This is a genomic window from Acinetobacter sp. UBA5984, from assembly GCF_002429925.1.
GTDB classification, from domain to species: Bacteria; Pseudomonadota; Gammaproteobacteria; order Pseudomonadales; family Moraxellaceae; genus Acinetobacter; species Acinetobacter variabilis.
Map to the genome: position 1 here is coordinate 1 of NZ_DJBE01000053.1, position 115,343 is coordinate 115,343.

Annotated in this window: 104 protein-coding genes, 2 tRNA genes and 6 pseudogenes (1 of these 112 running past the window's edge); 68 read left to right on the plus strand and 44 right to left on the minus strand. The window is 42.3% G+C overall.

Translation table 11 applies throughout. The features are described from left to right. Positions 1-220: 220 nt before the first annotated feature. The 4 genes and pseudogenes from B3J29_RS08275 to znuD2 form a co-directional block, all read right to left on the minus strand. Positions 221-1,021 (minus strand): acetoacetate decarboxylase family protein, encoded by an 801-nt coding sequence (locus tag B3J29_RS08275; RefSeq protein WP_224213984.1) that lies wholly within the window; start codon positions 1,019-1,021, stop codon positions 221-223. A gap of 166 nt (positions 1,022-1,187) precedes the next feature. Next, a pseudogene (locus B3J29_RS08280) lies at positions 1,188-1,331 on the minus strand (transposase); the annotation flags it as partial. 63 nt (positions 1,332-1,394) lie between these two features. Then, the gene (locus B3J29_RS08285) at positions 1,395-1,898 is read right to left on the minus strand and encodes a CPBP family intramembrane metalloprotease (RefSeq protein WP_228301742.1); all 504 of its coding nucleotides are present in this window, start codon (positions 1,896-1,898) and stop codon (positions 1,395-1,397) included. A 96-nt stretch (positions 1,899-1,994) separates the two neighbouring features. Next, a complete protein-coding gene (znuD2, locus tag B3J29_RS08290; protein ID WP_175966266.1) occupies positions 1,995-4,406 on the minus strand; it encodes a TonB-dependent receptor ZnuD2 in 2,412 nt (803 codons plus the stop codon). A gap of 74 nt (positions 4,407-4,480) precedes the next feature. Between znuD2 and B3J29_RS08295 the strand changes: the two genes are divergently transcribed. Both B3J29_RS08295 and B3J29_RS08300 read left to right on the plus strand, forming a co-directional pair. Then, a complete protein-coding gene (locus B3J29_RS08295) occupies positions 4,481-4,852 on the plus strand; it encodes a hypothetical protein (RefSeq protein WP_175966264.1) in 372 nt (123 codons plus the stop codon). Positions 4,853-5,202: 350 nt separating this feature from the next. Then, positions 5,203-5,295, plus strand: a pseudogene (locus B3J29_RS08300) (IS5/IS1182 family transposase); the annotation flags it as partial. Between the two features lie 89 nt (positions 5,296-5,384). Here B3J29_RS08300 and B3J29_RS08305 read toward each other — a convergent pair. The 5 genes from B3J29_RS08305 to B3J29_RS08325 form a co-directional block, all read right to left on the minus strand. Beyond that, positions 5,385-5,726 carry a hypothetical protein gene (locus B3J29_RS08305; protein WP_175966262.1) on the minus strand — a complete coding sequence of 114 codons (342 nt, stop codon included), beginning with the start codon at positions 5,724-5,726 and terminating at the stop codon, positions 5,385-5,387. A gap of 143 nt (positions 5,727-5,869) precedes the next feature. Then, positions 5,870-5,945, minus strand: a tRNA-Glu gene (locus tag B3J29_RS08310). A gap of 36 nt (positions 5,946-5,981) precedes the next feature. After that, positions 5,982-6,057, minus strand: a tRNA-Ala gene (locus B3J29_RS08315). 57 nt (positions 6,058-6,114) lie between these two features. Further along, positions 6,115-7,623: a glutamate--tRNA ligase gene (gene gltX, locus B3J29_RS08320; protein WP_286964973.1), complete on the minus strand. Its 1,509-nt coding sequence runs from the start codon at positions 7,621-7,623 to the stop codon at positions 6,115-6,117. A gap of 58 nt (positions 7,624-7,681) precedes the next feature. Further along, on the minus strand, positions 7,682-7,987 hold the full coding sequence (locus B3J29_RS08325) for a hypothetical protein (protein ID WP_175966258.1): 306 nt from the start codon (positions 7,985-7,987) through the stop codon (positions 7,682-7,684). A 395-nt stretch (positions 7,988-8,382) separates the two neighbouring features. Here B3J29_RS08325 and B3J29_RS08330 point away from each other — a divergent pair. The 9 genes and pseudogenes from B3J29_RS08330 to B3J29_RS08370 all read left to right on the plus strand — a co-directional run bounded on the left by B3J29_RS08330 (position 8,383) and on the right by B3J29_RS08370 (position 18,751). Beyond that, positions 8,383-9,278: pseudogene (locus tag B3J29_RS08330) on the plus strand (sulfate ABC transporter substrate-binding protein). A 267-nt stretch (positions 9,279-9,545) separates the two neighbouring features. Next, a complete protein-coding gene (locus tag B3J29_RS08335; RefSeq protein WP_004787154.1) occupies positions 9,546-10,565 on the plus strand; it encodes a sulfate ABC transporter substrate-binding protein in 1,020 nt (339 codons plus the stop codon). A gap of 191 nt (positions 10,566-10,756) precedes the next feature. Further along, positions 10,757-11,668, plus strand: coding sequence for a 16S rRNA (cytosine(1402)-N(4))-methyltransferase RsmH (gene rsmH, locus B3J29_RS08340; RefSeq protein ID WP_175966256.1), 912 nt, complete (start codon positions 10,757-10,759; stop codon positions 11,666-11,668). A gap of 10 nt (positions 11,669-11,678) precedes the next feature. After that, positions 11,679-12,011, plus strand: a complete 333-nt coding sequence (gene ftsL, locus B3J29_RS08345; protein ID WP_175966254.1) for a cell division protein FtsL — start codon at positions 11,679-11,681, stop codon at positions 12,009-12,011. Between the two features lie 15 nt (positions 12,012-12,026). Beyond that, the gene (gene ftsI / locus B3J29_RS08350) at positions 12,027-13,850 is read left to right on the plus strand and encodes a penicillin-binding protein PBP3 (RefSeq protein ID WP_175966252.1); all 1,824 of its coding nucleotides are present in this window, start codon (positions 12,027-12,029) and stop codon (positions 13,848-13,850) included. An 11-nt stretch (positions 13,851-13,861) separates the two neighbouring features. Beyond that, positions 13,862-15,358 carry a UDP-N-acetylmuramoyl-L-alanyl-D-glutamate--2,6-diaminopimelate ligase gene (locus tag B3J29_RS08355; protein WP_175966250.1) on the plus strand — a complete coding sequence of 499 codons (1,497 nt, stop codon included), beginning with the start codon at positions 13,862-13,864 and terminating at the stop codon, positions 15,356-15,358. 8 nt (positions 15,359-15,366) lie between these two features. Further along, on the plus strand, positions 15,367-16,770 hold the full coding sequence (locus B3J29_RS08360) for a UDP-N-acetylmuramoyl-tripeptide--D-alanyl-D-alanine ligase (protein ID WP_175966248.1): 1,404 nt from the start codon (positions 15,367-15,369) through the stop codon (positions 16,768-16,770). Continuing rightward, positions 16,771-17,889 (plus strand): phospho-N-acetylmuramoyl-pentapeptide-transferase, encoded by a 1,119-nt coding sequence (gene mraY / locus B3J29_RS08365; protein ID WP_175966246.1) that lies wholly within the window; start codon positions 16,771-16,773, stop codon positions 17,887-17,889. A gap of 58 nt (positions 17,890-17,947) precedes the next feature. Beyond that, a complete protein-coding gene (locus tag B3J29_RS08370) occupies positions 17,948-18,751 on the plus strand; it encodes a putative RNA methyltransferase (protein WP_175966244.1) in 804 nt (267 codons plus the stop codon). A gap of 58 nt (positions 18,752-18,809) precedes the next feature. On the opposite strand, the gene ponA is transcribed toward B3J29_RS08370, so the two are convergent. Next, positions 18,810-21,338, minus strand: coding sequence for a penicillin-binding protein PBP1a (gene ponA / locus B3J29_RS08375; RefSeq protein WP_175966243.1), 2,529 nt, complete (start codon positions 21,336-21,338; stop codon positions 18,810-18,812). A gap of 166 nt (positions 21,339-21,504) precedes the next feature. On the opposite strand from ponA, the gene B3J29_RS08380 reads away from it, so the two are divergent. From B3J29_RS08380 to B3J29_RS08460, 17 genes and pseudogenes are all read left to right on the plus strand, one after another. Next, on the plus strand, positions 21,505-22,563 hold the full coding sequence (locus B3J29_RS08380; RefSeq protein WP_004787132.1) for a pilus assembly protein PilM: 1,059 nt from the start codon (positions 21,505-21,507) through the stop codon (positions 22,561-22,563). Next, entirely contained in the window at positions 22,563-23,201 is a 639-nt protein-coding gene (locus B3J29_RS08385) for a PilN domain-containing protein (protein WP_004787129.1), read from the plus strand. The genes B3J29_RS08380 and B3J29_RS08385 overlap by 1 nt, the downstream gene beginning before the upstream one ends. Next, the gene (locus tag B3J29_RS08390; RefSeq protein WP_175966241.1) at positions 23,198-23,914 is read left to right on the plus strand and encodes a type 4a pilus biogenesis protein PilO; all 717 of its coding nucleotides are present in this window, start codon (positions 23,198-23,200) and stop codon (positions 23,912-23,914) included. Before B3J29_RS08385 ends, B3J29_RS08390 begins: the two co-directional genes overlap by 4 nt. Continuing rightward, positions 23,914-24,441, plus strand: a complete 528-nt coding sequence (locus tag B3J29_RS08395) for a pilus assembly protein PilP (protein ID WP_034169727.1) — start codon at positions 23,914-23,916, stop codon at positions 24,439-24,441. The genes B3J29_RS08390 and B3J29_RS08395 overlap by 1 nt, the downstream gene beginning before the upstream one ends. 16 nt (positions 24,442-24,457) lie before the next feature. Continuing rightward, positions 24,458-26,623, plus strand: coding sequence for a type IV pilus secretin PilQ family protein (pilQ, locus tag B3J29_RS08400; RefSeq protein WP_175966239.1), 2,166 nt, complete (start codon positions 24,458-24,460; stop codon positions 26,621-26,623). A gap of 36 nt (positions 26,624-26,659) precedes the next feature. Continuing rightward, on the plus strand, positions 26,660-27,196 hold the full coding sequence (gene aroK / locus B3J29_RS08405; protein WP_175966238.1) for a shikimate kinase AroK: 537 nt from the start codon (positions 26,660-26,662) through the stop codon (positions 27,194-27,196). Between the two features lie 28 nt (positions 27,197-27,224). Further along, complete coding sequence (aroB, locus tag B3J29_RS08410) at positions 27,225-28,304, plus strand: 3-dehydroquinate synthase (RefSeq protein WP_261635296.1); 1,080 nt, start codon at positions 27,225-27,227, stop codon at positions 28,302-28,304. Between the two features lie 12 nt (positions 28,305-28,316). Further along, the gene (locus tag B3J29_RS08415; protein ID WP_261635297.1) at positions 28,317-29,168 is read left to right on the plus strand and encodes a hypothetical protein; all 852 of its coding nucleotides are present in this window, start codon (positions 28,317-28,319) and stop codon (positions 29,166-29,168) included. A 450-nt stretch (positions 29,169-29,618) separates the two neighbouring features. Beyond that, positions 29,619-34,094, plus strand: a complete 4,476-nt coding sequence (gltB, locus tag B3J29_RS08420; RefSeq protein ID WP_261635298.1) for a glutamate synthase large subunit — start codon at positions 29,619-29,621, stop codon at positions 34,092-34,094. Between the two features lie 72 nt (positions 34,095-34,166). Continuing rightward, positions 34,167-35,588, plus strand: a complete 1,422-nt coding sequence (locus B3J29_RS08425) for an FAD-dependent oxidoreductase (RefSeq protein WP_261635299.1) — start codon at positions 34,167-34,169, stop codon at positions 35,586-35,588. Between the two features lie 185 nt (positions 35,589-35,773). Continuing rightward, complete coding sequence (locus B3J29_RS08430) at positions 35,774-36,367, plus strand: LemA family protein (RefSeq protein WP_414632202.1); 594 nt, start codon at positions 35,774-35,776, stop codon at positions 36,365-36,367. Positions 36,368-36,403: 36 nt separating this feature from the next. Beyond that, positions 36,404-37,447, plus strand: a complete 1,044-nt coding sequence (locus B3J29_RS08435) for a TPM domain-containing protein (protein WP_414632203.1) — start codon at positions 36,404-36,406, stop codon at positions 37,445-37,447. A gap of 6 nt (positions 37,448-37,453) precedes the next feature. Continuing rightward, a pseudogene (locus tag B3J29_RS08440) lies at positions 37,454-37,828 on the plus strand (TPM domain-containing protein); the annotation flags it as partial. Between the two features lie 212 nt (positions 37,829-38,040). Further along, entirely contained in the window at positions 38,041-38,490 is a 450-nt protein-coding gene (locus B3J29_RS08445) for a pilin (protein ID WP_261635301.1), read from the plus strand. After that, positions 38,490-39,758, plus strand: a complete 1,269-nt coding sequence (locus B3J29_RS08450; protein ID WP_261635302.1) for an O-antigen ligase family protein — start codon at positions 38,490-38,492, stop codon at positions 39,756-39,758. The genes B3J29_RS08445 and B3J29_RS08450 overlap by 1 nt, the downstream gene beginning before the upstream one ends. 24 nt (positions 39,759-39,782) lie before the next feature. Continuing rightward, a pseudogene (gene tfpZ / locus B3J29_RS08455) lies at positions 39,783-40,517 on the plus strand (TfpX/TfpZ family type IV pilin accessory protein). Between the two features lie 152 nt (positions 40,518-40,669). Further along, a complete protein-coding gene (locus tag B3J29_RS08460) occupies positions 40,670-42,307 on the plus strand; it encodes a PglL family O-oligosaccharyltransferase (RefSeq protein ID WP_286964986.1) in 1,638 nt (545 codons plus the stop codon). A 55-nt stretch (positions 42,308-42,362) separates the two neighbouring features. Here the strand turns inward: B3J29_RS08460 and bfr are convergent, their stop codons facing one another. The 6 genes from bfr to gmk form a co-directional block, all read right to left on the minus strand. Then, on the minus strand, positions 42,363-42,827 hold the full coding sequence (gene bfr / locus B3J29_RS08465; RefSeq protein WP_261635304.1) for a heteropolymeric bacterioferritin subunit Bfr: 465 nt from the start codon (positions 42,825-42,827) through the stop codon (positions 42,363-42,365). A gap of 226 nt (positions 42,828-43,053) precedes the next feature. Continuing rightward, positions 43,054-43,248 carry a bacterioferritin-associated ferredoxin gene (locus B3J29_RS08470; protein WP_004787097.1) on the minus strand — a complete coding sequence of 65 codons (195 nt, stop codon included), beginning with the start codon at positions 43,246-43,248 and terminating at the stop codon, positions 43,054-43,056. Between the two features lie 221 nt (positions 43,249-43,469). Next, complete coding sequence (locus B3J29_RS08475) at positions 43,470-43,853, minus strand: RidA family protein (RefSeq protein ID WP_005233608.1); 384 nt, start codon at positions 43,851-43,853, stop codon at positions 43,470-43,472. A 75-nt stretch (positions 43,854-43,928) separates the two neighbouring features. Continuing rightward, the gene (locus B3J29_RS08480) at positions 43,929-46,034 is read right to left on the minus strand and encodes a RelA/SpoT family protein (protein ID WP_261635305.1); all 2,106 of its coding nucleotides are present in this window, start codon (positions 46,032-46,034) and stop codon (positions 43,929-43,931) included. A 217-nt stretch (positions 46,035-46,251) separates the two neighbouring features. Beyond that, a complete protein-coding gene (gene rpoZ, locus B3J29_RS08485) occupies positions 46,252-46,533 on the minus strand; it encodes a DNA-directed RNA polymerase subunit omega (protein ID WP_004650579.1) in 282 nt (93 codons plus the stop codon). Positions 46,534-46,610: 77 nt separating this feature from the next. Then, complete coding sequence (gene gmk / locus B3J29_RS08490) at positions 46,611-47,234, minus strand: guanylate kinase (RefSeq protein WP_004787090.1); 624 nt, start codon at positions 47,232-47,234, stop codon at positions 46,611-46,613. A 135-nt stretch (positions 47,235-47,369) separates the two neighbouring features. Here gmk and ispH point away from each other — a divergent pair, with 135 nt between their 5' ends. From ispH to rplS, 12 genes are all read left to right on the plus strand, one after another. Next, positions 47,370-48,320 carry a 4-hydroxy-3-methylbut-2-enyl diphosphate reductase gene (ispH, locus tag B3J29_RS08495; RefSeq protein ID WP_261635306.1) on the plus strand — a complete coding sequence of 317 codons (951 nt, stop codon included), beginning with the start codon at positions 47,370-47,372 and terminating at the stop codon, positions 48,318-48,320. 163 nt (positions 48,321-48,483) lie between these two features. Then, on the plus strand, positions 48,484-48,936 hold the full coding sequence (locus tag B3J29_RS08500) for a pilus assembly FimT family protein (protein ID WP_261635307.1): 453 nt from the start codon (positions 48,484-48,486) through the stop codon (positions 48,934-48,936). Beyond that, positions 48,936-49,436 carry a type IV pilus modification protein PilV gene (gene pilV / locus B3J29_RS08505; protein ID WP_180004777.1) on the plus strand — a complete coding sequence of 167 codons (501 nt, stop codon included), beginning with the start codon at positions 48,936-48,938 and terminating at the stop codon, positions 49,434-49,436. The genes B3J29_RS08500 and pilV overlap by 1 nt, the downstream gene beginning before the upstream one ends. Continuing rightward, positions 49,437-50,369: a PilW family protein gene (locus tag B3J29_RS08510; RefSeq protein WP_261635308.1), complete on the plus strand. Its 933-nt coding sequence runs from the start codon at positions 49,437-49,439 to the stop codon at positions 50,367-50,369. Then, positions 50,359-51,078 carry a pilus assembly PilX family protein gene (locus B3J29_RS08515; RefSeq protein ID WP_261635309.1) on the plus strand — a complete coding sequence of 240 codons (720 nt, stop codon included), beginning with the start codon at positions 50,359-50,361 and terminating at the stop codon, positions 51,076-51,078. The genes B3J29_RS08510 and B3J29_RS08515 overlap by 11 nt, the downstream gene beginning before the upstream one ends. Positions 51,079-51,145: 67 nt before the next feature. Continuing rightward, positions 51,146-54,748, plus strand: coding sequence for a pilus assembly protein PilY (locus B3J29_RS08520; protein ID WP_414632204.1), 3,603 nt, complete (start codon positions 51,146-51,148; stop codon positions 54,746-54,748). A 13-nt stretch (positions 54,749-54,761) separates the two neighbouring features. After that, on the plus strand, positions 54,762-55,232 hold the full coding sequence (locus B3J29_RS08525) for a type IV pilin protein (protein WP_180004773.1): 471 nt from the start codon (positions 54,762-54,764) through the stop codon (positions 55,230-55,232). Further along, a complete protein-coding gene (locus tag B3J29_RS08530; protein ID WP_286964993.1) occupies positions 55,233-55,700 on the plus strand; it encodes a type IV pilin protein in 468 nt (155 codons plus the stop codon). 142 nt (positions 55,701-55,842) lie between these two features. After that, on the plus strand, positions 55,843-56,100 hold the full coding sequence (gene rpsP / locus B3J29_RS08535; protein ID WP_004281198.1) for a 30S ribosomal protein S16: 258 nt from the start codon (positions 55,843-55,845) through the stop codon (positions 56,098-56,100). Between the two features lie 30 nt (positions 56,101-56,130). Next, the gene (rimM, locus tag B3J29_RS08540; protein WP_004787070.1) at positions 56,131-56,679 is read left to right on the plus strand and encodes a ribosome maturation factor RimM; all 549 of its coding nucleotides are present in this window, start codon (positions 56,131-56,133) and stop codon (positions 56,677-56,679) included. 42 nt (positions 56,680-56,721) lie between these two features. Continuing rightward, positions 56,722-57,462: a tRNA (guanosine(37)-N1)-methyltransferase TrmD gene (trmD, locus tag B3J29_RS08545; RefSeq protein WP_261635312.1), complete on the plus strand. Its 741-nt coding sequence runs from the start codon at positions 56,722-56,724 to the stop codon at positions 57,460-57,462. Between the two features lie 206 nt (positions 57,463-57,668). Further along, positions 57,669-58,040, plus strand: coding sequence for a 50S ribosomal protein L19 (rplS, locus tag B3J29_RS08550; protein WP_004787066.1), 372 nt, complete (start codon positions 57,669-57,671; stop codon positions 58,038-58,040). A 64-nt stretch (positions 58,041-58,104) separates the two neighbouring features. Here the strand turns inward: rplS and B3J29_RS08555 are convergent, their stop codons facing one another. The 3 genes from B3J29_RS08555 to B3J29_RS08565 form a co-directional block, all read right to left on the minus strand. Beyond that, entirely contained in the window at positions 58,105-59,085 is a 981-nt protein-coding gene (locus B3J29_RS08555; protein ID WP_261635532.1) for a lipase family alpha/beta hydrolase, read from the minus strand. Positions 59,086-59,255: 170 nt separating this feature from the next. Beyond that, on the minus strand, positions 59,256-60,266 hold the full coding sequence (locus B3J29_RS08560; protein WP_261635313.1) for an esterase/lipase family protein: 1,011 nt from the start codon (positions 60,264-60,266) through the stop codon (positions 59,256-59,258). Positions 60,267-60,772: 506 nt separating this feature from the next. After that, positions 60,773-61,801, minus strand: coding sequence for a lipase secretion chaperone (locus B3J29_RS08565; protein WP_261635314.1), 1,029 nt, complete (start codon positions 61,799-61,801; stop codon positions 60,773-60,775). A gap of 153 nt (positions 61,802-61,954) precedes the next feature. On the opposite strand from B3J29_RS08565, the gene truB reads away from it, so the two are divergent. The 3 genes from truB to B3J29_RS08580 all read left to right on the plus strand — a co-directional run bounded on the left by truB (position 61,955) and on the right by B3J29_RS08580 (position 64,238). Beyond that, positions 61,955-62,860, plus strand: coding sequence for a tRNA pseudouridine(55) synthase TruB (gene truB, locus B3J29_RS08570; protein WP_180013477.1), 906 nt, complete (start codon positions 61,955-61,957; stop codon positions 62,858-62,860). A gap of 15 nt (positions 62,861-62,875) precedes the next feature. Further along, complete coding sequence (locus B3J29_RS08575; RefSeq protein WP_004787054.1) at positions 62,876-63,643, plus strand: sulfite exporter TauE/SafE family protein; 768 nt, start codon at positions 62,876-62,878, stop codon at positions 63,641-63,643. A gap of 127 nt (positions 63,644-63,770) precedes the next feature. Further along, positions 63,771-64,238 carry a hemerythrin domain-containing protein gene (locus B3J29_RS08580; protein WP_005233643.1) on the plus strand — a complete coding sequence of 156 codons (468 nt, stop codon included), beginning with the start codon at positions 63,771-63,773 and terminating at the stop codon, positions 64,236-64,238. A gap of 62 nt (positions 64,239-64,300) precedes the next feature. Here B3J29_RS08580 and B3J29_RS08585 read toward each other — a convergent pair whose 3' ends face one another. After that, a complete protein-coding gene (locus B3J29_RS08585) occupies positions 64,301-65,185 on the minus strand; it encodes an EamA family transporter (RefSeq protein ID WP_261635315.1) in 885 nt (294 codons plus the stop codon). A gap of 261 nt (positions 65,186-65,446) precedes the next feature. Here B3J29_RS08585 and B3J29_RS08590 point away from each other — a divergent pair, with 261 nt between their 5' ends. Continuing rightward, positions 65,447-66,595, plus strand: coding sequence for a hypothetical protein (locus B3J29_RS08590; RefSeq protein WP_261635316.1), 1,149 nt, complete (start codon positions 65,447-65,449; stop codon positions 66,593-66,595). A gap of 44 nt (positions 66,596-66,639) precedes the next feature. On the opposite strand, the gene B3J29_RS08595 is transcribed toward B3J29_RS08590, so the two are convergent. Both B3J29_RS08595 and serA read right to left on the minus strand, forming a co-directional pair. After that, positions 66,640-67,506 carry an EamA family transporter gene (locus tag B3J29_RS08595; protein WP_261635317.1) on the minus strand — a complete coding sequence of 289 codons (867 nt, stop codon included), beginning with the start codon at positions 67,504-67,506 and terminating at the stop codon, positions 66,640-66,642. 124 nt (positions 67,507-67,630) lie between these two features. Continuing rightward, on the minus strand, positions 67,631-68,863 hold the full coding sequence (gene serA, locus B3J29_RS08600; RefSeq protein ID WP_004787044.1) for a phosphoglycerate dehydrogenase: 1,233 nt from the start codon (positions 68,861-68,863) through the stop codon (positions 67,631-67,633). Between the two features lie 354 nt (positions 68,864-69,217). Between serA and B3J29_RS08605 the strand changes: the two genes are divergently transcribed. From B3J29_RS08605 to B3J29_RS08620, 4 genes are all read left to right on the plus strand, one after another. After that, complete coding sequence (locus B3J29_RS08605; protein ID WP_175966190.1) at positions 69,218-70,627, plus strand: FAD-binding oxidoreductase; 1,410 nt, start codon at positions 69,218-69,220, stop codon at positions 70,625-70,627. 142 nt (positions 70,628-70,769) lie between these two features. Further along, positions 70,770-71,147: a hypothetical protein gene (locus B3J29_RS08610; protein WP_175966189.1), complete on the plus strand. Its 378-nt coding sequence runs from the start codon at positions 70,770-70,772 to the stop codon at positions 71,145-71,147. 79 nt (positions 71,148-71,226) lie between these two features. Next, positions 71,227-71,802: a hypothetical protein gene (locus tag B3J29_RS08615; protein WP_175966188.1), complete on the plus strand. Its 576-nt coding sequence runs from the start codon at positions 71,227-71,229 to the stop codon at positions 71,800-71,802. A 259-nt stretch (positions 71,803-72,061) separates the two neighbouring features. Beyond that, complete coding sequence (locus B3J29_RS08620) at positions 72,062-73,291, plus strand: MFS transporter (RefSeq protein ID WP_175966187.1); 1,230 nt, start codon at positions 72,062-72,064, stop codon at positions 73,289-73,291. Positions 73,292-73,502: 211 nt separating this feature from the next. Here the strand turns inward: B3J29_RS08620 and B3J29_RS08625 are convergent, their stop codons facing one another. From B3J29_RS08625 to B3J29_RS08645, 5 genes are all read right to left on the minus strand, one after another. Beyond that, entirely contained in the window at positions 73,503-73,799 is a 297-nt protein-coding gene (locus B3J29_RS08625; protein ID WP_004787034.1) for a DUF3817 domain-containing protein, read from the minus strand. A gap of 126 nt (positions 73,800-73,925) precedes the next feature. Beyond that, positions 73,926-76,091: a YccS family putative transporter gene (gene yccS, locus B3J29_RS08630; RefSeq protein ID WP_175966186.1), complete on the minus strand. Its 2,166-nt coding sequence runs from the start codon at positions 76,089-76,091 to the stop codon at positions 73,926-73,928. Positions 76,092-76,233: 142 nt separating this feature from the next. Beyond that, the gene (gene sodC, locus B3J29_RS08635; RefSeq protein ID WP_005233664.1) at positions 76,234-76,776 is read right to left on the minus strand and encodes a superoxide dismutase family protein; all 543 of its coding nucleotides are present in this window, start codon (positions 76,774-76,776) and stop codon (positions 76,234-76,236) included. Between the two features lie 110 nt (positions 76,777-76,886). Then, positions 76,887-78,035, minus strand: a complete 1,149-nt coding sequence (locus B3J29_RS08640) for an AI-2E family transporter (RefSeq protein WP_034169693.1) — start codon at positions 78,033-78,035, stop codon at positions 76,887-76,889. A gap of 131 nt (positions 78,036-78,166) precedes the next feature. Then, entirely contained in the window at positions 78,167-78,811 is a 645-nt protein-coding gene (locus B3J29_RS08645) for a ParA family protein (RefSeq protein ID WP_175966185.1), read from the minus strand. A gap of 123 nt (positions 78,812-78,934) precedes the next feature. On the opposite strand from B3J29_RS08645, the gene B3J29_RS08650 reads away from it, so the two are divergent. Together B3J29_RS08650 and B3J29_RS08655 are read left to right on the plus strand one after the other, a co-directional pair. Then, a complete protein-coding gene (locus B3J29_RS08650) occupies positions 78,935-79,402 on the plus strand; it encodes a Holliday junction resolvase-like protein (protein ID WP_004787020.1) in 468 nt (155 codons plus the stop codon). A 26-nt stretch (positions 79,403-79,428) separates the two neighbouring features. Beyond that, positions 79,429-80,013 (plus strand): hypothetical protein, encoded by a 585-nt coding sequence (locus B3J29_RS08655; protein ID WP_214001869.1) that lies wholly within the window; start codon positions 79,429-79,431, stop codon positions 80,011-80,013. Here the strand turns inward: B3J29_RS08655 and B3J29_RS08660 are convergent. Then, the gene (locus tag B3J29_RS08660; RefSeq protein ID WP_286965006.1) at positions 80,010-80,636 is read right to left on the minus strand and encodes a class I SAM-dependent methyltransferase; all 627 of its coding nucleotides are present in this window, start codon (positions 80,634-80,636) and stop codon (positions 80,010-80,012) included. The genes B3J29_RS08655 and B3J29_RS08660 overlap by 4 nt on opposite strands. 180 nt (positions 80,637-80,816) lie before the next feature. Between B3J29_RS08660 and B3J29_RS08665 the strand changes: the two genes are divergently transcribed. Then, positions 80,817-81,380: a hypothetical protein gene (locus tag B3J29_RS08665; RefSeq protein ID WP_286965007.1), complete on the plus strand. Its 564-nt coding sequence runs from the start codon at positions 80,817-80,819 to the stop codon at positions 81,378-81,380. Between the two features lie 176 nt (positions 81,381-81,556). Here the strand turns inward: B3J29_RS08665 and B3J29_RS08670 are convergent, their stop codons facing one another. Next, positions 81,557-81,889, minus strand: coding sequence for a HopJ type III effector protein (locus B3J29_RS08670; protein WP_004787011.1), 333 nt, complete (start codon positions 81,887-81,889; stop codon positions 81,557-81,559). Positions 81,890-82,055: 166 nt separating this feature from the next. Between B3J29_RS08670 and crcB the strand changes: the two genes are divergently transcribed. Continuing rightward, the gene (gene crcB, locus B3J29_RS08675; RefSeq protein WP_286965008.1) at positions 82,056-82,436 is read left to right on the plus strand and encodes a fluoride efflux transporter CrcB; all 381 of its coding nucleotides are present in this window, start codon (positions 82,056-82,058) and stop codon (positions 82,434-82,436) included. Between the two features lie 76 nt (positions 82,437-82,512). Here crcB and B3J29_RS08680 read toward each other — a convergent pair whose 3' ends face one another. Beyond that, a complete protein-coding gene (locus B3J29_RS08680) occupies positions 82,513-82,764 on the minus strand; it encodes a type B 50S ribosomal protein L31 (RefSeq protein ID WP_286965009.1) in 252 nt (83 codons plus the stop codon). Between the two features lie 97 nt (positions 82,765-82,861). Next, positions 82,862-84,160 (minus strand): ABC1 kinase family protein, encoded by a 1,299-nt coding sequence (locus B3J29_RS08685; protein WP_286965010.1) that lies wholly within the window; start codon positions 84,158-84,160, stop codon positions 82,862-82,864. Between the two features lie 288 nt (positions 84,161-84,448). On the opposite strand from B3J29_RS08685, the gene B3J29_RS08690 reads away from it, so the two are divergent. Continuing rightward, positions 84,449-84,655: a DUF1737 domain-containing protein gene (locus B3J29_RS08690; protein ID WP_034169804.1), complete on the plus strand. Its 207-nt coding sequence runs from the start codon at positions 84,449-84,451 to the stop codon at positions 84,653-84,655. A 30-nt stretch (positions 84,656-84,685) separates the two neighbouring features. Here the strand turns inward: B3J29_RS08690 and B3J29_RS08695 are convergent, their stop codons facing one another. Continuing rightward, positions 84,686-86,044, minus strand: a complete 1,359-nt coding sequence (locus B3J29_RS08695) for an MATE family efflux transporter (RefSeq protein ID WP_034169686.1) — start codon at positions 86,042-86,044, stop codon at positions 84,686-84,688. 40 nt (positions 86,045-86,084) lie between these two features. Continuing rightward, positions 86,085-86,543 carry a DMT family transporter gene (locus B3J29_RS08700; protein ID WP_005233686.1) on the minus strand — a complete coding sequence of 153 codons (459 nt, stop codon included), beginning with the start codon at positions 86,541-86,543 and terminating at the stop codon, positions 86,085-86,087. Positions 86,544-86,669: 126 nt separating this feature from the next. Here B3J29_RS08700 and hemW point away from each other — a divergent pair, with 126 nt between their 5' ends. Next, on the plus strand, positions 86,670-87,824 hold the full coding sequence (hemW, locus tag B3J29_RS08705) for a radical SAM family heme chaperone HemW (RefSeq protein WP_286965013.1): 1,155 nt from the start codon (positions 86,670-86,672) through the stop codon (positions 87,822-87,824). Positions 87,825-88,058: 234 nt separating this feature from the next. Here hemW and B3J29_RS08710 read toward each other — a convergent pair whose 3' ends face one another. The 6 genes from B3J29_RS08710 to hemF all read right to left on the minus strand — a co-directional run bounded on the left by B3J29_RS08710 (position 88,059) and on the right by hemF (position 93,555). Continuing rightward, entirely contained in the window at positions 88,059-88,214 is a 156-nt protein-coding gene (locus B3J29_RS08710; protein WP_286965014.1) for a hypothetical protein, read from the minus strand. A 370-nt stretch (positions 88,215-88,584) separates the two neighbouring features. Continuing rightward, on the minus strand, positions 88,585-88,794 hold the full coding sequence (locus B3J29_RS08715) for a cold-shock protein (RefSeq protein WP_004786992.1): 210 nt from the start codon (positions 88,792-88,794) through the stop codon (positions 88,585-88,587). Positions 88,795-89,153: 359 nt separating this feature from the next. Next, positions 89,154-90,977 carry an acyl-CoA dehydrogenase C-terminal domain-containing protein gene (locus B3J29_RS08720; RefSeq protein WP_286965015.1) on the minus strand — a complete coding sequence of 608 codons (1,824 nt, stop codon included), beginning with the start codon at positions 90,975-90,977 and terminating at the stop codon, positions 89,154-89,156. Between the two features lie 386 nt (positions 90,978-91,363). Then, positions 91,364-92,152 carry a shikimate dehydrogenase gene (aroE, locus tag B3J29_RS08725; RefSeq protein ID WP_286714779.1) on the minus strand — a complete coding sequence of 263 codons (789 nt, stop codon included), beginning with the start codon at positions 92,150-92,152 and terminating at the stop codon, positions 91,364-91,366. 98 nt (positions 92,153-92,250) lie between these two features. After that, positions 92,251-92,457, minus strand: a complete 207-nt coding sequence (locus tag B3J29_RS08730; protein WP_005233693.1) for a hypothetical protein — start codon at positions 92,455-92,457, stop codon at positions 92,251-92,253. A 150-nt stretch (positions 92,458-92,607) separates the two neighbouring features. Then, entirely contained in the window at positions 92,608-93,555 is a 948-nt protein-coding gene (hemF, locus tag B3J29_RS08735; RefSeq protein WP_286965017.1) for an oxygen-dependent coproporphyrinogen oxidase, read from the minus strand. 242 nt (positions 93,556-93,797) lie between these two features. On the opposite strand from hemF, the gene hemN reads away from it, so the two are divergent. Beyond that, a complete protein-coding gene (gene hemN, locus B3J29_RS08740; protein ID WP_286965019.1) occupies positions 93,798-95,171 on the plus strand; it encodes an oxygen-independent coproporphyrinogen III oxidase in 1,374 nt (457 codons plus the stop codon). Positions 95,172-95,292: 121 nt separating this feature from the next. Here the strand turns inward: hemN and ribA are convergent, their stop codons facing one another. Continuing rightward, positions 95,293-95,895, minus strand: coding sequence for a GTP cyclohydrolase II (gene ribA, locus B3J29_RS08745; protein ID WP_004786979.1), 603 nt, complete (start codon positions 95,893-95,895; stop codon positions 95,293-95,295). A gap of 311 nt (positions 95,896-96,206) precedes the next feature. Here ribA and dxs point away from each other — a divergent pair, with 311 nt between their 5' ends. The 8 genes from dxs to B3J29_RS08785 all read left to right on the plus strand — a co-directional run bounded on the left by dxs (position 96,207) and on the right by B3J29_RS08785 (position 104,973). After that, the gene (dxs, locus tag B3J29_RS08750; RefSeq protein WP_286965021.1) at positions 96,207-98,117 is read left to right on the plus strand and encodes a 1-deoxy-D-xylulose-5-phosphate synthase; all 1,911 of its coding nucleotides are present in this window, start codon (positions 96,207-96,209) and stop codon (positions 98,115-98,117) included. Positions 98,118-98,231: 114 nt separating this feature from the next. Next, entirely contained in the window at positions 98,232-99,062 is an 831-nt protein-coding gene (locus B3J29_RS08755) for an inositol monophosphatase family protein (protein ID WP_005233698.1), read from the plus strand. Positions 99,063-99,589: 527 nt separating this feature from the next. Continuing rightward, positions 99,590-101,338 carry a DEAD/DEAH box helicase gene (locus B3J29_RS08760; RefSeq protein ID WP_286965024.1) on the plus strand — a complete coding sequence of 583 codons (1,749 nt, stop codon included), beginning with the start codon at positions 99,590-99,592 and terminating at the stop codon, positions 101,336-101,338. Positions 101,339-101,744: 406 nt separating this feature from the next. Beyond that, the gene (locus B3J29_RS08765) at positions 101,745-102,563 is read left to right on the plus strand and encodes an ABC transporter ATP-binding protein (RefSeq protein WP_286965026.1); all 819 of its coding nucleotides are present in this window, start codon (positions 101,745-101,747) and stop codon (positions 102,561-102,563) included. Next, the gene (gene mlaE, locus B3J29_RS08770; RefSeq protein WP_004786970.1) at positions 102,560-103,339 is read left to right on the plus strand and encodes a lipid asymmetry maintenance ABC transporter permease subunit MlaE; all 780 of its coding nucleotides are present in this window, start codon (positions 102,560-102,562) and stop codon (positions 103,337-103,339) included. The genes B3J29_RS08765 and mlaE overlap by 4 nt, the downstream gene beginning before the upstream one ends. Further along, the gene (locus tag B3J29_RS08775) at positions 103,339-104,016 is read left to right on the plus strand and encodes an outer membrane lipid asymmetry maintenance protein MlaD (protein WP_004786968.1); all 678 of its coding nucleotides are present in this window, start codon (positions 103,339-103,341) and stop codon (positions 104,014-104,016) included. The genes mlaE and B3J29_RS08775 overlap by 1 nt, the downstream gene beginning before the upstream one ends. 18 nt (positions 104,017-104,034) lie before the next feature. Further along, the gene (locus B3J29_RS08780) at positions 104,035-104,670 is read left to right on the plus strand and encodes an MlaC/ttg2D family ABC transporter substrate-binding protein (protein ID WP_286965031.1); all 636 of its coding nucleotides are present in this window, start codon (positions 104,035-104,037) and stop codon (positions 104,668-104,670) included. Positions 104,671-104,682: 12 nt separating this feature from the next. Further along, a complete protein-coding gene (locus tag B3J29_RS08785; protein WP_180054098.1) occupies positions 104,683-104,973 on the plus strand; it encodes an STAS domain-containing protein in 291 nt (96 codons plus the stop codon). 335 nt (positions 104,974-105,308) lie between these two features. Here the strand turns inward: B3J29_RS08785 and B3J29_RS08790 are convergent, their stop codons facing one another. Then, a complete protein-coding gene (locus tag B3J29_RS08790; protein ID WP_004786961.1) occupies positions 105,309-106,322 on the minus strand; it encodes a CorA family divalent cation transporter in 1,014 nt (337 codons plus the stop codon). Positions 106,323-106,475: 153 nt separating this feature from the next. Between B3J29_RS08790 and B3J29_RS08795 the strand changes: the two genes are divergently transcribed. After that, positions 106,476-107,066 (plus strand): TIGR00730 family Rossman fold protein, encoded by a 591-nt coding sequence (locus B3J29_RS08795; RefSeq protein WP_034580768.1) that lies wholly within the window; start codon positions 106,476-106,478, stop codon positions 107,064-107,066. Positions 107,067-107,094: 28 nt separating this feature from the next. Then, positions 107,095-107,496, plus strand: a complete 402-nt coding sequence (locus B3J29_RS08800) for an NUDIX hydrolase (RefSeq protein WP_034169674.1) — start codon at positions 107,095-107,097, stop codon at positions 107,494-107,496. Between the two features lies 1 nt (position 107,497). Here the strand turns inward: B3J29_RS08800 and B3J29_RS08805 are convergent, their stop codons facing one another. Together B3J29_RS08805 and recG are read right to left on the minus strand one after the other, a co-directional pair. After that, complete coding sequence (locus B3J29_RS08805) at positions 107,498-108,133, minus strand: ComF family protein (protein WP_175966151.1); 636 nt, start codon at positions 108,131-108,133, stop codon at positions 107,498-107,500. Continuing rightward, a complete protein-coding gene (recG, locus tag B3J29_RS08810; protein ID WP_286965036.1) occupies positions 108,120-110,165 on the minus strand; it encodes an ATP-dependent DNA helicase RecG in 2,046 nt (681 codons plus the stop codon). Before recG ends, B3J29_RS08805 begins: the two co-directional genes overlap by 14 nt. A 33-nt stretch (positions 110,166-110,198) precedes the next feature. On the opposite strand from recG, the gene B3J29_RS08815 reads away from it, so the two are divergent. Further along, positions 110,199-111,011 (plus strand): NAD(P)H-binding protein, encoded by an 813-nt coding sequence (locus B3J29_RS08815; protein WP_286965039.1) that lies wholly within the window; start codon positions 110,199-110,201, stop codon positions 111,009-111,011. Between the two features lie 363 nt (positions 111,012-111,374). Here B3J29_RS08815 and plsB read toward each other — a convergent pair. After that, a pseudogene (gene plsB / locus B3J29_RS08820) lies at positions 111,375-113,606 on the minus strand (glycerol-3-phosphate 1-O-acyltransferase PlsB); the annotation flags it as partial. Positions 113,607-113,888: 282 nt separating this feature from the next. On the opposite strand from plsB, the gene B3J29_RS08825 reads away from it, so the two are divergent. After that, a complete protein-coding gene (locus B3J29_RS08825; RefSeq protein ID WP_286965041.1) occupies positions 113,889-114,761 on the plus strand; it encodes an acyl-CoA thioesterase in 873 nt (290 codons plus the stop codon). Between the two features lie 143 nt (positions 114,762-114,904). Beyond that, positions 114,905-115,343, plus strand: the start of a protein-coding gene (locus B3J29_RS08830; RefSeq protein WP_286965043.1) for a dicarboxylate/amino acid:cation symporter. 800 nt of this gene lie beyond the right edge of the window; only the first 439 of its 1,239 coding nucleotides appear in the window; the start codon lies at positions 114,905-114,907; its stop codon lies off the right edge, out of view.

The following is a 115,343-nucleotide window of genomic DNA, read 5'->3' on the forward strand; positions in this document are numbered from 1 at the left end:
ATGAATGTTCAACAGGCTCTAGATAAGGGTCTGATACTTGGGATGATTACCGTTCTAATTGAAGTCATTTGTCATAACGCCCGTTATGCGAACAATAGATATTATGAGTCTGATTGTTTAAGTAAGCATGTTAGCATTAAAGTAGAAGGAGTTAATTGATTATTGAATTGCTCCTTAAAAAAATTTACTGTAAGCAGATTTTTGAAGTTCAAATCATCAATCAAAAAATTACGCCTTCATTTAAACGCAATTGCAAGCTATCAGTAAAGGTGACTGAAAAAGGCGTCGCACCATTTAACTCAAGACTATTGAGCCTTTGTGCCATTGGGTGACTGTTCGTTGTATCAACACTTAGCTTAAGATCACCTTTAGTGGCAATTTTAGCGCCATTTAATGTACGTGTATCTGCGGTTGCCCGTATTAACGCATCATTTAACATTGAATATAAAACTAAGTCTGCCCAAGGTGCGGTAACTGATGCGCCGATCGTACCTGATAATGACAAGATTGATGTTTGAGGATTCTCTGGATGTTTGACAGAACTACTAAAATCCTTATTGTCTAAATTAAAATCAATATCGGTGACGAATTTCGGGTAGCCCCATAATTCTTTACCTGCACGACACGCAACTTCGGTGGTTACCGGTAAATCACAAACCCACATGCCGGTATTGCGTCGATCTGGTGGTAATGTCATTTCCACCAATGGATGAGTCGGTGTGTCTTGGTCTGCAGGATAGACAAGCATACTTGATGCAACTTCGTGATAAGGCTCGCCATCAGTTAATTCACGATAATCATAGAAAGCTAGACTAAATAACGCTTTATTGCCTATAAGCTTAGCAACCTTTAACTTTGGATTGTCCAATACACTGACTGCTTTGTCATAATCGACCATAAAAAAAGCAATCAGGCTTGACGCATCAAAGTACTTAATAGGCAGCTGAGCCTCACCTTGTGACATCTGTCTTGTGTGGGTGGCTTGTTGAAAAAATGGGTCAGCATGCCATTTATTATTCACGTTTTTATTCATTATCATAGGTTAAGTACCTTTGTTATGATCAGATTATTTTTAATCAGTTTTATTTGAACATGACAATAGAAAAGTATAAAGCGTTATTGTGTAAGGCAGTGCGTTCTACTCAATTAATTTAAAGTTTGGAAGTTATCTAGAGCCTGTTGAACATTCATAATTTGAGCCAGATATAAGCACAAGCAAGAGCGACCGTATTTTCATAACTCTGCTTGAGCTTATCAAATCTGGTGGCAACCGCCCTATACTGTTTTAGCTTAGCGAAAGCATTTTCTACTAGATGCCTGGCTTTATACAATATTGACTCTCCGACAAACCCGGTACGGTTCACTAAATCGAATCAAAAGACTATAAATATACATTATAGGATAATATTTTTTTGAAATAAAAAATAATATACCCAAGAAAAAAATTCTTCATAAAATCCATTTAATAATGAATAAAAAATAAAATCTACTGACCATGAAAAATCTATATTATCTGTATTAACCTTTTTTGGAAGTATTGAAAAAAAATTAAATGATAAATAGTCATATAAACTGGCAATGATATCTGCGGTTAAAATAAAAATTAATGTTAATGGTATAGTATATCTATTAATATTGAAATTAAATAATCGAAAATTAAAATGACGTATAAACAAGTAAATAGCTGCTATTCCTAGGCTTAAGAGCTCAAAACCTATTCCCCAATAATTTGCTATTTTCAAATCATATGAGCTAATTAAAGCAGTATCTCCATAATCAGATGAATTCAAAAATTCTCCTGTTGATTGGTATATTGCTTGACCAAAAAAAATTAAGGTTAATATAAAAATATCAAATAAGTTTAAAGTATTAGTGATATTTTTTTTAAAAAAAGGCATTCATTTATTCCTAATCTTAAAAGCTTAATTATTAACCTAATCATTTTATAAGAAAAATCTTCTAAGAAATTTTCTTAGAAGATTACAGTATCTTATCTAGAAATTAAGATTTAAGCCTAAACTAAAATTTCTTCCAATTTGGGGAATATATGGCAAAAATGTTTCATGGGCATAGACTTTCTGATCAAGTAAATTATTCGCTTTAAAGAATAAATCATATTCTGTGTGAGATAGCTTATTTTTATATGCTAAAGTCATATTAAGCATATTATAACCTGATGTAACCTGCTCAAATTTAGAAATATTATCTTGTTTAAAGACTCGATAATATTCTATTTCACCTTTAAGCGATTCATCAAAATCAGCTTTTAGTCGTGTACCCAAACGAGCAGGAGGTAATCTAGGAGTGTAACGATCCTTTTGGGGAGCTAAAGTCGGTTCTCTATTCCAGATATCGTATGCAATTACAGCATCAGGTAAATTTGTTAAACGGCCTTTCACATAATCTCCAAAAAGAGAGCCGTGATAAACAGAATTAAATTGATACCCTATGTTGCCCTCTAATCCATAAAAATTAGCAGCAGACTGGCTATAATGATTAATACGTAGTGTATGCTGATCTCTAACTTTTGTAGTTCCTAAAACTTCATTGAGTGTCTGTAAATATATATAGTTATCAAAATCATAATAGTAAGTACTGATTTGATAATCAAGTAAATCATCCTTATAGGCCAGACTGATTTCTAAATTATTGGATTTCTCTTTTCTTAGAAAGCGGTTACCTATTTCAAAAGAATTAGTAGCGAGATGCATACCATGAGTATACATTTCTTGTGCATTAGGTAATCTTTCTTGATGTGTACCTGTTAATGATAAGATATAATTTGGAGCAAATCTCCAGTGGACTGTACCTGCATAAGAAAAAGCTGTTTCTTTGTTAGGTTGAACAGCTTCTAAAATAGATTTTAAATTTTGAGCCCTGATTTTATTATTTTTTTCTACATAAGGACTGTTATATTTATTAGGCCAAGGTTTCATTGAATCTTTAATTTTTTCTATATCATAATCCATACTAACTTTCTGCTTTTCTATACGAGCACCTAGTTCGAAAGTAAAGTAGTTCCAGTTATATTTTTCTAGGCCAAATACACTAAAGTTTTTAGTGACATTTCGATTTAATAGCTGCTGATTATCTAGATAGGTGGTATGGCCTTCTTGAGAATGGACTGGTGATAAAGCACTATTATCCTGTTCCAAATATTGTAGCCCCAAGATACCGGTTAATTCCCCTAATGGCTGATGTGATAACTCTATGCGGCCTACTTTTCCTGTATTTTTAAAAAAGTTAGTAATCTTATCTCCCTCGAGTTCATTGTGAAAATAATCTATATAACTCAATGAGGTACGAATTTTGTCAATACCGGTAAATGGTTGAGTGAATTCTCCACGCACATCATAACGTCGAGTATTTAAATCAATATAAGGAGCATTATGAGAGAAATTAGTTTCATGAATATGATTATGCTGATGACAATCAGGACGTGGATTTATGTAATTAATATCTTGCTCATCCATCAATTGAGGATAATATAAAAGATAATTTTTTAATCCACTAATTCGTGAATCGATACCGATTGCAGAGGCACCACAACCTTCATATAAATGGCTATGGGCTGGTAAACCATATTCATCATGACGATGTGTATAAGAAACTCCTAAATAAGTATTATCGTCTATCCAGGATAATCCGAGCGTACCTAATCTTGACTCTGCCCAGCTTTCTGGTAAGTATTTTAAATTTTTATAAACAATGTTTTGGTTTTCAAGATCTTCTAAAGAATTATAAGAGCTAGACTGGTAATGAGGAGTTTTATAGTTACCAGCATTACGATATAACCCTTCTGCCCGTAAAGCTACACGTGGGCTTAAGCCAACTGTTACACCTGCTGTGGTCAACTTCTCATTACTGCCAGTATTAAAACGTAATGTAGTGTTACCCTCTAATCCGTCTTGAGGCATTTGGGTTGGAATTTTATAGTCAATGACATTGACTACCCCTGCCGCACTATTTGAACTATACAAAAGGGTACTTGCACCACGTATAATTTCAATAGACTTAGCTAAACTTGGTTCAACTGTGACAGCGTGATCTGGAGACATATTAGACATATCCAACACGTCAGCATTATTCTGTAAAACTTTAATACGTTTTCCTTCCTGCCCACGAATAATAGGAGCAGATGCTCCACCTCCATATTGATTAGAATGAATTCCTAATTCCGTACCCAAGGCATCCCCTAGAGTTGTCGAACGCTGTTTAAGTTTACTAGTATCAATAAACTGATTACTAACATTTAGACTTTTGCCTAACAGCTCAGACCCTAACTCATCAGATTGTACAGTTAATACTATTGTATTTAAGGTAGTAACAGGCCCTTCAGCTGCCAATACAATTTTCGAGGCCCCTAAAGTAATTAAAGCTAAAAATAGTTTACTTTTATTTAGCATAAAACAACCAAATTTAATGTTATGTTATATCATAACACTTAAAAATTTATAAAATCTACTATTTAAATTTTTGAATGGTAATCCCCCCTAACAATAATCCTCCACAATCTGAAGAAACAAACGAAGTAAATACAGATTACATAGAAGATAAAACTGCTCCTGAAGTTACAGACAACCAAAATAATAATGAATCTCACGATAATCAAAACGTAGGCGAAGAAGAATTACGAAGTATTGAGATTGTTAAAAACTATTTAAAAGACCCTGATACTGCAAAATTTAGGAATGTAAAAAATAATTGTGGTGAAGTGAATGCTATGAATAGCTTTGGAGTATATGAAGGTTATAACGGGTTTGTGATCTGGGAAGCTGAAGGAAAAACATATGTTAATTTTTCTTCAACAACAAATAACTTCAATTTATTTGTTCGTGATTTCTGTAAGTAAAAAATGATCGACAAATACTCTCATCATTAGCAAGTATTTAACATAATGGCGGTTATACGAAGTACACTTGTATATTAATATAAATTTCAAGCACTTAATTAAAACAGAAAAATCCAAAAATGACCAAAAAGCCGATTTTGAAACAAGTCGGCTTTTTTATGAGCGGTTTTGATAGTTCTTGCCAATAAATTTGTTTAAAAAGTAATCAATTTTAGCATTTTTCCAATGTTCTCAATTCTTCCAGGTTGAAAACTATCCCCAATTGCTGGGGATAAAATTTAGGCTATTTTGTACGCCTGGGCTTACGTAAATTCCGGTTCTTTACGGCTGTCCAGGATAGGTGAATTTTACGATATGATAAGCTAAAGTGTAGCTATGAGGGGGCAGTTGCATTAGCTTGTATATTTATTTGGCTACCTTTATCGGGTAAATTCTATACTTGAAATGTCAACAGACCCTAGTTTTACTAATAAAAAAATCTTGCATAAGCATGCAAGATTTTTCGGCTTTGAAAGTGAGTAAATTATAGAAATCAGATTTCCCACTCATGATTGCATTCACGGCATTTCCATTTTTTTTGACTTTGCATGAAAGCCTGCATGGAAATTTTAAAATCAGGTAAATCTTTATAGAACATGAAGCCTGCGATCAGACAGATTATAAACACGATCACAGTAGCGGTCTGTAAAGTCGTACCTGCACCATCTCCAAAAATCCACATCGCGATGCTAATGATGACCAATAGCAATAATACAAACAGGGCAGGCACCAGTATGATCAGGCTTTTAGGCACGACAGGACGCGCCGCCGGTTGACCTGGCTGAGCCACGGGCATGATTTTTGGGCTTTGACATTTAGGGCAACGATATTGCATTACAACTCCAAAATTCTAAATTACTGATTATTTTATCGGAAGATACGCAAAAACCGAAATACCGCCAATATAAAACAGACAGACAATAAAAAACCCAAGTCACAATGCTTGGGTTTTTTATTAAGATGTTGCCATCTTGAATATGGCGTCCCTACGGGGATTCGAACCCCGGTTACCGCCGTGAAAGGGCGATGTCCTAGGCCTCTAGACGATAGGGACAAATGAGGCAAATACACAGGTAAAGCAAGACTTATTTGGTGGAGTCAAGGAGGATCGAACTCCTGACCTCTACAATGCCATTGTAGCGCTCTACCAACTGAGCTATGACCCCAGTCTGTGTGAGCGCTATATTATGGATATAACGCTCATCCGTCAACTAAAAAATAAATTAAGCTTGATCAACTGCTTTATTTTTCGGCAGTTTCAAACTCTCATTCAGTTTCTCCCAAACTTTTACTTCCTTTTTGCTAGGGCCACCGACAACTTCCAGCGCGTGGCGCAGACGGGCAAAAGTCAGATCCGGACCAATGGTAACCATGGTCTGCATGACTGGAGTAGAAGCGGTTGAACCGGCAATCGCAATAAAGAACGCTGGCATAAAGTCACGTAATTTAACGCCCATCTGATTCGCCAGATCCATCAGTGTTTGGCTGACAGTGTCATTGCTCCAGGTGAACAGGCTTTCCAGACGCCAGATCGCAAATTGCAGGCTTTGACGAACTTGTTCTTCAGAAAGTTTTTTGCTTTCGAACTGTTCTTTAGTCAAAGTCGGGAAATGGTTGAAATAATGCGCTGACCAATTTACTGCTTCAGACAGCAGATTGATCCGTGGTTGAATTACAGCAGCGATTTCTTCCAGTTTGGCACGGTCTGCTTTCCAAGCCAGTAAGGTATCTAGCAGTTCAGCAGGAGAGAGAGCTTTAATCCACTGACCATTCAACCAGTTTAGTTTTTCAACATCAAAGATTGGACCACCCAGAGAGACACGGTTAATATCAAAGTGTTCAATCATTTCAGCCAAAGTGAATTTTTCACGCTCATCTGGCATTGACCAGCCCATACGGCCAAGATAGTTCAGTAACGCTTCTGGCAATACACCGATGTCTTTATAATAGTTGATTGAAGTCGGGTTCTTACGTTTAGACAGTTTTGATTTATCCGGATTACGCAGTAGCGGCATGTGGCACAGGACTGGCATATCCCAACCAAAGTATTTGTACAGCAACTGATGTTTCGGTGCAGATGGAATCCATTCTTCACCACGAATCACATGCGTAATTTGCATTAGGTGATCATCAACCACGTTTGCCAGATGGTAAGTTGGCAGACCATCCGTTTTTAGCAGAATTTGCATGTCGACTTGCGCCCAGGGAATTTCTACTTCACCACGGAGCATGTCATTAAAGGTACATACCCCTTCAGTCGGCACTTTCATACGGATCACGTGCGGTTCACCAGCTGCCAGACGACGTGCCACTTCTTCTTTAGACAGTTTTAGACCGCGACCATCATAGCGTGGAGTTTCGCCACGCGCCTGCTGTTCAGCACGCATTTCATCCAGTTCTTGCGCTGTTGCGAAACAGTAGAAGGCATGACCTTTGTCTACCAGTTCTTCTGCGTATTTTTTATAGATGCTCATCCGTTCTGACTGACGGTATGGTGCATGTGGACCACCGACATCTGGGCCTTCTGACCAGTTCAGGCCTAACCAGCGTAGTGAGTCCAGAATCATTTTTTCAGATTCAGGAGTAGAACGCAGCTGATCTGTATCTTCAATACGAAGAATAAATTCACCACCGTGCTGTTTGGCAAAACACAGGTTGAACAGGGCAATATAGGCAGTTCCCACATGCGGGAAACCGGTAGGAGAAGGTGCAATACGAGTACGAACAGTCATAGCCGGATCTAATCTTAAATATAAAATTGCAGCTATTATAACGAANNAAAACTAAGTCTTATGAATTGCTCGGAGAAAAAATACTTTGCACAAAACGGGTAAAGCGCAGGTTTTGAGCTGCAAAAAAGCTTTGAGTCGGATTTGATTTGAACGCAGTCAGCGCTTTAAGTTCATCCTCAGTATGAAAAGCATTTTTATCAGCTTTATGTTGCTGAATTGCTTTTTCAATTGGTGAGGTTTTCACTTTAATTGCATTTACAGAGGCTTTAGGTAGCTCTGTTTTTACAACTACGGCATGGCCAAGTTGAATCGAGAACAGCATGATAAGACTTAGGATGCTGGCTGTGAATATTTTAAATTTCATATCCAAACTTCCTCCTTAGCTCTGGTTAATCTTGTTTTGCTAAAAATGTTGTTATAATACTGACTACAATCTAATCACATTCAGATATAAAAAAGTAGAACCAGGTCACATTTTTTACAAAAAACTAATATTTCTCTGTGGAAAATTACTAAATCTTAGAATTTCCACATTTAAGTTGCCTATTTGTAACAGATAAATGTGTAGAGATCGTGAAGAACTGTCTTATATTGTAGCAGGATATTAAATTTTTAGGAGAAAATGTATCCGAAATGAATTGTGAGTATATATATCAAAAATAGAATATGATTGAATAAAATATTATAAGCGCATGATTGTTAATTACTTTTTTATTTATATAGTGCTGGATAAAGATAAATTAGCAATGAGCACTAATCATGAAAAAGATAATAACATTTACTATTTTAGTATTACTTGGCGGAAGTGCCATTCCTGGCTATGCTGCAAAAGACTTTCTCAACGTTTCCTATGATCCGACCCGCGAATTCTATCAGGAATATAACGAAGAATTTGGTAAGTTCTGGAAACAGAAAACCGGGCAAGCGGTCAATTTTAAACAGTCGCATGGTGGTTCAGGTAAACAGGCACGCTCTGTGGTGGATGGTTTGCAGGCCGATGTAGTTACTTTGGCACTGGCCAATGACATCGAAGAAATCGTCAATACCGGTTTAATCGAAAAGGGCTGGCAGAAAGAGTTCCCAAGTAATTCGGCTCCTTATACTTCTACAATTGTATTTCTGGTTCGTAAAGGTAATCAAAAACAGATTAAAGACTGGAATGACCTAACCAAACCAGGCGTTGAAATTATTACGCCAAAGCCAAAGAACTGGTGAAAAAACTCTATGCTAATGTCAAAGTATTGGATTCAGGTGCGCGTGGGTCCTTAACGACCTTTGCTGAGCGCGGGATCGGCGATGTATTACTCTCTTGGGAAAATGAAGCATTATTGGCTACACAAGGTCTGGGTAAAGATAAGTATGAAATTGTCTATCCTTCGATTTCCATTCTGGCTGAGCCATCAGTAGCGATTGTCGACAAGACCGTGGATAAAAATGGCAACAGCAATTTAGCCAAAGGTTATTTAAACTATTTATATTCACCAAAAGGGCAGAAGCTGGCAGCGAAATATTACTTCCGTCCACGTGATGTCAAAGCAGCAGCAAAATATGCGGCGCAATTCCCAAAAATCCAGACTTTTACTATTGATAAAGTCTTTGGCGGCTGGGCAAAAGCGCAGAAAACCCATTTTGTGAATGGGGCGATTTACGATTAGATCTCTGCGGAAAACCGTAAATGATTTTAATTACCGAACCTTAATTTAGAAAGCGGATAATTTATTATCCGTTTTTTTTATATCTAATGCATAAAATGCTATAAAAATAGGATAAGTCTTTAATCTAGATATTTTTATTATATAAAACATGAAATTAAAACAAAAAATAACTAAATATTACCCTGTATGCACTTTGTTTGCTCAATTGCGAAAAATAACTTTATTTCATATAGTTATATCTAATGAAGATAATCTCCCGATGCTCTTATGAAAACTCAATTAAAATCACTGGTTAGTGCTGCCTTATTGGCAACAGGTCTGACATTTACCGCAACTGCGAGCCAAGCCGCGGATCGTGAATTCCTGAACGTTTCTTATGATGCAACCCGTGAATTCTATGACGAATTCAACAAATCTTTTGGTGCCTACTGGAAAAAACGAACCGGTATTGATGTGAACTTTAAACAGTCTCACGGCGGTTCAGGTAAACAGGCCCGTTCTGTGGTCGACGGTTTAAAAGGTGATGTGGTTACTTTGGCATTGGCAAACGATATTGAAGAGATCGTAAGATCTGGTCAGATTCAGCCAGGCTGGCAAAAAGAGTTCCCGCATAATTCTGCACCTTATACTTCAACGATTGTCTTCATGGTGCGTAAGGGTAACCCTAAAGGAATTAAAGACTGGAAAGATCTGACTAAACCGGGCGTAGAAATTATTACACCAAACCCGAAAACGGGTGGTTTGCCACGTTGGGTTTACCTGTCAGCTTGGGGTTATGCAGAGAAACAGCCGGGTGGTAGCAAAGCCAAAGCCCAAGAATTTGTCGGCAAGCTTTATAAAAACGTCAAAGTGATGGACTCTGCTGCACGTGCATCGATGACTACATTTGCTGAGCGTAATATTGGTGATGTGCTGTTAACTTGGGAAAATGAAGCTTTGGTAACGCAAAAAACTCTCGGTAAAAATAAGTTTGATATCGTTTATCCATCTTTGACCATTCTGACTGAACCTTCTGTAGCCATCGTAGATCGTACAGTGGATAAAAATGGCAACAAATGGTTAGCTAAAGGTTATATCAACTATCTTTATTCTCCACTTGGTCAGGACATGGCAGCACGACATTTCTATCGTCCACGTAATGAGAAAGTCTTAGCCAAATATTCATCACAGTTCCCGAAAATTAAAACCTTTACCATTGATGAAGTGTTCGGTGGCTGGGCCAATGCACAGAAAACTCACTTTGTGAATGGCGCAATCTTCGACCAGATCTATAACTCGAAGCGTTAATCTATTGATTAAAAAATAAATTTAAAATATAAAAAAAGCTTCCTCGATGGAGGCTTTTTTATCGACTGTCGAAAAATAAAAACGGTTTTCTCTATAGAAATTAATATTTATCTACAAAAAGTCGTTTGGAGCTTTAGCTAAACAGAGTGATAATGTGCAGTTAAATTTTTCGCCCTATTGATTGAGTTTTTATGTCACATATTTCTGTATTACTTCACGAAACGATTGATGCCTTATTGGCTGGTCGCAATACGGGAATTTATGTGGATGGAACCTTTGGCCGCGGTGGGCATACACGTTTATTGCTTTCCAAATTGGATGAAAATGCACGCGTCTACGCCTTCGATAAAGACCCGCAAGCATTGGCTGTTGCTGCAGAACTGGAACAGGAAGATTCACGGTTTAAAATTATTCATGCCAGCTTCGCTGATTTAAAACAGGCATTAGCTGAGCAGGGTATTGAAAGTGTAGATGGTGTGATGGCTGACTTAGGGGTGTCTTCACCGCAGCTGGATCAGGCAGAACGCGGTTTCAGCTTTATGAAAGATGGCCCGCTGGATATGCGCATGGACAACTCGCAAGGTCCGACTGCAGCCGAATGGCTGGTAGATATTGAAGAAGAAGCACTGGCTAATGTGATTTTTCAGTATGGTGAAGAGCGTTATAGTCGCCGTATAGCTAAAGCGATCAAGGCTGCCGGATATATTGATACCACAGCCAAACTGGCGGAAATTGTGAAAGTTGCCCATCCAAAATGGGAAAAAAATAAACATGCTGCCACCCGGACTTTCCAAGCGATTCGTATTGCTATTAATAAAGAATTAGAAGATATTGAAACTTTCCTCCCTCAAGCGGTTGAGATTTTGAAACCGGAGGGACGTTTGGCTGTCATCAGCTTCCACTCACTGGAAGACCGGTTGATTAAGCAGTTTATTCAAAAAGAATCAACGCTTGAAGAAGATTCAGGCTGGGGAATGCCGCAACAACAAAAGGATACGCGACGTTTAAAGAAAATCGCCCGGGTCAAGGCAGGTGATGAGGAAGTTAAAGCCAATCCTCGTTCACGTAGCGCATGGCTGCGCGTGGCAGAACGTTTAGCTTAATAGGCACATCATGAAAACTGAAGTGGTTGATAAAAAAACAGAAAAATTATGGCTGAAAAAAGTCATTGTTTATCTCATATTAATATTGATGGTCTTCATCAGTGCGATATTTGTCGTATTCCAGGTCTTTGAATACCGTCAGGATAACCGCAAACTGAGTACCTATCTGCGTGAACGGGATGACCTGAATGCAGAGTGGGGACGTTTGCTGATTGAACAGCAGACCTTTGGTGCGACCGCGCAGATTGGTACCCGTGCAGTGACTCAGTTAAGGATGTATTCACCTTCGATTTCACAGAGTGTCGTAATTTCCTTACCACAACCTTCAGATGAGAAAAAATAAGGCTAGCGCTCGAACATGGTAGACAAGAGAAAGAAGCAACCGGTACGTAAAAAGCAGTCCGTCACCGAGAAAAATGCCTTAAATGTTTATATCAACCGTTTTTACATCATGTGGGCCGTGGTGCTGCTGTGTTTTGTGACACTGATCGGCCGAGCTTTTTATGTGCAGATTATTAATAAGGATTTTCTGCAAAATAAAGCCAATGCCAATATTCTGCGAACCAATACCATCAAGGCTATGCGTGGCGTAATTTATGATCGTAATGGTATTCCGCTGGCGATCAGTACGCCGATTATGAAAATCGTGATTGACCCACGTGACTATTTTGATAATAAAAAACTTTATGATGAGACCATGCTGGCGCTACAGAAAGAGCCGAATAGCCGTAAACTGAAACGTCAACTCCCAGATAAAAACCTGAATCTGGATGAGCTGGCTGATGCAGTGGGTATGGATCGTGCTGAATTGCGCAAAAAAATGGAAGAGCGTCCACGTTCACGTTATCTGATCCTGAAAAAAGAAGTGCCGCCACAACAGGCGGAACTGATCATGAAGCGTAATTTCCAGGGTGTGTATACCGAGAAAAACTATAAGCGTTATTATCCGCAGCCACACCCAAACTCCCAGATTATTGGTCTGACCAATAGTGAAGGAACTGGGATCGAAGGTCTGGAGATGCAGCTGAATACTCGTCTTGCCGGTCAGGATGGTGAACAGCAGATTATCCGTGACAAAAAAGGCAACCGGGTTAAAGAACCGGAAGTGATTAAAGAAGTCGAGCCGGGTGAAAATATTACCCTGAGTATCGACTCACGTTTACAGTACATTATGTACCGTGAACTCACTGCAGCGGGTGTCGCCAATAATGCCCGCTCCGCAACGGCGATTGCAGTCGATGTCAAAACTGGTGAAATTCTGGCAATGTCTTCTTGGCCTTCTTATAACCCGAATGACAAGAATGGCTTATTAAATAAAGACGCAATGCGTAACCGTGGTGCTGTCGATTCCTTCGAGCCGGGTTCAACCATGAAGCCGCTAACAGTGGCGATGGCTCTAGAGAGCGGGAAATATACGGCCAATTCGGTGATCAATACGAGTCCAGGTAGTATGCGGGTCGGGAATCATACTATTCGTGATACGCATAACTACGGTCAGTTGACACTGGGTGGCATTATCCAGAAATCATCAAACGTCGGTGTGGCCAAATTAGCTTTGTCACTGCCGTATGAAACTTTACCGACTTTCTATAAACGTCTTGGTTTTGGTCAGCGTTCCGCAGTGAAATTTCCGGGTGAAAGTTCTGGTTTGATTCTGCCGCCAAGTAAATGGAATGTGTCTGAAGTAGCAACCATGGCTTATGGTTATGGTCTGAATGCGACTGTGCTGCAATTGGCTGATGCCTATGCCATGCTGGCGAACAAAGGTGTGAAAGTGCCTTTAAGTCTATATAAGTTAGAAGAACAGCCACAAGGCGAGCAGATGATTGATCCTCAAATCGCAGAACAGGTTCTGCTGATGATGGAAACAGCAACTTTGCCTGGTGGTACAGCAACCCGTGCAACCGTACCTGGTTATCGTGTTGCAGGTAAAACGGGTACTGCGCATAAATTGCGTGCCGACCGTAAAGGTTATTCGACCAATGAATACCGTGCTTTATTTGCCGGCGTGGCACCAGTCAGTGACCCACGGATCGCTATGGTGGTGGTGGTAGAAAACCCACAAGGCACCTACTATGGTGGTACGGTATCTGCACCTGTCTTTGCTCGTGTGATGCAGGAGTCTTTACGCCTGCTGAATGTTCCATTGGACAAACCTTTAGAATCTCCCAAAGTCCAGTAAATAGGTGATCAATGTCAATTACATTTCAAGATCTCTACGCCGTTCAAGAACCTGCTGAATGGATGCGACAATCCTTTCAGGGTTTCGAACTGGACAGCCGCAAAGTTAAACTGGGGCAAATTTTTATTGCCCTGACCAGCTTGTCTCAACCTGAAAAAACTGCAGAATATGCCAAGAAAGCCTTGTCATTGGGTGCACTGGCCGTGATTTCAGAACAAGATCTGGATATTGCTCCAGCTTTGGTAGTACCGAATGTCCGTCACTTGATGGGCGAATGGCAGAAGCACTATCTGCAAGCGACTCAGCCAGTCAATACTGCCCGTATTCTGGCCGTAACTGGTACCAATGGTAAAACCACAATTTCCCGTCTGGTTGCTGAGTTGCTGATGCTGCAAGGCAAAGCCTGTGCAGTTATGGGGACTACAGGAAATGGTATTTTGCCGAATCTGGAAGCCTCTTCTCATACCACACTCGATGCCCTGCAATTGCAAAATGCCTTGCATGCCTATGCACAGGCAGGTGCGGAATTTGCCTCAATTGAAGCGAGTTCGCATGGTCTGGAGCAGGGTCGTCTGAATGGTTGTACGATTGAAATTGCGGCTTATAGCAATTTAAGTCGAGATCATCTCGACTATCACGGTACGCTGGAAGCTTATGCAGAAGCCAAATCGCGTTTATTCAGCTTTAAATCTCTGAAAATTGCAGTCATCAATATTGATGACGCACATGCAGAGGTGATGCTGAATGCTGCAAAAACCAATCCAAACCAACCGAAAATTTTGACTTATTCTTTGTCGCAAGCAGCCGATTATCGGGTTCAGGATATCCAGTACAGTATTTCCGGTGCTGACTTTAAACTGATCACTGCACAAGATACATTTACTGTGCATAGTCCTTTGTTGGGTCATTTCAATATCGAAAATTTGGTTGCGAGCCTAGTTGTGGTAGAGCAGGTGGGATTTTCATTAGCCGATTTAATCGCAACTGTGCCTGAGCTGAAAGGTGCACCAGGCCGTATGCAGGTCATTCGTGATGATGAGCGTTTATTTGTCGTGGATTATGCGCATACTCCAGATGCCCTGAATCAGGTCTTGCTTACGCTGAAGCGTCATGTCAGCCAAAAACTCTGGGTTGCTTTTGGCTGTGGCGGTGATCGTGATCGTGGCAAACGTCCGTTGATGACACAGGCTGCACTTGAGGGCGCTGATATTGCAGTGCTGACTTCGGACAACCCACGTACTGAAGATCCAAACCAGATTTTCGCTGACATGAAGCAGGGTGTCGATTTTTCAGACAAAAGCTATCATGAAATTCATGACCGTCGTGAAGCAATTCGCTTTTTAGTCGACCAGGCGCAGCCAGGTGACATTGTAGTGATTGCCGGTAAGGGACACGAAAATTATCAGGAGATTGATGGGGTGCGACATTGGTTTGATGATTTGGTCGAGGTACAGGCCGCGATTGATGCCCAGCATCACAACCGTGATTTAGCATTTCCAGCGCATTAGGATTTTACATGCATACTTCAACAACAAGTACCGTGCCTCTAGAGCCATGGACAATTGAACAGTTACAGCAAGCCACTCATGGTTATTGGCTGAATGATAAAAAACCTGAAGGTCAGATTAAGCGGATTTTAACTGATTCCCGTCATGCCGAAGCAGGGGATGTTTTCCTAGCACTTAAAGGTGAGCGTTTTGATGCACATGACTTTATTGCTCAAGTGGCTGAGAAGGGCTGTGGAATCGCGATTGTCAGCCAACCTGTTGACGCAGATATTTGCCAGCTAGTAGTTGAAGATACTCGTCTGGCATTGGGTCATCTTGGCACTTATCGTCGTCAGCAAAACTCACAGCTTAAAGTCATTGCCTTGACTGGTAGTAGCGGTAAAACCACGACCAAAGAAATGCTGGGTAGTATCCTGTCGCGTTTGGCACCGACTTTAGTCACTCGCGGTAACCTGAATAATGATTTGGGTGTCCCAATGATGTTGCTGGAATTGCGTGCTGAACATCAGTATGCAGTGATGGAACTGGGTGCAAGCCATCAGGGTGAAATTGATTACACTTCCAACCTGGTACAGCCACATGTGGCCGGTATCATTAATATCGGTACCGCACACTTAGGTGAGTTTGGTGGCCGTGATGGGATTTGTCGCGCCAAGTCTGAAATCTATTCGCATATTTTTGAAACTTCGATTGTGCCTGCAGCAGATGATTATGCCGAGCAAATCCGTGCAGCCGTCAAAACCGAGAAAACTTTGAGTTTTGGTCAGGGTGGTGACGTCTATGCAACTGACGTAGAACTACATCCGCAATCTGCGACTTTCACGCTAAATACACCACAAGGTACTAAAACCGTAAATCTACCATTTGCTGGTGAACACAATGTGCAAAACGCAACTGCAGCGGTGGCTTTTTCTTTGGCAATTGGTATTAGTCTGGATGATATCGTGGCTGGCCTTGAACAAGCTGTTGGTGCCAAAGGTCGTTTGAACTTTATACCGCATAAAGATTTTTTATTTATTGATGATACCTACAATGCCAATCCAAGCTCGATGCGTGCAGCGGCTGAAGTTTTAGCGCAGCAGCAGGGCATTCGAGTGATGGTGACCGGCGATATCGGTGAACTGGGTTCATCTGCTGCAATCGAGCATTATAAACTTGGTCGGGATCTGGTATCGGTCAAAGGCATTAATTTTGTGGTGGCTGTGGGTGAATTTGCTCCAGCTGCACAAGAAGGTGCACGTAGTACGCAATATGGTAAGAAAATGCAGGCTTTCCTGAATCAAGAGCAGGCTTTACCGTTTTTAATTGATTTGATTGAAACACATCATCCCCAGCCAATGTCTTTCCTGTTCAAGGGGTCACGTTTTACCCATATGGAAACATTGATGGCTGCATTGATGGAGAAACTCTAAATGCTGTTATGGCTATTTGATCATCTGGCGGGCTTTGATAGCACGTTTCAGGTGGTTCGTTATCTAACTTTACGTGCTTTGCTCAGCGTCTTGACCGCTATGACTATCGGTTTGGTCTTGGGTCCGATCATGATCCGTAAATTGCAGGCACTAAAATATGGTCAGGCAGTAAGTTCGTTTGCTCCTGAGAATCATGCCAAGAAAATGGGTACACCGACTATGGGTGGGGTGTTAATCCTGCTCTCGATCGGGATCTCCACCTTACTGTGGGCAGACCTGACGAATCCTTATGTCTGGATTGTGCTCTCGGTGATGGTGATTTTCGGCGCCGTGGGCTGGGCGGATGACTGGATTAAAATCCGTTATAAGGACAATGCCGGCCTACCTGCACGCAAGAAATTCTTCTGGACATCAGTGGGTTCTTTGGGTGCTGGTATTGCACTGTATGTGATCGCACAGCAGCAACCGAATCCGGTTGTGACTGCCAATATGCTGGATGTGCTGATTCCATTCTTTAAGGATCACACCATTCCATTGTCCGTGATTCCGCTGGGAATTGGCTTCATTATTTTCACTTACTTCGTGATTAATGGTGCATCCAATGCCGTAAATCTGACCGATGGCCTGGATGGTCTGGCGATCATGCCAATTGTTCTGGTTGCAGCAGGTTTAGGGGTATTTGCTTATCTGGCAGGCGATGTACGTTTCGCTAACTACTTACATATTCCTTATGTGAAATATTCTTCCGAACTGGTAGTCATCTGTGCTGCGATGATTGGTGCCGGTCTGGCATTCCTCTGGTATAACGCTCACCCAGCTCAGGTGTTTATGGGTGATGTGGGTGCGTTATCTTTAGGTGCAATGCTGGGTACAATTGCCGTGATGGTGCGTCAGGAAATCGTGTTTGCGATTATGGCAGGTGTATTCTTGGTGGAAGCAATTTCTGTATTCTTGCAGATTGGTTCACTGCGGATGCGTAATAAACGCGTTTTCTTAATGGCACCTTTACATCACCATTATGAAAAGAAAGGCTGGCGTGAAACTCAAGTCGTCATTCGTTTCTGGATTATTACAATTATGCTGGTAGTTTTAGGCCTAATGACCTTAAAATTACGCTAAGAAATGCATTTGAAAAAGTCGGCGCATGCCGGCTTTTTTGTTTTGGAGAAATTAAAAAATGAACTTACTGATGTGTCCTGTTTGTCGTGAGCAGTTACGCTTAAATGAACGTACATGGCGCTGTGACAATCAGCATAGCTATGATATAGCCAAGCAGGGTTATGTGAATCTGCATGTAGTGCAGCATAAACATAGTAAAAATCCGGGTGATACGCCTGAATCTGTGCAGGCACGCCGTGCATTTCTGAGCGCAGGTCACTATGCACCTCTGCAACAGGCTGTGGTCAAGAAAATCTGTGAGCTGCGGATTGAAAATCTGCTCGATATTGGTTGTGGCGAAGGTTATTACACCGATGCCATGCAGGCTGAAGTGATGCAATGTGTCGGTGTAGATATTGCCAAAAATGCAGTTCAGGTTGCAGCTAAACTGAATAAAGAAATTACCTGGGTGGTAGGGACAGGGGCGACCTTGCCGGTATTGGATCAATCCATTGATCTGTGTACCAGCTTATTTAGCCCAATTCCGAAACAGGAAATCTTACGGGTATTAAAGCCAAAATCTTATTTGATGGTGGTAACCCCTGCACCACAACATTTATATGCGATGCGTGAAGCCTTATTTGAGGAAGTAAAAGCACACGAGCCACATAAATTTGTTGAGCAGTTGCAGGATGCATTTAATCTGGTAAGTGAACAGGTGATTGATGCGCCAATGACTTTGGCTCAAGCAGATTTAAAAAACCTGATTACTATGACTCCCTATGCTTATAAAACCAAACCTGAACGCCGTCTGGCACTTGAGCAGCAGGATCAATTCGATTTAATGGCTCAATTCCAGATTTATGTATTTCAGAAGAAATAAATTTAAAATCCAAAAATAAAAAATCCCTCAATAATGAGGGATTTTTTATTGGTTCAGATTATTCAATTTCTTCAATCAAGTTTTCCAAAGGATCCACCACCCGATTTGGCTGTAGTGGCTGGTCTCTTGGCGCTACTCTTTCATCATCCGGTATGCGAATTTCCTGATCAGGTAAATCTTCAAAATCATTGCTTTGTCGTTTAGGTATCACAACCGGAGCAGGTCGATACAGAGGCGTCGCTAAAGGTGGAGACGACGGATCATGCTGTTCTTGCTCACCTTGTACTACTTTATTACGGTTAATTGGCGCCTTGGCATTACGATCCAGGCGAACCCAAGCTTCTGGTGTGCCTTTTAAGGCATTCCCCATAAAGTCGGTCCAGATTGGTAAGGCTGCCACGCCACCATATTCACGGCGACCTAAAGTTTTTGGCTGGTCGAAACCGACCCAGGCAACGGTGACTAGCTTGCCATTAAAACCTGCAAACCAGGCATCTTTGGCATCATTGGTGGTACCGGTTTTACCCCCAATATCGCTACGACCAATTCTTAAAGCAGCACGTCCCGTACCATGCTGAATCACATCACGCAGGATATTAGCCATATCATAAGCAGAGCTAGATTTTAGAATACGTTCTGCCTGACGGTAATTACTGTCTTCAGCCGAGATTTGTGGTGTCTCTGGTTTCTGTGCTAAGGTTTTGTTATTGATTTCAATTGCTTCATCATCAGGAGTGAGCGCGCCTGTTGGTTGAGGGCTTTCTTCCTGAGCATTAATACACGAGATGCAGGCATATTCAGGCTTAGCCTCAAAAATAGTCTTGCCATAGGGATCTTCGATACGCGTAATAAAATGTGGCTGAATCCGATAACCACCATTGGCGAACGTAGCATAACCAGTGGCCATTTGGATTGGTAAAACCTGAGGTGTACCTAGAGCAATGGTGTAGTTACGTGGAATCTGGTTATCCTGTAAGCCAAAATCCATAAATAACTGACGGGTACGCTCAATACCGACGGTTTGTAATAGGCGAACTGAAACCGTGTTACGTGACAGATATAAAGCACGACGTAAAGGAATCATCCCTAAATAACGACCATCCGAATTACGCGGACTCCATTTACCAATAGTAATCGGTGCATCATTGACCATGGTGTGTGGAGTCATACCACGTTCTAAAGCCAGAGCGTAAACGAAGGGTTTAATAGTTGAACCCGGCTGACGCCAGCCTTTGGTCGCACGGTTAAATTTGGATTGATAAAAATTATAACCACCGACAATGGCTTCAATGGCACCATTATTCGGGTTTAATGCAATTAATTGACCCTGTACCTGAGGTGTTTGTACCAGTGCCCAGGAACTTTTATTCTCATTAGGTCTTAAACGAACAATATCTTTAACTTTAACAATCTGTGATGCTCTGCTTGGTGCAGCACCTACACTGTTTGCACTACGATAAGGACGAGCCCAGGACATGCCTGACCAAGGCACAGTTACGGTTGTACCATCCTGCATCAATGCTTCAAAGCTATTATTGTTGACCTTAGTCACTTCAGCAGGGTAAGTGTTGGCATAGACACGGAAATTTTGCAGGGGCTGATCATGAGCCTCAGCACCTCGCCAGCCATGACGACGATCATAAGCTTCTAAACCATCCTGTACCGCCTGTTCAGCATAAGCCTGACGTTCACTGTGGATCGTCGTGTAAACTTTATAGCCTGAATCTATGGCCTGTTCACCAAAATTTTCTACCAGTTCAGAGCGAACCATTTCACCGACGTAGGGAAATTTGTTACGCGTACTGCGGTCAGGCATATCCAGTTTAATCGGTTCAGCAATGGCTTCCTGATATTGGCTTTGATTCAGATAACCCAATTGCAGCATACGACCTAAAATCCAGTTACGACGTTCCAGTGCACGTTTAGGATTGGCCACCGGATTGTAGCGAGAAGGTGCTTTAGGAAGACCGGCGATCATTGCCATTTGCGCAATCGAAAGCTCATCTAAACTTTTGTTGTAATAGATTTTGGCTGCTGCCGCGATGCCGTAAGCATTTTTTCCCAAGAAAATTTTATTGACATATAAAGTCAGAATTTCTTCTTTACTTAAATTCTGTTCTATTTTACGTGCCAGGAAAATTTCAGTTAGCTTACGCTTTAAAGTACGTTCGGGACTTAAATAGTAGTTTTTGGCGACCTGCATGGTAATGGTCGAACCACCAGTCTGTACATCAGAGCCAGTAATGGTTTCACTGACTGCACGTCCTAAACCTTTAAAGCTGATCCCGCTGTGTTCGAAGAAACTAGAATCTTCTGCAGCGAGGAAGGCGTGAATAAATTCTTTCGGAATCTGTTCATAATTCACAGGAACAGAAAGCTTGCCACCATACTCTGCAATGAGCTTATTATCTGAGCTAAAAACTTGTAAAGGCTTTAATAAAGGTGCCTTTTTAAGCGTAGACATTTCAGGCAAAGATGGGGCAATATAGAGATACATGCCATAGAAACCCATCGGAATTGAGATCAAAATAATGATAATGATCAAAAAAAATGGATGAACAAGGCCTGAACAAGATAGCTTTTTCATAACAAGTAAGTTTTAATAAGAGCTAATGGCAAACTAATTACCGGTCAGTATATCCTTTAGATATACATATTGTTAGATGAGTTATTGTATCTGTATAAAATTATAGGCCGGCACAGATTGGTGAGTTTGTTTTTATTGGGGATAAAAAAATAATAGGAATTGTATTGTGCGCAGGTTATATCGTAAGCCAAATAAGGGGTTAATAGGAGTCGATATTAGTTCGACTTCTGTTAAAGTTTTAGAGCTCTCTGTAAAGAACGGTCGGTACTGGGTAGAAAGTTATGCTTTGGTCCCACTACCAGAAAGTAGTGTCGTTGAAAAAAACATTTTAAATCCAGAAGCGGTGGGTGATGCGTTGGGGCGTGCGATTAATTTGGCCAATACCCAGTCCAGTCAGTCAGCTTTTGCGATTCCAACTTCTATGGTCATCACCAAAATCATCGAAATGGATGCCGATATGTCGGATGATGAACGTGAAGTTCAGATTCGTGAAGATGCTGAACAATATATTCCTTTCCCACTTGACGAAGCCAGCCTGGACTTCGAAGTTCTGCCAGACCGTTTAACCAATCCGAACCGGGTCAATGTCCTGTTGGTAGCGACCCGAATAGAAAATGTTGAAGCGCGTTCTGAAGTACTGCAAATTGCCAATCTTAATCCAAAAATTGCAGATGTCGAAAGTTTTGCATTAGAAAATGCATTCAAGGTGTTTTCGGATACCTTACCGATGGGGGTAAATACTGTCGGGATCCTGGATATTGGTCATAGTATGACGACCTTATCCGTCATGCAGAATAACAAGATCATTTATACCCGTGAGCAGGTTTTTGGTGGCAAACAGCTGACTCAGGAAATCCAGAACCGTTATGGATTGTCTTTTGAGGAAGCAGGTCGTGCTAAAAAAACCCGTGCCTTACCGGATGACTATGACATCGAAGTGCTGGAACCTTTTCTAGATGCAGTCGTGCAGCAGGCAGCGCGTTCATTACAGTTCTTCTTCTCTTCATCTCAGTTTAACGAGATTGACCATATTTTATTGGCAGGGGGGAATGCCAATATTCCAGGTCTGGCAAAACTATTACAGCAAAAACTCGGCTACCGGGTCACGATTGCCAATCCGTTCCTGCAAATGGGCTTTTCTCCTCAAATTGATATTAAAAAAATTGAAAATGACGCGTCCTCACTCATGGTTGCATGTGGTTTGGCATTGAGGAGTTTTGATTAATGGCAAAGATTAACTTACTCCCTTGGCGCGATGAGCTAAGAATTAAAAGAAATAATGAATTTGTAGCGATTTGTGCCGGGGCACTTTTTCTAGGATTGGCAGCAGCAGGTTCAACCTGGTTCTATTACGATCAAAAACTTCAGGATCAGGAACAGGCCAATCAGCTGGTGATCAGTACTAACCAGAATCTGGATGTACAGCTGAAAGCATTGGATGGTTTACAAGACCAGCGTAATGCAATTGTTGAACGTATGAAGCTGATTCAGGGTTTACAGACTCAACGGCCGATCGCAGTTCACCTGATTGATGAAATTGTACGGGTCACACCAAGCAATATGTACATTACCAAATTCCAGCGTACCGGCGATAAATTCACCATTGAAGGTAAGGCGGAAAGTCCGAATACAGTGGCTGAATTGCTACGTAATCTGGAGGCTTCTACCTGGTATCGTAATGCATTTATGAATGCTTTCCTGGTTGCTGAAGAACCAAAAGATAAAGCGCCATCATCAGTGATTCCTCGAGTGGAAGAATCTTATGGCAGCTTTACGGTCACGGTTGATCTGGATCAAATCGCTGAGCCAACACTTAAAGAAGGACAAACACCAGTCACAACTACAGCGGAGGCATCATCATGAGTAATGACGGATTCGATGAATTAAGCCAAGACGTAGGGACTGTTCCTAGAAAAAAAATGACAGTTGAAAAGTTCTTTCAACAATTCAATACACTAGATCCAAATAATTATGGTAGCTGGCCATTATCAGTCAAAATTACCTGCTGGATCTTTATTGTTATTCTGGTTTTTATGCTGGGGTATTTCGGGTTTATTCGCGGCAAGATAGAAGCAATTTCACAAGCCAGTGCTCAAGAACAAAACCTGTTAAATGAATTCCGGGAAAAGGAATCCAAGCTGCGTAATTTACAGCAGTATCAGATTCAGTTGCAGGAGATGGAAGCACGTTTTAATCAGCAATTGGAACAATTGCCGAAAGAAACTGAAATTCCTGGTCTGGTTGAAGATATTAACCTGAGTGGAGTGAACTCCGGACTGAAATTCAAAAATATTCGTCTGGAACCTGAAATCAAGCAGGAATTCTTTATTGAACAACCAATCGCTATTGAAGCCACTGGGGATTATCATGCCTTTGGTTCTTTTGTGAGCAGTATTGCAGGACTTTCGCGCATCGTTACACTGCATGACTTCACCATTACAGGGACTGAAAATAAAGAAAAGAAATCTGAAATTCCTGTCATTGATTATGTGGTAAAAGCGAAAACCTATCGTTATGTTGGTAATGCAGATGCTTCATCTACTCCAGCCACAACTGATACGCAGGGAGCTCAGTAATGAATATCATTAAAATTACTTCAGCTTTAACGCTCGGATTTTTATTGGTGGGCTGTGAATCAAGAATTGATGCAGTCAATCAGGAAATGGCCAATATTCGTAATCAACCGCCATTACCGATTGAACCGGCGCCGGATTTTATTCCGACAGAAATGTTTAATTACGCAGCTCATCAGCTGAAAAGTCCTTTCCTGCCAAGCTCTTTAGCAGCCGAATTGAAAATTATGGCAGGTAAGCGAGTTTATCCCAACTTGTCACGCCAATTACAGCCTTTAGAAAGCTATCCACTCGAAACCTTAAGCATGAAAGGTAGTATGCGGAATCAGGCGGGGCAGATTCTGGCTCTAATTCAAACGCCTGATGGGGAAATTGAACGGATACAACGTGGCAGCTATATGGGACTTAATCATGGTCGTGTAACGAGAATTACGCCGACACAGATTGACTTGATTGAGATTATTCCAGATGGCCGTGAGGGATATGTGGAACGTCCACGAAGTCTGGTTTTGATTGGACCAGCGCCATAAGTTTTAAGGAATAAAAATGAATAAGAGTATTAAAGAATTTATTTTTGGGGATGCTAATACAATGAATCATGTGTTTCGTCAGTTTTCTATGGGGGCTGTCGCGATTGCTGTGATGCAAGCAGCGAGTGCGCAGGTTTCAATGACCAATGTGGTACCAATGCAGATTCCTGGACAGGGAACTGAAATCCGAGTGATGTTTAATGGTCTGCCACCTCAGCCTCAAGCCTATCAGCTGGAATCTCCATCACGTCTGATTCTGGATTTTAATGAGGCACAACAAAATCTAAAACAGTCTAGTATTCCAGTTGCGACTGCTGAAGCCAGTTCAGTGGATGTTAGCTCAGATGCACAGCGTTCTCGACTGACGGTGAATCTCGCTAATGCAGGTGCATTTACGACACGTGTGGAAGGCAATACCTTTATTTTAAAAATTAATTCTGCTACTCCAGTTGCTATTGCTCAGCCTGTACAACAGCAGGTCGTTCAAGGGATTACCAATATTGGTTTCCAGCGGGGTGCGCAAGGTGAAGGACTGGTGGTAATTGATCTGGCAGGTCAGAACACACCAGTCGATGTACAGCAGCAGGGAACCAAAGTGATTGTGCGGACTCTGGGCTCCAAGATTCCGGCACATTTGACCCGACGTTTGAATGTGAATGATTTTGCCACGCCTGTTTCAACCGTAGATGCAGTCAACCAGAATGGATCAGGCATGATTACCATTCAGTCTGCGGAAAGCTATGAATATATGGCTTTCCAGACAGATAATAAGCTGACTATCAGTTTGAAGCGTCCAGAAGTTAAAGGGCCTTTACGTCCTAAATCAGTCGCTTATACAGGTAAGAAGATTTCTCTAGATTTTCAGGATATTGAAGTCCGTCGAGTTCTACAGTTATTAGCCGATTTTACCGATATCAATATGGTTGCTGCAGATAGCGTACAGGGTAATATTACCTTACGCCTCAAGGAAGTTCCTTGGGATCAGGCTTTAGATATTGTATTAAAAACCAAAAATCTGGATAAGCGTCGTAATGGTAATGTGATCTGGATTGCACCAGTGGCAGAATTAATTAAGGCTGAAGAGGAAGAAGCTAAGGCCTTAAAGCAAAGTGTTGCACTTGCGCCGATTCAAACTGAATATATGCAGCTCAGTTATGCAAAAGCAGCAGATATTGAAAAACTGATTACTCAAAATAAGAGCGCATCAGGATCAGGGAGTTCGAATGGCACGAGTAACAATGATGATAGAGAAAGTTTATTAAGTTCACGTGGCTCTATCTCTATTGATGCCCGTACCAATACGATTATTGTGAATGATACCCAGCCTTTCATTGATAAAATCCGTAATATGGTCGATCTGCTTGATGTGCAAGTGAAACAGGTGATGGTTGAGGCGCGTATCGTTCGTGCAACTACTGACTTTACCAAAGAAATGGGTGTGAAATGGGGAATCCTGTCTCAAGGGATTACCAATAATAATCACCTTCTTGTGGGGGGGAGTGACACTACCCTATGGGATTTGAGAGACCCTCAGGAAAGTGATCTAGGCGGATTTACCTATGATATTCAGCGCCCAGATAACCTGAATGTAGATTTAGGGGTAACCAGTCAAGGGGCTAGCCGTATTGCTTTTGGCTTAATTAGCCTTTCGGATTTTATGCTGGATCTTGAACTTTCTGCGCTACAGGCAGACGGTTATGGTGAAGTGATTTCTACGCCAAAAGTGCTCACTGCTGACAAGCAAAAAGCGACTGTGGCATCTGGTTCCCAAATTCCTTATCAGTCTTCAGAAGGCGGTGGTGCTAATGCAGTGTCGACTACAGAGTTTATTGATGCAACTTTAAGTTTGGACGTTACACCAAGTATTACGCCAGATGGCAAGGTGCAAATGGAGTTGAATATAACCAGTGACTCACCAGGAAATCCGACACCAACTGGACAGTTAACCATTAATAAAAACCAGATCAATACTAATGTACTGGTTGATAATGGTGAAACAGTGGTGTTAGGTGGTATTTTTGAGCAAGAAACTCGAAATGCGCAAACTAAAGTTCCTTTCTTGGGTGATCTACCTTATTTAGGTCGTTTGTTCCGTAAAGATGTTAAATCAGATAACAAGCGTGAGTTGCTGATTTTTGTTACACCTCGAATTGTTAATGACAGTGTTTCAAGAAATCATTAATATATTTTGAATTTAACAAAATGAATAGGTGACTCCTTGCCAAGCAAAGAGTTTGAAACCCTGCCAAATATCTATTTGGTAGGGCCGATGGGGGCCGGTAAAACAACAGTAGGACGACATTTAGCAGAACTGTTAGGACGAGAATTTCTGGACAGCGATCATGAAATTGAGCGGAAAACAGGGGCTACGATTCCCTGGATCTTCGAAAAAGAGGGTGAAAAGGGTTTTCGTCATCGTGAAACTGTTGTAATTGATGAGTTAACCTCACGTCCACAGTTGGTACTTGCGACTGGTGGTGGTGCAATTACTCAGGCTCCTAATCGGGATTATTTAAAGCAGCGAGGCATCGTTGTTTATCTTTACACTCCAGTTGAAATTCAGCTTCAGCGAACCTATCGCGACAAAAACCGTCCCTTGTTACAAGTCGAAAATCCTGAACAGAAACTCAGAGATTTGCTTGCATTACGGGATCCGTTATACCGGGAAGTCGCACATTACATCATTGAGACCAATCAGGGAGCTGCACGAGATCTGGCGCAGCGTATTCTGAATCTCATCCTTCCAAAAAAATAAGTTCAGTTGAAAAAGTGGTTATCCCCTCATGAAAACCTTATATGTCGAACTCGGTGAACGTCGTTACCCTATTTTTATTGGTAGTAACTTGAATCCTCAGGAATTGCTTGAGTCCTATATTCATGGCAAGCAGGTGATGGTTGTCAGTAATGAGACGGTGGCACCACTCTATCTGGATCGCTATAAGGCTGCATTGAAAAATTTGGGTAAAACTGTGGCGACCTGTATTTTGCCGGATGGTGAGAAATACAAAAATATTGAACATCTAAACCTAATTTTTGATGCATTGCTTGAGGCAGGCTTTAACCGCGACTGTACGGTTCTGGCACTCGGTGGTGGTGTTATTGGAGATATGGCCGGCTTTGCCTCTGCCTGTTTCCAGCGTGGTGTCTATTTTATTCAGGTGCCAACAACGTTACTTTCTCAAGTGGATTCTAGTGTAGGAGGTAAAACCGGCATTAATCATCCACTGGGTAAAAACATGATTGGTGCTTTCCAGCAGCCACAAGTGGTGCTGGCAGATATGTCGCAGCTATCTACGCTGCCAGATCGTGAGCTATCTGCCGGTTTGGCTGAAGTGATTAAATATGCCTTGCTCGGTGATGAAGAATTTCTGGTCTGGTTAGAAGCCAATATGAAAGGTCTTATTGCTCGTGATGAGCAATTGCTGGCTGAAGCGGTTTATCGTTCTTGTGCGCATAAAGCCCGTATTGTAGCGAATGATGAAAAAGAGCAGGGTGAGCGTGCTTTACTTAATCTCGGTCATACTTTTGGTCATGCGATCGAGTCTTATCTGGGCTATGGTGAATGGCTACATGGTGAAGCTGTAGCAACCGGTATGGTAATGGCAGCAGATTTATCCCATCGCATGGGTTGGATTTCATTAGAAGACCTTGAGCGTACAAAAAAAATCATTTCTCGTGCGCAATTACCGATTGTTTGTCCTAAAATCCCACTTGACGATTTCCTAGCTTATATGGCTCACGACAAGAAAGTTTTAAATGGGCAGCTTCGTCTTGTATTATTGCAGCAACTTGGAAAAGCGATCATTACTCGAGACTTTGATATCGAGTTGATGCAACAGGCGATTTTAGCTCATCAGGCATAGGTTTAAATTTTTATGACAGCATTACGTACCCCTTGGCAAAAGATTCAGCATTACTTCTGGCTGGTCTGTGGCGTATGCTGTCTATTTGCTGCCTTGGTTTTTTGGGCTATTACCGATACAGATGAAGTGGTAGAAGTAGAGAAGAAGCCGGAAACGGAAGTTGAATTACAGATTCAACCAGAAAAAGTGGCCTCAATGACCCATCTTGGTGCACTTTCTGATGAAGTTAAGCCTCTTGATCTCAATACTCGAATTGTTGTCAATGTTAGTCATGAGCCTGAATTTCGTGGAACCAAATATATTGGTGAAGTAAAAAAACAGCATGCGATTGAGCTATTTCGTGTAGGTAATGAAGCCATTCTAAAAACCTTCCTAAAAAAGCAGCAGGATCGTAAGCCTTTTGTTTATTTAAGGCTTTCAGGTGAGAACCAGCCTGAACAATATGTATTGTTATATGGCCTGTATAAAACCGCAGCAGAAGCTCAACAGGCTTTATCAGCGCTCAACCTCAATCTGCCTAAATCCGTCCAGCCTAAAGTTGTGGCCATGCAACAATATGCCAGTCTGGTCAACAGTATGGGTTCGGAAGAACTGGCAAGTAATCAAAAACTTTATGAAATTCAGTTGAAAAATGTACCTTTACCGAAAGTTGATGAATCCGTACAGATAAGACCGAAAGCTCAACCTTCAGCGCCTGTGGTCACGCCTAAAGAAAGCACTACAAGTACCACGATTGTTCGTCGTGATCAGGAAGGTAATGTAGTGGATGTACAGAAATCTCAAAGTCAGGTCGAAGGAAGTCCGCGCTCATCAAATGGCAATGCTCGACCTCAAGAAAACGAGATTAGTGATCCATTTAACTAGGCCGGTCTAAAATAGCGCACAGACACTTTATCTTTATTATAAATGTGCGCTTTTGGTGCAAAAAATACGCACCATAAATAATCATAATTTTCCTTTTGTAGGCTAAATCTTTGTCATTTGTGTTGTTTTGATTTTTGCTCCTTAAGTTGGCATGAAATTTGCTTTATTGGTGCATGAATTGAATTAATCTCCCTGTTTTGGCGCGAAAATGATTCGATGAATAGGCGTAATTGTCATCTTTGTTGCTTATTTTTATCTTATCCATCAGCAAAATGAATGTTATTTTTCATGCATTCCGTCTGAAAAAGGATTATGTTGAAAAGATACTCAATGATATTTTGCTCTATAAAGCTGCTTAGCTTGCGGAGCAAATCAGACAGTCACGCACAGCAGAATTTAGATTGTTTAATAGCCTATCGGGCTTAGTGAAAAGAAGGGTACGCTATGCACATGCCATCGCCTAATAATGTAGCTCCCGCTCAAGGTTTATACCAACCGGATGAGTTTAAAGATAACTGTGGTTTCGGTTTGATCGCCCATATGCAGGGTGATGCCAGTCATGATCTGGTCAAGACTGCAATTCATAGTCTAAGTTGTATGACCCACCGTGGCGGTATTGCTGCTGATGGCAAGACCGGTGATGGTTGTGGTCTATTGCTGGCAATGCCTAAAGAATTCTTCCGTGAAGAGGCCAAACGCTTAAGCGACATTACCTTAAGTGAGATTTTTGCTGTAGGTACAGTATTCCTGAATCTGGACCCAGCATTAGCCGCACATGCAAAACAAGTCCTGACGAAAGAAATTGAAGAAGAAGGCTGTCGCGTTATCGCATGGCGTGTTGTACCGACGAATAATGATGCGCTTGGTGAGATTGCAATGCAGTCTCTACCAGCTTTTGAACAGATCATCGTGAACTGCCCAATCGGTGTGACTGAGGTTGAATTCAACCGTAAATTGTTCCTTGCGCGTCGTCGTGCTGAACAGCAGTTAACCAGTGATTCATACTTCTATGTGACGACCTTATGCTCAACTGTAATCAGCTATAAAGGTCTGATGATGCCAGCAGCGATTGCTGACTTCTATACTGACCTGGCTGATGAGCGTCTGGCATCACATATCGTGGTCTTCCACCAACGTTTCTCTACCAATACATTGCCACGCTGGCCACTAGCTCAGCCATTCCGTTACCTGGCGCACAATGGTGAGATCAACACTATTACGGCTAACCGTAACTGGGCAATGGCGCGTACGCCTAAATTTGAAAACCCATTACTGCCAGGTCTGACTGAGCTGAATCCAATCGTAAACCGTACTGGTTCAGATTCATCTAGTCTGGATAACATGCTGGAAATTCTAGTTGGTGGTGGTATGGATCTGTTCCGCGCGCTACGTATGCTGGTTCCACCTGCTTGGCAGAACGTTGAAACTTTAGATGCTGACTTACGTGCATTCTATGAGTTCAACTCTAAACATATGGAAGCATGGGATGGCCCTGCTGGTTTAGTTATCCAAGACGGTCGTCATGCGATCTGTATGCTGGATCGTAACGGCTTGCGTCCGGCACGTTGGGTCATCACTAAAAATGGCTACATCACACTGGCTTCAGAAATCGGTGTATGGGGTTATGAACCTGAAGATGTCATTTCTAAAGGACGTGTAGGTCCTGGCCAAATGCTGGTGATCGATACTTATACCGGTAAAGTACTAGATACTCAGGATGTGAATAATCACCTGAAACGTATGCGTCCGTACCGTGAATGGTTACGTGAAAATGCTGTACGTCTACAAGGTAGCCCTGAGCTGGAAGAATATCTATGTGAGCGAGGCTTGAAAGGTGACAACCTGAAAGCGGCACAGAAAATGTTCATGGTAACTTTCGAAGAACGTGACCAGTTGCTGCGTCCAATCGCTGAAAGCGGTCAGGAAGCTGTGGGTTCTATGGGTGATGATACCCCGATGGCGGTTCTGTCACGTCAGGTACGTCATGTTTCAGACTATTTCCGTCAGCAGTTCGCTCAGGTAACGAATCCGCCAATCGATCCATTACGTGAATCGATTGTAATGTCACTAGAAACCTGTTTAGGTCGTGAACAAAACGTTTTCGAACAGGGCCCGGAACATGCAGACCGTCTGATTATTTCAAGTCCGGTTCTGTCTAATTCAAAAATGCATCAGATCCGCACGCTAGGCCGTACAGGTTATGAGATTGCGGATATTGATCTGAACTATGCTGAAACTGAAGGCTTAGAAGCTGCGATTGCTCGTATTTGCGAAGAATCAGCGCAAGCGATTCGTGACGGCAAAACTTTATTGGTACTTTCAGACAAGAAAATCCGTGAAGGTTTCTTGCCAGCCAATGCTGTGATGGTCACTGGTGCAGTACACCATCATCTGATCAATACTGGCCTGCGTACTGATGCCAACCTGATTGTTGAAACCGGTTTTGCACGTGATCCACATCAATTTGCCGTTCTGCTTGGCTTTGGTGCGACAGCAATTTATCCATACCTGGCATATGACGTGATCAATGATCTGGTGGCTAAAGGTGAATTGCTGGGTGATCCGGTATATGCGCAAAACAATTTCCGTAAGGGGATTGAAAAAGGCTTGCTGAAAGTCCTGTCTAAGATGGGTATTTCAACAGTGGCTTCTTATCGTGGCGGTCAGCTGTTTGAAGCAGTTGGTTTATCCAATGAAGTTGTGAACAAATGCTTCGTAGGTGTTCCGAGCCGTATTCAAGGTGCAACTTTTACTGACCTTGAGAATGACCAGAAGCAACTGGCAGATTTAGCCTGGAAAAACCGTAAGCCAATTGATCAGGGCGGTATGCTGAAATTCGTCTTCGGCAAGGAATACCATGCGTTTAACCCGGATGTGATTAACTCACTGCATAAAGCAGTACGTTCTGGTAATTATGCTGACTTTAAAGAATATGCAGAGCTGGTAAACAATCGTCCGATTGCAACCATTCGTGACTTATTCAAGCTGAAAACTGACAATTCAATTCCGGTGGATCAGGTTGAGTCTGTAGAAGATATCTTGCCTCGTTTTGACTCTGCGGGTATGTCTTTGGGTGCACTATCTCCTGAAGCACATGAAGCGATTGCGATTGCCATGAACACCATCGGTGGTCGTTCTAACTCTGGTGAGGGCGGTGAAGATCCAGCGCGTTATGGCACGATTCGTAACTCGAAAATCAAACAGATTGCATCCGGACGTTTTGGTGTAACTCCAGCGTACTTAACATCAGCAGAAGTACTGCAAATTAAAGTAGCTCAAGGTGCAAAACCAGGTGAAGGTGGTCAGTTGCCAGGTGGTAAAGTGAACGGCTTGATTGCCCGTTTACGTTATTCAGTTCCAGGTGTGACTCTGATTTCACCACCACCACACCATGATATCTATTCAATTGAAGATTTATCACAGTTGATCTTTGACTTGAAACAAGTTAATCCACAAGCGATGGTATCGGTGAAACTGGTATCTGAACCGGGTGTAGGTACGATTGCGGCAGGTGTTGCGAAAGCGTATGCCGATTTCATTACTATTTCTGGTTATGACGGTGGTACAGCAGCATCTCCATTGTCTTCGATTCACCATGCGGGTTCTCCATGGGAATTAGGTTTAAGTGAAGCGCATCAAGCACTTCGTGTAAACGACCTGCGTGGCAAAGTACGCGTTCAGACTGATGGTGGTTTAAAAACTGGTCTTGACGTGGTAAAAGCAGCGATCTTGGGTGCAGAAAGCTTTGGCTTCGGTTCGACTCCAATGATTGCTTTAGGCTGTAAATACCTGCGTATCTGTCACTTGAATAACTGTGCGACCGGTGTTGCGACTCAGCAGGATCATCTGCGCCAAGAGCACTACATCGGTGAACCTCAAATGCTGATCAACTTCTTCACTTTCATTGCTGAAGAAACTCGCGAATGGTTGGCGGCATTGGGTGTATCTAGCCTGAAAGACCTGATTGGTCGTACAGATTTGCTGGAAATCCTGCCAGGTGAAACTGACAAACATGCTCACCTTGACCTAAGCAAACTGCTTGAGTCACATCCAGCAGCAGAAGGCAAAGCACAGTACTGTGAAGTACAGGGTAATGAACCATTCGATAAAGGTATTCTGGCTGAGAAGATGGTAGAAGAAATTCTTCCAGCAATCGAAGCAGGTACAGGTGGTGAATATAGCTTCACAGTAGGTAACTGTGACCGTTCAATTGGTGCACGTCTGTCAGGTGAAATTGCCAAACGTTATGGCAACCTGAGTATGGAAGCACATCCAGTTAAAGTAAATCTGACTGGTACAGCGGGTCAGTCACTCGGTGTCTGGAATGCCGGTGGTCTGCATCTCAAACTGGAAGGTGATGCGAACGACTACGTGGGTAAAGGTATGGCAGGTGGTCGTATCTCGATCTTCCCGCCAAAAGGTTCTCCGTTCCAGACCCAAAATACTGCCATCATTGGTAACACCTGTCTGTATGGTGCGACTGGTGGTAAATTGTTTGCTGCGGGTACTGCAGGTGAGCGTTTTGCAGTTCGTAACTCAGGTGCCTTTGCCGTGATTGAGGGTGCAGGCGATCACTGCTGTGAATACATGACTGGCGGTATCGTGACCGTCTTGGGTAAAGTAGGCCATAACTTCGGTGCAGGTATGACCGGCGGTTTCGCTTATGTATTGGACCTGGACAATGATTTCGTAGATCATTACAACCATGAGTTGATTGAACTGAACCGTATCTCAACTGAAGCGATGGAAGAACATCAGACCTTCTTGCTTCGCATTTTAGATGAACATATTGCAGAAACAGGTAGTGCTTGGGCGTACAAGATCCGCCATGAGTTTGATTTCTATAGTCGTAAGTTCTGGCTGGTAAAACCAAAAGCAGCTAACTTATTGACCTTGTTGAAAACAACTCAAGCTGATCCACAATAATTCCACTACTGCAGATATAGGCAGACCTAAGGTAATGCGAATAAAGCCTTGGGTCTACCCACGGAGAGAGAGATGGCAGAGCGCCTAAATAATGACTTTCAATTCCTGGATGTCGCACGCCAAGATCCAGAGAAAAAAGAGATTGACGTCCGCAAAGCAGAATTTGTGGAAATTTATAAACCTTTCACAACAGAAGTGGCTGCAAATCAGTCACATCGTTGTCTAGGTTGTGGTAACCCGTACTGTGAATGGAAATGTCCGGTTCATAACTACATCCCAAACTGGTTGAAGTTACTGGCAGAAGGTCGTATTTTCCAGGCAGCAGAACTTTGTCACCAGACCAATACTTTGCCAGAAGTCTGTGGCCGTGTTTGTCCCCAAGATCGTCTATGTGAAGGTGCTTGTACCTTAAATGATGGTTTTGGTGCAGTCACAATTGGTAACGCTGAAAAATATATCAATGACACCGCTTTCGCTTTAGGCTGGCGTCCAGATATGTCTCATGTGAAATGGACTGATAAAAAAGTGGCCATCATTGGTGCGGGTCCTGCTGGTTTAGGCTGTGCTGATATTCTGGTACGTAATGGTGTTAAACCTGTTGTATTTGATAAACGTCCTGAAATTGGTGGTCTGCTGACTTTCGGTATTCCAGAATTCAAGATGGAAAAAGACGTGATGAAACGCCGTCGTGAAATTTTCACAGGCATGGGTGTTGAATTCCGTCTGAATACTGAAATTGGTATAGATGTCACCATCGACCAGTTACTCGCTGACTATGATGCTGTCTTTATGGGTATGGGAACATACACTTATATGAAAGGTGGCTTTGCTGGTGAAGATCTGGATGGCGTCTATGATGCACTAGATTTCCTGATTGCTAACGTGAACCGTTGTCAAGGTTGGGAAAAAGACCCATCCGAATACATCAGCGTTGAAGGCAAGAAAGTGATTGTCCTGGGTGGTGGTGATACCGCGATGGACTGTAACCGTACTTCAATCCGTCAAGGTGCTGAGTCAGTGGTTTGTGCTTATCGTCGTGATGAAGCGAATATGCCGGGTTCACGTCGTGAAGTAAAAAATGCGCGTGAAGAAGGTGTGGAATTCCAGTTCAACCGTCAACCTATCGAAATCGTGGGTGAAAATGGCAAAGTGACTGGCGTAAAAGTGGTAACGACTCAACTGGGCGAACCAGACAGCCGTGGCCGCCGTAGTCCAGAACCAATTCCAGGTTCAGAAGAAATTCTGCCTGCAGATGCGGTATTGTTGGCATTTGGTTTCCGTACCAGCCCTGCAGACTGGTTCACTGATGTAGAAATCAACCTGGATGGTTCTGGTCGCGTACTTGCAGCTGAACAACAGCAATACAAATTCCAGACTTCAAATCCAAAAATCTTTGCCGGTGGTGATATGGTTCGTGGTTCTGACCTGGTCGTGACTGCGATTTGGGAAGGTCGTCAGGCAGCAGAAGGTATTCTGGATTATCTTGACGTCTAATCCGCTCCTTATCATTTTTAGAAAGACCCGCATTCAGCGGGTTTTTCTTTTTCTCAAGAAAATGGAGGGCTGCTAGAACGCTAAGCAGAGGAAAGAAAAAATTATAAAATTTAACAATACGGTTGAAAATTATGTTTAAAATCAAATTAATTAAATAAATATCAATAAAGAATTGAGGATAAAAGATGATCCCTGAATTAAAAAAATCTTTCATTGCTCTGATGTTAGCCAGTACCCTGACACTTACAGGTTGTGGCTATAACACCTTACAAGTTAAGGATGAGGCTGTAACTGCGGCATGGTCTGAAGTACAAAACCAGTACCAGCGTCGTGCTGACTTAGTGCCCAATCTGGTCAATGTCGTCAAAGGCTATGCTGCTCATGAAGAGCAGGTGTTAACTGAAGTGACTCAGGCACGCGCCAATGTTGCAGGCTTGAAAGTCGATCGTGAAGTGCTGGAAGACCCTGAACTGTTCCAGCGTTATCAGGAAGCTCAGGCACAAATGACTAGTGCCTTATCGCGTTTATTGGCCGTAACCGAGAATTATCCTGATTTGAAAGCTAATGAGCAGTTCCGTGACCTGCAGGTACAACTTGAGGGTACTGAAAACCGTATTGCGGTAGCACGTAACCGTTATATTACCACTGTACAAGATTTTAACTCTTATGCACGTCAGTTCCCGCAGGTGATGACGGCCAAAGTCATTGGAATGGATACCAAGCCAAACTTTAGTGCAGAGCAGAGTGCGCAACAGGCACCTAAGGTTTCATTTGATTAAGCTTGATCTTGGGTAATCACTAATAAGGTGGCTGCAATGATGCATATGAGCGCTGTAAAACTTTGTACAGGTATATTCCTTAGCCTCATTATGAGCCTGATGAATCCTGCCTGGAGTGAAATAGCAACGGCAACCGATATAGAAGAAATGATTGTTGCACGTGAAATTTTACAGCCTAAGACGAATACTACAGATCAAAATGTAGAATCTACGGCTACAGCACCGCAGCCCCAAATTACCAATGATATGGCAGAAGGTCAGGCTCAGCGCGACTTGCCCAGCATGAATGAGCCGGTGATTGATCAGGCAAATTTATTAACGGCAGCAGAAAAACAGCAACTTAGCCAACGAATCATCAATCTTTATCAGGCAGGTAAGGCTCAGATCGGCGTGGTGATTGTCCCTACTACTGGACAGGAAGATATTTTTGACTATTCCATGCGTGTGGCAGATCGTTGGCAACTGGGATCAAAAGAACACGATAATGGCTTATTGATGACCATTGCGGTAAATGACCGTCGTATCCAGATTTTAACTGGATATGGATTAGAAGGTGTTCTGCCAGATATTGTGGCTGGACGAATTATTAATAACAAAATTACACCTTTGTTTAAGCAGGGTCAGTATGCGCAAGGGATAGATGCTGGGCTGGCAGAAATTGAGCGTATTCTAAATCTGGATCCAGAAATTGCAGCTCAAGCAGCGGCTGAGCTTAAAGAACGTCAGGAGCAGGCTTATAAAGCGCAGCAAGCATCTCATGCGACTTTTGGTTCGGTTATTTTTATTATCATCGCTGGTGTCATTGGTTCCATGATCTTTGGCAGGAAGCTGAGTGCGGCCACTGCTGCAGTAGCGGGTACCACAGCTGGATTAGTCAATGGAATGGGATTGGTTGCTAGCCTATTAATTGGTGCTGGAGTCTTCTTTTTGCTCGTGACCTCACTTGCTCAGTTGATCCTGCATGCTTTCATGGCAGGTGGAGGTCGTGGCGGTGGTAGTGGACGTGGTGGTTTTGGAGGCGGCGGCTTCGGTGGAGGCGGCGGTGGTTTTGGTGGGGGAGGAGCATCAGGCTCATGGTAACAACNNGAGATTCAGGTGGTGATTGAAGGCTGTCTGCCTTCACGATCTGCTTATTATCAAGATACCTTATGTCGTGCCCGACAACTCTTTGCCGAGCTTAGTGTCTGGGATACTGAATATAATAGTGGAGTGCTGCTTTATTTGAATCTCTGCGAGCACAAGGTTGAAATTGTGATTGATCGGGGAATTAAGAAGGCCACGACCCAGCAAGTTTGGGATGAAATTTGCCAAAATATTATTCAGCATTTAGTCCAGCAGAAGTTTAAAGAAGGGGTAATTGAAGGTATTAAACAGATTGGAAAAGTTTTAGATCAGTACTATGATCGTAGAATAGATGATTTAAAGAATGAATTAGGGAATAAACCAATCATTCTAGGGTGATTTTAGTCAACTAACTGACAATTTTTGTCAGTTATTTACACAAAATAAAACATAAAAATAACGAATTGAAAAATATTTTTTTAAACTGCTGTTTTTTCTTTCAAAATTATTATAATAAAACTTGGCACACTTAGTGCTTAATATAAAATTAAGCTAAATGAGCTTTTTCTTTAAGCTTATAAATAAACAAAAAACATTTGTGGAGAATGTTTATGAACGCTCAAAAAGGTTTTACCCTTATCGAATTAATGATCGTTGTAGCGATCATTGGTATTTTGGCTGCAATTGCGATTCCTGCTTATCAAGACTACACCGTTCGTGCACGTGTTTCTGAAGGTATTACAACCGCTTCTGCTATGAAAGCTACTGTATCAGAAAATATTTTAAATGCAGGGGCTTTGGTAACAGGTACACCTAGTACAGCTGGTTCTGCATGCGTTGGCGTTACTGAGATTTCTAGTGGTACAGGTAATGTAGCTTCTGCAACTTGTGGAGCTAGTAAGCCAGGACAAATCATTGTAACAATGAATGCTACAACAGGAAAGGGTGTTCCTGTATATTTGACACCATCATATAGTGCTTCTGCAGTTAGTTGGTCTTGTTCGACTACAGCAGGTAATGAAAAATATGTGCCTTCAGAGTGTCGTAAAGTTGGAACCTAATGCCTAACTTTAGTAAGCATCTAAAAAATAAAGAGCTTTTTATAGCTCTTTATTTTTTATCATTTATTTTGGGTCTTTCAATACATATAAGTTCAAATTTTTATAATGAATCACGAGTTCTTGAGACTTTTCTTTTATTAAGCTTAGTCTTTAACAAAAAATCACACCTCACAAAAATTGAATATATTATTATTATTATTATTATTATTCACTTCTTTTTTATAAGAAATAGCCAATTTATTATTTTTGAAATATTGCTATATTACCTTCTTTATAAAGCATTTTTGATTATTAATTATAATGAGTTGTTAGCAAAATTTATTATTTGGATTAGTTTTTCAATTTTTTTCATGTTGCCAATAGAGATTGTAAAATATATACATACTAGTTTATATGCCAATTGGTATCCAACACCTTGGAATATTAGAATATATAATAGTTACTTTTTAGTATTTTCTATTTTTTCTGTTTGGTTTTACTTAAAAGAAGAAAAATTTAAAAATATTTATTTATTTTTTTTATTTTTGGCATTCTTATCTATTCTTTTAGATGGCGGTCGTTCAGCAACTTTAGCGTATAGTATTTTTATTGCATGCATATGCATGTTTAACCGTACAGCACGACTGAAAATATTATTAACATATATAGCCACATGGTTAACATATTTTTCTATTCTATTTTTTTCAAGCAATCCAGCTTCTGGTGTAAGATCAATTGCTAGAGAGTCAACGAGTGGACGTTATGAGCTTTGGGTAAGTGCATTTCAGTGCTGGTTACAAAATCCACTCTTTGGATGCGGATTTTATCAATTAGATTTGTATTCAGGTATAATTCCCGCGCATCCACATAATTTATTCATACAGATTCTAACTGAAACAGGGTTGGTCGGTTATAGTTTTCTTGTTTTAGTGGTTTGGAATATTTTAAAAAGACTAAAATGGAATCTTAAAAAAAATTATTTTGTAATTTCTGCTATTATAGCAGTAAGTATAGACTTATCTTTTTCAGGCATACATATTTATCCTATTACCCAAATTGCTCTTTTGTGGTTATTCGTTTTTCTGCTGAAGAATCCTGAATTTGAGCATGCAGCTTCTTTTAATCAATTAGCTTATGAAGCTTCAAAAAACTCTCAAATTTTTGGGATTATTGTTTATATTTTAATTACTTTAGCTTTTATTTATTTATTCTTTCATACATCTGCTTTATCTGAAATTTTACCATCAACTCCACCCCGATTTTGGGAATATGGCTATCGACTATTTTAAAATGAATAGTATAGCGAGGTTGGAATGTTCAAACGTCTAAAATTTTTTCTTAGTCATATTTCTATATCTATTTTTCTTGCATTAGCTGCAATAGTAATGGTCTTTTTTATTTGGTATCCATCACCACTAGCCTCTGCCGTCGGGGTGACGCATATCTTTTTGATGCTCTTGGTCATCGACGTAATTTTAGGACTATTACTAGGTTTATTAGTCTATAAAGAAGGTAAAAAAACGCTTAAATTTGACTTGAGCGTGATTATTTTCATTCGAATCGCGGCTTTGTGTTATGGGGTGTTTAGTATTGAATAAGGTCGTCCTGTATGGTTAGTTTATAATGTAGATCGTTTTGAATTGGTTAGAAAAAATGAATTGGTTGATAGTAATATTCAGCAAGCACGGTCACAATTCCAAAAGCCTTCATGGTTTAAACCACAATATGTCGCAACTGAATTTACCAAAGATATGCAACAACGCAATGATGAAATGTTTGCAGAAGTTTTAGGTGGTATTTCTATTGCACAGCGCCCAGAACGCTATGTAGAACTGACTCAAGTCAAAACTCAAATCCAACAACGTGCATTACCGCTTGCAGAATTGGAACAGTACAATTCAAAAACTGAAGTTGAAAAAATTTTAGAAAATTATCCAAATGCAGATGCTTGGCTACCCTTAAAAGCCAATGCAGTAGATATGGTGGTTTTAGTCAATAAAGAATCCGCATCTATCATCAAAATAGTGGACCTAAGACCGTGGAAATAATTTCTTGAGTTAAAAATGGGGAATTTAAGTATTCCCCATGTGATCATCCCATTTTAAAACTGGCAGAATTCCAATCAAACCTGCTACACAAAGCACTATCATCTTGCCTAAAAAAATATAAGATAGAGCCAGTTTTTTGGTCTATTTTTCTTATGAAATCTGCATTGCTATTTTTGGCTGCCATCCTCATTTCCCTTGCATGGTTATTGCCCATTCACTACCGTCCTTGGGTGACCTATACAGGTGAGCTGTATGCCTTTTTTGCACTATTTGCATTAGCTGCAATTTGCTTAAAAGAAAAATTAAGAATTCCTGTAGTTAGTTTGCCATTATTACTACTCGCCTGTGTCCCGCTGATTCAATTTCTTATGGGGCAAGTATTTTTCTTTAGTACCGCCATGATGGGCTTTATTTTTGTCTTTAGCTTTTGGCTCTCAAGCGTGCTGGGTTATCACTTGTCAACAGGAGATTATAATCGGGAAGAAACTTTTACTAATTTGAGTTATGTGTTTCTAGCTTCCGGTACAGTCACAGGCATGATCGCACTTTGCCAATGGACAAATCTGGATTCAGTATTGCCGGGGATGGTGAATATCAGTGGTACTCAACGGCCTTATGCTAACTTCGCCCAGCCAAATAATATGGCCACTTTTTTGCTTATGTCATTGATGAGTTGTTTATATCTCTATGAAAAGAAAAAAATCCAGATTAAATGGTTATTTGCATGTGCTGCGATTATTGTGATCGGTGTGGCTTTAAGCCAGTCACGTACTGCTTGGGTTGCCGCGACCGCAATTATATTGTATCTAGGTTTCTATCAATATAAAGGCATTATCCGCCTGAAATGGTATTACAGCATAGCGTGGTTCATCTTTTTTATTTCCTGTATTGTCGCTTTTCCATTATTGAGTCAGTTGGCTACACAAGTCATGGATGCCCAAGTGGTACAAAGCCGTGATGTTGTTTCCCGTGCTACTGGGGATATGTCACGACTCGCGATTTGGCAGCAAATGCTGGTAGCCATTCAGGCGCAGCCATGGTTTGGCTATGGCTGGTATCAGACCAGTGTCGCCTTTGTTTCTATTAGTGATACAGTGCAAGGTCCAGTCTGGATCCGGAGTGCGCATAACTTTATTATTGATTTCCTGATCTGGAACGGGGCAGTGATCGGTATTCCTTTCCTGGCTTATTTCGGTTATCTGGGCTATCAGTTACAGCGCTGGGTAAAGACACCAGAGTCAGTCATTGGTATATTAATGATCGGTGCTTTCGTCACCCATGCCATGTTTGAATTCCCACAGCATTATGCCTATTTCTTTTTACCAATAGGCTTTATTATCGGTACAGTACTGGCGCAGCGAGCTGATGTAGCTAAACAGCTTGTCATGCCATCGTGGTTAATGAAAGTAATCTTCATTACCGGTGTTATTTTAATTGCAGTGATTTACCGTGATTATGATACCGCTGTACCAAAACTCGGTCAGAGCATTCGCTATGAACAGCAGCCTGAAAAAATAACCAATCAAAAGCCGATCTTCTTGCTGACTGAATTTAATCATCGTATTGACTGGATTCGTGTAAATCCCTATACCAAGATGAGTCAAAACGAAATTCATGAATATGAAAAATTAGTGGTGAGTTATCCAACCAAATACAACTTATTAAAATATATTCGTCTGTTGGCTTACAATGGTTATGTCGAGGAAGCCCATCATCAGCTCTGGCGTTTGAATACGATTCAAAAGACTGAACTGAGTTATGAAGATGTCCTTAAAGATATACCGAAATAATTTGAATCTAATAAAAAAGCCATCATCATGATGGCTTTTTTATATCTTTCAGAAATCAAAGCTGACTTTGAATATAGTTTTCAATACTCACACTTTGAATCAGATCAAGCTGAGTAGTGGTCCAGTCCAGATATTCTTCTTCTTTTTCCAGAATTCCCTGAACCAGATCACGCGTCACATAATCCATTTGAGTTTCTGCCAAAGCCACTGCCTGCTGGATGGTTTCAATATTCTCTTTGACTTTGCGCACATCACATTGCAGCACTTCTTGCGTATGCTGACCGATATAGAGTTTACCTAGGTGTTGCAGGTTTGGCAGACCTTCCAAAAATAGAATCCGCTCAATAATCTTGTCAGCATGCTTCATCTGACGAATCGATTCTTTATATTCGGCAGAACCGAGCTTTTCGATGCCCCAGTCATTAAACATGCGTGAATGCAGAAAATACTGATTAATCGCTGTAAGGTGGTGATACAACACCTGGTTCAGCTGATTAATTACATCACGATTGCCTTTCATCGTATCACTCCATATAGCCTGTTAACCCATTTATCGCTATGGGTTTTTGATTAACTTATCTTAAATCAATCGAGCGAGCAATGGCGAGTAATTTATTGAACTGCAAATGAAAATCGCAATCAAAAAGCTTCAGGTGAAATATAAAGCAATAAAAACCCGCCAGAGTCAGAGGCGGGGGAGGAATAATGATACGAGACCATTGATTTTATAATTATCGTTATCCGCTTTAGGCAGCAACCGCTAGCCGTGCAGCAATCTGGGAAATTTCATCACTGATGATCATACGGGCTTCTGGCGCACAACGGCCACAACACGTGCCTAAGTCAAGCATTTCACGTACATCACGGTAACTTTCGGCGCCATTTGCAATAGCATCTTTAATGTCTTGATCTGTAATGCCACGGCATAGACAAACGTACATAGGATACAACCACAGTGAATAAATAAGATAAGAGATATTATTGATAATTGTTATCGTTTGTCAATAAAAATCATTTGAAAATGCTTTTTATAGTGATTGATGATTCAGATAAAAAAATACCACCTGAGCGGAAATCCGAGTGCTGCTCGGATTTCCGCGTAAGAGCGATTTATGATTTAGAAATAAATATTACAGGCTGGGAATTTAGTGATTTTTATAACTTATTGATTGATAACAACGATGCCATCCATCTCAACTAAAGCACCTTTAGGTAAACTTGCAACACCTAAGGCAGCACGTGCTGGATAAGGTTGAGCAAAGTATTCACCCATAATCTGGTTGACGAGCTGAAAATGAGAGAGGTCAGTTAAGAAGATATTCAGTTTCGCAATATCAGCCAATGAGCCACCTGCTGCTTCACAAACCGCTTTCAGGTTATCAAATACACGGCGAATCTGAGCTTCGATGCCTTCAACCAGTTCCATACTATATGGATCCAGACCAATCTGGCCGGATAAATAAAGTGTATCCCCGACTAGAATTGCTTGTGAATAGGTGCCTATGGCAGCCGGGGCATTTTCAGTATGGATCACTTGGCGGGACATCAATTTCTCCTTTTATCATCAACATACATCATATTAGATCAATTCAACTGACAAAAGCATTATCGTTTTAAATGATTAACTGGCTTTAGATGTTTCAGCAATATTGAGCGACTGTTCTAAGCGAGTAATACGTGGAAAACCAAAATGCATGCGTAAATCACGAATAATCTTGGCAATCTGTTTACGGTTATGCACTACAATATTTACATAAGTTTTGCCATCATAATTACGTACCATTTCTACACCTGTATGGCCTTTACGACATTGATAAATCAGATCGGAAATCTGTTCATCGTCCATGGCCTGATCAATACAGAGATAGGCAGTAAAGCTGACATCATCCAGATCTTCGGTCGTCCATTGTAGAGGCATAATATTTTCAGGATGCATATGTTGTTCCTGCAATAAATTATGGCAACGGGCACGATGCACAATTAAGCCACGACGAGTCAGGTGACCTTGAATTGGATCACCAAGTACCGGGTTGCAGCAATGGGCGTATTTAACATCTACACCTTCTGTACCTTGAATAAGACGACCTGAACTATTCGCATTTTGATGCTGGTCATGTGCAAATAAATGGTTGGCAACCAGTTGTGGTAATAAGTCACCTACAGCAATCTGTTCAAATAGTTGTTCTTTAGTCGGTACATGGCGCCACTCCAGTACATTTTTCCAGTCAGCTTCGGTCAGATCACGAATAGAACATTGGAAAAGTTTTAAGGCACGGTTAAGAGCCTGTTGACCCACGAGGCGTTGTTCATCAATATCCTGATCGCGCAAAATATTCTGAATCGCACGACGGGCTTTTTGGGTATTAATAAAACTGAGCCAGTCTGGGTTTGGGGTTGCGAGTACATCGGTAATGACTTCAACCACCTGACCACTCAATAATGGCGTAGAAAGCGGCTTGGTTTCACCATTAATTTTGGCGCCAATGGCATGGTTACCTAGGAACAGACTGGCGGCATAGGCAAAGTCAACTGCAGTCGCACCTTGAGGTAATTCATGCAGATGACCATGAGGGGTATAAACCCAAATTTTTTCCTGGTGCAGATAATCCAGTAATTCGCTGAACGTAGTTTTGGCGCATTCGCCATCAACCAATACGTTTAGATTTTGCATAGATGCCTGAATAGCAGAGCGGCAGGCTTGAGGCGCATTTTCGCCCAGTACAACACCAAAGCGCGCAGCTTTACGCATCAGTTCAGTTTGAATGGTCAGCGATAGGGTGGTCTCTTCACCTTTTAAGCGCATGGTTAATGACTGGTTGCCGCCTGGGAGGGGGCGACGGATATTGTCTTGATAATTTTGAACCGTAAAACTTTCAGTCAGGATATCGGCAAGGCGGTCACAGTCGGCAATGCTCTGTAAAATAATTTCAAATGCGTGGCTATGCGTAAGTTCCTGTAGATCAATATCATTTTTTACAAAATGGCGTAATAGCTCGATATTATTGTTTTTCTTTTTAACTCGACCTTCAATCGCATATTGCTGTAGTAATTCGTTAAGTTTCTGTTCCCATTTGGCCTGATATTCACAACGTTTAGGCTTGGTTTCTAAAAGGGCGGCCTGGACATCATTGTACATATCCAGATCCAGATTCTGATAACAGAGATGTTCCAGATTATCTGCCATTTCATTCATGCCGACCAAGCGTGCCATTGGAACAAAAATTTCAAAGGTTTCTCGGGCAATACGGGCGCGTTTATCCGGGCGTAATGCTTCCAGTGTAGTCATGTTGTGATAGCGATCTGCCAGTTTCACAATAATGACACGTGGATCCTGTAGAGTCGCTTGCAGGATTTTTCGGAAAGAGGCTGCTTTATTATATTCTTTATCGCTAGAATGGCTGAGTTTGGTGACCCCATCAACCAGCTCTGCAACCGTACTGCCAAATTTTTCAGTAATGTCATCTTTATTAAAGTCAGTATCTTCAATGACATCATGCAGCAGCGCTGCCATTAAGGTTTCAGTATCCAGACGCATGTGGGCCAGAATACAGCTCACCGCGATAGGATGGAGGATATAGGGTTCACCACTTTTACGGGTAATGCCATCATGGGCAATATCGGCATAATCACAGGCCGCAAGCACACGTTCGACATCGCTTTCACTTAAGTACGCGTCGATGATGATTTTTAACTGTTGCTTAGCTTCACTGACCTGTGGGCCTGGCATAAAACACCTTTAAAACTGGATTTTTTAACAAATAAAACAGAGAAAGCTCGTATGAAATGTATAACATAAAGTGGGTCAGTTTTTTCATATCAACGAGTGAAAAATTTATACTGACTTTAGAGCTAACCCTTATGTTATAACCGTTCTGCACAAAATATAAAAGTCACAGAACAAAAAAAGCCTAGTTTAAAACTAGGCTTTTTAGAATGGTTTCTTCTTATTGGAAAGAAAAACCATCTAAATTTAGATTATTTGCAGAAAGTGCAAGGTCTAAACTTGAAGTTTGATAATCTTGATCACGTTGTTTCAAAATATCTTTTGATACATGACCTGCAGCGATTTCACGTAAAGCAACTACAGTTGGTTTATCATTGTCCCATTCTACAGTTGGTTCAATGCCTTGACGTGCCAATTGACGCGCGCGTTTGCTTGCCACTAGTACAAGCTCAAAGCGGTTGTCTACATGGTCTAAACAATCTTCAACGGTTACGCGTGCCATAAGAATTCTCGTTTTGAATAGTAAATTTCAACAGACTGCACAGTATAAAATGCTTTGTCTGGAGACTCAAGTTTTAATCACTGTTCGCTTGGAGTGATTAAAGCCTGGATCAGTTTTTCATGGCGGGTCGCTTGCTGGGAAAGGACTAGTCGATTGGCAATAATCACAGATTCAAGATCATGTAATGCCTTATTAAAGTCATCATTGATAATGACATAATCAAAATTGACATACTGCTGCATGTCTTCGACTGCACAGCTAAGACGGTGTTCAATCACTTCAACAGAGTCTGTACCACGATTGGAAAGACGTTGACGCAAATCAAACTGACTTGGTGGAAGAATGAAAATCTGTTTAGATTCAGGAAAAAGTCGACGAACTTGTTGTGCACCTTGCCAGTCAATTTCAAGTAATACATCATGACCTTTGGCAAGTTGTTCTTTTACAGTCGCTTGTGCTGTGCCGTAATAATTACCAAAGACTTCGGCATATTCAATAAAACCACCTTCCTCGACCAGATTTAAAAAGTCTTCTTTAGTCGAGAAATGATAATGTACGCCATCGAGTTCGCCAGGTCGTTGACCGCGTGTCGTATGAGAAACAGAAACATGAAGATTGTTGACGCGTTCAAGTAATGCTTTAACGAGGGATGTTTTGCCCGTTCCAGACGCTGCAGAAACGACAAACAAGAGACCCGACATGATATTTTTCCTGATATGATAAAATATCTTCTCTATTTTAGAGTAGACCGGCTTTAAACTAAATAGTTGTACGTCGATTGTTTTACATTTATTTCAATTGTAGCGCCATAAATTGAGTGAGTATTGAGGATTTCTATGGAAATTATTTTAGCTAACCCGCGTGGTTTCTGTGCCGGTGTGGATCGTGCCATTGCGATCGTGAACCGTGCCCTAGAATGCTTTAATCCACCAATTTATGTGCGTCATGAAGTGGTGCATAACAAATTTGTCGTAGATGATTTACGTCAACGTGGCGCGATCTTTGTCGATGAGCTAGATGAAGTTCCGGATGACAATATCGTGATTTTTAGTGCACATGGTGTGTCTAAGGCTGTGCAACAGGAAGCCGAACAGCGTGGTTTAAAAGTTTTTGATGCGACCTGTCCATTGGTCACTAAAGTACATATTGAAGTAACTAAATATGCCCGTGAGGGAGTAGAAGCGATTCTAATTGGTCATGAGGGCCACCCAGAAGTTGAAGGCACCATGGGGCAATATGATAAAAATAATGGGGGTGACATTTATCTGGTCGAAGATGAAGAGGATGTTGCTGCTTTAACTGTACGCAATCCTGAGAAAGTCGCTTTTGTGACCCAAACGACTTTGTCGATTGACGATACAGCGAAAGTCATTGATGCGCTTCGCAAAAAATTTCCGAATATTCAAGGCCCACGCAAGGATGATATTTGCTATGCGACACAAAACCGTCAGGATGCAGTACGTGATCTGGCTGAACGCTGTGATGTGGTTCTGGTAGTAGGTTCTCCAAACTCTTCAAATTCAAACCGCTTACGTGAGCTCGCTGAACGCATGGGTAAAGCTGCTTATCTGGTCGATAATGCCGATGAGCTAAAGCAGGGATGGTTTGCAGGTAAGTCTCAAATTGGTGTAACTGCTGGAGCTTCCGCACCAGAGATTCTAATTAAACAGGTGATTCAGCGGCTACAGGACTGGGGTGCGCAGGCACCGCACGAATTAGATGGAAGAGAAGAGAATATTACTTTCAGCTTACCGAAAGAATTGCGTATTCCAGTTACTCAAGCTTAAGATGTGACGCATTTATCACCTGATTTATAATCTTTTTTTAAATAGATAACTGCTCTTTGCGGTTATCTGTTTTTTTATGCCACTTATCCTTATTTGTGTGGGTTTTGTAAAGTAAGTAGATACTATTTTTAATGAGGTAAAGTTTTGTTGCCTGGGGAATACTATGCAGAAGAAGAATGGATTTACGTTAATTGAACTCATGGTGACGATTGCTGTGTTGGCGATTATTGCGATGATGGCAGCACCATCTGTAGGCACAATACTTAATAAACAGAATTTAAAAAAAAGTAGTACTGATCTAATGAATACTTTGGCTAAAGCACGAGCAAAAGCAGCTTTAGAGCGCAGAGAGATAACTGTGGTAATAGGAGAGGGAGCGGACACCCCTAATAGACTACATTGGTCTCCATCTGGTAAAGCAATATTAAAGTCAGGTAATAATCTTATTTTTATGCCTAATGGATTGGTTCGAGATCCATTAAATGCAAATACAGTAATAGCGAATAATACAACTTTTGTGATTTGTGATACTGCAACGAATGCAACAGCATCTAAAACAATATCAATTTCTCGAATGGGTACAATACAACAACCTGTTGATGGAGCATGTGCATAATGAACAAAATACAACAAACAGGTGTGGGATTGATAGAAATTTTAGTCGCACTTTTAATACTCGCAATTGGAGTATTAGGTTTTGTTGCATTGCAATATCGTGCCATAGAAGCATCGAGTGAGGGAGAGAATCGAATCCAAGCTATTAATATAGCAAGAGATGTGGCTGAGAAGATTCGAGTGAATCGTGCAGCCTTAGCAACTTATTCAACAGAGCTTGCTCGAACAAATATAACTGAATTAACCACACCTAGTTGTTTTAGTACTTATTGTTCTCCTACACAAAAAGCTGAATTTGACTCTTCATTTGTAAAACTCTCCACTCAAAGAATGGGTATGACTATAAATATGATGACGTGTCCTGGTATACAAAATGGTCGGCGGTGTATTTACGTCGCTTGGGGAGATACTGCAGCGACAAATGCTGACGGACTAAATAATTGTACGACTTCGGGTCTTTACAGAGCAGATTCCACTTGTGTTGTGATGGAGGCCTATTAAATGAGACAGCAAAACGGTTATACATTAATGGAGCTGCTGATAGCATTAACTCTTGGTTTGGTCATTGTTGCTGCCGCTACTATGCTATTTTTGACAGGTGTCCGAAGTCAAGCAATGCAACAGGGTATTGCAGATTTACAAGATAATGCTAATTTTGGACTGAATTATATTACCCAAGATTTACGTCTAGCAAATTTAAATAATCTTGCCGCAGAAATGAATGATCAGCTTTTATTGGGGGGTATTGTCCTTTCACAAAATAACTATCCTAACCCTTTAAGACCTCAACCAGATCCAGCAAATCCAACTGCAGTACCGCCACCTATGAATCAGATATTGTTAAGTTCTTCAGGTAGTGGCCTTACAAATGTAGCCCAAGGTAGTGATCAATTGGTCATTCAATATCAACCCATGACAGTAGGTGGTTTTGATTGTGAAGGTCGTGAGATCACAAATAGTAACCGCATCATTGTGCAACGTTATTTTTTAAGAACGGATGCTAATCAAGCAACAGGCGAGACTAATCCTTTAGCTTTAGCATGTGATGCTGGGCATTATGCCGTAGGGGATAATACTATTACTAACTACGGTGATGCAGGTGAAATCATCATGAAACGTGTTGATTATTTCAGAGTTCTTCTTAATGTTGCTAATACTACAGGTGCTCAAAGATATGTAGCAATTAATAATTATTTAACTCTCACCCCTAGACCTAGAATTTTGGGTGTGTCATTGGGAGTGTTAACGCGTTCAGCACAGAGCGTGGGAACTGATCAAGCCATGGCTCAAAATAATAATTTCAATGTATTGGATCAAAGTGTGCAAGTAACAAGTACTGGCGACCCGAATGGCTATATACGTCGAGTTGTTACACAAGATGTCGCACTTAGAAATGCATTAGGTGAAAGAGAGGAGGTGCAAGATGCTGAATAGGCAGAAAGGAGCAACATTAATAGTTGTGCTTATTTTACTTGTAGCTTTGACTGTCATAGGAACACTAGCTATCCGTCAGAGCCTAGTTTCTCTGAATATTGCGACAAATGGACAAGCGCAACAACTTCTTATTCAAAATTCAGACTCAGCTACATTTAATGTAGAGAATCCGAATAATTTGATAAGAAGTCTAGCGCGTGATGGAATGTTTGGCTTTATTAAGGGATCAACAAATAAAGGTAAAGAATTGATTTTTTGCTATCGCGGAGATCAGTCACAATTTTTTAATTTATCCCGGGCCAGTCTTATTTATGAGCAAAATGGCAGTATTGTGAATAACTCTTTAGGAGTTTCTGGTTATTGTCAACTTGGTTCACAAAATTTTTTCACTAGTAATCGACGTGCTGTTTTAACACAAGTTTCTGTAAGTTTTGTAGAGGGTGGAAATGTGAAGCCCTTCCAATTTTATATTCGTGGCACAGATCCTGAAAAAGCAAAAATTGAGCAAACAGAACGTGTTGTGGTTAACACAGTTTCGCTTATTCCATCACTTTCTACAGCAACGGATGAGGAAATTAATACTTGTCTATCAACTCGTCTGAGCAATACGGATATTCCAGCTCATAGTATTGCGATCTGTTTATCTAGCTTTAATGTGCCATTCACAGTACATGTAACAGAATATACGCTTGGTCAAGCATTTATTTAGGGTGAATGAAATGAAGAATAAATCTATGTTTAATAAAAAAACTCATCCATTTAAAAATGTTTTGGCAATGAGTTTATCTGCAATTATTACATCTATGACATGTGTTTCTACATCGTCTTTTGCCAGTGATATTGAAATTTATCAAGAGGCGAAGTCAGGTGATATTACCTTAATGTTTATGCTTGATATTTCTGGGAGTATGACAAATAAAGATGGTGGTAGTACATCTAGGATAGATCGTGTAAAGACAGCAATGAAAGATCTGTTAAATGGAAATGTAACAAATAAAATTACTAAAATTGATGATGATAAAATAATAGGATTATCTACACTAGGTGCAAGGTGGAACAGTGAGAATTATAATGCTGGTGCAGTTTTAATACCTGCAAAAAAACTAGGGTACAAGTATACCTCAGGCACTAATAAGGATAAAACACATCGAGACGTGTTAGTTGCTGCCATTAATAGTCTAGGTGCCAATACAAATACACCAACAGCAAGATCATATGCAGAGACAATTGCTTATTTAATGGGGACGACAACTAAACCACAAGGCATTTATCAGAATTATTTTAAACTCGATCAATATAATAATTATGGTATGTGTACCCAATGGAATGCGAGCAATAATTGTACAAGCTGGGACCGGTGGTATGAAGGATCATATATTCCTAGTGCATACACTAATTCCGGAAGTGGGAAGGTAGATAATTATAATGGAAAGTATTATGTTGGTACACATATTGCATCAGGTTTTGATTTTTCGAGTACAGATACTAAATCAGGAAATAATTATATTCCACCCACATCTTTAACTCAAACAGATGAAATTAAAAAATGTAGTGGGCAAGGTATTTATGTTTTAACCGATGGTGAACCTAACCAAAATGCTTCAACTCAAACTACAGCTCGATTAGCATTAAATAATCCTAATTTTACTTGTGATAATAATGGTGATGGTTGGGATTGCACAAGAAAATTAAATGCTGCATTAATAGATCCTAAACAAAATCCTAAGAATTTAAAATTTAAAACTGCTGTAGTCGGTTTTGGTAATTCGTTTAATAATGTGACCAGCTATGATCGTTCAAAAACACAAAAAGAAAATTTAGATGCTTTGGGAAATATTAATAGTGATGTAAAACGTGCTGCAGAGTGGGGTATTTTGGGAGAAGGAGGATGGTATGCGGGTAACAGTTCTCAAGATATTGTTGATAGTGTAAATAATTTTATTAACGATTTGGGAGCTGAAATTCCAGCTGTAACTACAGGTACTCCCACGATTCCATCTGATGAGTTGAATCCAATTGTTTTACAAAATTATGCGTATTATCCACAGTTTGAACCTATGCCTGAGAAAACCTATCAGCATTGGTCTGGAAACTTAAAAAAATATAATGTAGATAGAAATGGTAAATTACTCGATAAATTGAGTAATTTGATCACGGATGTTAAAGGTAAAATCATTGATAACTATGATTTATGGTCACCTACAGTTGGAGCAACTCCGAGTGATGTGCAAAAAACTGCGGCTTTAGTAGGTGGGGTGAAAATGCAATTAGATTTGCGTCATACTGGGACGGATGTTGTTCAGCGTAAGTTATTTACTACTCGTGGTTATACATCGGCGGGGGTAGTAACAAATACTGATACATTACAGCAAGTGAAAGTCACAGATCTTGATGATAATTTAAAGAAAAAAGATCAAAAAATTGGCTACTTAATGAATTTATTGGGCTATTCTTTTGATCCAAAATCTTATCTAAATTCTACTAAAACAGAAAACACTTTAACAAAAGCTACTTTATTACAACAACCTGAATTAAGACAGATTGGAGCTGTAATGCATTCTAGTCCAGTTTTGTTAACAAATCAGGGTAAAATTACTTATAACGATACTACTAATGTAGTTGGATCAGAGAATCGTAAAGATTTTATTCTATTTGGAACCACACAAGGATTACTACATGTTGTGGATGCTATCTCAGGTAAAGAAAAATTTGCTTTCGTTCCCAATGAACTAGTTGAGAGTCAAGCGGAAGCATTTAATAAGCCTGAATTGACAAGCGGTGGTATGAAGAGCATGTATTATGGTGTTGACGGACCTTGGACTGCTTATACAGAATATGTAATAGATAAAAATAATGCAGATTTATTATCTGTTGGTGAGGGAAAACCCTATACAGTTGTTGAAAATAACCAAAATGTGAATAAAACCGTGAAAGGAAAACAAATAGTTTATGGTGGGTTACGCATGGGGGGTAAGGGGTATTATGCATTAAATTTAGCAGATATTGATGCGCCGAAACTTCAATTTCAAATCAATCCCACAGGTACTTGTTCAACTGAAAATCCTCTTGGGTGTATGGGACAAAGTTGGTCAAAACCCACAATTACTTGGGTAAATTGGAAAGGTGTTAAAAAACTGGTCATGTTTGTAGGTGGTGGTTATGATGCAGAAGGTACTAATGCTGGTAATGATAACCATAAAACCACTGATAAATACCGTGGTTACGAGTACGACGATTATGTGCAATCGAATAAGGTGGGAGCAGGCGTCTATATGTTTGATGCCTTAAATGGGGATTTATTATGGTGGACTGGTGCAAATGCTACCGAAAGTAAAAAAACATTTGTTGCCAAACCAGCCTCACAAATGGCATATAGCGTAGTCAGCCAAATTCGTACTATAGATCGTGATTCAGATGGCTTAACCGATCATTTGTATTTCGGTGATTTAGGGGGACAAGTTTGGCGTATTGATTTAAATAATCAGGCAGGTAGCGAAACAGATCTCTTCGCAAGAAATCCGACGCTTATTCTTAATTTGAATAAAGGTAAATACAGCCCACGTTTTTATGAAACACCTGCATTTTCTACATATGCTAGCGATGGACAAATTTTCGGCTTAGTTTCAATTGGATCAGGAAATAGAAGCAAGCCTTTAAGTGAGTACACACATAATACGACCACGACTGGAACAGATACAAACTATAGTTATGATGGTGTGTTCAATATTTATGATAAGGATGTTGCTAGAGAAAGCTTACTGAAATTGACACGTAATAATCCAACAAGCACAACTGATAAATCTCATAAATACTCATTAACCGATGCTGATTTATTTACAAAAAATATAAAGTTGCAACCTGAAAGTATGGTGGGAATTACCACAGATTCTAAAAATAAGTTATTAGCTATTACAGATGCTACAAGGTTCCCTAAAGCTGGGGAATCAAAAGTAGAAAGGGTTGCCCCTTATGCATTAACTTCAGGTTGGTATTACAACTTTAATAGCCAAAAAGTTCAAAGTGAAAAAGTAATGTCGACACCTATCGTAATTAATAATGATATGTATGTAACGACCTTCGATGGAAGTAAGCCTGGATTGTCTGGTGATTGTGGAGCGGGAGTGAAAGGCGAAAGCTTTATGACATTATTCTGTATGCCTTTTGGTCAGTGTAATAGTGGTTCTGTAAGTACACATCGTTTAAATTTAGGTGCTGGGATTGTAGGCGGTGCCGTAGGTGCTGGGGATAGTTCTGGTATGCAGCGTTTAATAGTTGTTAACGTGGATACCACAAAAGTTCCTCAACCGAATAATATTTTAAATGCACGGTATAACACTATTAATAAATTAATCCCACAGCGTTGGTATGAGCGTCGATAAACGAGGGATCAAAATGATTAAAGACAAATTCTCTGGGTTTACGCTTATAGAATTGATGGTGGTTGTGGTGATTGTTGCAATATTTGCAGCAATCGCTATTCCCTCTTATCAAGAATATGTACGACGTGCACACGCAAGTCAGGCCCAACAAGAGATGATGCATCTTTCTAGCTTGTTAGAAAGACATAAGGCTAGAAATTTTTCTTATAGGAATTTTACTCCTTCTGCTGTGGTTATTCCAGAAGGTGCGACTGGAAGTGCCATCAAATATAATATAGAAGTTGTTAGCGGAGATAATAGTAACCCTCTGCTAAATGCATCTACTGCAACTGGTCGTAGTTGGGTTATTAGGGGATTGAGTACGGATACTCAAAACTATTCATTTTTACTAACAAGTACAGGCATTCGTTGTAAGAACAAAGCAGCAGAAAACGTTAGTTTTACAAGCTGTGGAAATACTAACTCTGGTAGTGAGACATGGTAAATGAAAACTAAAGGTTTCACGCTGATTGAATTAATGATTGTTGTGGCGATTATAGGTATCTTAGCTGCTATAGCTTATCCTTCATATCTAGAATATGTTCGTAAAACCCATCGTCAAGAATTAAAAGCTGAGTTAATTGATATTGCAAAAAAAATTCAACGATACAAAATTTCCAATTTCTCATATTTAAGACCCTCTGTGCCTCCAGCCACTATTGGACTACCAATTACATTAGCTGATATTGGGGAAACAGTGCCATTAAATATTCCGAGACAGGGCACAGCACTATATACAGTTACATTGACGAATGTTACACGGAATACTTGGACATTAAATGCAACACCAATTAATGGCACAACTCAACAAAGTGACGGTAGCCTGGTTATGAATCACCGTGGGGAAAAATGCTGGATAAAGGGGCAGTCAACCTGCAATCTTTCAGCTACCTCCAACTGGGACGGCCGCTAACTAAATCCAAAATTGTAGCTAACCTACTTTTAATCTTTCATTAAAGACAAACTTCGCGTAAAATATTGCCCTCTATGAAAGGGGTTTGAGCTGTATCGATGGTCGGTACAGGGATAATCCGTAAAAACTATAAGGTTCTATCATGGTTGTTATTCGTCTTGCACGCGGTGGTGCTAAAAAACGTCCGTTCTATCAAATCATTGTGACTGATAGCCGTAATGCACGTGACGGTCGTTTCATCGAACGTATTGGTTTCTTCAACCCTACAGCTCAAGGTAAAGCAGAAAAACTTCGTTTAGATGCTGACCGTTTTGCTCATTGGGTTTCTCAAGGTGCTCAACCTTCTGATCGTGTTGCTTCTTTAGCTGCTCAAGCTAAGAAAGCTGCAGTTGCTGCATAATTTTTATATAAATTAGGTAGTAGCTTGCCCATGACACCAACACAGAATGTTCCCGAAGATCGTATTCAGATTGGACAGTTGCGTTCAGCATATGGATTAAATGGGTGGCTCTGGGTCTATTCCAATACAGAACCTATGAGCAATATATTTGACTACCTTCCTTGGTACATTGAAACCAAAGCAGGTTGGCAAATTGTCGATGTAAAACGTTGGAAACCACATGGCAAAGGTCTGGTTGTTTCGTTGAAGGGTGTGAGTGATCGCACCGCAGCAGACGGTCTGGTTGGTGCTAATGTCTGGATCTCTAAATCGCAACTGCCTCAACCAGGCGTGGACGAGTATTACTGGTCTGATTTGAAAGGTCTAACTGTGTTAGGTCTGGATGAAGAAGAACAGGAAGTGAATCTCGGTCAAATCCATGAAATGTTTGAAACAGGTGCCAATGACGTGATGGTAGTTCGCGCTACTGCTGATAGCGTTGATGGCGAAGAGCGGATGATTCCATGGCATAAAGATGTGGTACAGCGAGTTGATCTCGAAGCTGGTCGTATTTACGTAAATTGGGGCGTAGATTATTAATCCTTAACAGGATTAACGCAGCAGGAAAATGAGGAGTCTGCGGTGTTCTTTGCAGTCATTACGCTTTTTCCTGAAATGTTTGAAGCGATTACAGCCTACGGTATTAGCGGGCGCGCAGCAAAACGTGATTTGATGCAAATTCATTGTATTAATCCACGTGAATTTGCTGAAGGGAACTACAAACGGGTGGATGAACGTCCATTTGGTGGTGGTCCCGGTATGGTGATGATGGCTGAGCCATTAGCGAAAGCAATTCACCGTTCCAAAGAGCTTGCAGCGCAAGCGGGTGCAGTTCATGTTCCTGTGGTGTATATGTCACCGCAAGGAAAAACCTTAAATGAACCTGCAGTACAGAATTTCGTTAAATATGACGGATTGATTGTATTGTGTGGTCGTTACGAAGGTGTCGATGAGCGTTTGATCCAGAAATATGTTGATCAGGAATGGTCGATTGGAGATTACGTGTTGTCGGGTGGTGAGCTCCCTGCGATGGTGTTATTGGACAGTATTATCCGGAGACTTCCGGGTGCAATGTCAGATGAACAATCACACGTGCAAGACTCATTTGTGGATGGTCTGTTAGATTGCCCACAATATACCAAGCCAGACCATTTTGAAGGTATGGATGTACCGGACATCTTGAAATCGGGACATCATGCCAATATTGAGAAATGGCGGTTTTTGCAGCGATATCAGCGCACTTTGGAACGCCGACCTGAGTTGGTAGAAAAAGTTGAACTGACTAAGCAGCAAAAGAAATGGCTAAAAGATGAGCGAGGGTGAGTAAAGCATTGCTTTACCCGAGCGCAAGGCGAGAAGCTATGCTTCGAGCAAACTAAACTACTTAATGTAAATTAAGTACTTAAATAGGCTCTTTATGCATTGAAGCGGTCAAGCATAAAGAGAAAGTCAATCGGGTCTATGCGATTCAGCCTCTATACCCAGCGATAATCAGACCTCTTCTGACTCGCACATATTGGAGATACCCCATGAGCGGTAAGCATCCTTTAGTACAAGCTGTAGAAAATGCTCAGCTTAAACAAGACATCCCAGCTTTTGCACCAGGTGACACAGTAGTTGTCCAAGTTAAAGTAAAAGAAGGCGACCGTGAACGTCTACAAGCGTTCGAAGGCGTTGTCATTGCTAAGAAAAACCGTGGTTTGAACTCTGCATTTACAGTACGTAAAATTTCTAGCGGTGTTGGCGTTGAGCGTGTATTCCAAACTCACTCTCCAATCGTTGCTAAGATTGAAGTTAAACGTCGTGGTGACGTTCGTCGTGCTAAACTTTACTACCTACGTGAACTTTCTGGTAAAGCTGCACGTATTCGTGAAAAGTTGCCAGCTCGTAAACAAGGTTAATTTTAGCCTTGCTTTAAAGCAAAAAATGCGCCTCTGGGCGCATTTTTTTATGCTCGCTATTTTTTTATAAACCTTGTAGTTTTAGTCGGTTGGCATGTTGACGGTAAACATCTACTGGATCTGGAGCAAACAGGTTTTTCAATCCTAGGACCATATTCACTTCATCTAGATGATTCCAGTTGTAGTTATCACGAATGGTTTTACCGAACTTGGCGCTACAGCGTGATACCAGGCCATCATTTTCTTTACCCCCATCAATGAGCAAAGCAGTGACTTTAAGTGCTGAGTCAGGATCAAGCAGGTTAGTAACTTGGCCTACACCTGTGAATGAATAATTGTAAATCTGCCCATCCGCATGCTTCCAGCTATAAGCACCTTCACCGCAAGCAGTGCTTGGCATACCAATTGGATATTTCTGATTAAATTTTGCAGAGCCTGCCAGGGTTAGACTGCTACCACCCGCAAGTGAATCATGCGGATAAGAGTTTGGGTCCAGACCTTGAGCCCAGGTAATAGCTTTAGAAACCAGATTTATCGTACCGAGCAGTGGCGCTTCAATAGCAGTCCCTTCAGCTTTTAGAATCAGGTCTGCAACCGGCGAACCTTTGTGTGGTGCACCTACTGTGGTTAATGAAGCCACCAGCTTAGGTTCTGAACCGGCCACATAACGAATTGTTGGGCCACCATGTGAATGTCCGATCAGGTTGACTTTATCTGCACCGGTAATTGCGGCAATTTCCTTGACCTGCTCCAAAAGTTGTTCACCGCGAATTTCAGATGAGTTAAAAGGGGAGACTTGTGTCGCCCAGACATTCGCACCATTACGGGCCAGATCAGGTAAAATCTGATACCAGTAATCCAGTCCAAACTGATCAGTGCCAACCTGAATGAAACCCGCCATACCATGTGAAAATACAATCGGATATTTGGTTTTGGCATATTGTGAACTGGCTTTCGCCGTCACCTGACTGGCCTGAGTGGAGGCATGAGCGGTGAAACAGGTCGCTGCCATGAGCAGACCTGCCGTTAATACTCCATATTTCATCATTATTTCCTCATTCTTGTTGTTGTGTTAAGGCGATCCTCGCCATAATGTGGGGAATAGCCAGCTTGAAAGCTGACCCATTCAGCGTTTTAAGTTTTTTTATCTCCTTAGTTTTTTCAAGTGAAAATAACGAAAAACCCTTATATCCGTAGATATAAGGGCGATAAAAATTAGAGATTCTGAAGTTTTAAACGATTGGCATGTTGACGGTAGATCGCCACCGGATCTGGAGCAAACAGGCCTTTAAGACCAAACATCATATTGGCCAGATCGGTATGGTTCAGCTTGTACTGGTCATTAATCACTTTACCAATGAATGCACTACAACGGGCGACCATGCCATCATTGTCTTTATTGCCATAAGATAGAGGGCCAAGCTGCATCAGGATGGTATCGATATCCAGTGCATTGGTCGCTTGAGCCACACCGGTCCAAGAATAATAATAGATACCGTTACGGTCTTTTGGTTTCAGATTTTTATTACAGTTTTCTGTGGAGGCTAAGACACCATCCTGCACCATCTGTTTGGCCACGCTAGCATTAAAAGAGCTAGAGCCAGTTTGGGTCAGGGATTTCATGGATGCATCGAAATCAATTTCCAGTTCGGGTTTGAACTGCCCCAGTGTAATGAGCGGTCCAATAATATAATCACCGAGAATATTGAAAGCAGTACGGGTGAGGGTATTGTTCTGAATATCGTCGGCCACTTTAGAGCCATGATAGGTGCCTGCGACCCCTGTAATGGATGCAATCTGCTGCGGTCGAGTTGCTGCTACATAAAGTACTGTCGGCCCTCCATGTGAGTGACCAATAAGATTGATTTTTTCCTTCCCTGTAATTGCCAGCACTTCATCGACCTGATGAATGAGCTGTTCACCACGGTGAGCCGTGGTATTGGCAGGCGACAACTGGGTGGCAAACACGGTCGAGCCATTACGAGCCATATCCGGCAGAATCTGATACCAGTAATCTAAACCAATGGTATCGGTACCTATGCGTTGCCAGCCTAGCCAGCCATGTACCATCAGAATGGGATATTTGGTTTTGGCATAGTCTGATTTGGCTTTTTCAGTGACCTGAATTGCACTTGCTGCCGCCTGGGTTTGTGTGGAAAAGCCAAAACCGAGGCCTGCTGCCAAGGAAAGCGCCAGCATCTGTGTTGTTTTAATAAAAGTACGCATAACCGTTCCTTTGTTCATTTTATTGTTATAAAAAGCAATCATTGCTCGGGAGTATTGATGCGCGTTAAATATTGAAGTTGGATGTCTCGATCGTGCAGACCTAATCTTCAATCACGTGCAAAAATTATTATTTTGAAGCAGAAGCATTTTTTCATGCTGATGAGCCAATTCCATGTCATTTTGGGCCACGCCCGGTGAGCACTTGTGAGCACATAAATTTGAAATTTATATACGTATGTATTTTATTATTAACTCCTTGAAATCTAAGATTGATGAATGTTTAGGCTGAAATAGTTAGAAACAAATAACAATGTTAAAAAAAGTAATCAACCCAAGAAAATCAAGGTTTTCAGAGGAAAATGGCTCTGTTAAACTCTCAAAATAGATGATTGTCGTTACTGTTTTTATATAAGAGATGAGACAAAAAGAAAGGGAATAAGAGAAGATATTCGACGCCGTTGCAGTACTGTTTAGCTACGGCGTCAATGAGCAATTTTAGCTGAAAATTAATTGGCAAAGGGTAAGGTCCCTCCCTGATCATGGACCTGTTCAAATGTACCTACACGGAGCCGTTCTTCAGGGCGCTGGAAATGTTTCTGACGCAACTGATCAACTGCCTGCTGTTTGGCATTTTCACTCAGGCCACTTTTTAGGATGTTATCCCGCTCGCCCAAGTAACGCGTCACACTGGATTTCCAATTCGCACGTTCATCATCAAGTTTTTCCAGACGTTGGGTTGCTTCAGGCCCGACCAGATTCAGTCGCATCTGACGGATTTCTTCCGCAGAACCACCACGCGCTTTAATATCAGCCGTAAGTTTGCGTAGATCTTCCAGTTTATTCAGTTGCTCCAGGTTTTCTTGCCAGTCCTGCGGTAACTGGGCAAACAGTTCTTTTAGTTTCTGGGCTTTTTCTGCTTCGCTCAATTTTTTATCCGCCATGACTGCCATACGGTCTAAGGTATATTCATGATAGGTATCTTCAGTGCCAAACAGTCCTTCAATTTCATAATCAGAGAAAAAGCGCTTACGCATATTCTGGGTGCTGGCATAGATACTGCGGTAGTAAGCTGGATCTTCCTGATCCAAACCTGTAGGTGGAGTCAATTCTCCCAAACCTTGACGATACTGGATATAACGGTCCCAAAGATCCAGGACTTGTGAGAGCGCAGGATCCTGATAATTCTGCTGAATATAAGCTTTAAAATCTCGCTGGATTTGTTCGAGGGTTTTTTCCCCGTACTGGGTAATAAAATATTCAAAACAGTTACGGGTCTGTTCATTGACAATCAGGCGATTGCTGACATCCATCTGCATCTGGCAATTAATTTCCGTATCCTGCTGGCTTGGACTCGGGAATATGTTATTTACGGGGCCATTAGCCAGTGCTGCTGCCTGTTGAGCGCTGCTTTCATTGGTGGATTGCGGGCCTGAGACACGTGCCTGTGCTTCATCCCTAGGAGCTAGCCATAGAATCAGGGTAATCAAGCACAATACAATGAGCGCAATCACGATCCATAGTTTATATTTCTGCATATCCTATGCACCTTTATTTTAATTATCGGATTATTTTAAATTTTGCATTCGGCAGGATAGGAGATATTGCCCCTTATATGCTGTAGAAAAGTTGTAAATAATTGGCAGGGGTTTTACCATTGCGCCAATTTATAAAATGTCTGACTTTTTGCCATGAAATCCTCATCTCCTAAAATTCAGCGTCGTCATATCAGCGGTGTATTTCTATTAAATAAGCCTCTAGGCATCAGCTCGAATGCTGCATTGCAAAAAGTACGCTGGTTATATCGTGCGCAAAAAGCTGGACATACTGGTGCACTAGATCCATTGGCATCCGGTCTTTTACCGATCTGTCTGGGTGAGGCGACCAAGTTTTCGCATTATCTGCTGGATTCAACCAAGCGTTACCAGACTACAGTTTTTCTAGGACATAGCACCACCACAGGTGATGTCGAAGGGGAAGTTCTGCTGGAAAAACCAGTCCCTGAACTGAATGAAGAGTTGATTCAGGAGACAATTGCCAAGTTTGTTGGTGAGATCCAGCAAGTACCACCGATGTATTCGGCTCTGAAAAAAGAAGGTCGTCCGCTGTACGAGCTGGCGCGTAAGGGCATTGAAATCGAACGTGAAGCACGTCCAATAACCATTTATGCAATTGAGCTTTTATCTTTTACTGAAAATAGCATTACGCTGGATGTAACCTGTTCCAAAGGCACTTATATCCGGGTACTCGGCGAAGATATTGCCAAAGCACTTGGTACTTATGGTCATCTGACTTATCTGCACCGGATTCAAACTGGTCATTTTGACCTTATCCCCAGCTATACCATTGAATATCTGGAAAGCTTGACTGAGGCAGAACGTGAAGCACTATTACTGCCAGCTTATGCACCGGTACAGCATTTCCCGCAGATTCAGGCACCGGAAGGCCGTGCAGAATATTTTAGCCGGGGTATGGAAAGTAATATCGACCATCCGGCAGAGCCACAGGTGTTGGTCTTTGATGGTGAGAAATGCTTAGGCCTGGCTGAAATCACGGATAAAAAACGTCTGGTACCCAAACGTGTTCTTAATCTCTAGTCGCGTTGAATAACAATGGACATCGAGATTATCCTCAGTCTGGTACTTTTTGCCTTTATGGCAGGAGCGATTGATGCTGCCGTTGGTGGTGGCGGTTTGATCCAAATCCCGGCAATTATGAGTAGCCTGCCGCAGTTGCAACCCGCCACAGTATTTGGCACTAACAAGCTGGCCTCCATTTTTGGTACAGGCTCGGCAGCCTTTTCCTATCTTAGACAGGTCAAACTGCCATGGGTTTTACTTGGTGTAATTGCGCTGTGTAGCTTTATTAGCTCATTTATTGGAGCAGCCAGTGTCACCTTGATTCCGGTGGATATTCTCAAGCCTTTTGTGCTGATCATGCTGATCGTGATTGCAATCTATACATTCATGAAAAAGCAGTTTGGTCGGGTACACGTTGAGCAAAAGCTGAATAAAAAGATGCTGATATTGGCAGCATTAGGCAGTCTGGCCATCGGTTTTTATGACGGAATTTTTGGTCCAGGCACAGGCAGTTTCTTTATCTTTTTCTTTATTCGTTATCTGAGTGTGGATTTCTTGCATGCCTCAGCTTTATCGAAAATTGCCAATTTCACTACCAATCTTGCGGCACTGAGTTTCTTTATTCCTACAGGTCATGTGCTGTTTCTAGTCGGTGCCATGATGGCGGCTGCGAATATTTGCGGTTCGCTATTAGGAGTTAAACTGGCCTTTAAATATGGCAGCGGTTTTATCCGGATTCTGTTTCTGATCCTGGTCAGTTTGCTGATTTGCCGTATGGCTTATCAGATGTTTTTAGCCTAAAAATAGATGTAAACTATTCTCAATATTAAAGTTTTTTATACAAATTCGCCTTATAAATATTCCTGACCATTTGCCGGTTTCACTCTATGCTGGAGCAAAGGCATGGCAAAAACAGGAGAACAATTACATGACCACCATTTTTGAAGCATTAAGGGAAAGTCATGAAATCCAGCGTGATCTGGCAGAAAAATTACTGCAAACTTCGGGGGATTCACCGGAACGTCGTGAGTTGTTCAAGCAGCTGAAGAATGAACTGTTTGCGCATGAAACGGCAGAAGACCGTTACTTTTATATTCCCTTGATGATGACAGATCCCGGCTTGAATATTACCCGTCACGCCTTGGCAGAACATCATGAAATGGATGAAATGATTGAGGAACTGACTGAAACCGAATTTAGTAGCCCTAGCTGGATTGCAATTGCCAAGAGACTCTCAGATAAGGTTCATCATCATTTGAAAGAAGAAGAGCATGCTTTCTTCCAGCAGGCCGGGAAAATTCTGGGAGATGAACAAAAACAGGCTTTAGCGGATCAGTACAAAACTGAATATCAGCGTTATAAAGAAATGAAAAAAGACATGCTGGTTAAAAGCTAATATTGAAATTCAAATTTTCATGATAAAAAAAGATGGCCAGAGTGCCATCTTTTTTTATTTATTCAGCTTTCTATTTTCCGGGTTTTATATTGCTGCCGTGCTTCCCGCATAGTCACGCCAACTGAAGCCAGCATAATACAAACCAGTGCGACCGTTTGAAGTAACGTAATTTTTTCATCCAGCAAGATAAAACCTACTAGTGCTGCCAGAGCTGGAGAAAGACTGGAAAGCGTGCCGTAACTGGTTTTATTCAAGTGCTGGAGCGCTTTTAAATCCAGTGCATAAGGAATGGCGGTTGCCAGTACTGCAATGGTAATGGCCTTGCCCCAATATTGAGTATCAATCAAAGCAGAGGCGTTGTTATATAGTCCGATTGGTAGCAAACACAGGGCTGAAATACTGATGGCAATCGTCAGTGCATGCATCCCGATATTTTGTTGTACCACGCGTTGCCCAAAATAGATATATAGGGCCCAGCAGAGGCCAGCTCCTAGGGCACACGCTGCACCAAGCAGGTCAAAGTTACTGCTATTGGCTTCCCCCCATGGCACCATCAGCACAATGCCTAAAATTGCCAGTAACACCCAGACATAATCCTTGCGGTTCTGAATCGAAATTAAGGCCAAGCCTAGTGGGCCAATAAATTCTAGTCCGACTGCAATTCCTTGCGGGAGTTTCCCAAGCGACATATAGAACAGGATATTCATCACGCCCAGAGAAGCACTATAGCAGAGCAGATCCCGCCATTTCAGGAATTGTAAACGTCGAATAACTTTCCAGGAACGGAACATGACACAGACAATAATGGCGGCAAAGCAGAGTCTTAAAATAGTGACGGTGATCGGGTCAAGCACCAGAAAAAGTTGCTTGGCGAAGGATGCACTGATCTGGTATGAAGTCATGGAGAGAACCATGTACAACACAGCAAGAAGTTGGACGTTTGGCATGGGAGAAACTACTTATACCAGAAGGGTATAATCGAGATACAGAGGAAAGCGGAAGTATATCAAACTGGTTAATTTTTGATGAGTAGGGCAGAAGAATATTTTGTGAATGCGAAGCGGATTTTGGATCAGTGNNCAAATTAATCAATTTTTAATTTGATCTTAATTTTATATTTATTAAAATGGCTTAGACCTCATGGTTTGGGTCAACTTTAAAATAACAATGAAAAATAAAATGATGAAAAAATAATAAGGTAGATAATAATGAAATTAAGATTACTCTCTTGTGCTGTCTTGATCCTTATGCTGACTGCATGTGGTGGCTCTGATTCTGATAATAACGAGCCAGTCGCAGGTCAACCCACCCCAACCGATCCTGGTAATCCGAGCAATCCTGGAACTCCAGATAATGGTGATGGAACATCAGATACAATTTCAGAATTCTATACCTATCAGTTCAACCTACCGAATATTGATGCTTCAGATATGGAGTCGGAAAAGCTTCTATTGGCCAGTCATAAAAATAAAATTACTGACGGCATCTTGTATGTAGATGATAACCGGGCTGTTGATACTGAATATGATCTTGATGAAGACATGACTTTCCCAATTTATGTTACAGAGAAAGGCGTATTCCCTGCAGATCGTGCCCGTACAGCATTAGGTTATAAACTGGAAAAAGTACTGGAAAATACTTCTGAACAATTTACTAGTCGTCCCGTCACTATTCCGGAAAATAACATCAGCAATCATCGACACCTGGAGTGGTACGACCTGTCAGGTAAAGCCTTAACTGAACGTACCAATATTGCTGTCGTGAAGATGTATGACGATACCGAAACCAGAGTTTTCTTTAATACTGATACTACCGATGCTGAACGTAAATATTACAATCAGTTTGCTACTAATTTTGTCGGCTTGCAGAAGGCGCGTACTTTCCCGAACGGATCTAAATGTTTCCGTATTCTGGCGGAGCATCCTGAGGAAGAATTTATTGAATTTGATCCGGATATCAAAACTGACTATCGTACATTGGCTGAATGGCAGACAGGCGAGTCTGTTCAAGAGATGGCGAAAACCATTTTAGATGGCACGATGGCTAATCTGAAATTTAAAAAGGCCGAATATAAAGACGATGCGCAGCAATATTACAAATACTTTGGTGCGATCGAATATCAGGGTGGAATTTATTCAAGTACTTTCTCGGAACATGGGGAACATATTGATCACGCCGATTATATTGCTCAAGCAAGAAAAGCTGCCTTGGATAACTTAAGGGAAGAGGGTGCAACTCCTCTAATGCTCAAATGGACAGATTACCTGTATGACCATCTTGCTTCGGCATGTGATGGCTATAATGTGACAGCAGCTACTGCATTAAATACAGCTATTAAAGATGCAGCGCCACGCTAAAATTAAATAGGTTATTAAAAAAGGCGCTTGAGCGCCTTTTTTATTTAATGCTTTCTTCTTTGTGTGATCACCGTACAGCCAATTGAAGCGCTAATGATTGTGCCTAATGCCAGCCATTGGGTCCATAATAAAGTTTCACCCAAAAAGATAAAACCGGAAAATGCTGCAATTGCAGGTTCCAGACTCATCAAGGTTCCAAAACTCAAAGCGGTTAAATTTCTAAGTGCAATCATTTCCAGGGTAAAGGGCAGTGCACTGGCCAATATTGCCAGAGCTAAAAAGTACATCAGGCTGATTGGTTCAAAAGTATGAGCTGGCATTCCTGCAAAGAGTGCAATTGGCATCAGTACCAGCATGCCGACAAACATGCCTAAGCACACGGTATGGTTGCCGGAAACCCCGGAAGGCTTCTGTCCCGCGACGATATACAGTGCCCAGCAGGCACCTGCACTCAAGGCAAATAGAATACCAATCGGATCAAGTGGCTGTACGGCCTGATCAAAGGGAAACAGCAGCACCAGCCCTAGAATTGCCAGTCCGACCCAGATGAAATCAAACTTCTGCCGGGCATGAAAAAGCGCAACACTTAAGGGCCCAATAAATTCAAAAGAAACTGCAATACCAAGTGGCAGGCGATCAATCGCCAGATAGAACAGCATATTCATGCCAGCCAGCGCGATGCCATAACTGATAATCGCTGACCATTTCACCTGACGGAAATTGATTTGCCAGATTTTAAAAATCAACGCCAACACGGCTGCACCTAAGAGCAGGCGCATGGCTGAAACGGTCAGGATTGGGAACTGGCCAAACAGATATTTGGCAAAGGAGCCACTGCTTTGCATGCTGATCATGGCGATCAGCAAAATCAGTGGCGCTTGCACCATTGGTGCAATTTTAAAATCTGGCATGACTAAATTTGGCTTCGAAGTAATCGAATACGGCGCACAGGCGCGGACTGTACTCAGGGAAAATAAATCCCTAAAAAATAAAAAAAACCGCAGACCGATGCCTGCGGTTTTTTCAGTAGTTGAATTAGAACAATACGCGTACGCGAATCGTGCCTTCAACTTCGTGTAGCGTATCAAGTGCTTCTTTAGATGCAGTCGCATCTACATCCATTACGAGGTAACCTACATCACCTTTGGTCATTAAAGACTGACCAGAGATGTTGATGCCGTGTTCAGCAAACAGATTGTTAATCTTAGACAGAACACCCGGGATGTTTTTGTGGATGTGAAGCAGACGGTGTTTGCCTTCAGTCAATGGAAGCGCAATTTCTGGGAAGTTCACCGCAGAAAGCGTCATACCTTTATCTGAATAAGCTACAAATTTCTCAGCAACTTCCAGACCGATGTTTGCCTGAGCTTCCATCGTAGAACCGCCCACGTGTGGAGTCAGGATCACATTTGGAATGTTACGTAATGGAGAAACGAATTCTTCGCCATTTGCTTTCGGCTCTTTCGGGAATACGTCAACCGCAGCACCTGCAAGGTGGCCAGATTTCAACGCTTCAGCCAGATCTTCGATCACAACACATGTACCACGTGCCGCATTGATGAAGATTGAGCCTTCTTTCATTTGCGCGAATTGTTCTTTGGTCATGAAGTTACGTGTAGACGGAACATCAGGAACGTGAATAGAAACAACATCGGCATTTGCAAGAAGTTCGCCCATTGTGCCGACCTGACGTGCATTACCGAGTGGTAATTTAGTCACTGTGTCGAAATAGATTACTTTCATACCTAGGCTTTCAGCAAGGACAGAAAGTTGTGAACCAATTGAACCGTAACCAACGATACCTAAAGTCTTACCACGAGTTTCAAACGAACCTACAGCAGATTTGTTCCAGCCGCCTGCATGTGTATCTGTAGATTTTTCAGGTACACGGCGAAGCAAAAGAATCGCTTCAGCAAGTACAAGTTCAGCAACTGAACGTGTATTTGAATACGGTGCGTTGAATACCGGAATACCGCGACGCATTGCTGCATCCAGATTCACTTGGTTGGTACCGATACAGAAACAACCTACCGCGATCAGTTTGTTCGCAGCTTCAAACACTTCTTCAGTGAGCTGAGTACGGGAACGGATACCAATGAAGTGTGCATCTTTAATCGCTTCTTTCAGTGCTTCACCCTCAAGCGCTGTTTTGCGATAGTCGATATTGGTATATCCAGCTGCATTCAATGTGTCGATTGCGTTCTGGTGAACGCCTTCTAACAATAGAAAACGGATTTTATCTTTAGGTAGAGATAGATGTTGGCTCATTACGGCTCCGCTACAAAGGCCAAATTTAGTCGCCGTATAATAGCACAGGAATGGGGCGGTTATACATTTCCTTGATGACTACAATATCAGCTATTTTTGCAAGTGATAGTAGTGAAAATGATAGAACTGGTTGAATTAAACTATCATTTTCAAAGGTATATTATCAAAATTGTCATTTTTTAAGGGAAAGCCCCAAAAATAGCTTATAATATTGCGCCATGCTGTTTAAGCTGCCAGTTTTGGTGCTTTAATCATCATGTTTCGCCTGCTTTGTATACAGGTTTTAATGCCTGAAAAATATACAAATAAACCGGCGAGGTCTCTCTTGTTTAATTCATGCTAGGTCTGCAAACGATGAATGCTCCAGTCGCTTTAACCCCAGAGTTATTGACCCAATTGACTGCAATTGTGGGTGAAAACCGTATTAAAACTGATGCGGACAGCCTCCAGAATTGGGGTCGTGATCATACCAAACACTTTGATCCAAACCCATCGGTCATCGTTTTCCCATCTTCGACTGAACAGGTTCAAACAATTGTGAAGCTTGCCAACCAGTTCAATGTTGCAGTGACTCCATCAGGTGGTCGTACAGGTCTTTCTGCAGGCGCTGTCGCTGCGAATGGTGAGATTGTGGTGAGCATGGACAAGATGAACCAGATTCTGGAATTCTTCCCGGCAGACCGTATGGTGCGCGTACAGGCCGGTGTGGTGACTGAACAGCTGCAAAACTATGCTGAAGAGCAGGGCATGTATTACCCGGTAGATTTTGCCTCTTCTGGTTCAAGCCAGATCGGCGGGAACATCGGAACCAATGCTGGCGGAATTAAAGTGATCAAATACGGCATGACCCGTAACTGGGTGCTTGGCCTGACTGTGGTGACTGGTAAAGGTGATGTACTGCGTCTGAACAAGGGCATGATCAAGAACGCGACTGGTTATGCGTTACAACACCTGTTCATCGGTGGTGAAGGTACTTTAGGTTTAGTCACTGAAGCAGAAATCAAACTTGAGCGTCAGCCACAAGACCTGCAAGTGCTGGTACTGGGCGTACCTGATTTTGATGCGATCATGCCAGTGTTACATGCATTCCAGGCAAAAATCGACCTGACTGCATTCGAGTTCTTCGGTGAGCTGGCGATGCAAAAAGTACTGGCCAATGGTCACGTACAGCGTCCATTTGAAACTGAATGTCCATTCTATGTATTGCTTGAATTTGAAGCGCCGTTTGAGCCAATTATGGACAAGGCGATGGAAATCTTCGAGCACTGTATGGAACAGGGTTGGGTGCTGGATGGCGTGATGAGCCAAAGTCTTGAGCAAGTACATAGCCTATGGCGTCTGCGTGAAGACATCTCTGAGTCAATCGCTCCATTCATTCCGTATAAAAATGACATCTCTGTACTGATCACTCACGTACCGGCATTCATTAAAGAAATCGATTCGATCGTGAATGAAAACTACCCAGACTTCGAAATCTGCTGGTTCGGTCATATCGGTGACGGTAACCTGCACTTGAATATCCTGAAACCGGCTGACCTGGCCAAAGATGAATTCTTTGCGAAATGCCAAGTCGTGAACAAGTACGTATTTGATACCGTGAAAAAATATGACGGTTCAATTTCTGCGGAACATGGTGTGGGTATGACCAAGAAACCTTATCTTGAATACACCCGTTCAGCTGAAGAAATCGAATACATGAAAGCCTTGAAAAAAGTGTTCGATCCAAATGGCATTATGAACCCAGGCAAACTATTCGATCTTTAATCAGAATAGATTTACAAAAGCGCATCGAAAGGTGCGCTTTTTTTATTGCTCTGTAACTGGACTTACAGAGTCTAAATAGCGTTAAGCTGAAAAGCCCGGCATGATAATTTCTGCATAATAAAGATAATCTGGGTTAAACAATATGTTACGGTTATTGGCGGTTACAATTTTAGGTCTGGGTGTGATGACATCAGGTTGTACAACCACCCAAAAAGTGATTGCAAGAGTGCAGTCTTCTTCAGATACACCTTTGGATCAGGTGCTTAAAATGAGGCCTGACCTGCGTGAAGAACTGGCAACAGTCGAGATTCGTCAGTTCTTTAATCGTGTTGAGTCACCGACGGTTGGACAGGTGAAAGTGACTGAAACAGGTCTGATGGATGATTCGGTGAGATCAATTCAGACCATTTATCATTTCAGAAAAGAAGAGAAGAACTGGAAAATGCACAATACTGAGAAGCTCTATCAATGTGTACGTGGTTCAAATACCAAAACTTTCCAGAAAGCAGTCTGTCCATAATAATGTTTGATCTTTAAACAAAACTTCGTTAAAAGCGTATCTTGTTGATGCGCTTTTTTGTTTTAGAAAAGAGGAATTAATGGACTCAAATATATTAGCCGCCACAATTGGTGTTATTGGGGGATTTTTAGCTTCACTTTCACTATTCTACTTAAATAGGTTTCATACTAACTACGATAAAATAAAATCAGAAAAAATCCTACGAGAAAAATTATTGTATCGTGAGAAAGATAATGAACTAGAGGCAGATAAAATTTTTATTTTTTCTTTACCCGCTCTGAAAAGAGAAGTCTATTTAAATTGTCATGTTAATTGGGATAGTGGCATCACGCTTAATATAATGAAAGGTAATGAAGATTTAATATGGTTCTTAAGATTCTGTTGGTTAAGTTTGGTAAGGTTTTTTCCTCAAGACCATTTTTCAGCAGAAGGGCATATTGATTATATTGATAAACTTATTACGGATAGGGCCAACTATCATTACTCTAGATTGGACTGTAGTGACCAATTAAAAAGTGGGAGTATTTCAAAAATAACTTTAGGATATTCGATAGCAAAAGATATTGATCAACTGATTATAGAGTTAGTAGAACAACTTCTTCCTTTTGAAGATTCTAGAAAAGAAAAATGGTTTCAAGACTGGAATACTGTATAATTTACTTAATTATCATAAGTATATAATATTTATTGAATTAACTTGGAAGAGCTATAAATTCTTTTAATTTTTAGTTTTTCACTCGTGCTTATGAACCGGATGATTTGAGGTTAATTCAGAAAGAGAAAAATATAATATTTTGATTAGACCCTTCAAAAAGAGAACGGATTTAAAAATAGTACTCTGCTAAAATTATTCTTCTCTATTTTAGATAAAGTTCGGTCTGCTATTAACGGACAAACTGGCAATAACAACTCCCATGCAAAATATCCAGACCCAAAAACTGACCAGTGCCACACTGATGTTTCCTCTGGCACTGGTACTGTTTGAATTCTCCGTCTATATCTGTAATGACCTGATCCAGCCGGCCATGTTGGCCATTACCCGTGATTTTGGCGTAAGCAGTTCCTGGGCACCATCTTCTATGTCCTTTTTCCTGTTAGGTGGGGCATTTGTTGCCGCAATTTTAGGACCCTTATCAGACCGATTAGGCCGTAAAAAAGTCCTGCTGGGTGGCGTAGCATTTTTTGTAATCTGCTGTCTGGCGATTTTACTCACACCGAATATTCAAAGCTTCCTGTTCCTGCGCTTTTTACAAGGTTTTGGCTTGTCCTTTATTGCTGCTGTGGGTTATGCCGCGATTCAGGAAAGTTTTGAAGAACGCGATGCCATTAAAGTCATGGCACTTATGGCCAATGTTTCCTTGCTGGCACCACTTTTAGGGCCAGTAGTCGGTGCCTTTATGATTGACCATGTCTCATGGCACTGGGGTTTTATCGGCATTGCCTGTCTGGCATTTCTGAGCTGGTTTGGACTAAAAGCGAAGATGCCGAATCCGAATATCAGTATTCCCAAACAGCCACTCAGCTATATTATCGATGACTTTAAGCAGGTCCTGAAAAATAAGCGTTTCGTGATCATGACCATGGCATTACCGCTGGTGAGCTTGCCATTGATGCTATGGATTGCATTATCTCCCGTGATTCTGGTTGAAGAACTAGGCTTGAGCAGCATGCAATATGGCTTGGCTCAGTTTCCGGTATTGGGTGGCCTGATTCTGGGCAATATCATTCTGCTAAAAATTATCGACAAGATGCCGCTCGGTAAAACAGTAATGCTGGGTGTGCCATTGATGCTGTTCGGAACCATTTTGTTGTTAGTGGGAATATTGATTCCAGACTATTTTCTGCATTGTCTGATTATCGGTACCACTTGCATCAGTCTGGGTGAAGGGATCAGCTTCTCAGTATTGTACCGTTTTGCGCTGATGTCATCTGAAGTGTCTAAAGGCACGGTTGCGGCAACGGTATCTATCTTGATGATGCTGAGTTTCTTTATCGTGATTGAAGTGGTCAGAATTGCTTATGAAGCTTTTGATCTTTTGGCTTATTGCGGCGCCTCGTTTATTTTAATTGCACTCTGGTTTAGCTTGCCACGTATGCAGCTAAAACAGGTGATGCTGGAAAGAAAAGAGCGAGGGGAGTTTTAGAAGAATTCCTTCCTTTTAAATGTTTAATCGAATGAAGCTATTTACTTTATGTGCCTCAAATAAATGTATTGAATGTTCTCTCCCTATGGGAGAGAGTTAGAGAGAGGGAAATATTAATAAAATAACCTCACCCTTGCGCAGCAGTGCTGCTTATCTCCTAAAAGGAGAGAAAACGTCCATGATGGATTTAATAATAATTAGAATCCAAAAGTTAAGCTTCAGCCGGCTGCTCCAACTTCTTTAATTTCATATCAAAGATAAATGGTCCAAACGGCAGAATTGACGCGATCAAGCCCAGAATAAACATACTCAGAGACCATTTCTGTTTTTCACAGACAGCAAATAACACCACAAGAAAAAGCACAAAAAGTACGCCGTGACCCATGCCGATATATTTCACCAGAATCGGGTTATCCATCATGTACTTGACCGGCATGGCAATAAATAACAGCAACAGAAATGAAATACCTTCAAGCAATCCAACCAGACGTAAAGTTTTAATATTCACGCGCACTCACTCTTCTATGTTCTATTCAATCAGGCTTGAGTGTACCCAATCTGCCGATTTAAGCAAAAGAAATTTATAGAATAAAATTAATTATTTTAGATACTTATATCCTAGTAATCTGCTTGGTTATTTTATTTCAACCGCCAGTAACTGCTGCCTTAAAGACAATAATTCAGGCAAGGTTTCCAGTAACAAACTGATCTGTTTAAGTACTAGCAGCAGGTGGGTGGAAATATGCTCCTGCTGACTCAGCTGCCGGATTTCTGCCAGTTGGTCCTGAATGTTCTGCTGCGGTACATTTTCAGGATTTGATAGGGCAGAGGTTAAAGTCTGCTGACAGGCAGATAGCAGTTGCAAAATTTGTGGATCAGATACCTGTTCGCGATGGCTACCCAATGCGGAAATATAACTGAGCTGACTGTGACTATAAACCAGATAGCGAAAGGCATTGCGAATTAGCACTGGATCTGGATTCGGTTCGGTACTCAGACTCGAAATCATATTGGAAAGGTCAATCTGGGCATTGTGGGCCAAACGACGCGCTGTCCGATAAGCAATACTGTTATTTTTGCCATGCTGATATTGCTCCAGAATAGCCAGTAAATAGTTCAGCGTCGCTTGGGAAGACTTTTTAATATTGCTAGAAATATTCCGGAAATTCCAGTCCGGCCAGATACAACTGACCGCCAGCCAGGCAATCAGACAACCAATCAGGGTATCGATAATGCGTGGCAGAATGACTGCATAGCCAGCGCCTTTCAGATTGAAAATCAGCAGTACCACCAAGGTTGCCATCAACGTGGCCATGGCATATTTCTTGGAACGCAAATAGAAAAAACCGACACCGAAAATCACAGTAAGCAGCAACTGGCCTTCAATACTTGGTACAAAATACAGGATCGGGATGCCTAAAATGACACCGAGCAATGTACCTAAAGTCCGCAGTTTTAAACGGCTTTTGGTAGCGAAATAACTGATCTGGCAGACAAACAGACTGGTCAGCAATATCCAGTAGCCATTTTTGGCAAAGGGCAATAGAGAAATGGCATAGCCAACCAGAAAGACCAAAGCGATCCGCACCGCATGACGAAACAGCGCCGATTGTGGTCCCAAATGGGGTTTTAATTTCAGCCAGAAATCTGCGGGTCCACGCAGGTCATCATCAAACAGGCTGGAATCATCAAAATGCTTTGGATAATCCGGACGGTAAATGGCTTGTTTATCCTGCAAATGTTGCAGCTGTTCATGCACACTGAGCAGATTGCTCAGAATGAGCTGTAAGTTTTTTACCTCAATATTCTGTGGATGCTGGGCAATCCAGTCCTGCATGGAGGCTTCTAATGCTTTGAGTGCCAGCTGATGCTGTTCAGGAAGTTGATAGGTTTCATTACGCAGTACACAAGCAGCCAGCTGCTGACAGGCAAGTGCCTGCAAGTGAAAATTTTTCTGAATGCGAAAAATCAGATCGGTACGGCTAAAATGCTGGTGAATCTGCTCATAATGCAGATAGTTGGCAGTTGCCTGCTCATGAATATCCTGAGTCAGAAAATAAAGGTTCAGCCAGTAAATGGTCTTATGATTCGGACGCGAGGCTTTGAGTCGGGTCAGTAAAGAATCTTTGGTACGGTTAAAGCTTTCAATCACTTGAGTATTTTTTAAGGAAAGCTCGTAGAGCAGCGGCTCGACATTATTCTGATTATCGGGATCAAATAATTTGGCTTTGGTCGATAGAAGCTCCGCCATCTGTTGCAGGTTGATGGACAGATTTTCCTGAACCTGTAAAGTTGGACGAATCAGATAAAATAGGATAGAAGTCAGGCCATACCACACCACCCCAACTACAAAATAAAGCGGCTGCTCATACCAGTGTCCATATTCTCCCAAGCCAAACATGGTGTAAATGGACAGCAATACAGTGCCAAAAGAAATAGTGGCATAACGCTGTCCCAAAGCACCCATCAAGATAAATACAGCACTAGAAAGTGATAACCAGAGCGAAAACCAGATTTTATAGGGATGCAGAAATTCCAGCATGCTACTGACTGCAAAAAACAGCAGCATGACCAGCCCCAGATTGCGTAGCCTTAAACTTAAACGGTCATCAAAATCGGTCAGGGCAGTGGCAATTGCTCCTAAAGTGACCGGAACAATCAAGGTCTCATAGCCGAGAAGTTTTAGACCGAAAGTCGTCCCTGAAAGCACAATAAACATCTGCAAACAGTAAGTCATCAAGGCACTGGACTGAAAAGGCAACAGGGCTTTTTTAAGTATGTGATGAAGAGGATGTAACATGGAATCTGAGCTATTCACAAGAATATGATCCGTGGTATTTGACTGCCGGTTTTAAATGCAATTTAAGCGCCTATTTCAGAAGAAATGTCTACTAAAAAACGGGCAAGAAGCCCGTTTTTGAATGCTAATCATCTGTAATAAATCAGATCACACCACAGGCAATACGTTCACCGCCACCGCCCAATGGTAATGGGTTGTCAGAATAATTGTCGCCACCGGCATGTACCATAATCGCACGACCCTGAACATCAGCCAGTTTCAGACGTGGCGCAAGCAGGGTGACACGTGCAGTTCCATCTGTATTAACTTTCAATGCGGGTAAATCACCGAGATGACCGGTTGTTGGCGTACCGTGATGTGGAGCCTGATTTGGATTGTAATGGCTACCTGCAGCCAGTGCTGCGCCCATCTTGCCGTCTTTCATGGCAGGTGCACATGAACCATTTTCATGAATGTGGAAACCACGCTCACCCGCAGGAAGCTGTTTCAGATTAGTACGAATCACCAAGCCAGCCGGGCTGTCACTCAATAATACGGTACCAATCGATTCACCGACGCCCTGTGCAGAAACTGCATTCAGGGTCACGGTTTTAACATTTTCAGTCGAAGTAGAGGTTGAAGCGCAACCGGTAAAAAGTGCGGCACTGACTGCGCACAAAGCTGTAAGTTTAAATAATGAAGACATAATTATCACACCTTGATCTTTATTCTGCTTTTCGGAATCTATTGAAACAGAGCAAGACCAAAAGCACTATAGAAAATCAGTACTTAAATGTTTTAATTTGTTTAAGCCAGTCAGTCTTGTGATTTCGGTGCCTTGTTACGGCGCAGACGGAATTTTTTCTTCGGTTCAACCTCATGCGCCATAGTGGCTTTAGGCATCATCAAAGGTTCGTTCAGGTTGCTTTCATGCAGCCATTCACGCCAGATGGCCAGTAGTACGGCCAGAATCACCGGTCCAATAAAGACACCAACCAGACCAAAGCTGGCAATACCACCCAAAACACCAAACATAATCAGCAGGAATGGAATCTGTGTTGCACCCGAAATGACCAGTGGACGAATCACGTTGTCCGCTGTACTCACAATACAGACACCCCAGACCATGACGCCAACGGCTTCAATGGTTTGTCCTTGCGAGAACAGCCATAGCGAAACTGCACCATAAGCAACGGGAGGGCCAAAAGGAATTAAGGCAAAGATGAAGGTGATAATGGTCAGTACCATCGGGTTCGGTACACCAGCCACGAAATAGCTGATACCTGCCAGCAAAGACTGGGCAATTGCTGTTAAGCCTACCCCATAGACCACCGCACGTGTGGTATCTGAAATTGTCGCCAGATAATGGTGAATACGTGGACCGACTACCATCTCAAAGGCTTTACGCACCTGATTCAGAATGGTATGACCATCACGGTAGAAGAAGAATAACGACAGTACGGCAAAACACAGCTTGAAGACATTTTTACTGATTTCATTCAGTACAACTTTACCGTAATTCAGATGACCCTGAATCCAGACCGAAATAGTTTGTGCAATGCTGTTTGGATCGGCATTAATCTCATTCAGGGTACGGGTAATTTCCTTACCTACAAGTGGTAGGCCGCGAATAAAATCTGGAACGCTAAGATGACCTGAGAATACCTGTTTTTGCAATTCAAAATACAGGTTCCGACCTTCGTGCTGCAGCATAAAAATGGCAAAAATAAAAGGTAGACCAAACACCAGAATCACACCCAGAATCATAATAGTCGCACTCAGTGTCGGCCGATTGCCACTCATTCTTAAGATCGACTGATACAACGGCCAGGTCATGTACGCAATAATGGCTGCCCAAACTACAGGAATGATGAAATACTTGAGTATGTGAAAACTCAGAAAAATCAGAATGAAAAACAGTCCAAATAATAAGACTTTTTGTAGTGTGGGCGCGTATTGTTGCACTGAATTTAGAAGCTCATTTTTTTAGGTCATGTCAGGCATATTAACTGAAAAAAAAGCGATCGAAAACGATAGTACAGGAAGTAGTACGATTATTTTCCTAAGAATAAAAAGAAGAGGCAAAAATAACAGAACTAGAACCATTGGCTTGGATCGTCAATAATGGCATTCAATAAAGGTTGCCATTGATCCTGTAATTCCCGGTACATCTTCTGCTGTTTGTCAAAAATAGACAGGCCTTGCATGGCCAGTCGGCTATAGGGTACACGTTCAGAAATCCAGGCAACCGGTTGCTGATCAATTTTATTGAAAAACTGCTGAATGTCCTGATTGCTGGCTGCATTAGGTTTGGTGCGGTTGGCGAGGAGCAGAATTTCAACCTTGCCTTTACGGATGCGTTTAATGTCCTGCAAGTGCTTGAGAAAACGGCGCGTAGAATCAATATCAAAAAATGAAGGCTGCAGCGGGGTAATGATGGCATCTGCTTCACTGATTAACTGCTCGGCATGATCTTCATTCAGCGCTCCGGGTGCATCGATGATCAGATATTCCAAGTTTTTAGGCGCATCCCCAATCGATTTGGCATTTCGCCAGTCCAGACTCTGAATCGGCGCGGCATCTTTTGGGCGATGTTTCAACCATTGCAAGGTCGATTTCTGGCTGTCCGCATCAGCCAGAGCAACTCTATAACCCTTTTGTGCCAGGGCAGCTGCCAGGCTAATTGCAGTAATGGTTTTACCACAGCCGCCTTTCTGATTTGCAACTAAAATAGTTTTCATGACCTTGGATGATTTAATTCTGCTCCCGCCTAGCATATCATTCTTTGCAGGCTTACTGGATGGCAGACCCTTTCAACTTCAGTCGAAGGTAGGCAGCAAAATAAAGCAGATTAGGAAGATTGAATGTCCATTGGAATGGCTATGCTGATTGGTGCCTGTATTGGAGTGGTTTTAACTACCCTGATTCTGGGCCAGACGCGAAATGGTCGAATTAAAGCAGAATATGAACAATATATTGCCGAGCTGGAGCTGGAACATCAGCAAGCTTTAGTTGCTGCACAAAAACGCAGTGTGAATACCAGTCGCGCGGTACTCAAAGGCAAAATGGCCGAGCAGTTGGCACCGATCATGCCAGAGTTTCAATATCTGCCTAGTGATGCCAAATTTTTAGGTGATCCGGTGGATTATGTGGTCTTTGATGGTTATACCGATTTTCGTGATGGTGAAGGGCTGGCTGAAGATATTGAAGTGGTGTTGATTGATATTAAAAGTGGGGGTGCACGTCTGACCAAAGGCCAGATGGCAATTGCTCAAGCCATTCAGGAAGGGCGGGTACGTTTTGAAACCATCCGGATTGATTTTGAAGACTGAAGGACAGCAAGCTTCAACTCTACACTATGGATAAACTGATTATTGCCGCAGCACTGTTTGCGCTTGGACTATGGATCTGGTCGGAATACTTTCGGGCGATTCCGAATCTGGAGCAGGCCGGAGTACTCAAAAATTTTCAGGTAGAATCGATTGAGCCGCATCAGGCTGAATATCGCGTACTGGCTAAACAGTATTATGGGCCTGAGCGGCGTACCATTCATCCAGCCAGTCCAGTGGTGGGAAGCTTTAATGATCTGGCCTATGTCAGCAATATTGATCTGTTACTGGCCGCACCGAAAGTATCCAGTACTGTATTTAAACCATTCAAGCTTGAGCAGGACAGGCGTTGTTTCAATATGACCGCTACAGACGCACAGGCCAATCCTGCGAACATTCAACCTCATTTGCTGAACCTGAGTGTGATTGCCGCCAGCGAAGTTGTTGCCAATAAGGTTCGCCGTTTAAAAGCAGATCAGCGGATCTGGCTGCAAGGGGACTGGGTACAGGTCAAATCAGCGACCAGCCAGCAAGAATTTCAGGTTGGAATAGGCAATCCAAGATCAGCCCAATGCCGTCTGTTTAGAATAACTGATTTAAAAGTGCTGGATTAAAGCGGTTTATGTACTCGTGCCAGCAGCATACGCTGACTAATTTTCGGAATACCTTCGGCATCGATATAATGAACTTCATCCAGGTCAAACCCGGCCTCTAAAAGAGCAGTCTCAATATCCCGGTTGAGATGACAGCCATCTGCCACTTTCTTCTGAATTGGAGTGAGTAAGTGCTGCAAGCGCTGAATGTTGAGATGCTCTCGGTTTAATACATGCTCAACCAGATGAAAATGGCCGCCTGGCTTCAGAACCCGATAAATTTCATGCAGACTTTGATGCAGATCCGGAATACTGCATAAGGTCCAGGTTGATACGATATTTTCCAGACTATTTTCTGCAAAAGGCAGGACTTCTGCGCTCGCCTGAATCTGTTCGACTGCAAAAGGGCTTTGACTGATGCGCTGCTCAGCCAGTTTAAAAATGTCCGGGTTAGGTTCCAGCGCATAGACTTTATCTACGGCCTGATAAAAAGGCAGATTCAATCCCGTACCGAAGCCAATTTCCAAGACTTCACCTGTAATAGGCAATAATAATTTACGGCGTAAATCCATCAGGGATGGGGTCTGCATAACCTGATTCAGCAGATGCGGAAAAATATGTTGTTGATAGAATTTATACAGCATGGTCGCATTCAAATGATTCTTAGACAGGCTTAGATTAACCGAAAATAATCAGATTAGCTAAAGCTCTCCGCTCACCAAAATTGATCAACTTGTTACTAATTTCAACTATTTATTCATTAAAAAAATCGTACTATCAAGCAAGATATTCTTGAAAAGATTTGATGGAATAAAGATAGAATTATGTTCAAACATCTTCGATACTATGCTTTGGCGGCCAGTCTTTTACTACCGCTTTATGGTCACACTTCTGTAGACTATAATGTTGCCAAAGGACTGCCACCGATGGCCAAAGACCAATCTATTTCAGTCTTGCAGCCGTTTAAAGGTGATTTCCGTATTTTGGGATCAAAAATTTATACCGACGACGAGCAGGCTAAGTTCTCTCCGATCGATTATGCGGTGAGTTGGGGGCTGTTTGCACAACCTGAAATTGCCCGGCACATTACAGTCAATCAGTATAACCGTTATCTGAACTGGAAAATGGATCGCGTGCCAGTGCCCATTGAACAGGCCAAACAGATGGTATCCAATATGCACATCATTCCTGCCAATCCACAAATTGCCAAAGCAATTAAACAGGTGAAACGTGGTGATCTGGTGCGTTTGCAAGGTGAACTGGTGGAAGTACGTGATAAAGACCTCGTCTGGAAATCTTCCTTAACCCCAACCGATACCGGTGATGGTGCTTGTGAGGTGTTCCGGGTTAGCTCAATCAAGTGGGTTGAGAAAGTAGGTAAAGGTTAAAACTGGAAAACTTTTAAAGCTTTCTAAAAGGGTGGCCTAGGATGCTTCTGGGTGACCAGGCTTTNNCTACTTCTTCCAAAAAATAATTTTAATCTTAAATAAGAATGTCATCTTGTTTTGTTAGTTTGATATAAAAAACCGCCAGAAATAGGCGGTTTTTTATTTGGCAGAATAACTTATTTGGCAGCCAGTGCTTCACCTTCAAAGGCAATGCCATCCCAGCCATTTTGCATGAACTGGCGGATATTCTGGTGATCCGTTGCTTCTGGTGTTGCTAATACAGCCGCATAGTGTTCGGCAAACAGGCTCAAGGTTTGTGCCTGATCTAGGCCATTCAATTTGGCAAATGAAAATACTTTGGCACTGCCTTGGTTTTCAGTGGCAGCATTAGCCTGTTGACCATTTTTAAAAGCAGTGGGTGTATGAGCATAGCGCGCATCGATATATGCAATCACATCTGCAAATTTAGCTTCGCCCGCAGCCAATTGAGCCAGTAATTCCTGAGCCATGTGGATTCCCTCTAGACTTAAATCAATTTGAATGGCGTCGAATATACCAATTTTTTGGCAAAGATCCATGTTCATTCTGCAATTTTAGGTGCATGATGTTATTCATTATTCTCGTCCCACATGGTGGCTGACGAAAGATTTAAAATTGAATAAGGACGGAGTAGACATGAACTGGCTTTTGGTGGCAATGGGCGGCGCGATCGGGGCAGCACTGCGTTATGGAATAGGAATGTTGATTGCCAAGCCACAGATGCTATTTCCGTGGCCGACCTGGTGGATCAATATTATAGGTTGCCTGTGTGCCGGGATTTTCTTTGCCTTTAGCCAGAAATACAGTTTCCTGCAAACTGAAGCGCGGCTATTTTTGATGGTAGGCATCTTGGGCGGCTTTACGACTTTTTCCAGTTTTGGTCTAGAAACTTTTCAGCTGCTTAAGCAGGGTGCAGTCACGATTGCCCTAAGTTATGTGATCTCTAGTGTGATTGTTGGAGTATTTATGCTGGGTGTGGGCTTCTATTTAACCCAGCTGGCTTTAGCGCAGGCATAAAAAAGTCAGGAAATTGGAGGTAATTTCCTGACATAAACCACGATTTAAATTGAGAGAAAAATCGGAGGTTTTAAGTTTAACCACGTTTAAAACGGGCAAAACGTTTGTTAAAGCTCGCTACGCGACCTTCATTACTGGTTTGACGTTGCTCACCGGTATAAAACGGATGTGAAGCACTCGAAATATCCAGGGTGACATAAGGATAGGTTTTACCTTCATATTCCTTGGTCTGGCTAGAAGTCATGGTGCTGCCAATCACGAAGTAGGCATCAACATTAGTGTCATGAAATAAAACTTCTCGATATTCGGGATGAATGTCTGGACGCATCGTAATATTCCTCTTGTAATTTAAGAGTAATGTTATAATGTAACATTTGATATTTCAAGTGAAGTAGGGTTACAGCTTGTAAGCTTATTACTGTAACCTAACTGCGACTTGGCACAATTTCCTCAAATACATCACTCAAATCATCATGTACTTTCAAATGAATCAGGTTCCAGTATTGTCCGGAAATAGTACGGTTTACCATCAGGGTATCTGGCGAAGGTTTGAATACATCCCAATATTTCAGAGAAGGTTTGAGCAATTCCATTCCATCATGATGTGCTGAGTTTTCAGCAAAATCATAATTGGTAGTTAAAGGACGCATCAGTACTTCTAGCCATTGCTCGTACAGATCGGCCGGGAATTTTCCGGTCTCTGTCAGGGTATGCAGGGCATCTAGTTGCTGTTCAATGGTCGAAATATTCTTGTCACGAGCTGCATGGATCAATTCCTTGAAATGAGTAATGATCTCGGTAGAAAGGGTTTTAACACCGCCGTAATCGTAAATAATCACCGAGCCATCTTCACGGAAGGCGAAGTTCCCTGGATGCGGATCACAGTGGAAACGTTTCAGATAGAAAATTTCCTGACCAATCGCACGGAATAAACGACGGCCTAGGGCATTACGGGTTTCTAGCGGCCATTGGCTGGCCGTTTCCATACTCTCACCCTGTTCCAGGCTTAGGGTCAGAATATGGCGGGAAGAATATTCACTAAATACTTTCGGAATCACAATTTGATGATCGAGCGATTCATGAAAGGCACGCGCCACTTCCAGATTCTGAGCCTCAATTTCATAATTGAGTTCATTGTCCAAACTATGCTGGATTTCCTTAAATAGCTGATCCTGCAATTTGCGGTCAATTTTCAGTACACCCATCAAACGCAAAGCGAGACGAACCTGTTTCAGGTCACTTTCACAGGCTTCTTCCACTCCTGGATATTGCACCTTGACCACAACCTGCTGGCCATCGGGTAGAGTCGCTTTATGTACCTGTCCGATCGAGGCTGCAGCAAAAGGCTGCTCATCAAACTGCTGGAATAGATCCTGCAAAGATTTGCCTAATTCTTTTTCGACCTGTGACTGGATCTCTTTAAATGGCATTGGTGGAGCCTGACGCTGCAATTTGGAAATGGCTCGAGCAACTTCAGGCGGAAAAATATCTTTATATTGCGAGGCAATCTGGCCGACTTTCATCACCGCACCTTTCATTTCCCCCAAGGTATCAGCAATCTGTACTCCAATATCCTGAAATAATTTACTGCGTGCAGCATTTTTCTGCTCTTCATCCGCAGTTAAATTTTTAATCGAATTGGATAGGGTTTTACTTGCAATACTTGCGGTCATTCCAGCCAATTTCATAAAGCGGCGACCAGGCGTTCGAGCCGTTTTTGCCATGCGAGATTCCTCAAAATCACCATTTTTATGGGTGTATTTGATCATAGGTGACAAACTATAAATTGCCTATATTTAATTGTAGATGTTATGTTGCAAAGCTTCTCAAAGTGTTCATATTTGCTTGATATTGTTCACTTGATTTATGCAATTTTTAAACCATTTTGTCGTCTGTACGGCAGTTTTTGAATCAATTATTTAATTATTCTGAAGAGAGCAAAGCACGATTTTTAAGTTCCTTTCCATGATAAAAGGCTTAAAATAATGGCACCTCAAGATCAAGAAATTTCAATGAAAGTCTATCGATATTTTACTGGCAAAGATGATGTGAATTTTTGTGCCCGTGTGACCAAGGCACTCAATGAAGGCTATGAACTTTATGGTGCACCGACCATGACCTTTAATGGAACAGATGTCATTGTCGGGCAAGTGGTGATTAAGGAAGTGTCAGATGAGTCCGAGATTCCACAGGGATTAAAAGATGCATTAAATCAGTAATTCAATGCATCTTTTTAAATAATAAGAGGATTAGGCACGCTGGCTTAAACGTTTGTTATTGCCATAAAGCCGTGCCAGCAATAAAACACAGGCCACGCTCAGACCGACAATCAGACCGACCCAGACGCCTGCCGCCCCCATATCTCCAAAACGGGACAAATAAACCCCCACCGGGAAGGCAATCACCCAATAGGCAATCATGGTGATCCACATGGGGCCCTTGGTATCCTGCATACCGCGTAAGCAGCCTGCAGCACTGATCTGCCAGGCATCCATCAGCTGATAGGCCACTGCAAAGAGCACCAGATAAAGCGCGATCTGGGTCACCATCGGGTCAGAAGTATAGAGTGCTACGATTTCACTACGGAACACCCAAAGCATCAGCATGATCAGCAGAGCTAGAATCGTCGCGGTCATCAGACCTAAACCTTGTACTCTACGCATGGCATCCCAGTTCTGTTCACCATAGTAAGTTCCCACCCGAATGGTCAGCGCAATGGCCAGAGACATCGGAATCATGAATAATTGTGAGGTAACGGAAATAGCAATCTGGTGAGCGGCCACAATGGTTTCACCTAATGGACTCAAGACAATCGCTGCGGTACTAAAAATACTCACTTCAAAGAAAATTGCCAGTCCGATCGGAAAGCCCAGCTTTAAAATCCGTTTCAGCCAATATCCGTTCAGCTTTTCCCAGTGACTAAATGGCTGACTGCTTTGATAGACCCGATTTTTAAAAATATACAGTGCCAGACTCATTAACATGAGCCACTGCAGAATTGCTGTAGCAAAACCACAACCGGCACTGCCTAGTGCCGGAATAGGGCCAACTCCATACATAAAAATGAAGTTTAATGGAACCAGAAGCAGTAGCGCCATGAGGCTTATGGCAGTGACCGGACGCGGGTAACCAATGGCCTCAGAATAGCCGCGTAAAGCTGCATACATAGTCACAGCAGGCATACCAAAACCGATCGCATGCAGGAACAGGCCAGCTTTAGGTTGCAGGCTTTCTGGGACACCTAGTAAAGGTAAAGTGAGGGGCAAAACTTGTAAAACCAGACCTGCAATCACCCCCAGGATGAATGCGACCCATAATGATTGCCGCGCAATTGTAGCGATTTTTTCAGGTGTACGTGCGCCTTTGGCTTCCGCCACTAAAGGTGTAGTGGCGATCATGATACCGCTAAAAAGCAGCATGACTGGAATCCATAGCCCGACACCAACTGCAATCGCTGCCAGGTCAGTCGGTGAGAGACGTCCGGCCATAATGGTATCAATCAGGCCCAAACCTGCCTGGGAAAATTGTGTGACCAGAATGGGCAACATCAGATGGAACAGCTGTTTTAATTCATAACGACAGGTTGTGGCTGTCAAAACATTAGACACAAAAATTACTCATTAGTGATCATGTGCTTAGAGATAAGGTTTAGCGTTGTAAAGTGAGAAGCACACCAATAAAAATCACCACGCCACCTAAAAGACGTTGCCAGTTCACCGGCATTTTTTCATTGCCCAGCAGACCAAACTGATCGACGATCATGGACATCACCATCTGACCAAAAATAATCATTCCGGTCAGTGTCAGGAAGCCCATTTTAGGTGCAGCATAAATGCTCATGCTGATCGCATAAACACCTAAAAATCCACCTAACCAGAGATACCAGGGAACTGCAATCAGCTCCTGTAAGCCTGGTTTGGGATGTGACTGAAACAGCACGATGCCGGCAAGTACTATTGTACCAATCAAAAAGGAAAAAAATGCAGCTTGAATAGGAGAATATAAATATTCTTTTAATTGGGTATTGATAGCCGTCTGTAAGGTCAGCAAGACCCCGATTGCAAAGACCAAAGGCAATAAAATAAGGAGCTGGGAGGGTATTTTCATAATTTTAACTATCTAATTCTATTTAAATTTTTAGGCATTAGGCGATGGCGATTTTAATTTTAGCAGTGTTGTTGCCGAGTCATGTTAAAATTACGCTAGATCTTGTAGTTGTTTTTGAGTAGTTCTTTGGCTGAATTGAATCCTGCACTTATTCCCTTATCCCTGTATATCCATATGCCGTGGTGTGTACGTAAATGTCCGTATTGTGACTTTAATTCGCATGCCGTACCTGATGGAAAACTCTCTTTGGACCTGGAACAGGAATATCTGCATGCGTTGGTAGAGGACTTTAAAACTCAGGTTGATTTTGCCCAAGGCCGTTCGATTCATAGTGTATTTATCGGTGGGGGAACGCCGTCACTGATCTCTGCTGCAGGTTATCAGTGGTTATTTACAGAACTAAAAGTACTGATTCCTTTTGAAGAGAATTGTGAAATCACACTGGAAGCCAATCCAGGTACAGTGGAACATGATCCATTTGCTGGCTATTTAGCAGCTGGTATTAATCGTCTTTCGATAGGCGTGCAAAGTTTTAATACCGAGCATCTGAAAAAGCTGGGCCGAATTCATAGCAATGAAGATGCGATCTCGGCGATTGGCCTGGCGCGTGACGCAGGATTTCAGCGGATTAATGTCGACTTGATGCATGGCTTGCCTGAACAGACACTGGAGCAGGCACTCAATGACCTGAAACTGGCGGTCGAGAATGGTGCTACGCATATTTCCTGGTATCAGTTAACCATTGAGCCAAATACCGTATTTTTCCGTACTCAGCCGATTTTACCGGTCGATGAAGTACTAGAAGAGATTCAGGAACAGGGCGAGGCTTATTTAAAAGCCAACGGCTTTATCAATTATGAAGTCTCTGCTTGGCGTAAAGAATTACCCTCGGCACATAATCTGAATTACTGGCAATTTGGTGATTATCTGGCCATTGGAGCAGGGGCGCATGGCAAAGTGACTCAATCGGATGGTGTTTACCGTTTCCAGAAAACCCGTTTGCCTAAAGACTATTTAGGCAAAGTGCCAGCCGAACATTTGCAGTTTAAGCGCATCGAAGCGGCAGATATGCCGTTTGAATTTATGATGAATGCCTTACGTTTAAATGATGGTGTGGAAGCGAAGCTTTATCTTGAGCGAACAGGATATAGTCTGGATACAATGAATGAATTGCTGACTTCATTGCGCCAACGTCAATTAATGGTAGAAGATACAGAACGTCTGGCATGTACTGAGCAAGGTCACATCTTTTTAAACTCTGTGCTGGAAGAGTTTCTTTAATTGCCTAATCTATCCGAATAATTAATCCAGTTTAAAAAGAAAAAGCCCGATGAGTTACATCGGGCTTTTTCTTCTCTCTCCACTATGCATTTAAGCCATTCGGATTAACGATACTTAGGCGGTAACTTGTGATGCGGGCCATCGTGATGATTTTTGTTGAAGAAGCTTTTATGATCTTTCTTGCCAAACTTATCATGACGATCATGCTGGTTAAAATGCGCTTTAGGAGGTGCTTTATGGAAGCCAGCCTTTATGCGGCATTGGTTTCTTATTAAAATGATGCGCTGCTAGTGTTGGATGACGATGGTCCGGTCCAGGAGCGGCCATTGCTGACATGGTAGCTGTTGTTGCGATCAAGCCAATCATTAAAGAAGAAACTAGTTTTTTCATGATCATACTCATATTTATTCAATGAGTTCATCATAGGAGTCAGCGATGTAGGGGAGATGGAGCCATAGACAACACTTTTGTAAATTTCAGAATTTCTTTCAATTTTGTATTTAAATAATTAAGTTTATTAAAAATTCTATATTTTTATGGGCAATTTTTGATTTTAAAATCATCAAAATTCTTCTCCGTTTCTTCATGTTTTAAAGTGAGTGAAATCAGATGAAGAAATTTAGGACAAGATGATGAATGAAAAGCGAATATAATATTTAATTATCTTTTAAATTTAATTAATTGATCTGGAAACTAAAATTAGTCAATTTAAGTTACAAAAAAAGCACTCTAATGAGTGCTTTTTTTCATCTTCGCAATATTAGATTGCAGTGATGTTAGTCGCTGTAGGACCTTTTTGGCCTTGAGCTACGCTGAAAGAAACCTTTTGGCCTTCAGCTAAAGTTTTGAAACCTGAACCTTGGATTTCGCTGAAGTGAGCGAAAACGTCTGGACCATTGTCTTGTTGAATGAAGCCAAAACCTTTAGTTTCGTTGAACCACTTTACTGTACCGGTAACTGTGTTAGACATAATATAACCTATTGAATCTTATGGATTTATAGTCAAAATTTCAGATGACTAGCTGTAACTTTGAAAAATAAAAAGGATGGAGCTTATTGATCTTTAAAACGAAGGTTTATGACTAAAACTGCGATACTTAAAAGAAGACTAACCAAAACAAGAATTTTTCTAGTTATCGCCATCATACCCTGTATTTATAGATATTCAAGTAAATTATATGGATTATTTAATAGACGTCTGAAAATTATAGATATAAATTTGTGTAGTTTGTGTACGCAGCAGATTTTTCTTTGTATCCAGTCATCATTTTGACATATGAAAAAGAGCGCCGTAGCGCTCTTTTTAAAGCTAAAACCTAAACTTTTGACTTAGTAATCAAAACTGAAGTGTTCTGCTGCCAGTGAAGTCATGGTTTTGGATGGATTCACCATTGCTTCAGCATGGCCTTGGGCACGTGGCAATAAACGCTCAAAGTAGAAATCAGCAGTTTTAATTTTCGCTTTGTAGAACTCTGGAACTTCTACACCATCACCAGCAACCAGTTTCGCTGAAGCCACTGCAGCTTGTTGTGCCCAGAAGTAAGCCATCATTACATAGCCTGAGAACATCAGGAAGTCCACAGAAGCAGAGGATACGATGTCACGGTCTTTACGTGCTGCCAGCATGATACGTACAGTTAACGCATTCCACTGTGCACATAGCTTGGTCAGGTCCCAGGCAAAACGGCGCATGTATTTATTGCGTGCATGCTGTCCACAGAATTTCAGAATTTCAGCGGTGTAATCACGAATCACTTTACCTTTAGAGGTTAGCAGGACCTTACGACCAATCAGGTCAAGTGCCTGAACGCCAGTCGTTCCTTCGTACAAGGTAGAGATACGTGAGTCACGAACGATTTGCTCCATGCCCCATTCTTTGATGTAACCATGACCACCAAATACTTGCATACCGTGGTTCGCTGCTTCATAACCCATTTCAGTCAGGAAGCCTTTCAGAATAGGGGTATAGAAACCTAAGTGATCATCCTGCTGTTCAAATTCAGCAGTATCACCACGCAGCAGGGCATCATTCATGTTATCTGCGATTTTTGCTGCATGATAAATCATGGCACGACCACCTTCAGCAATCGCTTTCTGGGTCAACAGCATACGGCGCACATCGGCATGGTGGATGATCGCATCCGCCACTTTTTCCGGATCTTTTTTACCAGACAGGGCACGCATCGACATACGTTCTTTGGCATATGGCAATGCACCCTGGAACGATAATTCTGCATGACAGATACCTTGAATTGCGGTACCAATACGCGCGGTATTCATGAAGGTAAACATGGCATGCAAGCCTTTGTTTGGCTCGCCAATTAAATAACCCACTGCATTATCAAAGTTCAGTACAGCGGTTGCAGAGGCACGGATCCCCATCTTGTGTTCAATCGAACCACAGTTCACGGCATTACGTTCACCAATGCCGCCATCTTCAGTGGCAATGAATTTCGGTACGATAAACAGGGAAATGCCTTTGGTGCCTTGTGGTGCATCTGGAAGACGTGCCAAAACGATGTGTACGATGTTTTCAGTTAAATCGTGTTCACCCGCAGAAATGAAGATTTTAGTACCAGAAATCGCATAAGTACCATCAGCTTGTGGTTCTGCTTTAGTTTTTACCTGACCCAGATCGGTACCGCATTGTGGCTCAGTCAGGCACATGGTTCCTGACCAGGTACCTGCAACCAGATGCGGTAAATAGGTATTTTTCTGTTCATCAGTACCATACTGGATGATGGTATTGATACAGCCCACGCTCAAACCTGGATACATCTGGAAAGACCAGTTTGCCGTACCCATCATTTCTGATTTGATCAGGTTTAAAGACATCGGCAGATTTTGACCGCCAAATTCTTCAGGATAAGACAGACCTTGCCAGCCACCTTGCACGAACTGATCATAAGCTTCCTTGAAGCCTTTCGGTGTGCGTACTTCGCCATTTTCAAAGTGACAGCCTTCTGCATCGCCAGTCTGGTTCAGCGGAGAAAGTACATTTTCACAGAAATCTGCCGCACCTTCTAGGATCATGTCTACCGTATCTGCATCGGCATATTCGCCATTTGACAGTTCTTGGTAATGTGCAGGGTAATCAAGCACTTCATTCATTAAGAAACGAATATCACGTAAAGGAGCTTTATATGCTGGCATGCGTTTAATCCTGATTAAAATAGTTTTGGATTATCTGTATCGATTCTATGATTATTCACATTGGGGATAAAAAAACATTGATAAAGACAACAAATAAAAATGTCAGAAAAGCGAATCGAGAAGATCAGACAAGTTTAAAGATTAAATAAAGGACATCTCCATCTTTAAATAAGACACTTGTATTTAAAAACGCTTATCTGTTTGGACTTTAATCAATATTTAGGGAGATAGTCTAGGGGTGTTTTTGTATGAATTGTACACGAATGTTAGGGTCTAATCATTGGATAAATCATGTCATTAAATCCAATTTAATTTTATTGTTTTTAATGAAAGGAAAAGAGTGAACGAATTAATGACTAACCCGTTCACCTCAAAAATATTCAGAATTAAAGAAAATCTTTCAGCTCAGGTTTTACCCCATTCCAGATATAAAAAGATTCAATAGCCTGACCGACCAGCATGCCGAAACCCTCGGAAGTAGGGACGCCACGGGCTTGAGCTTGATCCAGAAAAGTGGACGGTTTGCCATAGGCCATTTCATAGGCATGTTTAAACTGTAGAGCTTCAGCTAGTACCAGCGCATCACCACTAAGACTGGCAGAAGTCGCATTAATTACAATATCAAACTCACCGGCTAAATCAGTTAAGGCAATGGCTTGCAGTTCTGCTTGTGGAACAGCATCTTTTAGATCGGCAACCAGTTGTTCTGCACGTGACAAAGTACGGTTAGCAATAACAATCTTCTTCACACCGGCCTGTACCAATGGATAGATAACACCGCGAGTCGCGCCACCAGCACCAATAATCAGGATATCGGTATTTTCCAGAGTCCAGTCAAGAGCACGAATAGCCTCGACTAAGCCTTGTCCGTCAGTATTGTCACCATGCAGAATGCCATCTTTCATCCATAGGGTATTCACGGCTTTGGCGATTTTGGCACGTTCGGTAAGGACCTGGCATTGGGCAAAGGCCTGTTCTTTGAAGGGCACAGTCACATTCATGCCAATACCGCCCTGAGCAAAAAATTCCTGGATATTGGCTGTGAAACCATCCAGTGGGGCAAGGCGTTTGGTATAGGTCAGATCGACCCCGGTTTTAGCAGCGAAAGCCTGATGTAGTTCAGGAGAGCGTGATTGTTCGATGGGGTTGCCAATAACGGCAAATTGCTTGCTCATTTCACCATGTCCATGTGCGGAAATGGCCATTAATATACGTGAAAATGCAGGAGGGCTAAAGCCTGTCAGCAGTGAAAAGCAGGCTGGAGTTTAAAGGTTTAGGAACTACAGATTTCAATAATATGTTCGACAAAAAGCAAGGCCATACTAAATAAGGTTCCGGCAATTGTGAGGACACTCACAAAAATAGCAACTACATCTAGAATCAGGTTATGACTGATGACAGCGGTACTAATCGCACTAATACCAAGCGCCAGAAATAGCCAAAAGGCCAATGTAGCAGGATTAAGGTGAAGCTTAAACATTGTTATTTTTACCTAGCAGAATTTATCTTTATCAGAGTCGAGATCTAGGAGTAGATCCTGAAATATCTTTCTGAGTTGCAGTATAGAGGATTTATCCATTAAAAAAGCCCTCGATCTGAGGGCAATTTGTATTTAAATATTTTGATTGCTTTATTTAGTTTTTAATTCTGTTAACCAGTCATGCGGTTTAAGGTAGTAATCGGTCAAGCGTTTTTCTGGTGATCCTTCAGCCCATTCCGGGCGGTATAACCAGCCGGTAAGAGGCGGCAGGCTCACTAGAATCGATTCAATCCGGCCACCCGTCTGCAGGCCAAACAGTGTGCCACGGTCATATACCAGATTGTATTCCACATAACGGCCACGACGGTACAGCTGGAAATCACGTTGTGCTTCAGTATATGGCTTGTTCTGATTGCGCTGGAAAATTGGCAGAATGGCCTCTAAATAGCCATTGCCTACGGCCTGCATATATTGGAAACAGGTTTCAAAATCCCATTGATTCAGGTCATCAAAGAATAGGCCACCGACACCGCGCTGCTCATCACGATGTTTTAGATAGAAATAATCATCACACCATTTTTTATGTTCTGGATAAACCTCTTCGCCAAAAGGCGCACAGAGATCATGCGCCGTTTGGTGCCATGACCGCACATCTTCATCATTTGGATAGAAAGGGGTGAGGTCAAAACCGCCACCAAACCACCAGATTGGATCCTGACCTTCTTTTTCCGCCACAAATAAACGTACATTGGCATGTGAGGTCGGGACATTCGGATTTTTAGGATGGATGACTAAAGATACACCCATGGCTTGGGCTTTAGCTCCGGCTATATTTGGATGACGTTCAGTGGCAGAAGCGGGCAGTTTGGAAATATTGATGTGAGAGAACATCACACCGCCTTTTTCAATCACCGTACCATTTTGCAGCACGCGTGAGCGGCCACCGCCACCTTCAGGACGTTCCCAGTCATCAATTACAAATTCAGCCGTGCCGCCACCGGCACGTTCCTGCTGTTCCAGCGCGGCACAAATCCGGGCTTGCAGGTCGAGGAGAAAATCGCGAACGCGTTGAATATCTGCAGAGGTTGGATGCTGCATCAGAACCCTCATAGGGAAATAAAAAGACTGATAACATCAAAGCATAAAATGGCCTAAAAATTAAGGTGTTTTTCTGGATGCTCACCATCTGTAACAACATTCAACCTAATGTTTTAGAGCAATTTGCTTCAGCTCAAATCCGACCAGACTACTAGGTTGAATTCTTTTTTTGAGCTCCGCACAATAACCTCAACAGCGCTCTATGCAGCGCATTAACCTGGCTGATAAGGTGGTAGGCATTCATGACTGTGCAGGCAAATTCTCTCATTCAAAAATATAATGTCCCCGGTCCCCGCTACACCAGTTATCCAACCGTCCCTTATTGGGAAGAGTCAGGATTTTCACTAGAGCTCTGGAAGCAGACACTAAAACGTTCTTTTCAGGAGTCGAATGCGACTGAAGGCATTAGCCTGTATATCCATCTGCCATTTTGTGAAAGTTTATGCACCTTTTGTGGCTGTCATAAACGGGTGACCAAACGTCATGAAGTCGAGCAGCCTTATATACAAGCTATGCTGAAAGAATGGGAGCTGTATTGTGAGTTATTAGAAGAAAAACCCATCATCAAAGAAATTCATCTCGGCGGTGGGACACCAACGTTCTTTTCAATTGAACATTTAACCCAGCTCATTCAAGGTATTTTGTCCAAAGCCGAGATTGCAGCAGAACATGAATTCAGCTTCGAAGGTCACCCAAACAATACCACGCGTGAGCATTTGCAAGGCTTGTATGACCTGGGCTTTCGTCGGGTGAGTTATGGCGTGCAGGATTATAATGAAACTGTACAAAAAGCCATTCACCGGATTCAACCTTATGAAAATGTTAAACAGGTGACTGAATGGGCACGTGAAATTGGTTATGAATCGATTTCGCATGATCTGGTTTTTGGTCTGCCATTTCAAAGCCTGGAGGATGTCTTAAATACCATTGATCAGACCAATTCCCTATTACCAGACCGTCTGGCTTTATATAGCTATGCACATGTGCCTTGGATTAAAGGGAATGGCCAGCGCGGTTTTAAAGATGCGGATGTACCGAAAGATGAGATCAAGCGTCAGTGCTATGAAGAGGGTAAGAAAAAGCTCCTGGCGCATGGTTATCATGAAATTGGTATGGATCATTTTGCGCTAGAAAAAGACAGCATGTACCAGTCCTTTCAGTCTGGAACTTTGCACCGCAATTTTATGGGTTATACCGCGTCTAAAACTCAGGTGATGATCGGACTCGGAATTTCTTCGATTAGTGATAGCTGGTATAGCTTTGCGCAGAATGTGAAAACCATTGAAGAATATTATGAACTGCTAGAGCAGAATCAGATTCCAGTGGTGAAAGGGCATATCCTGACTCAGGAAGATCTGATTATTCGCAAACATATCCTGAACCTGATGTGTAGCTTTACCACCTCTTGGGCAAAACCTGACATGCAGTTTGCTGAAATTAATGAAGTTCTAAAGCAGCTTGAGGAAATGCAGCAGGATCAGCTGATCAAAATTGAAGACTCTTCAGTCACGATTTTGGAGAAAGGGAAACCATTTGTACGCAATATTTGCATGGCTTTTGATTTACGTTTAAAGCGTCGTATGCCAGAGAACCGGATTTTCTCAATGACGATTTAAGAATCCCTCTTAGGATCTTATAAATCCCTCCAAACCTCCCTTTAAAAAAGGGAGGCTTCCCTATACTTATATAAAAGGAAATTTCCCCTCTTTGAAAAAGAGGGGGCAGGGGGAGATTCTTTTAAAAATCTTCCTTCTGATACATATGCGCCATGCGTTCATGCTTGGTTTTGAGGTATTGCTCATTGAATGGATTCAGACCGACAGTGAGTGGTACACGGTCCACTACATTAATACCTTGCTCTTTCAGTGCATCAATTTTTAAAGGGTTATTGGTGATCAGGCGGACGGCTTTTACACCTAGGTGATCCAGCATGATGCTGCACATATCATATTGACGTGCATCTGCAGGTAAATTCAGCATCAGATTGGCATCGACCGTATCATGTCCCTGGTCTTGCAAGGCATATGCACGGATTTTATTGGTTAGACCAATTCCGCGTCCTTCCTGACGTAAATAAAGAATGACACCGCGACCCACTTCATTAATCAGTTTTTGTGTTGCCTGGAGTTGAGGGCCACAGTCGCATTTTAATGAAGCAAAGGCATCACCGGTTAAACATTCAGAATGTACACGCACCAGCACAGGTTCATCACTTGGTTCTTCGAGGCCTTTGGAGAGCGCGACATGTTCTTCGCCAGTCTTAGGGTCTTGAAAAACAGTAATTTTAAATTCACCATGAGCGGTCGGTAATCTTGAAGTTGCGACAAATTCGATAGGCACAGCTGAACCCGTAAAATCCTAATAAAGTAGCTAAAGTATAGCGTAATGCTTAAACATTAGTAGAATTGCTCAGCTGAATTTATGAAGAACATTTTCTTTTTTGTATAAAGCGAACGATAATAGTTGATAAATAGTAAGATTATTCAGGATAATCGTAGCCTGCAAATTTTTCACCCCGATGAGATCGCTGTTTAATATTGCATCGCTAGAAGCGTAGTTGAATTGAAGCTGCTACAATTCAACTATATGATCGGTTATTCCCCATTGACCTAGCTTAAGATTTTGCCAGGCTTTAGAAGGCTTTGCCATATATGCTGTATACAGAAATACCAACTCAACGCCCTGTAACACCGTTGCTTGATGCGATCGATCATCCTGAGCAACTGCGTGCACTCGAGCAAAGCCAGCTCACTCAAGTGGCGGATGAGTTACGTCAATTCATTTTGTATGCTGCGGGTCAGAGTGGTGGACACTTTGGGGCCAATCTGGGTGTGATTGAGCTTACTGTCGCTTTACATTACTGCTTTAATACGCCACATGATCGCCTGATCTGGGATGTGGGTCATCAGGCTTATCCGCATAAGGCGTTGACCGGACGTCGTGAACAGCTCACTACAATCCGTGCAAAAGATGGTCTGGCTGCATTTCCGGCACGTGAAGAATCCGAATTTGATACTTTTGGGGTAGGGCATTCATCTACCGCCATTTCTGCTGGCCTTGGCATGGCTCTGGCGCGTCGTTATCAGAACAATCCGTGTGAAGTCGTATCAATCATTGGTGATGGGGCCATGACCGCAGGTATGGCTTTTGAAGCTATGAATGATGCTGTGGCACATCAGGCTGACCTGATGGTGGTTCTGAACGACAATGATATGTCGATTTCATGTAGTACTGGTGGTTTTGCCAAGCATCTCGCTGCAATCTGGGAACGTGGCGAATTCGTCAACGTAACTGAAGATGGTGAGGCTTATGTACAACCGCACCCGGAATGGCTGTATAACTCGCGTTTACATCAAGCTGCAACTGATGCCGCAGATAACCTGTTTAAAGCCATTGGTTTTGATTATTTTGGTCCTTATGATGGCCATAATGTTAAACAGCTGGTACACGTTTTTAAAGCCTTGAAAAAACGTAAAGGCCCACGTCTGATCCACATCTATACCAAAAAAGGTAAGGGCTTTGCGCCAGCAGAATGTGATCAGATTAAATACCACGCCATTAGCAAACTCAATGCAGTTGCAGCTCCTAATCCAGCACCCAAATATTCAGATGTATTTGGACAATGGTTATGTGATGAAGCAGCACAGGATAAACGTCTATTGGCGATTACTCCGGCAATGTGTGAAGGCTCGGGCATGGTGCAGTTTGCCAAAGAATATCCTCAACGTTTCTTTGATGTGGCCATTGCAGAACAGCATGCAGTGACGCTGGCAGCAGGTATGGCTTGTGAAGGTTTAAAACCGGTCGTCGCAATCTATTCAACTTTCCTGCAACGTGGTTATGACCAGTTGGTCCATGACGTGGCACTGCAAAATCTGGATGTGACGTTTGGGATCGACCGTGCCGGTCTGGTTGGTGAAGATGGTCCAACGCATGCCGGTGCCTATGATTATGCCTATATGCGTACCATTCCGAATCTGGTGATCATGGCACCAAAAGATGAGAATGAATGCCGTCAGATGTTGCATACGGCTTATCTGTATCATGGTCCGGCAGCAGTGCGTTATCCGCGCGGGAATGGACTGGGTGTGGAAATCCAGAAAACCATGACCGAGATGCAGATCGGTCAGGCAGAATTGTTGCTCAGTCTGAACGAACAATATGATGAATATGTTTCAATTCTAGCATTCGGTAGTCGAGTTCAAGCTGCAGTTGAAGCTGCTCAAGTATTTGCCAGCAAGCATGATGTGGGTGTACGCGTGGTAAATATGCGTTTTATCAAACCACTGGATACCAAAATGTTAAACCAACTGGCCCATTCAACCAGCCTGTTTGTTACTGTTGAAGAACATGCAGTCATGGGCGGCGCAGGAAGTGCAGTGAATGAGTATCTGGCTGAAGCTCAAATTGTTAAACCAATCCTGAATCTAGGTTTAGCGGATAGCTTTATGGCACAAGCAACACATAGTCAAATGTTGCAACAGGCAGGACTTGATAGCCAAGGCATTGAAAAATCAATCAATGAAGCCTGGTCAAAGCTAGGTCAAAGCGTCCTGTTATAAACTCTTAAAAAGTTTCGACACATTTTTTCCCAAAAAGCCCGGATATTTGCTAAAATATGCGGGCTTTTATGCATTATTCTTTATCAGTATCTTCAAATTTGTAGTGGGTGTTCAATGGAACCTATGGTGGTGATGGCTGCGCGTGCGGCTCAATTAGTTGGTCAAGAGCTTTTAAAAGCGCATCAAAATCGTCATAAACTCGATCTGCAAGTCGAAGAAAAAGGCATTGATGGTCCGGTAACGCGTGTAGATCGTTATCTGGAACAGTTGACCATCGATACTCTACGTAAAAGCTATAAAAATCACAGTTTCCTTGGTGAAGAATTTGGTCTGCAAGAAGGTAAAGGTCACGACGCTGATTGGTGTTGGGTGATCGATCCACTTGATGGCACACTAAACTTTATCAACGGTTTTCCGCATTTCTGTATCTCTATCGCAGTTCAGCACAAAGGTGTAACTCAGCACGGTGTTATTTATGACCCTGTGAAAGATGAGCTATTCTCTGCGAGCCGTGGTCGTGGTGCGATGCTGAACCAGCGCCGTATCCGTGTAAATGTTAAAGACAGTCTGAACAATACTTTCCTGGCAGTAGGTCATGCTTACCGTACTAAACGTAATGGTGAAGTAGTCTCTTATGCCAAGAATCATTTTGATGCATTGCTCAATGTGACTGAAGCAGGTGCACAATTCCGTCGTGGGGGTTCAGCTGCCTTAGATCTGGCTTATGTCGCTGCTGGTCGTCTTGATGGTTACTTCGAGCTTGGCTTGAAACCTTGGGATATTGCAGCAGGCGAGTTAATCGTGAAAGAAGCGGGCGGTACTGTGGTTGATGCGCGTGGTGGTAGCGATTCTATGGAAAATGGTCAAGTTTTGGCTTGTTCAATGAAAATGCTGAAACCTCTTATGCAAGCAGTTGTTCCTGCTTGGGGTGACGCAGCGAAATAATCGGGTTTAACGCCGTAAATCGAATATTAAAAAGGTATCTCTCGGGATGCCTTTTTTATTTTTTGAAAATAATTACCTGATAAATATCTTCATATTTAGATAATTCACAGCCTTGATAAAAAATATTGACCAGCTGGAGGATGAATTACATTTCTTTTCTTGGTTAAGTCTTAGAAATTGATCGAGAAATTAGCAGTTAAACAAAATAATCTGAAAAGCGGATGACTTTATGAATAATCCTGCTATAATCTGCGCACGCACTTAATTTCTGTTCGTTACCTGAACATTTCTCTTCTTATCATTGTGTATGCGCGTGCGGTCCAAAGAGAGGACGATATCTCGCGCCCCAATCGCTAAAGCGATTCCTTCAGGTTATGCCGTAATCATGCGTGCGTTATATCACATCGTCGTTACTCGGATCGCCGCTGAATCATCTCTTTTCAGCGTTTAATTGCTGTACCGCTTTTTGTCGATGTCCATTTGACTTTATTTTTAGTGGAGCACCCAATTTCCGGGTGGAATACTCTATGAGCAAAACTTTTGCTGAATTTTCTTTACATGAATCGTTACAACAAGCCCTTCAAGGCTTAGGTTTTACTACTCCGACTCCTGTACAAGAACAATCTATCCCTGCTGCACTAGAAGGTAAAGACCTTTTAGTATCTAGCCAGACAGGTTCGGGTAAAACCGCTGCGTTCCTTCTCCCAACTTTGAACGCACTTGCTAACCAAGATACTTTCGTACCATTTAAAGAACGTATGAAAGCGGTGACTCAACCAACTATTCTGGTGATTTCACCAACTCGTGAATTGGCACAACAAGTATGCCAAGACGCGATCGCATTTGTACGTCACATGAAAGGTGTTCGTATTGCTGCAATTATGGGTGGTATGCCTTTTGGTAAACAAATCCAGCAGTTAAAAGGTGCACAGGTTGTTGTAGCAACTCCAGGTCGTTTACTTGACCTTGTTAACCGTCGTCAAATCAAACTTGACAAAGTTGACTCGCTGATCGTCGACGAAGCTGACCGCATGCTAGACCTTGGCTTCTCTGAAGACCTAGAAGCAATCGGTGACTTGGCTGCAAACCGTAAACAAACACTGATGTTCTCTGCAACTTTCGCTCCACGTATCATTACCCTTGCTGAACGCATGATGAATGAGCCAGAGCGTATTGCAATTGAAACTGGTCACTCTACCAACACGGACATTACCCAGACTTTACACTGGACTGATGGCTTTGAGCACAAGAAAAAACTTCTTACTCACTGGTTAAACGAAGAAGATGTTGATCAGGCAGTGGTCTTTGCTTCTACTCAAGAAGATACAGATATGCTGGCTGAAGAACTTGCTGAAGCAGGTTTGTCCGTTGTTGCTCTACATGGTGCGATGCCACAAACCGTTCGTAATCGTCGTCTGCGCAGCATCCGTGAAGGTCGTGCAAAAATCCTGGTTGCAACTGACGTTGCAGCACGTGGTCTTGATGTACCGACAATCTCTCACGTGATCAACTTTGGTCTTCCTATGAAGAACGAAGACTATGTACACCGTATCGGTCGTACAGGTCGTGCGGGCCGTACTGGTAAAGCAATTACTTTAGCGACTTATCGTGAACGCGGTAAAATCCGTGCACTAGAAGACTTCCTTGAAGCTCGTCTAAACGTATCTGAAATTGAAGGTCTTGAGCCATCTCCACCTCCTGCACGCGGTAGCCGTGATGGCGCTGGTCGTGGTCGTGGCGGTCGTCGTGATGGTGGTCGTGGCTTCGGTGGCGGTCGTCGTTTCGAAGGCGAGAGCAACTTCAAACGTCGTGAAGGCGGTGATGACCGTCCACGTCGTAGCTTCGATGACAAACCTCGTGGCGAACGTCCTGCATTCGGTGGCGAAGATCGTCCACGTCGTGACTTCAACAGCGATCGTCCACGTCGTGAAGGTGGTTTCGGTGATCGTCCACGTCGTGACTTCAATGAAGACCGTCCACGTCGCGAGTTTAACAATGATCGTTCGCGTCGTGACTTCGGTGACCGTCCTCGTTTCGAAGGTAATGATGACAACCGCGGTAACCGTGTAGATTACAAACCACGTCGTGAAGGTTCATTTGGTGACCGTCCAAAACGTGATTTCGGTGATCGTCCAGCACGTCGCGAAGGTGGTTTTGGTGATCGTCCAGCGCGTTCATTCGGTGATGACCGTCCAGCGCGTCGCAACTTTGATGACAAGCCACGTGGCGAGCGTTCATTCGGTGAAGATCGTCCACGTCGTAAATTCAATGACTAATTGAATAACGTCTGAAAAAAAACCAGCCTGAGTGCTGGTTTTTTTATGCATTGATTTTTTGTTTTTTCAGCATAAAATGCCTACTTCATCAACTTCTTCTGGGTTTATGATGATCCGTAATCTGAAAGCGTCTTTTTATAGTCTTTCATATTATTGAGAGGTACATGTCCTACATTGCAGTAACTCTGCTTTTATGCAATCTGATTTATTATGTATATCGTTTTTTAAATGGATCATAGTCTGTTAAAATCGCGTCGAAATAAAATTTTTGATTACTAGAAATATATGGCCAGGCATGGAGCATTATGTTTTCCATGAACTTGACCCTTCATTTTCAAATGCTAACATGTTGAACTTCGTTCTTTTGTCATATGCATGCTGAAAAAATGCAGGAATAAACTCAGCTATGAAAAATCAAACAGCGCAGGATCCTCAGTCTTTGATTGAAGTCAAGAATTTGAGTTTCAAGCGGGGTGAGCGTGTAATTTATGACGATGTCAGTTTAAACATTCGTCGCGGACAGATTACTGCCATTATGGGACCTTCCGGAACTGGTAAAACTACTTTGTTGAGATTGATCGGTGGGCAACTGACGCCTGAACAGGGTCAGGTTTTACTGGACGGTAAAGATATTGCAAAGATGTCCCGTTCTGAGCTTTTTTCTGCACGTGCACGTATGGGCATGCTGTTCCAAAGTGGTGCTCTGTTTACCGACATGAGCGTCTATGAAAATGTTGCCTTTCCGATTCGTGCACATACCAAATTGCCTGAACATCTGATTGCTGAAATCGTGGCTTTGAAACTCGAGTCAGTAGGACTGCGTGGGGCAGAGCAGATGATACCTTCAGAGCTGTCTGGCGGGATGAACCGCCGTGTCGCGTTGGCTCGCGCGATTGCACTGGACCCGGAGCTGATCATGTACGATGAGCCTTTTGCCGGGCAGGATCCGATTGTGATGGGGGTGTTGACCCGACTGATCCGCTCTCTACGTGAAGCGCTGGATTTAACAACCATTATTGTTTCGCATGATGTAGCAGAGACTTTATCGATTGCTGATTACATCTATGTGGTCGCAGAAGGCAAAATCCAAGGTGAGGGCACAGCAGAGGAATTGAAAAATCATCCTTCAGCCTTTGTGCAACAGTTCCTAACCGGTTCGGTTGAAGGCCCGGTAGATTATCAGTTTAGTCATCAGGCTTATTTAAGTGATGAGGTACGTTCATGAATGCCATTGCTGCCTTAGGTAGACGCGTTATTGAACGTGTTCAGGGGATTGGTGTTGCAACACTGATGCTGTTGCAGATTCTCTTTTCCATGCCGACCTGGCTTGGAGTAAAGCTGTTTGTTTATCAGATGTATCGGGTTGGGGTGTTGTCACTCTTGATTATTGCGGTATCTGGCCTGTTTATTGGTTCGGTACTCGGTTTGCAGATGTATACCATCCTGTCGACATTTGGTAGTGAAGCGATGCTTGGTACTGCAGTGGCTTTAACCCTGTTACGTGAATTGGCACCTGTGGTTGCTGCCTTACTGTTCGCGGGTCGTGCCGGCTCTGCTTTAACCGCCGAAATTGGTCTGATGAAAGCGACCGAGCAATTGTCCAGTATGGAAATGATTGGGGTCGACCCCTTAAAACGGGTGATTTCACCACGCCTTTGGGCCGGTATTTTTAGCTTGCCAATGCTCTCAGTGATCTTTGCTGCGGTCGGGATTATGGGCGGAAAAATGGTAGGCGTTGATTTTCTGGGTGCTGATGAAGGGGCATATTGGAGTGGCATGGAAAGTACCGTGCGATTCTATAAAGATGTCCTGAATGGCACCATTATCAAGAGTTTTGTTTTTGCATTAATTTGTACCTGGATCGCGGTTTATCAGGGTTATGCCTGTGAACCAACATCAGAAGGTATCGCAACTTCTACAACACGTACGGTCGTCTATTCTTCGCTGTGCGTATTAGGTTTTGATTTCGTGTTGACTGCGGTCATGTTCGGAGGTATTTAATGAAATCACGTACTAGTGAGCTGGCCGTTGGTGTTTTTGTCATTCTTTTCGGTATCGCCCTGTTCTTCTTGGCGATGCGTGTCAGCGGTCTGGTAGGCACCAATATTTCTGATAGCTATCAGATGACAGCGACTTTTGAAAATGTAAATGGCATCAAACCACGCGCTAAAGTTGCTTTAAGTGGAGTGAAAGTCGGTCAGGTTGATAAAATTACACTTGATCCGGTGACCCGTTTAGCCACAGTCCATATGACACTGGATGGCTCTTTGACATCCTTTAATGCCGAGCAGCTCAAGCAGGTTCAGCAGGAGGCCCTCGAAGAGTTACGTTATAGTTCAGACTATACAGCAGCCGATCCTGCGCAACAAAAAACAATGGAAAAACAACTATTAGACAACATGAAATCCATCACCAATATTGATGAAGATGCTTACATTATGGTAGCAACAAATGGTTTATTGGGTGAAAAGTATCTGAAAATTATTCCAGGTGGCGGTCTGACTTATTTGAAACGCGGTGAGCAGATTGCGAACACTCAAGGCACCATGGAAATTGAAGATTTAGTGACGAAATTTATTACCGGCGGTGCCGGAAAATCGTCAGATAGTCAGGAAAGTGCCTCAGAAGAAGCTGCATTTTCAGAAACAACAGATGCAGAACCTGCATTTGTTGAATAACAGATTGAGGAGATTTGAGTGAAGACTTTAGTAAAACAAACGCTTGCTGCAAGCATTCTTTCAACAATGGTTGCTGGTACAGTGTTTGCTGCACCGTCTGAAGCCCCACCTGCTTTTATTAAAAGAGTTGCAGACAATTTGATTGATCGTCTTAAAACCGATCATGCCAAATTGCAGAATAATCCTACGCTTGTGAAAACGATTGTCCGTCAGAACCTTGACCCGTATATCGATTCACAATCGTTTACCCGGATCGTGATGGGGACTTATGCGACCAATCAGTATAGTACTGCGGCGCAGCGTGCACAGTTTGAAAAAAACTTCCGTGAAACCCTGATTGAAAATTATGGTACGGCTTTCTCTAAGTTCAGTAACCAGACTTACAGCGTTCGTCCTTACAAGGCGACTAACAGCAAAAATCCTGTGGTGACCATCGACTTCAATAACAAAGGCGAGAAAATTCCGGTTGCTTTCCAGCTGGTTGATAAAGGTTCACAATGGAAAATCCGTAACATCAATGTGTCTGGTATTGACCTAGGTCTGCAGTTCCGTAACCAGTTTGCGGCTACAGTAAAACGTAATGGTGGCAACCTGGATAAAGCCATTGCTAACTTCAAGCCAGATGCTGAAGCGGCGATTGACAAGAAAAAATAAGATAGGTGAGCTGTGATTCAATTCAATAATCAGGAACTGCAGGTTTCAGGCAAGATTGACGCTGACAATGCGCAAAGCTATTACTTAGATGGTCTGCGCGTCATTCAGTCACAGGACAAGTTTCCTGTGGTAGTTAATCTGGCTGGACTTGAGCAGGGTAGTACTTTGGCTTTGGCAGTTCTGGTGCGCTGGTTGCGCCAAACTCCACAAGCACGAGGACTACAGTTTAAAGCGGTTCCTGAGAAAATGATGAAAATCATTCAGGCCTGTCATTTGCAGGATGATCTACAGATCATTCAGTAAATAAAAAAGCACCGAAAGGTGCTTTTTTATTGCCGGTATATTTTAAAAAAGTTCCTCCCTTTCTCAAAGGGAGCTTAGGAGGGATTAGTTAATTAACCTCTCCCTAACCCTCTCCTGAAAGGAGAGGGAACTTGTATTTTAAAAAAGTGGAGAAATGGGCCTAGACTCGAACTTTAAGCAAATATTGGAAGTCTTTTCTCTCTTGGCGAGATTTAAAGCACTGCCTTAAATCTAAGCACAAGAGAGTTAGAAAGGGTTAATTCTGACCCCACCCTTGCGTAGCAGTGCTGCTCATTACCTGAAAAGAAAGGGAAATTCTTTCTTTAGGAGGTATTCTAAATCCACTTCTTCCATCTAAAGTAAATAAGAGGCCCAATCAAAAAGCCCATAATAATAATGCTCACCATCACAAAGCTCATCGAACCTTGAGCGAAAGGCAAGACATCAGTGTTCATCCCGTAAATACTGGCAATCAGCATGGGTGGCGCGAGCATACTTGGTAAAATCGAGAAGCGACGGATCGTATCATTCTGTTCAGTGTTAATGAATCCGGATGTGGTATCCAGCAAGAATCGGACTTTCTGGAACAGGAAGGCATCATGTTCGACCAGTGAGCGGACGTCTTCGCTGAGTTCTCGAATATCTGCATCATAAATATGACTGCCTAAGGCACGTGGCCGTGACAGGAAGGTAAGTACACGGCGTAAATCGATCAGACAGAGCTGAGCTTTTCCGAGCATATCTTCCAGTTGGGCCAGACGGGTAATCATGTCATCCAGATCGAGGATCTGTTCACGATGCCGGTTATTCAGAACTTCAGTTGAGTATTTTTCCAGATCCTTATGTACATCTTCCAGAATATCGGCCAACTCATCCAGTTTGGCCTCGAGCAAACCCAGCAAAATCCAGGTTGGATCTTTATAGTCAATATCATAATCATTCCGACGCGCACGGGCACGAAAGGCCCGGAAAGCTACCAGCTTTTCACCACGCAGGGTAAAGAGCCGGTCTTTATGTAAAATGAAAGCGACTGTCTGAACCGTTGCAAGGATGCTGGCATCATCCTCATGTTCACTTTCGACCTGATAATTTTTATTTTTCGTTAAGAAATAGGTACTGATGTGCAAAATACCATCATCATCACGGTAAAATCGGGCACTCGAAGAAATATCTTCCAGAGATTTTAAGGTGGGCAGGTTTTGTTCATAGGCATCCAGAATCCATTGCTGTTCTTCCTGTGAAGGCGCAATTAAATCTATCCAAACCAGTTCCGGATGCAGGTCGAAATCACCATTGATGGTGGCATCTTCTAGGCTACCGCGCTCTGTGGCGTAAAAGGCTTCAAGCATGCTGTCTTTTCTCCCTTGCGCAGTATGTTAATCTAAATGCGTGTATTTTAGACAAGGAATTGAATAAAAACACTGATTGTGCAGTTATTTTTGAAAAAAAAACTCTCAGGCGCTGCCTGCGTACTATATACCGGCAATGCAATGGTGAAAATGATGAATTCTATCGCAATTTTCTGTGGCTCAGCGCTAGGTTCTGAACCTGGTTATAAACAAATTGCTGAAAAGGTAGGCCAAACCCTGGCAAAAAGACAGCAAACACTAATTTATGGTGGGGGTCGTTCCGGATTAATGGGCATTGTAGCAGATAGTGCCTTAGCTGCAGGGGGCGAGGTCATTGGTGTCATTCCAAGATCCTTAGTAAATCGCGAACTGGCACATCCGCATATTACCAAGTTGTATGTGGTCGATAATATGCATGAGCGTAAGACCAAAATGTCAGAACTTTCCGATGGTTTTATTGCCATTCCCGGTGGGGCTGGAACGCTAGAGGAAATTTTTGAGCAGTGGACTTGGGCTCAACTCGGGATTCATAAAAAACCTTGTGCTTTTCTTAATGTCGATGGCTTTTATGATGATCTGCTTAAATTCATTCAGATGACCACAGACAAAGGTTTTACCAAGCCACGTTTTACTGAAGCTTTGATTGTGAGTGATGACTTCGAAGAAATTTTGCAGAAATTTCAAGATTACCAGCCGCCTGAAGCAAAATGGGGTATGGTCGATCAGGAAGATCTCGTAAAATAGGGATTTCCTATTTGATCGTTCCGAATTCATGAAAATTATTACCGTTGCAGCTGCTATTATTTTGAATTCTGATCAGCAGCTGCTGGTGGTTCGTAAGAAAAATACTGACTGTTTTATGCAAGTGGGTGGCAAGTTGGAACCGGATGAAGCACCTGAACGCACCCTGCTACGTGAAATTCAGGAAGAAATTGGCTGTCAGGCTGAGATTCAGCAATTTATCGGGCGTTTTGAGACACAAACTGCCAACGAACCGGATCATCAACTGGTCAGTTATGTTTATCTGGTGCAATTAGATGGCGAGCCACATATTGAGGCTGAGATTGCCGAAATGAAATGGGTGGACCTGAATCAGAAAGATGTGAAACTTGCACCATTGACTACAGAAATTGTCATACCCTGGGTTAAAAAGAACTTATTGGTACAAGCCTGATTTAAAGTTTGGCTCCTGCCAGACAAGCGGCGTAAATCTGCTGGCAGCCCAGTTTTTCCAGTTGCTGGCTTAAAGCTCGAATCGAGCTGCCAGTCGTAACCACATCATCGATAATCAGAACCTTACGATAACGAACTTTTGAAGAGGTAGTGACCCTGAATTGGGCTTCAATGTCTTCGATACGTTCCAGACGGCTTAAGCCTTTTTGTGAATGTTGCTTGAGTCGTTCAATGGGCTGCCAGACAGGAACTTGTAAGTGTTTGGCAACATGCTTGGCCAGTAATAGGGATTGATTATAGCCACGTTCGACCAGCCGTTCGGTTGAAATCGGCATAGGAACCACTGCACTGACTTTAGGAAATTTTAAAGCCAGTAATGCACCTGCCAATAATGGTTCCAGATGCAGCTTTTGCTCATATTTAAATAATTGAATCAGGCGATCCATCGGGTAGGCATAGTCACACGCCACCTGAAACTGCATTTCCTGACGCTGAATGGTCTGATGTGCCCAAGGTAACTGTTGCCAGCAATCCTGACAGACAGAATGCAGGTTTTGATAATCTGTCTGGCACAGCTGACAAGGCTGTAAACGATTCAGCCAGAGTTTACCCTGTTGTAACAGCTTAAACATAGGCATAGCGTGGAGCCTCAGGTAGCCAGCGTTTTAATAATGCATCCGCCTGTTTCGGATAATCTTTTAGCATCTGCTGGGCCACATAATGCGCCTGATTCAGCAAGTGATCATCACGTTCCAGCTTGGCTACACGGAAACCCATATCACCGGTCTGTTTGGTTCCTAACAATTCACCCGGACCACGTAATTCCAGATCTTTCTCGGCAATGATGAATCCATCATTGGTTTCACGCATGATGCGCAGACGTTCCTGACCATTTTGTGACAATGGATTTTTGTAAAGCAGGGCACAGAAACTGGCTTTGGCACCCCGGCCAACCCGACCACGCAGCTGATGTAGTTGTGACAGGCCGAGACGCTCGGCATTTTCAATCACCATAATGGACGCATTCGGGACATCAACACCGACTTCGATCACAGTTGTAGCAATGAGTAGCTGTAGTTTATTGTCTTTGAATTCCTGCATGACTGCCTGTTTTTCATCAGCTTTCATCTTGCCATGTACCAGACCGATATTCAGTTCAGGAAAGCGTTCCTTAATTTCGGCAAAGGTTGCTTCTGCAGCTTGGGCATCCAACGTTTCAGACTGTTCTACCAATGTACATACCCAATAAGCTTGCTTACCTTCAGCACAATTCGTGGCAATCCGTTGCAGAACCTCTTCTCGCCGATCTAACGGAATAGTCACAGTCTGGATCGGAGTACGGCCCGGTGGGAGTTCATCAATAATCGAAGTATCCAGATCCCCATAGGCTGACATGGCAAGCGTGCGCGGAATCGGGGTCGCGGTCATCACCAGTTGATGCGGCGACATGCCATCCAAGCCTTTATTTCTCAAGGCTAAGCGTTGATCGACCCCAAAACGATGCTGCTCATCAATAATCACTAAGCCCAGTTTGGCAAACTCGACATTTTCCTGAAACAGGGCATGTGTGCCTACCACAAGATGCGCGCTACCATCACGGATCACTTGCTCTGCTGCAGCACGCGCTTTACCTTTCTGTTTCCCGGAAAGCCAGGCGACATTTAAACCGAGTGGTTCGAACCAGCGCTTGAAGTTGAGGTAATGCTGTTCGGCCAGAATCTCAGTGGGTGCCATCAGCGCGACTTGCCAGCCTTCTTCTAGGGCATGACAGGCTGCTACGCCGGCCACTAAGGTTTTTCCTGCACCCACATCACCCTGCACCAGACGTAGCATCGGTTTATTCTGCTTCAGGTCTATGGCAATTTCTTTGGATACACGTTTTTGTGCACCGGTCATTTCGAAAGGCAAACCGGCCAAAAGCTGTTTGGCATAGGTTTTACTCGGAGAAAATGAAGGGGCTTCAATCTGCTGAATAAAGGCACGCCGAGTCAGCAAACTAATTTGATGCGCCACCAGTTCCTCAAAAATCAGACGCTGCTGTGCTGGATGTGAGCCTTGAGTGAGCTGCAACATATTGGCATCCAACGGTGGATGATGAATATATTCCAATGCTTGCTTTAGACCATAACCATTGCTAAATTTTTGTGGCAACAGTTCAGGCAAATCATCACTATGCAATTCTAGTGCCTGTTTAATATATTCCCGCAGCTTGGGCTGAGTCAGTCCTTCGGTTGCCGGATAGATCGAGGTGAGTTGGGTATGAGGCAGAGGTGTATGGTCAGTAATCACTTGCAGCTCTGGATGATACATTTCCAGGCCACGGGCGCCGACTCGTACTTCACCAAAGGCCCTTAAACGGTTACCGAGCTTGCAGCGATCGGTAATGCCTTTATAAATATGATAAAAGCGCAAGGTTACTTTGCCAGAATCATCATCCAGTAACACCGCCATGGACTTGCGTTTACCGGGAGGGAAATCAACCCCTTTCACGACACCTTCCAGCAAATAGCTGCGTCCCACTGTCAATTGATTCATGGGAATGATCGTGCTACGGTCTTCATAGTCACGTGGTAGATGAAAAAGCAAATCATCAGTATTAAAGATATTTAGTTTTTCGAGTAAAGCAGCGGCGGCATTGCCAACGCCTTGTAACTGATGGACTGCAGCCATGTCCCCTCAACCAGGTCTGTGATTCGGTGTCGAATGCATATTTTATTTATTGGTTATGGTAAAACATCCGAGCGGGTAGCTAAACAATTATTTGAGCAAGGTCATCAAATTAGCACAATTAGCCAAAGTCCCAAAACAGATTCATTCGCAACTCATCTGATTCAGGATGTGCACAATTTAGATTTAAGTGCAGTCGCTCCGATAGATTGGGTCTATGTGTTACTCAGTCCCAAACAGAGTTGTGTCGAAGCCTATCAGCATACTTATCTGGATTCGGTTCAGCCAATCGTTACTGCCTTGAAATTTCATCCGGTAAAAAGAATGGTGGTGGTGTCATCAACCCGGGTTTATGGACAGAATGCGGGTGAAAGCGTGGATGATGAAACTGAAATTTATCCGAATGATGTTCAAGGTGAAATTCTGCATCAGATGGAACAGGTATATCTCGCGGCTTATCCTGAACAATGTACCATTATCCGCCCAAGTGGGATTTATGGGGCTTCTGTGGCACGTATGCAGAAAATGGCAGCATCAATGACCAGCTATCCAAATCTGCATTGGTCGAATCGGATTCATATTGAAGACTTATCACGTTTTCTAGCTCAGATGATTCACGTGGAACATCCTGATTCTTCATATATTTTGACCAATAATCAGCCAAGACTTCTGCATGAAGTCCTGCAATGGTTTCAGCAGCAGATGGGCGTACCTATATTGAAAGTGGAAAGTGACAGGGTGACGGGTAAAAAGCTGTATGCCACAAGAATTGAAAAGATGGGATTTGAATTACAATATCCAGATTGTTTTCAGGATTATTTAGAGTTGATGAATAAGACTGATCTATAAATTTGGAAGTTACTCCTTCCTCTGGGAGGAGGTTAGGAGGAGGGTTTTTTAAATCACCTCTCTCTAACCATCTCCTAAAAGGAGAGGGAATATCTATTATTTTTATTAAGTCTCAAGCAAAAAAAGAGAGGCCAAAACCTCTCTTCTCCTTTACTTAAGCTTTACTTTTTCTTGCGTTTCGCACGTTTCTTGGCTTGTTCAGCCGCAACTGCATCTAATGCTTCTTTCAGCTCTTCATCGGTAAAGGACGTGATGTGATGCAACATTTGCAGCTTCACTTCATCCAGTACCAGATCCGCATACTGTGCAACATTGGTCAGCTGCTCATCATAGATAATGGCATTGTCTTCGTTGGTACANNGAAATGTTGCCTGGTCCACGCTGAGTGATTAAAGCCAGTGTCATATAGTAACGTTCCAGACTTTGGGTCACTGGAGCAGCCAGAACTTCAAGCTGGTGATGCGCTTCAGTATTTGGTGCTGGTGCTACCAGATTTTCACCATCTTCACTGATCAGGTTGGTTGCAAGTAAAGCATCGATATATGCGTCAACGTGTTGCTGAATTTCGTCTTCTTTCCATTTCAGGAACAGCTCGGCTTTCAGGAACGGATAGAGCGTACTGCTGGCATTAATCGCATCTTCACGACGAATCATGCCGTTGTGTTCTACCAGTGCTGCAATCAGGGAAGGCAGTACAAAACTATGCACGATGTTATTACGGAAATAGGTCAGCAATACAGCCTGATTATCTTCAATCGCAATAATATCGCCCAGAACATGTTTCACCCGTTTGATCAGCTTGAGCTTCATTGCATAGGCAATAATCTCTTTACCTGAAAGTGAGGTAATTTGCATACGCTCATCATAAGGTAAAGCCACCAGCAGATTACGGTAGGTATCCAGCTGCTTGATACAGATTTCTTCGTCCAGGGTATGTTTCGGTGTTGCCAATAAAATAAGTGACAGCAGAGAAACTGGATTCACCACGACTGCACGGTTGATATTTTCCAGAATGGCTTGAGCGGAACTGTTGACTGCGTCGGATACCGGCTGCGGAATCGGATCATCATTCTTTTCAATTTTGATATGTTCTGCACCGTGCTGTTTCAGGATGTCATCCAGAAATACTGGTTCACCGAAATTCAGATGGACCTTGCCAAAAATACGTTCAATTTTGCGCAAGGTTTTCAGGATACCGAAAATAGATTCTGCTTCTTTCGGCTTGCCGTTCATCTCACCGACATAAGTACCACCTTCCATCAGGCGTTCATAGCCGATATAAGTCGGAACAAAGACAATTGGCTTGGCCTTGCCACGTAAATGACCATGTATGGTCATCGCCAGCATGCCGGTTTTTGGTGGCAGCAGACGACCAGTACGTGAACGGCCACCTTCGATAAAGTATTCCAGTGGAGTATTACGCGACAGCACGCTATACAGATACTCTTTAAATACAGTGGTATAAAGTGCATTACCGCGGAAGGTACGACGGATAAAGAAAGCACCACCACCCCGTAAGATCTGGCCCACAAATGGCATGTTCAGGTTATCGCCTGCCGCAATATAAGGCACCATTAGGCCACGGCGATAGATTACGTAAGACAATAACAAATAGTCGATATGACTGCGGTGACATGGCGTATAGACAATTTCATAATCTTTGGCCAGTTCACGCACTGTACTGAAATTATGCACTTCAACACCGTCATAGAGCTGGGTCCATAAACGGGTCAGGGCTTTATCGGCGAAACGCACGGTAGAATGAGAATAGTCCGATACAATTTCATTCAGATAGCCAATCGCACGACGTTCTGCTTCCAGTATACTGATTTTGCTACGGATACTTTCGTTACGAATAGCCGCCTGTACATCCGGAGATTTAATCAGGCCATGCATCACATTACGGCGATCTGACAGGTCAGGGCCGAGAATCACTTCACGCTGTGCATCTAGATAATCATTTAGTCGGCTAACAATATAGGTCGCTGGCGCTGAATTTGGATAGGTTTCTTTGGCAAAGTCCATGAGGGCGCGTAAAGATTGCGGCTCATGAAACTCCAGATAAGACTGGCGGCCATGCAGACCGATATTCACCAGCTGTTTGACTCGGCTTGGTGTTGACCAGGTATCGGTAAATAAAAGCTTGAACCAGGAATCTTCTTTTTCAGGATCACGACCCCAGAGCACAGTGACCGGTACTAGTTCCACGTCTAGTTCAGGATTTTTTTCGAGTACTTCAATCAGACGTAACAGACGTGGTGGAAAGGCATGTGGTGGTGAGCTAAGCAGATTATTCTCATCATGGTACTGCAGGAACAGTACTGAAGCCTTTTCCTTGCTGTCACCAATCTGTAGAGGATCGAGCGCAGGTGGCATATTTAAACGGCGAGTTTCTGCATCAACTACCAGCGCATTACTGCGTGAATGATTCTGCAAGATATAGCAGACAATTTTCTGCTGCGCTGCCGGAATCTGGTCAGCAGTAGGAGTTGTCACTTCACTTGGTACTTTCCCAAGAACATGCGGGGTGACTACAAGATCAAGTAGCTTACTTGAAAGCTTGCGATACATTTGACCAAAGCCACTCTTGGACATAGTTACTCCTAATTTTACTGACCAAAACTACAGAATTTCTGAGGGAATTTATTTTGATTGATTATAAAAACAAACAATATGTCATTTTCTGACAAATTCAATCGAAGTGGTTCAATTTTAGCGCGAAAGCAGATGTTTTTCCTAGTAAGTTGCAAGAGCAGTTGACAGAACAGTCAATCAATCTTTAGAAGATTGCTTGGATTTTATGGCAGAATATTCAGAATAAATTGTATAGATTTATTTCTACACTTCTGGATCTTGCCAATATCACACAGGTTGCTTATGAATGCCTTAACACAGGAACTGGTCGAGCTGCTCAGTTTAGAAAAGTTAGAAGAAAATATTTTTCGGGGAATTAGCCGTAATCTGGTAGGCAAGCGCGTATTTGGTGGGCAGGTTCTGGGACAGGCCCTACGTGCTGCGTCTTATACCACAGATCGTCCTGCACATTCATTGCATGCCTATTTCCTGTTTGGTGGCGATGTCAATGCACCGATCATTTATGAAGTAGACCGTATCCGTGATGGCAAAAGTTTCGTCAGCCGTCAGGTTCGTGCCATTCAGCATGGCCGTACTATTTTCATGTGTATGGTTTCTTTTGCGCATCAGGAAGAAGGCCTGAACTATCAGATTTCAGAACCTGAATATCCACCGGTAGAAAGCCTGAAAAATGAAGCAGAACTCACCCGGCAGATTATTGAATTTATTCCGGAAAATGTACGTGCGTCTTTCATGCGTGACCGTCATGTCGAGATTCGTCCTGTGATGCCGGTGAACCCATTCCAGCCGCAACCGGAAGCGCCGAATTATGCGCACTATATCCGTACTCATGGAAAGATTGCTGCAGAAGTGGATGAAATTTCCCTGCATCAGGCGATTGCTGCTTTCTATTCAGACTTTACCTTAATGACCACGGCGCTACGTCCGCATGGTTTGAGTTATCTTTCACCAAGCTTGCAATGTGCCAGTATTGATCACGCCATGTATTTCCATAAACCATTCCGGGTAGATGAATGGATGTTATACGACATGGACGCTACTCAAAGTGCCAGTTCACGTGGTCTGAACTTTGGCCGTATGTGGCAAAATGGTGAGCTGGTCTGTAGTACCACACAAGAAGGCTTGATCCGTTTACGTGAAATTGAAACCCAGTAAAGCGGACTTTTAATCTAAATAAAGCCGGATCCCAGATCCGGCTTTATGTTTTTTTAAGCATGGCTCTTTATAAAAAATTACTCGATTCTCCAGCATTTGCATGGCATAGTGCCCTTAAGATCAATATTAAAAATGCATGTAAAATGAGCTTAAATACGCAGATTTTAATTGCCGCCGTATTAGGGGTACTGTTTGGATTTCTACTGACTTTATTTCCGCAAAGCACATTTTTTGATGTCGGCCTGTACGGGATTGGAATTGCCAGCAGCCTTTTTATTGGCCTGCTGAAAATGATTTTGATTCCTCTGATTTTTACTTCAATCGTGGTTGGTGTGTCTAATCTGCAGGCGGGGGGGCAGCTGAGTCGAACTTGGAAAATTACTTTGCTGTGTTGTGTGACCACCACCTCATTGGCACTGATTCTTGGCCTCACTTGTGCACATCTGTTTGATGTAGGGAGAGGTGTGGATGTGGTGATGTTTCAGGATGCCATGGCTCAGCATCAAACGCCTGATACCTTAACGCCGTCGTCTTTCTTTACTAATTTTATTCAGAATACCCTAATCAATCCTTTTAAGGCCT

What these genes read in the sequence shown, in the direction of transcription:
- B3J29_RS08285 (WP_228301742.1), bottom strand. Translation starts at nt 1,898, where the DNA reads ATGCCTTTTTTTAAAAAAAATATCACTAATACTTTAAACTTATTTGAT.
- znuD2 (WP_175966266.1), bottom strand. Translation starts at nt 4,406, where the DNA reads ATGCTAAATAAAAGTAAACTATTTTTAGCTTTAATTACTTTAGGGGCC.
- B3J29_RS08295 (WP_175966264.1), top strand. Translation starts at nt 4,481, where the DNA reads ATGGTAATCCCCCCTAACAATAATCCTCCACAATCTGAAGAAACAAAC.
- B3J29_RS08305 (WP_175966262.1), bottom strand. Translation starts at nt 5,726, where the DNA reads ATGCAATATCGTTGCCCTAAATGTCAAAGCCCAAAAATCATGCCCGTG.
- gltX (WP_286964973.1), bottom strand. Translation starts at nt 7,623, where the DNA reads ATGACTGTTCGTACTCGTATTGCACCTTCTCCTACCGGTTTCCCGCAT.
- B3J29_RS08325 (WP_175966258.1), bottom strand. Translation starts at nt 7,987, where the DNA reads ATGAAATTTAAAATATTCACAGCCAGCATCCTAAGTCTTATCATGCTG.
- B3J29_RS08335 (WP_004787154.1), top strand. Translation starts at nt 9,546, where the DNA reads ATGAAAACTCAATTAAAATCACTGGTTAGTGCTGCCTTATTGGCAACA.
- rsmH (WP_175966256.1), top strand. Translation starts at nt 10,757, where the DNA reads ATGTCACATATTTCTGTATTACTTCACGAAACGATTGATGCCTTATTG.
- ftsL (WP_175966254.1), top strand. Translation starts at nt 11,679, where the DNA reads ATGAAAACTGAAGTGGTTGATAAAAAAACAGAAAAATTATGGCTGAAA.
- ftsI (WP_175966252.1), top strand. Translation starts at nt 12,027, where the DNA reads ATGGTAGACAAGAGAAAGAAGCAACCGGTACGTAAAAAGCAGTCCGTC.
- B3J29_RS08355 (WP_175966250.1), top strand. Translation starts at nt 13,862, where the DNA reads ATGTCAATTACATTTCAAGATCTCTACGCCGTTCAAGAACCTGCTGAA.
- B3J29_RS08360 (WP_175966248.1), top strand. Translation starts at nt 15,367, where the DNA reads ATGCATACTTCAACAACAAGTACCGTGCCTCTAGAGCCATGGACAATT.
- mraY (WP_175966246.1), top strand. Translation starts at nt 16,771, where the DNA reads ATGCTGTTATGGCTATTTGATCATCTGGCGGGCTTTGATAGCACGTTT.
- B3J29_RS08370 (WP_175966244.1), top strand. Translation starts at nt 17,948, where the DNA reads ATGAACTTACTGATGTGTCCTGTTTGTCGTGAGCAGTTACGCTTAAAT.
- ponA (WP_175966243.1), bottom strand. Translation starts at nt 21,338, where the DNA reads ATGAAAAAGCTATCTTGTTCAGGCCTTGTTCATCCATTTTTTTTGATC.
- B3J29_RS08385 (WP_004787129.1), top strand. Translation starts at nt 22,563, where the DNA reads ATGGCAAAGATTAACTTACTCCCTTGGCGCGATGAGCTAAGAATTAAA.
- B3J29_RS08390 (WP_175966241.1), top strand. Translation starts at nt 23,198, where the DNA reads ATGAGTAATGACGGATTCGATGAATTAAGCCAAGACGTAGGGACTGTT.
- B3J29_RS08395 (WP_034169727.1), top strand. Translation starts at nt 23,914, where the DNA reads ATGAATATCATTAAAATTACTTCAGCTTTAACGCTCGGATTTTTATTG.
- pilQ (WP_175966239.1), top strand. Translation starts at nt 24,458, where the DNA reads ATGAATAAGAGTATTAAAGAATTTATTTTTGGGGATGCTAATACAATG.
- aroB (WP_261635296.1), top strand. Translation starts at nt 27,225, where the DNA reads ATGAAAACCTTATATGTCGAACTCGGTGAACGTCGTTACCCTATTTTT.
- B3J29_RS08415 (WP_261635297.1), top strand. Translation starts at nt 28,317, where the DNA reads ATGACAGCATTACGTACCCCTTGGCAAAAGATTCAGCATTACTTCTGG.
- gltB (WP_261635298.1), top strand. Translation starts at nt 29,619, where the DNA reads ATGCCATCGCCTAATAATGTAGCTCCCGCTCAAGGTTTATACCAACCG.
- B3J29_RS08425 (WP_261635299.1), top strand. Translation starts at nt 34,167, where the DNA reads ATGGCAGAGCGCCTAAATAATGACTTTCAATTCCTGGATGTCGCACGC.
- B3J29_RS08430 (WP_414632202.1), top strand. Translation starts at nt 35,774, where the DNA reads ATGATCCCTGAATTAAAAAAATCTTTCATTGCTCTGATGTTAGCCAGT.
- B3J29_RS08435 (WP_414632203.1), top strand. Translation starts at nt 36,404, where the DNA reads ATGATGCATATGAGCGCTGTAAAACTTTGTACAGGTATATTCCTTAGC.
- B3J29_RS08445 (WP_261635301.1), top strand. Translation starts at nt 38,041, where the DNA reads ATGAACGCTCAAAAAGGTTTTACCCTTATCGAATTAATGATCGTTGTA.
- B3J29_RS08450 (WP_261635302.1), top strand. Translation starts at nt 38,490, where the DNA reads ATGCCTAACTTTAGTAAGCATCTAAAAAATAAAGAGCTTTTTATAGCT.
- B3J29_RS08460 (WP_286964986.1), top strand. Translation starts at nt 40,670, where the DNA reads ATGAAATCTGCATTGCTATTTTTGGCTGCCATCCTCATTTCCCTTGCA.
- bfr (WP_261635304.1), bottom strand. Translation starts at nt 42,827, where the DNA reads ATGAAAGGCAATCGTGATGTAATTAATCAGCTGAACCAGGTGTTGTAT.
- B3J29_RS08470 (WP_004787097.1), bottom strand. Translation starts at nt 43,248, where the DNA reads ATGTACGTTTGTCTATGCCGTGGCATTACAGATCAAGACATTAAAGAT.
- B3J29_RS08475 (WP_005233608.1), bottom strand. Translation starts at nt 43,853, where the DNA reads ATGTCCCGCCAAGTGATCCATACTGAAAATGCCCCGGCTGCCATAGGC.
- B3J29_RS08480 (WP_261635305.1), bottom strand. Translation starts at nt 46,034, where the DNA reads ATGCCAGGCCCACAGGTCAGTGAAGCTAAGCAACAGTTAAAAATCATC.
- rpoZ (WP_004650579.1), bottom strand. Translation starts at nt 46,533, where the DNA reads ATGGCACGCGTAACCGTTGAAGATTGTTTAGACCATGTAGACAACCGC.
- gmk (WP_004787090.1), bottom strand. Translation starts at nt 47,234, where the DNA reads ATGTCGGGTCTCTTGTTTGTCGTTTCTGCAGCGTCTGGAACGGGCAAA.
- ispH (WP_261635306.1), top strand. Translation starts at nt 47,370, where the DNA reads ATGGAAATTATTTTAGCTAACCCGCGTGGTTTCTGTGCCGGTGTGGAT.
- B3J29_RS08500 (WP_261635307.1), top strand. Translation starts at nt 48,484, where the DNA reads ATGCAGAAGAAGAATGGATTTACGTTAATTGAACTCATGGTGACGATT.
- pilV (WP_180004777.1), top strand. Translation starts at nt 48,936, where the DNA reads ATGAACAAAATACAACAAACAGGTGTGGGATTGATAGAAATTTTAGTC.
- B3J29_RS08510 (WP_261635308.1), top strand. Translation starts at nt 49,437, where the DNA reads ATGAGACAGCAAAACGGTTATACATTAATGGAGCTGCTGATAGCATTA.
- B3J29_RS08515 (WP_261635309.1), top strand. Translation starts at nt 50,359, where the DNA reads ATGCTGAATAGGCAGAAAGGAGCAACATTAATAGTTGTGCTTATTTTA.
- B3J29_RS08520 (WP_414632204.1), top strand. Translation starts at nt 51,146, where the DNA reads ATGAGTTTATCTGCAATTATTACATCTATGACATGTGTTTCTACATCG.
- B3J29_RS08525 (WP_180004773.1), top strand. Translation starts at nt 54,762, where the DNA reads ATGATTAAAGACAAATTCTCTGGGTTTACGCTTATAGAATTGATGGTG.
- B3J29_RS08530 (WP_286964993.1), top strand. Translation starts at nt 55,233, where the DNA reads ATGAAAACTAAAGGTTTCACGCTGATTGAATTAATGATTGTTGTGGCG.
- rpsP (WP_004281198.1), top strand. Translation starts at nt 55,843, where the DNA reads ATGGTTGTTATTCGTCTTGCACGCGGTGGTGCTAAAAAACGTCCGTTC.
- rimM (WP_004787070.1), top strand. Translation starts at nt 56,131, where the DNA reads ATGACACCAACACAGAATGTTCCCGAAGATCGTATTCAGATTGGACAG.
- rplS (WP_004787066.1), top strand. Translation starts at nt 57,669, where the DNA reads ATGAGCGGTAAGCATCCTTTAGTACAAGCTGTAGAAAATGCTCAGCTT.
- B3J29_RS08555 (WP_261635532.1), bottom strand. Translation starts at nt 59,085, where the DNA reads ATGAAATATGGAGTATTAACGGCAGGTCTGCTCATGGCAGCGACCTGT.
- B3J29_RS08560 (WP_261635313.1), bottom strand. Translation starts at nt 60,266, where the DNA reads ATGCGTACTTTTATTAAAACAACACAGATGCTGGCGCTTTCCTTGGCA.
- B3J29_RS08565 (WP_261635314.1), bottom strand. Translation starts at nt 61,801, where the DNA reads ATGCAGAAATATAAACTATGGATCGTGATTGCGCTCATTGTATTGTGC.
- truB (WP_180013477.1), top strand. Translation starts at nt 61,955, where the DNA reads ATGAAATCCTCATCTCCTAAAATTCAGCGTCGTCATATCAGCGGTGTA.
- B3J29_RS08575 (WP_004787054.1), top strand. Translation starts at nt 62,876, where the DNA reads ATGGACATCGAGATTATCCTCAGTCTGGTACTTTTTGCCTTTATGGCA.
- B3J29_RS08580 (WP_005233643.1), top strand. Translation starts at nt 63,771, where the DNA reads ATGACCACCATTTTTGAAGCATTAAGGGAAAGTCATGAAATCCAGCGT.
- B3J29_RS08585 (WP_261635315.1), bottom strand. Translation starts at nt 65,185, where the DNA reads ATGCCAAACGTCCAACTTCTTGCTGTGTTGTACATGGTTCTCTCCATG.
- B3J29_RS08590 (WP_261635316.1), top strand. Translation starts at nt 65,447, where the DNA reads ATGAAATTAAGATTACTCTCTTGTGCTGTCTTGATCCTTATGCTGACT.
- B3J29_RS08595 (WP_261635317.1), bottom strand. Translation starts at nt 67,506, where the DNA reads ATGCCAGATTTTAAAATTGCACCAATGGTGCAAGCGCCACTGATTTTG.
- serA (WP_004787044.1), bottom strand. Translation starts at nt 68,863, where the DNA reads ATGAGCCAACATCTATCTCTACCTAAAGATAAAATCCGTTTTCTATTG.
- B3J29_RS08605 (WP_175966190.1), top strand. Translation starts at nt 69,218, where the DNA reads ATGAATGCTCCAGTCGCTTTAACCCCAGAGTTATTGACCCAATTGACT.
- B3J29_RS08610 (WP_175966189.1), top strand. Translation starts at nt 70,770, where the DNA reads ATGTTACGGTTATTGGCGGTTACAATTTTAGGTCTGGGTGTGATGACA.
- B3J29_RS08615 (WP_175966188.1), top strand. Translation starts at nt 71,227, where the DNA reads ATGGACTCAAATATATTAGCCGCCACAATTGGTGTTATTGGGGGATTT.
- B3J29_RS08620 (WP_175966187.1), top strand. Translation starts at nt 72,062, where the DNA reads ATGCAAAATATCCAGACCCAAAAACTGACCAGTGCCACACTGATGTTT.
- yccS (WP_175966186.1), bottom strand. Translation starts at nt 76,091, where the DNA reads ATGTTACATCCTCTTCATCACATACTTAAAAAAGCCCTGTTGCCTTTT.
- sodC (WP_005233664.1), bottom strand. Translation starts at nt 76,776, where the DNA reads ATGTCTTCATTATTTAAACTTACAGCTTTGTGCGCAGTCAGTGCCGCA.
- B3J29_RS08645 (WP_175966185.1), bottom strand. Translation starts at nt 78,811, where the DNA reads ATGAAAACTATTTTAGTTGCAAATCAGAAAGGCGGCTGTGGTAAAACC.
- B3J29_RS08650 (WP_004787020.1), top strand. Translation starts at nt 78,935, where the DNA reads ATGTCCATTGGAATGGCTATGCTGATTGGTGCCTGTATTGGAGTGGTT.
- B3J29_RS08655 (WP_214001869.1), top strand. Translation starts at nt 79,429, where the DNA reads ATGGATAAACTGATTATTGCCGCAGCACTGTTTGCGCTTGGACTATGG.
- B3J29_RS08660 (WP_286965006.1), bottom strand. Translation starts at nt 80,636, where the DNA reads ATGCTGTATAAATTCTATCAACAACATATTTTTCCGCATCTGCTGAAT.
- B3J29_RS08665 (WP_286965007.1), top strand. Translation starts at nt 80,817, where the DNA reads ATGTTCAAACATCTTCGATACTATGCTTTGGCGGCCAGTCTTTTACTA.
- B3J29_RS08670 (WP_004787011.1), bottom strand. Translation starts at nt 81,889, where the DNA reads ATGGCTCAGGAATTACTGGCTCAATTGGCTGCGGGCGAAGCTAAATTT.
- crcB (WP_286965008.1), top strand. Translation starts at nt 82,056, where the DNA reads ATGAACTGGCTTTTGGTGGCAATGGGCGGCGCGATCGGGGCAGCACTG.
- B3J29_RS08680 (WP_286965009.1), bottom strand. Translation starts at nt 82,764, where the DNA reads ATGCGTCCAGACATTCATCCCGAATATCGAGAAGTTTTATTTCATGAC.
- B3J29_RS08685 (WP_286965010.1), bottom strand. Translation starts at nt 84,160, where the DNA reads ATGGCAAAAACGGCTCGAACGCCTGGTCGCCGCTTTATGAAATTGGCT.
- B3J29_RS08690 (WP_034169804.1), top strand. Translation starts at nt 84,449, where the DNA reads ATGAAAGTCTATCGATATTTTACTGGCAAAGATGATGTGAATTTTTGT.
- B3J29_RS08700 (WP_005233686.1), bottom strand. Translation starts at nt 86,543, where the DNA reads ATGAAAATACCCTCCCAGCTCCTTATTTTATTGCCTTTGGTCTTTGCA.
- B3J29_RS08710 (WP_286965014.1), bottom strand. Translation starts at nt 88,214, where the DNA reads ATGAAAAAACTAGTTTCTTCTTTAATGATTGGCTTGATCGCAACAACA.
- B3J29_RS08715 (WP_004786992.1), bottom strand. Translation starts at nt 88,794, where the DNA reads ATGTCTAACACAGTTACCGGTACAGTAAAGTGGTTCAACGAAACTAAA.
- B3J29_RS08720 (WP_286965015.1), bottom strand. Translation starts at nt 90,977, where the DNA reads ATGCCAGCATATAAAGCTCCTTTACGTGATATTCGTTTCTTAATGAAT.
- aroE (WP_286714779.1), bottom strand. Translation starts at nt 92,152, where the DNA reads ATGAGCAAGCAATTTGCCGTTATTGGCAACCCCATCGAACAATCACGC.
- B3J29_RS08730 (WP_005233693.1), bottom strand. Translation starts at nt 92,457, where the DNA reads ATGTTTAAGCTTCACCTTAATCCTGCTACATTGGCCTTTTGGCTATTT.
- hemF (WP_286965017.1), bottom strand. Translation starts at nt 93,555, where the DNA reads ATGCAGCATCCAACCTCTGCAGATATTCAACGCGTTCGCGATTTTCTC.
- hemN (WP_286965019.1), top strand. Translation starts at nt 93,798, where the DNA reads ATGACTGTGCAGGCAAATTCTCTCATTCAAAAATATAATGTCCCCGGT.
- dxs (WP_286965021.1), top strand. Translation starts at nt 96,207, where the DNA reads ATGCTGTATACAGAAATACCAACTCAACGCCCTGTAACACCGTTGCTT.
- B3J29_RS08755 (WP_005233698.1), top strand. Translation starts at nt 98,232, where the DNA reads ATGGAACCTATGGTGGTGATGGCTGCGCGTGCGGCTCAATTAGTTGGT.
- B3J29_RS08760 (WP_286965024.1), top strand. Translation starts at nt 99,590, where the DNA reads ATGAGCAAAACTTTTGCTGAATTTTCTTTACATGAATCGTTACAACAA.
- B3J29_RS08765 (WP_286965026.1), top strand. Translation starts at nt 101,745, where the DNA reads ATGAAAAATCAAACAGCGCAGGATCCTCAGTCTTTGATTGAAGTCAAG.
- mlaE (WP_004786970.1), top strand. Translation starts at nt 102,560, where the DNA reads ATGAATGCCATTGCTGCCTTAGGTAGACGCGTTATTGAACGTGTTCAG.
- B3J29_RS08775 (WP_004786968.1), top strand. Translation starts at nt 103,339, where the DNA reads ATGAAATCACGTACTAGTGAGCTGGCCGTTGGTGTTTTTGTCATTCTT.
- B3J29_RS08790 (WP_004786961.1), bottom strand. Translation starts at nt 106,322, where the DNA reads ATGCTTGAAGCCTTTTACGCCACAGAGCGCGGTAGCCTAGAAGATGCC.
- B3J29_RS08795 (WP_034580768.1), top strand. Translation starts at nt 106,476, where the DNA reads ATGAATTCTATCGCAATTTTCTGTGGCTCAGCGCTAGGTTCTGAACCT.
- B3J29_RS08800 (WP_034169674.1), top strand. Translation starts at nt 107,095, where the DNA reads ATGAAAATTATTACCGTTGCAGCTGCTATTATTTTGAATTCTGATCAG.
- B3J29_RS08805 (WP_175966151.1), bottom strand. Translation starts at nt 108,133, where the DNA reads ATGCCTATGTTTAAGCTGTTACAACAGGGTAAACTCTGGCTGAATCGT.
- recG (WP_286965036.1), bottom strand. Translation starts at nt 110,165, where the DNA reads ATGGCTGCAGTCCATCAGTTACAAGGCGTTGGCAATGCCGCCGCTGCT.
- B3J29_RS08815 (WP_286965039.1), top strand. Translation starts at nt 110,199, where the DNA reads ATGCATATTTTATTTATTGGTTATGGTAAAACATCCGAGCGGGTAGCT.
- B3J29_RS08825 (WP_286965041.1), top strand. Translation starts at nt 113,889, where the DNA reads ATGAATGCCTTAACACAGGAACTGGTCGAGCTGCTCAGTTTAGAAAAG.